A 115,343-nucleotide genomic window follows, 5' to 3' on the forward strand; every position below is an offset into this window, starting at 1 on the left:
CCTTGCCGCCCCGGGGAGCAGCTCGCTTATTGATTCTGATGCGAGTGCCATCGGGCAGAGTGGCAGCCTTCTTGAACAGCTCTGTCATGCCGGAGTCGTCCGGCTTCCACCGCTGGACGTTGGAGGTGACGAGACTCTTGCCGCGGCTGTCGTCGACGACGATGTGACCAAAGCCCTCCGACCCGCCCCGCCGACTGGCGTGCAGATCTGCCGGCAGCAAGTGCTCGATGGTTCGGCTGATCTGTTCGCCGGTCATTCTCGGTGCCGATTCCGTCCGGGCGCCGGAGGGCGGCGCAGGGATCGAAGACAGAACGGGCTTCCAGGCACTCGAGGTGGCAATGTCCGAGATCTGCTTGAGGGTCAATGGCAGCGGGGTGTCACCAGCCGCTGTCTTGTCGCCGGGATCGCCGACCTCGGACACGTAAACATGCCCACCGTCCTTGTACGCCAGCAGTGTGCTGAACAGCCTTGCGCCGGACGGATCGTCCTCGTTCTTCGGCGACTGGTCCCGCACGAGGACTGCTCCACCGGGCAGTTGAGTCTCGGTGCATTGGCTGTACGGGTGGTAGGCCGTGTCAGGACACCGCATGACCTGCTCGGGAACCGGCACGGGATACTTGTTGAGGATCACCGTTACCTTCGCTGCCCTACCACCCCTGTCGAAGACCAGTTGGGCTGAGGGCGGCGGTCCCGACTTGTCGCCCAGCCCCTTACCCTGCTGCGACGAGAACTTCCCTTCAGGTAGCAGATTCTCGAGAAGAGACACCATGCGCTGGGCTGATACCGGCGTCGGGGCGGACGTAGGGGACTGGCCGTCAGCATCGATGGAGGTGCAACCTGCGAGCACAACGGCGCTCAGGCCAGCCGACAGGACCGAGGAAAATATGCGCCGCCGCTCTGCAAAGCTACCGTCCACCTGTGCCACACGGACACGAGCCGGAAGCCTTATGGCTGTCGCCGATGGAGATTTCCGCACTCGTGAACCGCCTGCAATCGTCGTGGAAATGGGTTGTGGGACCGACTGGCGAGGCCCCATGGAGTCCATAAACATTAAAGACCACCGCGTAACGGCTTTTCGGAAGGTTTGAACCGGGGAAGGCCGGAGTGTTGAGGGCACCTACAGCAATGACGCGCACACAGGAGCACGCAACCGGAGGAGCACAAAAATCCCGGCCGACATGGCCCGAGCGTCGGGGCTGGCCTCCACAAGCCATGGGTGTCCTAGTGCGAGTGAGACAAGATCTGCTATAGCGTGCCGCCGAATGGTGTGGCCGATAGCGCTATAAAATCCCAGCTCACAACCGGAACAGGGGCACACGGCGGCTGCGCTCACCGTGATGGGCCGTCAGCCTGTGGCCCTGGCGGCGAGCCGCCGTTCTGCCACCTGGCGGCTGATTATCGGTGAAGACTACAAGCGTTATCGGCTACACGGCTCTAATGGGGGCAAAAGCCTAGGAGAGTGTCGCTGCCGCCCCCGTTTCCGCGTCAGTTGTAGGCGGGACCATACGAGGAGATGGCGTCGTTGTAAGGGTAATTCAGCACGCTCCACGTAAACATGGGGTCGAAAAATCCGTAGGTTCCCGTATAATTCGCGTTATTCCACGTCTGGAGGCCGTATTCGTTCGTCTTGATGGACGAGATTGTGTCGTTCCACAAGTATTCGACGTAATTCGTCCATTCGGGCTTGGTGTAGCCGCCCAGGCAATAGCCTTGCGAACCCACCAGGTAGCGGCGGTCACACATTTGCCACTGGTGGATTGAGGCCGAGGTGGAGGCCGAGGTGGCCGAGGGGGAGGCCGAGGAGGAGGCCGAAGCTGAGGTGGAGGTGACGCCGACGAGTGCGCCGGCGCACGTGAAGGCTGCAGCAGCCCCCAGAGCGACCTTGTTGGGGTTTCGCATGTGCTCTCTCTTTATGGAAGGCCAGGCTTCTTTCGCTTGTCACGACAGAACAGCCCCGGCCGGAGAAGCTTGACCGTTCAAGCATATGAAATTGCGAATGCTGCGTCAAGTGCCGGTTCGTCCGGCCCCTGCTACCGGCCACGTATCCTTTCGTCACTCGTGGAACCGTCCGATGAAGAGCAGCCTCCCCGTTCTACTTCGGATGGCTGTGCATCAGGGTGAAGCGGTGGTTTCGGTTGCTTGTTGCTGGGCTGGGCCTGGCAGGGGCCCGACGACGCGGGTCGGGTTCTCCAGGGTTCCTCGGGTGGTGGGTGGCCATAGACGGGATCCACCCGGACCATGCGGCCGACGATCGAGGTCGACGCCGCCATCGAGACGGGGACGCCCTCCGGGGCCTGCCGGAACGTGAAGTGCATGTCGCCGAAACGCGAGTCTTCCCGGGAGCCGACGTCGATCAAGTCGATGGAGCGCTGCTCCCCGATGTCGACGTTGAGAACTCACGGCACCAGTGCGCGATTTGGTCACGGTCCTTGCCCGTGAGACGGCCCTGGCCTTCCGGTCGCGGCTGCGGCGGGGTGAGCGCGCCGAGATGAGCGTATCCACCGGGGGTGGCCGAGGGCGTGGCAGGGACCTGCCATCGCGCAGGTGTGGGATGGCAGTGCGGTGACGCCTGCGGGCTAGGTGTTTTCCTCAGTTGCGGAAAAACTCTCTGGAGCCTTACACTCCACGTTGTACGAACGAGTAGGAGCGGCGAATGGGCCGTGCATCGCCGCTCAATGCGGCCTGCCTGCCAGGCGACGAGCCGGTGCCCACGGTCCAGCTGGCCGCTGCTCATGACCTGTCACCCAGCCACCTGAACAAGGTGCTCCAATGCCTGGTCAGGGCTGGCATCCTGCAGTCCATGTCGGGACTGCGAGGCGCTTGCCGCTTGGCTCGCCCCCTGGCGACGATTTCGATGCTGGCCGTAGTGACGGCGGTCGAAGGCGATCAGTCGGTCTACCACTGTGCGGAGATCCGCCAGCATGGCACCGTCGGGGAACAGTTTCCGAAAGCAGCTTCTCCAGGCCCGCCCGGTGAAGACTGCAAACATTTGCCGCGCACTCGGCCCCACCTGAGTAAACGCACCTTGCACGAGAACTGGTACCAAATGTTGAGATGGCACCGCTGGCGGCTCATTATGGCCGCGTTCCTGGCGGTCATAGGAGTAAGCGTCACCTCGGTGGCGTCAGCATCGGCAGCCCCTTCACCTTCGCGAGATGGGGTCCCGATTACGATGAAGGGGACTGCGAGCCCCAGCGCGGACAAGAAGGCCAAGGTCTCGAGCGCGGCGAAGAAAGCCAAGGGCACGAGCACGAAGAAGAAGGCCAAGGACTCCAGCGCGAAGAAGGCCGGAGGCCCCGGCACAGCAGCTCAGTGGCCGTGGGAAAGGCCCCAGGGTCCGAACAACATCATCTCGAGCGACAGTGCCGCCGCCGCCACCGTGGCGGGGTCGAACAACCAGCTGAGGGTTTGGCGAGGGGAGGGTGGTGGGGCTACTCCCCTCTACTACTCCTTCGAAGGCGAAGACGCCCGAGAAATACCAGGTGGCGCCCGTACGGCCAACGCCCCGGCTGTGGCGTGGTTCGATGACTACATGTACGTCTTCCACCGGGGGACTGACAACCGCGTCTACTACATGCGTTACGATCCGGACTTCGGTGGCGACTGGCACGACGGCCAGGGATGGACCGCCCTTCCTCAGAGTGTGCTGACCCTGGCGACACCGTCAGTGACGTCGTACCACAGCCACACGAATCTGATGGTGACCTGGCGCGGCACGGACAGCCGCATGTACCTGGGACGACTGGACCAGAACCTTGGATGGCACGGCATGGGCGAAGTCGGCGGCAACGGCCTGACTCCGAGTTCCCCCGCGATCGCCGAAATGGGAACCATAGTAACCGCTCCGGAAAACGCCGGAGACTGGCTGCTGGTGGCGCACCGTGGCAACGACAACCACGTTTACCTCCAGGTCGGTATCTGGTTCCGAGGCCAGGATCACATCACATGGAATCCGAATTGGCACCGGTTGGGTGACTGGCGAACGAATTCCAGGCCGAGCATCGCCACTACTGGCACCACCAATCAGTATGGGCAGGTCAGTATTCGAACGCTGGACGACACCCTCGCCTGGATAGATCTTATCCAGACCGAAGGTGGCGAGGGCCTGTCCCTTGGTGACTGGATCAGGGACCAGGCTAACGCGGACCTCAGCTCTGCCCCCACCCTCTACCGGTTGGGATTCACCATCGTCGCTGTCGGCATGGATTGGTGGAACCACAGGCTGCAGGAGAAGCGAATCTGGTAATTTTTCAGTCCGTGCTGGCTCTTTCGTCAGGAGTCTGAAAGAGCACAACCAGCCCGACTGCATGTGAAGCCTCAGGTGGACGCATCTCGAAAATCCCCGTCCACCGAGGTTTCATTTGTGTGCACACCTGTCGAGGAACCGTCCGGCTCGTCATTCTCGAGCGTGATGCAGACCAGCGGGGTGGCTTTCGGGGCTGCCGGCTCAGAACCCAAACCCGGCAGGCGCTGGGCTCAGGCACTTCCCACGAGCCGGTCACGGTAGGGCTTGTGAGCGGGACGAACTTCAAGCGCTCTTCCCGGCTCCTCGGTCGTGCCGACGAGTAGATCCTCCGCCGTTGGCCCACAGCCGGACGCACGCGTGGCTTCTGCGTCGACAAGCTCCGCGTCGAAGATCGGATGGTTCGTTGCCGCCCGCGCCAGGCGACGTCGCAAGCCGTACAGACAGCCACCTTCGGCGGGCCCGATCCGGTACGGAAGTAGGGCCGTCGCGACTTTTGAAGCTTCTTGAGGGTGTGCGGGTGCCGATAAGGTGGTCTGCGAGCGACGAAAGGTGGCGGTCGCCGCCAAAGATGCCGTGGACCATCAGGCCACGTCAATGCCATGCGGTTCTCCGATCTTGCAACTGCAGCCGCACCCAGCTGCCCAGGCTCACCATGGTCCGCAGCGTCAAACGTCTTGTTCGACGGCCGCGGTGCACCGCCCGTCGTCAGGTCGGTCTGCCCCACTGCACGGCCCGGCACGTGGGCCGGTGATCCGGAGGTGTCGGATGAGGACCTGTTCAGGCAAGATGGTGTCCGGCCCGCCTTCTCGGCTTCCGCAGGGCTCGAGTCTGCATGATCGGCGAGAGGCGTGGTCCCCGTTTCGGCATCGCCGCCGGCCCGCCATCTCATCGGGCGATGCGAGTGCGCATCAGTCCTGATAAAGGGCCCGGCAGGATGAGCCGGGCGGGTCGGCCGCACAGAGGACGTGCGGACGTCTTGGCGTCGAGTCTGATCGGGAATCCGGGGAGTCTGTCATTTCTAAGGAAGCGCAGTCGCGTGATCGCGGAACCGCCAAGGACAGGATCCTTGACGCAGCCGTGGTCGCCTTCGCCGAGTCCGGATACGACGGTGTAGGACTGCGGGAGATCGCGGTGGCGGCCGGCGTGAACTCCCGCTTGATCAGTCACTACTTCGGTTCGAAGGAAGGCTTGTTCCGCGCTGTGCTTGACCGGGTCAGCGACGGTCCGTTCCTGCTGACCCCTGAGGGGGCGCAGGGGTTCATGACCGTCGATCCGCCCTTCGACGACCTTGCGGGCCTGCTGACGATGCTCCGCTCCACATCAAGCCGACAGGCCATGGCCATCATCCGCGGCGAGGTCGCAAACCGCTACGAGGCCGACCTGGCCGCAAGCCTGACGGGCCCGGACGCCCGCGGACGGGCAGCCCTGATCAACGCCATCACCGTCGGCATCCGCCTGATGCGCGAAGTCGTGGGCAACGAGGCGCTGAAAGGCGAAGACGCAGCAGCGATCGTTCCGTACCTGGACGCCATTGCACGGATCCTGTACGACGCCCCAGCCGATAAGCACTGAGCGTTGTCAGCGCTGCTGTTGCAGGCGGGGTCGACGATTCCCGAGGTCTGGGCTGCATCAGGAATCGCGTAGCAAGGGTGATCGGGCCAGCTGTTTCGTAACGCCACGGAGCCCCGGCGGGCAGCATTTCCGGGGGCTCCGCGGCGTATGGAGTTGCGCTGTTTCAACGATGCCACCGCTTCCGTGTCACGCGGCGGTCCGGGGGCTACCAGCGCATGTCGAGGGTGTTGAGGTCGTTACTGTCCAGGACCCGGGGGAACCTTAATGTGATGACCGTGGCGTCTTGGCCGCGATCGTCTATGTCGCTACCGCAGGCTGCACTTGGCGTCAGCTACCGCCGGTCGTCGGCGCCTCCCGGCAGACGGTGCACCGGCGATTCAACGGACTGGTCGCGAGCCCGGGTCTGGGCGAAGTTGCACCGCGTGGTGCTGGACCGGCTCGGCGCGGCTGGCGTGCTGGACTGGTCTCGCTGCGCGATGGACTCGGTCATTGTCTGCGCGGTCAAAAGAGGGCTCTCGACCGGACGGAGTCCGACCGATCGAGCAAAGTTGGGTTCGAGATTTACGTCATCTGCGACCTCAGCGGGTTGCCCATTTTGGTCGGCGTCTCCGGCGCCAACCATCTCGACAGCCAAGCTCTTATCCCTCAGATGCGCGGGATCCCTCCGATCCGTTCCCGCTACGGGCCCCGGCGTCGCCGACCGGGCAAGCTCCACGCGGATAAGGGTTACGACTTTGACCACCTGCGAGGATGGTTGCGCCGTCGGCAGATTGTGCCGCGCATTGCCGGCCGCGGCATCGAATCGTCCAGCCGCTTGAGACGGCATCGCCTGGCTGCACGTTCGCTGCCACTCTGGAGACGGCCCGCACCGCCCCCCGTGCACGGTGGCGGAGGGGAGATCTCTCCCCCCCCGGCGCACCGCGCACCATCACCGTGCGTAATGAGGATGGAGGGTGGCGAACTTGCCGTTCCGAGCCCCGTGGGCCGGGGTAGGCACGGTTCGCAAATGCGTGTCCTGCCGGACGCGAACGGACTGCCCTTACGGGCCGGGCTCTCCGCGGCTGACACCCATGAAAGTTTGCTCTGAAGCCGATGCTGTCCCATTTCCACATGGGACACGAATCCAGCCCCGGCGGCGTCCCCGTGCCGCCCAGGACGAACAGCAGTCGTGGGAAGAACGGGTAGCGATGGGCGGCGGACCTCCAGGACCACAGCGGCACCAGGCCCCCGAGAGGGGGTCAGTAGCCGACGGTGAAGCGCTCACCGGCGTGCTGGGGGTTTTCGATTTCGTCGATGAGGGCGACGGCGTAGTCCTCAGTGGAGATGCGGCTGTTGCCGTGGTCGTCGATGATCAGGTCGTCCAGGTCGGTGCGGTAGGTGCCGGTGCGTTCGCCTGGCTCGATGGATGCCGGGGGGCTGCAGTTCGTCCACGGCACATCGGTGACCGTGCGGTAGAGGTCCAGGGCGTCCCCGTGGGCGTGCATGACCTGGAGCAGGTCCTCGGGCAGGCCTTCCGCGTCCCAGACCAGGTCGCCGGTCGGGGTGCGCAGTGAGCCGGCACCTCCGACCGCGATGAGCAGTGGTGGGTCGTCCCCCGCTGCGCGGAGTCCAGCGATCAGCGATTCTGCACTGGGCCTGATGGTGGCGACGTGGCCTGGACCGTCACCGCCACCGACCGCGCTGACCACGACGTCCTGGCCGTGGGCGACGGAGGCGACGGAGGCGGGGTCCAGGACGTCGCCGGTGACGACCGTCAGGTATGTCCCGGACTTGGTGTACTTCGACGGGTCACGCACGACAGCGGTGACGTGATGGCCGCGGTTGAGCGCCTCGTCCACGAGGCGGGTGCCAATAGTTCCGGTCGCTCCGAATACGGCGATTTTGGACACGAGGCTCTCCCGTTCTCGTTGATCGACTCCCGGTCGCCTGCGCTGGACGTGTGGCGCTGCCCGCGCCCGCACAGGCCCGACAGTGCCTTATTCGCCATTTTAGGCAGATATTCCCGGTAAGCCGCGACGGCATTGTGAGCCGCGATAGCGATGCCGCCGTCCGCTCCGGCGCGAATCCCGCCCGTAGTCCGAGGGCCAAGACCTCACCACCAGCGTTCACACTTCCAGTCAGGGTGCCGACGCCGGGATCGAAACTGCGGATCGCGATCGTGACCTGGATCGAGAGGACCTGTCCCGATGCAGCCGCCCTCGGTGGCGACATGGAATTCTCCGGCGGCACCTTCGGATCCAGAGGCTTCATCCCGGTCCCGAAGCGGTGGGCGGTTGGGATCTGTCAAACACAGTGCGCTCATGGAGTCTGTTGCTCTGCTGACTCGGGGTCTCGGTCCGGATGCGGCGGCTGTACCAGCCGGGCGGACGGGTGCGGCGTTCGCGGAGTTCGGCGAGTTCTCGCTGGTCGGCGTGGGCGATGAGGCAGTGGGGCCAGCGGCTCTCCCGGCGGGTGGTGATCCAGCCGCGTTGATCCAGGCGTAGAGGGTGGAGATGATCATGTCCAGCTCAAAGTAGGGTGCTTGAGCCACCACTTGTTGGGGCCGGGCTCCGCGCCAGGTGGTGCAGGGCGGTGCCGGTGGACGCGGCCTGCGGGACAGGCGAGGCGGCGCATGAGGTCGCGGACGGTGGCTGCGGAGATCCGTTTGCCGCCTTTCGCGGGCCGGAATCCCTCGGTCTCCAGGCGGTCGGCGATCCCGTGGCTACGATGCCCTGGCCTGCGAGTTCGCGGATCCGATCGGTCAGATGCGGGTAGTAGCTGAGCTGTTCCAGCCGCTGGACCGGGCGGATATGACCTCTCCCGCTGTGGTGGTCCCGCCGGCCCAGACGATCGTGACCTTCACGCGCTCGCCGGTGCCGAGCACGGTGACGACGACCTTGTCGACGAACGCGCGCTCCTATCTGCGCTGCCCCGACGCGCCACGTTTGATCACCCCAGGAGCCCGGGTCCCGGGCCAGGCTTACAGTTCCACCGGCTCGCGGACGGTGGCGGCATGAGCAACCTGACCAGGACCTCCGCGGATGCGCCGCCACTTGGGCCAGCTCCGGGCCAGGGCTGCAGAATTTGGTGACTGGCATAACCGCTGCCAGCCCTCGGTATCGGCCCCTGCAGCGAGTCCGGCGGACCGACGCGGTCATGGGAGTCGCAGTCGCTCCTGGGCATGCCGCGGGAATCGGGGCTGGCCGCGGTGCGCTCGGCGGTGCCCGTTCAGATTTGTTCGACGTGGGCCTTCATGGCTTGGGCAATGGCATCGGTGAACCGGGCGATGACATCGAGCTCGCTGGCGTTGAACTGATCGAGTATCGCGTTGGTGGACTCGTCCAGTGGGCCGAAGAAGGCCAGGGCAGTGCGCATGCCTTCTTCTTTGTAGCGCAGCCGTACCTTGCGGTGGTCGTCCGCGTCCTCGCGGCTTCGGCGTACGTGACCGGAGGCTTCGAGGCGGTCGATGAGGTAGCTCGTCCCGGCAGACGACAGGCGCAGGTGACCTTGCAGCTCGCCGGGAGTCAGCGGAGTGCTGGCACCCTCAGCCGACATGATCGCCACTAGGGCGAACAGGTCTACTGGGCGCAGCTGGTGCTGGGAGGCGAAAGCGTGTGTCAGGCGGGTTGAGTCCGTCCCGTAGCGGCGCAGCGCGTCGATGATCCGCCATTGGCGCTGGTCGCTTGGGTCTTCACCGGGATAAAAGCCGTCGGTTGTCACGGGCACAGGATAGGCGGCGTTATGCTCACAACATGAAACTCTCAGAAACTGAGCGATCGGGGGTGGCGGCCCTTGCCCGCTGGTCCATCGCCCATCGGTGGACGGTGATCGTGGCCTGGCTGGTGCTGGCGCTCGCGGGGGCCGCCGCCGCGCAGTCGGACAGTCGGCTGTCGTTCGCCTTCGATCTGCCCGGGCAGCCTGCTTACGAGACCAATGAGCGCATCTTGGACTCGTTCGGTTCGGGCGGCAGCAACGCGCCTTTGATAGTTGTTGCCCGCCTTCCCGAAGGCGGTCTGTCCTCGCCGCAGGCGCAGAGCGAGTTGCACATCCTCGATGAGCGGGTGCGGCGTGCGGTGCCCGGGGCTAGGACGGCTTCGGCTGTCAGCGACCCTGCCGGCGCGGCGTCATTCGTGTCCAAGGACGGCCGCACCACTTTTGCCATGGTCTACCCGGTTCCTGATTTCACCAGCGCAGACCCCTACTCAAAAGCTCTCCCCGCCATCGAGGACGCGCTCTCGGCAATCCGGGTGGGCGGCGAACCAGTGCGCATCACCGGCGCCTCCGTGCTCGCGGCCGGCGGATCCAGCAGCAGCACCAGTGTGCTGGTGGAGACCATTCTCGCCGGAGTGGCAGCCCTCGTAGTTCTGGCGATCGTCTTCGGTTCCCTGCTCGCGCTGCTGCCGTTGCTCATCGCGGCAATAGCCATCCCGACGACATTCGTCGGCATATACGCCCTGACCTACGCCACGACCATGTCCACTCTGGTGCAGAACATCGTGGCCCTGGTCGGCCTCGGCGTTGCGATCGACTACGCCCTGCTCGTAGTTACCCGCTGGCGCGAGGAACGAGCCGCTGGCCGCTCAAACCGGGACGCGGTCCTGGCATCCGCTTCGACCGCCGGCAGCAGTGTCGTCTTCTCGGGGATCACGGTCACCGTCAGCCTTGCCGCGCTGGCTCTGACCAATGTGCCGTTCCTGCGAAGCATCGGCCTGGCTGGCATGCTCATCCCTCTCATCAGCGTCGCCGTCTCCATCACCTTGCTCCCCGTCATCCTTGATGCAGCAGGCTCCCGCCTGGAATGGCCCCGCAAACGCCCTCCCACCTCGGTCAGCCGCATGTGGACCACCATCGCCGCCTGGGTTGTACGCCATCGCATCGCCGGCACCGCTGGTTCCTTGGCTCTGATAGCGGCGCTCATCATTCCGGGTTTCTCCCTCCAGTTGGGTCAGCCGCAGGCCGCAGCACAAGCCACCACAGCCTCCGCCCAGGCCAGTGCCGGCCTGCAAGCGCTCACCGACTCCGGCATCGGGGCCGGCGTACTGCGCCCCACCGAAGTGGTTCTGCCGGCTGGTCGGTCCCTGACCGCGCCGGACGGCATCACCCTCGTCCGACCGGCAGCCTGGAACCGCGATGGCATTCACGTCGCCGCTGCCTGGAGCAGTGCCGACGCGTCCACGGATGCGGGGGAGAAGGCTCTGACGCAGCTGCAAGCCGCCGCCAACGTCGTACCCGGCGCACAGATCGGCGGCTCTCCGGCACAGGACCGCGATTTCATTGACGCGCTCTACGGCAGCAACCTGTGGATCATCATCGCCGTCATCACGGTGGTGACCTTCCTGCTGCTCAGCCGTGCCCTGCACTCCATCTGGCTGCCCGTCAAGGCCTTGCTGTTGAACGCCATTTCGCTTGCGGCTGCGTTTGGCGTCCTCACCCTGATTTGGCAAGAGGGGCACGGCTCAGGACTGTTCTCCAGCCCTGCCACCGGGGCGATCACCCTATGGGTGCCACTGGCCGTGTTCGCCCTGCTGTTCGGGCTGTCCATGGACTATGAAGTGTTCATCCTGACCCGCATCAACGAGGAATACGCCGCGGGCCATACGGCCGACAGGGCAGTCATCCGAGGCATTGGCCACACCGGACGCCTGGTGAGCTCCGGAGCCCTCATCCTCGTCTTCGCCTTCGTCGCCCTTGGCGGAGTGCCTCAGACCGACGTCAAGATCCTTTCGACCGGCCTTGCCGCGGGCATCGTCATCGACGCAACCATCATCCGCGGTGTACTCGCGCCGGCACTCGTCTCCCTTCTCGGCCACCTCAACTGGTGGCTCCCCAGGCGAGTTCAGCGAATCTTGCGCATCGCCCCCATCCGCCCGCAGAACCCACCTTCCTCCTCACCGCGAAAGTAGGTCAGCGCCACCAACGCTTCAAGTCCTTGATGTGTCCCGCTCGGCCTTCGGGCGCATCCGCGGATGCGGCGCCTGGGCCTCGGCGAGCACTCGACCGTGCTGCGTTTCGGAGTGCTCATGGCGGAGCTCCAACTCGCTATCGTGGCTCGACCACCTTGCCGGGGCTCGTTCTGCGTCGAGAACAGAAATGATCACTATTGGCCACCGGCATTCATCGTCGGGGCTGCCTCCACCGCCCCTGATGCTCAACGAACGTGACAGCCAGTCAGCCTGCGGAGGACAACATACTGCTCAAGTCGATCTTCTCCGGTTCCGACTGCCGGAGACGACCCTCTTCCTACGGTTGCGGGACCTTGAGCTCGTCTCCTGTGTTGGAGACGAAGACGACCAGCAGCTTCCCCGGTTCCGTCTCGCTGGTGTTCTCCGTCAGCACGTGGTAGGCGCCCGGCGGCTCGACCCAGTACTCGCCCTCCTTGTAGGTCTCCACCGGCTGTCCTTCGAGCTGGCTGCGGAAGGTGCCCTCGAGTACGTAGGCGTAGACGAACGCGTCGCCGTGACGATGCGGCACCGCGTGTCCGTTGGGTGGAAAGTCCACGGTCGCCGAGGTGAACGACTTTCCCTTGATGTTCGGAAGTTCTTGCTCGTAGGTGATCTTGAACGTCTCGTAGGGTCGCTCCGAAGCCGTCGCGGCGACCGGCACCTTGCCGCTTGCCCGTTGTGCAGCCGGGGCGCAGGACAGCGCCGTGGCCGCCAGACCAACGGCCAGAAAACCCCAAGAGAAACGCACCTTGACCATCACTGCTCTCCCATTCGGCCTTCCATGACCGGAATATTCACCCCTGGTCGGAAAGCGGAACGACAGGCGCGCCGGAGAAGGCAGCATCCAGACGCCGATGGTGGCGTGGCTGCCTCTGGTCGGCGGCATCGCGCGGATCGGCGTGCTGTGCGTCACCGCCGAGCGGCTCACCCCGGCTCTGCTGGACGGTGCCACACAGCTGGCCGCGGTGACGGTGTTGACTATTCTGCCCAAGAGCGGGTTCAGCGACCTGTTCAGCCGTTCTGCCCGCCGGCGCCCGATGACTACTGCGGCTGAGATGGTGTGGGCGTTTTTGCCTCCGCGCACGCTACGGAGTGCCGTCTCTCTGCGGCCACCCGCTGGGTGGCCCGTGCGCTGTTACCAGCCCCGGACAGTGGCGTGCATCTCCCATACGAGGATCTCCGCACCTGCAGGCTCTTCGGCCGTGATGCGCTGGCCGCCAGTTGCAGTGAAGCGCACCGCGTCCCCCTCCTGAAGCTTGCCTGTGCCTTCCAGGACGATTCTTCCCCTTGGCACGTACAGATGGAGGAAGGGAGCCTCGGGCAGTGCGACCGAGTCGCCTGACGAGAGCCGGGCCGCGTGCAGCGCTGCGTACTTGTTCCGGATGCGGATGGCAGTGGTGTCCGAGTGCTTGTCCATGCCGGAGGCGACGGTGGTCAGGCCACGGCGCAAGAGCTCGTCGTCGATCTCCAACTGTTCGTAACCCGGTGGGATCCCGGCCTCATCCGGTACGATCCACATTTGCACAAAGTGCACTGGATCGGAATGGGTGCTCCCGCCCTCCAAGCGCCAGGAGTCGTTCTTCTCCGAATGTAGAATTCCCGTTCCCGCACTCATCCTCTGGGCCAGACCAGGATAGATCAAGCCAGAATGTCCTGTGGAATCTTGATGTACTAAAGACCCCTGCAATACCCATGTGACGATTTCCATGTCCTGATGGGGGTGGGTCTCGAAACCTGTTCCTGCTGTGACGATGTCGTCGTTGCTGACCAGCAGAAGGCCGTGATGAGTATTTTGCGGGTCGAAGTGATGGGAAAACGAGAAGGAGTGTTTGGAATCAAGCCAGGACAGGTTTGTTCGGAAGCGTTCCCGGCTGTGTCGCACGTCGACGGTCGGTTGCATCATTGGAGTCAACGCCGGCCTCTGTCAGCGGGGATGTGAGCGGTCACAGCTTTGCCCTCCACAGGTTCGGCACGGCGATCTCAGGAACGTGGTCGCCGGAGGAGCCGACATGGAGCTGAGTGCAGTGCTGATCGGCAATCTCTGCACAGATCCCCGCCACTTGCTCACAAAGAGGCTCCCCGAGGTCCGCGGCGGTCAAGGCCATGATCATTTTGTACTTAAGATCCTCCACCCGTCCTCCCATGCTGCTGGCCTATCAGTACGCTATGTGAGCCCTTTGATCCTCGCCAGCCGGACCGTGGCGGACCTGCAGAGGTTGTAGCCCGAAGGGGAACGAGGGCGAAACAAGCCTGCGTCCCCGGCAGGTCGGGCGCGTGGACTAGCCGGCGGAGCGGATCCGTGCACGTCGAGCAACGTCGTGGCTCAGTACGGTTCAGCAAACACGGTGAATGCGTCGAAATTCTGGCGCCGGTCCCTGGGCATCGAGTCATTCACCGTTGTGGCGTCACTGCGTTCTTGTCGCGTATCGCTGCGCGCCTGGCGTTCGCGGCAGGACGGGTTGGGGCGGTCAAGCGGATGCGGCACGGCTCTCCGCGTGTGCATGGTGGAGTCGTCCGAGGCCCTGATCCTGGCGCGGCGCTGCCGGCAACATCCCTCGGCACCTTCACCTTCCTTCGGCGATCTTGCGGAGGTATTACTCCCGGCCGCGCCCATCGTTACGGATCTGGCAGACAGCGATGATGTGAAGCGCGCTGTTCAGAGCCCTGATGCCTCCGATGTTGAGCCGATGGCGTACCCGTTTGCCGCTGGAGGCGTCCAAGGGCGCGCTGCCGACGTAGCTGGCGAAGTGGTGGTCTGTCGGGAAGCGGCTGATGTCGCCGACATGGCCCAGGAGCTTCGCAGCCAGTACCGTGCCCAGCCCGGGCAGCGAGGTCAGGCTGGTTCGTGCGGCAGCGAGAGCATCGCGCATCTGGGCCTCGTTGTCCTTGACCTGCCGGTCAAGCCTGCGCAGGTCGGCCAGCAGATCACGAGCGATGTCCCCAAGGCAGTGGTCCGTCGCAGTGGCCGGCCGGATGCCCTTCATCAAAGTCGCGGCCTTCTCTGCCGAAAGCCGGGTGCGGGCACCACCGGGCAACAGGTCGCGAAGGACCGCGTGGAGACGGTTAACGATCCGCGTCCGCTCGCTGGTCAGGTCGTCGTGCCGCTCGGTCAGCAGCCGCAGGATCGTGGACTGGTCCTCCGCGGTGACCTTGCGCAGATCGGTGCGGAAAACCGCGACTTGGGCTACGTGGAGAGCGTCCGCGGGGTCGGTCTTCCGGTCCCCGCCGGTGGCCAGAAGACGGGCCCTGGCCGACAAGGTGGAAGGCACGTCGACGACATCCTCGCCCGCAGCGGCCAGCTGCTGAGCGAGAGACCGGCCGAGACCGCCGGTACCTTCGACCGCGAACCGGCGCTCGGGCCACTGTGCGCACCAGTGCAGAAGCTGGCCATAGGCCCAGGTGCCGTCCGGGGCTTGAGGGCCATCACGAACGACAGGCCGACGGCGTACAGGTCTGAGCGGAAGCTGTCTGGGTCGCCGTAGGCGCAGTCCGCGGCCACCGCGCGGAAGTCCAGCCCGGCCGCCTTGGCCTGAGCGGCCAGGTCCGCCGCGATCTGCAGTTTGGTGCGGAAGTCGGGTTCGCTCTTACCGCGGGGGGAAGTGATGGGCCGGAGTATAGGGACGGGCATGCACCGGGTAGTAGACGCGCTTATCCGACCAGCAGGTGGTCACGGTGACCACGCCACGGTCGATCTTCCCGACCGAGCCGAGACACTGCTTGCCCACGTGCGCGGTCGCCGTCCTGTCCTTGCGGTCGCCGGGGTCATCCACCACCAGTACCCCCTCCGGGTGCGGGGCGGTGGCTGGGTCGGCCCGCAGCAACTCGAGGCGACGGGCATTGACCGCTTCCTGGCTCCAAGCCGACTCGAACAGGAAGAACACTGCACCGTCGCGTGCTGGGCACCGGCCACCGGTTCGGCACCGGCCAGGCAGGTCAGCGTCTTGTTGCGGTCCCGGGGCAGCAGCAGCCCGGCCAGGTACTGGCGAAACCCACGCCGCTGGGCCAGAGTGCCGAAGAGATCATCGAAGCGGACGGCGTACGCTGCCAGCGGATGGTGATGGCGAACTTCGGCTGCACGCCGGAAGGTGCCTGGGACATCCCGGTGGCCGTCTTCCAGCACGCGCGCGTCAGGTTGCGCACGGTTGCCGAAGCCGTCACTTCGACCGCTACCGGGCAGTCGATGCCAGCAGAGCTTCAGGCTCACTTCGTGAGGGCGGTGCAGGTGTGGCGCGCCGATCGGGACCACGTACGTACGTCGATGGTGAGGCCTCCATCGTGGGAGTGGTGCCGACCTGCGGTCCCGGTGGTGCGCGAGATGAGCTGGGCGGTGGCTACAGGACCGCAGGCTCCCTCCAGATGACGCGTTGCTCGGGGTCGTGGGCGGGCCGCCAGATGAGTGCTGACGCCGACGGGCAGCGCCAGCCTCCTGATGACGCCGCCCCACATCCGTCGCGGCTCTAGCCATGCCCCATGGCGGGCGAAACGATCTATACGTCGCTGGTAGGACGAAACGAGGCCGATCCGTGCAGTTGCCAACCCGTTCGCCACGCCTGTCTAGCGACGGCGCGGCACCACGTTGAGGATGCTCTTGCTACGGCCGGTTGTTGGAGGGGGCTGTACCGGCCCCCTGCGCAACAGTCCGTTCAGGAGATGCGATGTCCGTAACCCAAGACAGTCTTGAGTGCACGCCAGCTAGGTGTACGAGGGGTAGACCGGCGCCGTTGTGGCACGCGCGAGTATGGCTGGTGGGCATCCTGGTGGCGGTATGCACCGCGCTGCTGCCAGGTATCGCCCCGCAGGGGGCAGTAGCCAACCCCAAGCCTCCCCAAACCGTCAGCCGCGCCTATGTGACCAACTTTGACACCGACACGGTGACGGTGATCAACACCGACACGAACGCGGTGCTCACCACCATCCCCGTTGGCGAGACCCCGATCGACGTGGACGTAGACCAGGGTCGCGCCCGCGCCTACGTAGTCAATCGCGAGAGCGGCACGGTGACGGTGATCAACACCACTACGAACGCGGTGCTCACCACCATCCCCGTCGCCAACGCCCCGACTGACGTGGAGGTAGACCCGGGCCGCGCCCGCGCTTACGTGACTAACGCGGCCGACGACACCGTGTCGGTGATCAATACCGACACGAATGCGGTGCTCACAACCGTTCCCGTCGGTACCGGTCCGACGGGCGTCGCGGTGGACCCGGCTCGTGCCCGCGCCTACGTTGCCAACAGAGAAGACGACACCGTGTCGGTGATCAACACCGACACGAACGCGGTGCTCACGACCGTCCCCGTCGGCGCCGGCCCGTTCGACGTCGGTGTAGACCCAGGTCGCGACCGCGCCTACGCGATCAACCAGTCCGGCAATTCGGTGTCGGTGATCAATACCGACACGAATGCGGTGCTCACAACCGTTCCCGTCGGTACCGGTCCGACGGGCGTCGCGGTGGACCCGGCCCGTGCCCGCACCTACGTTGTCAACGCGGAAAGCAACACGGTGACAGGTATCAACACCGACACGAATGCGGTAGTCGACACCCTCACCGTCGGCGACGAACCGGCCAGGGCAACGGCGGACCCGTCCCGCGCCCGCGTGTACGTGACCAACTACGCGTCCGGCACGATCTCGGTGATCAACACCAACACTGACGAGGTGGTCGACACCATCGACGCTGGCGACGGCCCGGTCGGAGTGGCCATCGTGAGCTTGAGCTCGGCTCGTGAGGGCAAGTGCAGCGGTATCTGCGCCTGACGGACAGACACCGCTGTGAAGCGGAAGGGGTGCCCGGTTCTTCTGGGCACCTCTTCCGGTGCCAGACGCATGGGGTGGGCCTTGCGCCGTAGGCCGGTGGAGTCTGATTCGAAGATCCACCACCCCCGCGCGGTCCGGGACAACACCGCCCCCGCACCGCCGACGCCAGGTGCGTCATCGAGGACTCGCCGTCGCCGCCTTCCACTTCGGCGGGTCTTCGGCGCCAGTCGCCTGTCCCGTTGCTCGCCGACCAAAGATCGTGATCGGCCATGCGGGCGTAGAGTTCTCGGGTTCCTGTGTCGTTCGAGTTTTCCAGGGTGCGGGTGTCGTGGCCCCAGGCGTTGAGCGTGTCCAGTGCGCGGTCGCGTTTGTATCGGTCTGTGCGGGTGCTGAGCACGCCGTTCTTCGCGCCGGCTTGCGGGAGTCTGCACGCCGACATGTGTTCGACTCACCCGGCCACGACCTGGTGCCCCTGCTCTTCGTCGAAGTCGACGACGGCACCGAGGCGCCGATCGTCGCACCCAAGATCGAACGCTACGCCCGGTTCTTCGCTCGCCGCGCCACCCTCTCCGGCGGTGAAGTCCCGCTGTGGTGGACCGTCTGGCCGACCATGCCACGCCGATGGTTGGGCAAACTTTGGCCTGCTCGCGGACACCCGCACTACGACGAACGGGCCCGAGGTCGAACAGGCCCTGGCGGGCGCGGACCTGGTGTCGCAGCCACGGGCCGCGGCGGTCCGTAACGCCCGTAGGCAGGCCCACGGCCCGGGGTGGGTCCTGGCCGGGGATGCCGGCCACTACAAGGACCCCGTCTCGGCGCAGGGCATCTCCGATGCCTTCGCCGATGCCTATGTGCTCGCGGACGCCCTCGACGCCGGGCTCTCGGGCTCCACGGGCCTCGACAGTGCGCTGGCTGGCTACGCCGCGACCCGGGACGCGCAGCGCCTCGGGGCCTTCGCGTACACCTGCGAGCAGGCCGAACTGCGCCACTTCGGCGCCGGCGTCCTCGGCGACCTGGCCGGGACCGCCGCCGATGAGCGGGCCGTCGAGGCATTCCTGAACACCTTCGTCGGCTGCGACGCCCCCTCGGACCCGGGCTGGCTCGGCGAGTCCCACTACTGATCTTTTTGTAAGTTTGGTGGGTGTGGTGGCCTTGCGGCTGGGAGGCTGTCGGGGTGGCTTATCAACCCTCGGCTTCGGCTGCCGGCTCGCCTCTTCCTCCTTTGTCGCGACCTCAGTTGGCGGAGGCACGTCGTGTGCGTGCGGTCGGTTGTTCGAGGTGGGCGCCTCGAATGCGGAGATCGCACGGGCGGTGGGTGTGTGTGCCGAGAGTGTGCGGCGTTGGCGTCGGGTGTGGGAGGAGGGCGGCGTTTCGGCCCTGCGGCGCCGTGCGGCCACCGGTCGCCCACCCAAGCTGGACGACGCCCAGGTCGAGACCGTCCGGGCCGCGTTGATGCGAGGTGCTCAGGCTCATGGATTCGAGGCCGACCTGTGGACCCTGGAACGAGTCGGCGCCGTCGTGGAGCGGGCGACGGGAGTGGCGCTGTCGAGGGCGTCGGTGTGGCGACTGCTGACCGGCTGGCTCGGATGGAGTTTGCAGCGGCCCGAGCGGAGGGCGGTCGAACGGGACGAGTCGGAGATCGCCCGTTGGATCGCGCACGAGTGGCCGCGCATCAAAAAGGGGCCGTGAACACACGTGCCTGAATCGTGTTCCTCGACGAATCAGGTGTCTCCCTGCTGCCCCCCGGATCCGCCGCACCTACGCACCACGAGGTCGAACCCCTCTTCTGCGATACCGCCTGAACTGGAAGCGCGCGTCGATGGCAGGGGCTCTGGGCTACCACTCCACCGACCCCGAACGCGGGGCCCGCCTGTGCTTCCACCTCAAACCCGGCAGCTACGACACCACCGCCCTCATCGAGGTCCTGGAACAGATGAAGGCGTTCTACCGCGGCGAGCATGCTGGTCTGGGAGGGCCTGTCCGCTCACTGGAGCCGGGCGATGCGGGCTTGGGTGGCCGAGCAGGACTGGCTGACCTTGGAGCGATTGCCCGCCTACGCTCCCGAGCTGAACCCGGTGGAACTGCTGTGGTCCTCACTCAAGAAGCGTGAGCTCGCCAGACCTCGCCGGCGACCACCTCGCCGATGTCGCCGACGCCACCGAACAAGGCATCCACCGCGTCAACCACAACCCACGACTGCCGTGGTCCTTCCTCGCCCACACAGGCCTGACCATCCACCCACCACACCCACCGAACTTACGAAAAGATCAGTAGTGCCGCGGCAGGCAAACGTTCGCCCCGTCGCGACGCCCGGCACGCCGCCCCCACCGCCCGAAAGGCAGCACGCTCCCCACTCTCCGTTGTCGGCCGCAGTGCGGCGGATGTGAAGTCAGCGTCTCGACCTGACGACCAGCCGTGTCTCCGACAACTGGCGCTTCGGCACAGGCACGCGCACCTCGTGGACGTTCCGCTCGGACACCACCACCGCCAAGGCGCTGCTGCCGATGCTCCAGCTCGACTACGACGTACCGGTCGACGTCCGCAACGCGGTGGGCTCGCAGCGCAAGCACACTCTCGGTCTGGGTGTCCGCATGCAGGACGGCATGCCGGCTCCGACAGGTGTCTCGCTCAAAGTCGAGGCCTCGTACGACGACGGCAGGAACTGGACCCGGGCCACCACGGCCCGCAAGGGCAGCGGCTTCACCGCCACCGTCGCACGGCCCTCGCGTGTCCACGGCGACGCGTACGTGACGCTGCGCGTGACCGCGACCGACGCGGCCGGGAACAGCGTCACGCAGACGGTCGACCGCGCCTACCAGCACCGCGGCGCCTGAACCGCACGGTGACCACACCGCGGCCCTGACCGGCCGCGGCGCGGCGGGTGTCGGATGCCCCCAGGCCCCCGGCACCTGCCGCGCCCTGGCCGACCGTACCGGGTTCGGCCCGTATGCGATCGACCTGCCCGGCCAGGACCCGAGGGTGTGCGCGAGCGCAATCGGTCTCAGTTCGGCGACTTCGGGGCCACTTAGAGCGCCCGGCGGTAGGCGTGTCTCGTTGATGAAGGCGACCCCGGAAGTCGAGCAGGCACGAGCCATGGTGATCATGGAGTTCTCTACGCTCAGTGATCACCGGAGGGCCCGTGCCTGTCCTGCCATCATGCCTGCTCGAACCCCTGTGGGACCAGTTCGCGACGCTGTTACCGGAGCACGTGGACAGCCACCCGCTGGGCTGCCACAACCCGCGCATCGCGGACCGCGTGGTGTTCGACCACGTAATCGCCGCCCTGGTGCACGGCTCCGGCTACGAGCGTGTCGCAACTCCTGGATGCTCGGACCGCACCATCCGACGACGAGTCGCCTACTGGGCCCAACTCGGAATAGCCGGGCAGTTGCACGCCCTGGTGCTTGAGGCGTACGACCGGATGATCGGCCTTGAGTTGAGCGAGTTGTCCGTGGACGGCTGCATCACGAAGGCTCCCTGCGGTGGCGAGGCCGCCGGGCGCTCCCCAGTGGACCGGGGCAAGCAGGGCCTCAAGCGCTCGGTGGCCACCGAGGCCCGCGGCATCCCGCTCGGCATCGTCTCAGCCGGGGCCAGCCGGCACGACTCACCGCTGCTCGTGCCCACCTTGGAGGCCGCGAAGGAGCAGGTCGGATGCCTGCCAGATCAGGTCAATGTCAACTTGGACCGTGGCTACGACAGCCACAAGACCCGGGCCGCATTGTCGGAACTCGGCTTCACCGGCGAGATCGCCCGCAAGGGCGTGCCCGCTCCCATACAGGCCGGCAAGAGATGGGTGGTCGAGCGCAGTCACGCGTGGATGAACGGCTTCGGCAAACTGCGACGCTGCACCGAGAAACGCAGCCGGGTCGTCGACTTCTACCTCTACCTGTCCGCCGCCATCGTCACGCTCCGTATGCTCATCCGCCGCGCCACCCCGCTCTACCGATGGGACGGTCGCCCCACTACCAAACGCCTGAAGTAACGCCTACTGCCGGGTGCTCTTACACTCCGGCCAGCCGTGCCGTCAGCAGTTCCGGCATGCGGTCCAGGACGATGCCGAAGTGGTCCCGGTAGGCTTCCAGGACGGTTTCCTGCGGCAGTTCGACCTCGCTGCTGTGCCCGCCGTCGGTGATCACCAGGCGCTGTCCGCTGATCGTGACCCGGCCGTTCTCGGTGGGCAGTGAGCAGACCAGGTTCTGGGTGAAGTGCGCCTGCGGAGCGTTGCTGTGCCACCAGCAGGCTGTCGTGAAGTCGGAGAGCGCCCGCGGGCGGAGTTCGACGCGGTACTGCAACACGCCGTCTCGATAGACGTCCAGGTCACCGTCGGGTCCGTCCTCGATGCGATAGACACCGCCGGGTCCTCGCTGCTCCGCCCGGTCGTCCAGGCGGAGCGGGAACTCGATCTGCCGCCCGAACCCCACGTCCACGAGATAGGGCTCGCCCTCCGCATCCACGCGTAGGGCGAGGTGGTCGAAGGGCGGGCCGAACCCGTCGCCCAGGAAGACCCGCGCGGACAGCAGGCTGACCCGGTAGCCCAGAGTGGTCAGCAGCGCGGCGAAGGCACCGTTCGACTCGTAGCAGATGCCGCCGCGCCGCTCCCGCGCGATCTTGTCGACGAGCGATCGGGCATCGAGTGCGATCTGCTCCCCGGCATGGATGCCCAGGTTCTCGAACGGCACGGTACGCACGTGCCTGAACTGCAGGTCACGCAGATGCGCCGCGTCCGGCCGGCCGGGACGCGCGGCACCGATGCGCTCGAGGTAGCTCGTGACCCGGGCCTCGTCGATGTGGAGGTGGCTCGGCTGGTCCCCACTCTCCTTGTCCGGCACGGTTTCGGTGGCGGTTCGGTGTTCGCTCATGTTGTTGTCGTCCTTGGTTGTCCGGACCCACGGCGCTGCGGCGCGGCAAGCGGCATCAGAGGTCCACGGTTCGCACGAGGGCGGCGGCCCGTCCGGGCGGCGTGATGCGGCCAGGTGGCCGGGGCGTCCCCCGATTTCTCGCCCTCAGCCATTTACTTGACCAGTCAACATTCTAGATCCCGTGTCGTTCGCTAATCAACCGCAACGGGTTCCCCGCGGCGCGGGCCGACGGGCCGACGGCGGGCGGCCGCCGGTCGGGGCGCGCCTCCAGCCGTGCCACCCGTCCGTGAAGGTGCGGTCGGCACTACGCGGTGTGCTCCGGCCCGGTCACCCCCGCCACGGTGAGCGCCGTGCTCGCCGCGGCCGTCAGACGCTGGTCGTCCGTCTCCTCGCAGGCCCAGGCCACATGGCCGTCGGGTCGCACCAGCGCGGCGCGTACGCCGCTCCAGTCCGCCCGGTCCTCGGTGAGCGCGCCGGTGTACGGCGTGACCATCCGCTCGCCAGGCACCGCACCATCCGTGGCCTTCACCACGAGCCCGTCCGTGAGATCGAGCAGGACGTGACGGCCCGGTCGCAGCTGTGTCAATAGGCTGGTGCCCCCACGGAGTCGGAGGTCAGGTGTCCTGCGGCCCACGAGCGGATGGGCGTCGGGGGAGTCCGGCGGGTAGGCCACCGACAGCGCCGAGACAGCTTCGGCCAGGTACCTCGAGAATTCGGGCTGCCGCTCGATGGCGTTGCCCAGGAAGGAACGCAGGCTCCTGCCCTGGGGTGTCCAGGCCGTCATCAGGACGCTCTGGGCGTCGGTCGCCTCCAGGAGTTCCGCGCCCACGGGACGGCGCTCCTGTTCGTAGCTGTCCAGAAGTCCTGCCGGCGCCCAGCCCCGCAGCGTGGCGGCCAGTTTCCAGCCTAGGTTCCACGCGTCCTGCAGTCCGAGGTTCAGGCCCACGCCGCCGGCCGGGAGGTGCCGGTGGGCGGCGTCCCCGACGAGCAGGACACGGCCCGAGCGGTAGTGGTCCGCCAGTTTCGCGCCGTTGCCGGTGCGCGACACCCACTGCGGATCGCGCAGGCCGAAGTCGGTGCCGGCCACGGCAGCCGTCTTGGCGCGGAGTTCCTCGACCGTGTAGCCGGCCCATTCGGCGCTACGGTCCTCGAGGTCGAGACCGCCCACGCGGTACACGCCGGGTGACATCGGCACGATCATCAAGGTGCCTCTGGCGTTGACATGGGAGAAGGGGATCGTGTTCGGGGGTTCGTCGAGAGCGACGTCGGCCAGCCATCCGTACCAGGTGGAGTCGGTTCCGGAGAGCCCGATACCCGCGCTCTCACGGACCGCGCTGCGGGTGCCGTCGCAGCCGACCAGGTAGTCGGCTTCGAGCGCGTATCCGCCGTCGGGTCCCTGGACCTGGGCGAGGACCGAGTGCGGCTTGTCCGTGAGCCCGGTGAAGGTGTGCCCGCGGCGGATGTCCGCACCCAGCTGGAGCGCGTACTCCTCCAGCAACTCCTCGACCTTGGGCTGCGGCAGCATCAGGGTGTACGGGAAGGGGGTGTCCAGCCTGCTGAAGTCCATGCGCTGATCGAGGAGACCGAAGTGGCCGCTGGGGATCCGCTTGCCCTGCCGGACGAAGCGGTCCGCTATGCCACGCGACGCCCAGACCTCCATGGTGCGGGGGTGGATGGTGAATCCCTTGCTGTGCGGAGAGCGTTCGGGGAGCTGTTCGATGACGGTGACGTCCACTCCCCGCAGTCGCAGTTCAGCAGCCGTCCACAGTCCGGAAGGGCCACCTCCGACAACGATCACGCTACCCACGGCATCCTCATTCTCCGGTTCGGATCTTCCCTTGCGGCCGGAAGACAGGGGGCGGTGTGTGCCTCCGAGCGTTCATGCCGCCACCACGCCTACATTACTTGACGGATCAAATATATGGGGCGGTGGGTCGTCGCGGGCGCGGGCGGCGTCTCTGCGCCGGCTCGGCCGGTGAAGCGCCAGGCAGTGAAGGCGCGCTCGCTTCGAGCACGAGTCAGCCACCCGTGCCCGTCGCAGATCCGCCCTGTGTCCCGCCCGCACTCCGTTCCACCGTCGGATACCCCCGTCGGTTTGAGCCCGGGACGCGCACGGTACGGACAGTTCCACCACTCACTGCGAGGACTCAACGCCATGGACCTGAAGCTCGAAGTCATTGTGCTGCCCGTCTCCGACACCGACCGGGCCAAAGCCTTCTACGAAGACCTGGGCTGGCGCTTGGACCTGGACACGGGCCCCAGTGACGACTTCCGAGGTGTGCACTTCACGCCCCCGGGCTCCGGGTGCTCGATCATGTTCGGTGAGGGAATGACCGCTGCCGCCCCGGGCTCGGTGCAGGGCCTGTACCTCATCGTCTCCGATATCGAGGCGGCCCAGAGGGAGCTGAGGGAGCGGGGTATCGACGTGAGCGACGTGTTCCACGACGCGGGAGGGGTACTGTTCCACGGCCATGAGGACGGAGACGTGACCCACCGCCTGCCGGGCCAGGAGCGCTTGGCGGGCCGACACCCGCAGGGCACCAGTTACTCGTCCTTTGCCACCTTCGCGGACCCGGACGGAAACGGCTGGGTCCTCCAGGAGATCACGGAGCGGTTTCCCGGCCGCTGATGGCACGTCATCGAGCGGCCCGTGCTCGTCAGACGCCGGCCCGGGGCCGATGAGACGGACGAGGGCGGCGTAGGCCGACGCGATGTCGGTGTACGCCGCCCTCGCACTACCGGGCGATCAGCATCCGGCCGTGGTTCAGCGCAGTTTGTACGCCGTGGGCAGGGTCTGCTTCACGGTGTTGCCTTCGCTGTCGCTCGCGGTGATACGAAGTGCGACGCCGTCGGCGGCCCGGTCGCGCCTGGGGTGTTCGATCTTCGTGCTGAAAGTGTTCCTGCCCTGGGCCCTGGTGGCGGCGGAGTGCCATGTCTTGCCGCCGTCGAAGCTGGCCTCGGCCTTCAGCGTGGTCACCTTGGGCAGGGCGGTGAGGCTTTGCTGGTAGTAGCCGGTGATCGTGATTTCGTGCGTGTCCCCGGCCTTCGCGGTCTTGTCCAAAGCCAGGTCGAGGTCGTACCGCAGGAAGATCAGCGGCTCGGGGCGGCAGGGCTCGTGGTTGGTGCCGATCACCTCGCCGGTGCAGGGCTGCTGCTCGGGGGCGACATCCTTGGTCACCTGGGCGGAGGTGTACTGCCAGACGGTCTTGACCCCGTTGGTCTGCGTCTCGAGCGTGTACCGGGCCGGTTCGGGCGGCAGCTGGTACGCGGCGCATCCGGAGAGAGCGAACACCGCCGCGGTCGCGAACGCCGCAAGGGCCCCCTTCCGGTGCCGCGGCGTCGGCACGGGTGTGTTCATCGCGTTGATCTCCTTGGGTGTGCGGTGCGTCATCGCCGGCTCCAGGGCTCGTGTTCCGGCGTGACGCCAAGGTCGCCGCGGTGCCTGAACTCGACGTTGTAGCTGAGTTCGTCGCCCTGCTCGTCGAACAACTTGAAACCGCAGGCGGGCGGCGGGCAGGACGGGGTCACGAAGGGATCGGTGAGGTTGACCGGGGCGATGGCGCCGAACATGGTCTGGGGTGCGCCCGCGCCGCTGGTCAGGGCGAAGGCCGGGTAGAAGGTGTTGCCCTGGCGGCAGCCCACGCACGGCGTTCCGGTCGGCAGCTCGAAGCCGGACCTGGTCCGCACGGGTGCCACGGCCCCCGGCACGGTCGGGCCCTCGTTCCAGCGCAGCTCGTTCCTGCTGCCGAGGACGGTGTCCTGTCGCTCGCGGCCGGCCCATACCAGGAGAGAGTCCTGGACCTGGTCGGCCCAGACGGAGTCGAACCGGTGGACGGCGTCGTCCTGCCGCTTGAAGTAGGTGGTGAGGGTCTGCTGCATGGCCGTGCGCGGCAGCGGCAGCGGCACCACGCTCGCACCGGACTTGGCATGCTGCTCCCAGGTGAGGTGCGTGACCTGCTGGGGTCGGTCGGCGAGGAAGGAGTGGTCGACCCGGTCGACGTCTTCTTCCCTGAGCCGGTACGTCAGGTTCGACGGGATCTGGCCGTCGGTGGAGTATCGGGCGCCGTAGACGGTCGGCTCAGCGCTGCCGCCGAGGATGATCTGAACCTTCGACGGGGCTGCCTCGAGGCGCTTGATCAGGCGTTCGGCCTCACTGTACGGCAGGTGCACGATCGGCAGTGCCGCGTAGGGCTTGACCTCCGGACAGCTCTTGAGCCCGTCGGTGCACGCGAAGTACCCCGCGCTCCCATAGGCCAGGTCGCGGAGGCCCGGTGCGGCCACCAGGACCCCCACGGCGCCGGCGGCGTGGGCGGCTGCAACCCGCTCGTCCCTGAGCTTCTCGAACGTGCATTGGCCTGCGCCGCAGATGTCGGTCGGTGTCATCAGTACCAGCCTGCCGCGGGCGTTGACCTTGGCGATCTCGGTGGCGGTGCCGGTGCCGGCGTGCACCACCGGCAGATGGCCCTTGACCGGCAGTCGCGGTATCAGGACTCTGGCCTCGCCCGTCACCTCCTTCCCGTTCTCCTGCCAGGTACGCGTTCCGCCGCCGACGGAGACGTCCGAGGTCTGGTAGCGCGGGGACAGGCCGAACGGGGATCCGCCCCCGACGGCCCGCATGGTGACGACGGGAGCCGTGCGCACGCTGTGCAGTTCGTGAGTGAGGGTGCCGGTGCGGACCTTGGCGGTCGGCAGTGCCCACAGCTTCCCGGAGGCGTTGCTTCGTCCGACATAGGTCTCGATGGCCCATTTGCCAGTCGCGGAGGTTCGTTTGACGAGATGCCGGCTCTCGTAGTTCTCGGTCGACTCCGGAGTCTGGACGGTGAGCGGCTTGAGCTTGCGCAGGTCGAACGTGATCGTGGTCGCCTTGGTGAGACTCACCTCCGCCGCGATGGGCAGTGCGGCGTGCCGGTTGCCGTCCTCGTCATGCCAATCGACTTTGGCGCTGACCGAATAGGTGCCGGGAACCAAGCGGGTGCTCACTGGGGCAGTCAGCTCGTCGACGCGTTCCGGGCCTTCCTGCGTAGTGTTCTCGTCGAGCGGCAGGAAGGTCGTGGGACCGAAGTTGAGGTGCAGGGCGCCCGGCGGCCGGATGACGTTCACGGTCAGCGGGAACTTCTCGCGCTCCAGGTAGGCGCCCAGGCGTGTGCTGCCCCGCAGCGCCCCCGAGGAGTCGTGGGCGTCCAGCCGGCCCCGGTAGGCGCCGAAGGGCCCCTCGGTGCCCAGTACCCGGCCGTCGATGGTCACCGGAACGTCGGCAGCCCCGTTGGCGGGAACGACCACTTCGCCCGCGTGGCTGACCAGGCCGTCCGGAGCGGGCGTGGTGCCGACGGACATCGACGCCGTGAGCTTCAACGTGACCGGGGCGTCGGTGTGGTTCCGGTAGCTGACCTTCTGCGTCAGCGGCGAGTGCGGGAAGACATGGCGGCCGTACTCGAGGTTCCGCTTCGCGGTGATCATCGGGTCGAGTGCGGCGGCGCTGTTCACCCGGCCGGCGCCCTGGGCGAAGACGTCGTGCCCCACGTCGGTGGCGGTGCTCATCAGCACGGCCTTTATCTCGTCGCCGGTCAGGTTCGGGCGCTGTTGGGCGATGAGGGCGGCGGCGCCGGCCACGTGCGGTGCGGCCATCGAGGTCCCGCTGGCACGGGTGTAGTGCTCGTCCACCACCGTGCCCATGGCCGTGCCGGCGGCTCGGGCGGCGACGATGCCGACACCAGGAGCCGCGATGTCCGGCTTGAAGGCCCCGTCCCCGAACCGCGGCCCGCGGCTGGAGAAGGAGGCCATCTCGTCCTCCCTGTCGACCGCCGCCACGGTCAGCGCCTCGTCGGCGGCACCCGGGGATCCGACCGTCTCGCTGAACGGACCCCTGTTGCCTGCCGCGACCACGAACAGGGTCCCGGTGGAGCGGCTGATCTGGTTGAGCGCCTGGCTCGACACATCGGTCCCGTCGGTGGGACCACCACCGAGGCTCATGTTGACGACCTTGGCCCCCGAGCGGCCGGCCCACTCCATGCCCGCGATGATGTCCGATGTGTATCCGGAACCTTCGTCGTCGAGCACCTTGCCGACCCGCAGCTTGGCGCCGGGCGCGACACCCTTGCGCAGCCCCTTGGACGCTGCTCCGCTGCCCAGGACCGTGGCCGCCACGTGAGTGCCGTGTCCATGCCCGTCACGGGCACCGGGGGCGGCGCCGGTGAAGTCGACCTGTTCGATGAGGTTCCCGGACACGTCCGGGTGGTCCGGGTCGATGCCGGTGTCCAGCACCGCCACGGACACACCCGTACCGTCGTACCCGCGATCCCAGGCGGACTTCGCCCCGATCTGCGGGACGGACGTTTCGAGGTCGACCTTGACCACGGAGTCGAGCCATACCTTCTTGACCCCGGCCAGGGAACCGGCGGACCGGGCGGCGGCACCGGCGCCCTTGTCGGCAGATGTGCCTCGCGCTCCCTGCCACCACCTGCCGTTGCCGGCTATCTCCCACGCGCGGCCGTTGATGCTCGACAGGTGCCTCTCGGCGCTCGCCCCGGCAGCCTTCGGCGCCCTGCGCGCCGTGTCCTTCCCGGAGTACGTGACGAGCACCGGCACCTCGCCGACCCGCCCCGCCGCGACCAGCGACACCAACTGGGCCAGGTCGAACAGCCCCCAGTCGAGCAACCCCTCGTGGACCAGCCCGAGAGCGTCGTCCGGAACGACGTGCACCTTGCCGTTGCGGGTGAGGGTCTGGAACTCGACCGGGGATCCATCGGGTCGCACCGCACTCGTGAAGTCGCGGGCGACCACCTTTCCGTCGGCGTCAATGCCGACCTGCACCTTGTCACCGGTGATCAGCGTCACCGTGACGCTCCCGCCGGCCGCGGCGACGATCCGCTTCAGGTCGCCGTCGGCGGTCACCACCACGTTCTTCGTGCGCGCGGTGTCGGTGATCGGCGCCTTGCCGTCAGGCTCCGCGGCGTGTGTCGCCATGGGCGACACCACGGTCCCGAAGACGGTCAGACCGATGGTCAATGCGCCCAGGCGTCTCCCGAGACGCCGCAAAGTCGGTCTATGCCTCATCCATCATCTCCTGTTGGGAAATCTTCCGTCGGAAATGTCCGGGAACGGCTGGAGGCGTGGGCGCCAAGAGAAGCCGCCCGCAGCGGTCCGTGCATCTGCCCGGCCGGGGGAGCGGACCCACTGGTACGGGGCCCTCCCTCACTGGATCTACGGGCACGGCAGGGTCACATGACTGCTCGGCCATAGGGGTATCCGCGGACATCACGGTGACGAGTGTCCAAGCAAGGCCGGGCCCTGATCGATTGACCAGATGAGGGAATTAAATCCCTTCTTTCCCAGAGCGGTTCGCGGCAAATATTTTCGTCATCGACCGGCGGGGAACTGCTGCGTCAGGTGGGCGCGGCCCGCGATCCGGCGCCAGGACCGCCAGGACCGTCACGGGCTGGCAACACCGTGGCGCCCGGTTCCGCATCGCGGACGCGGGCGGGTCCGACGGCTACCGCACTCACGCCTCGACACCGGATCCCGCGGCGTCGGCGGCCGGACGGGCTGCCGACTGGCACGGCCGCGCCGATCAGTAGGAGTGCCGTCGCATCCGCCACACGGACACGGCGACGAGCGCGGCAGCGAGCGTCAGACACAGACCCGTCACCGTCCACTGCAACGGCCACAGGTGCGAGACCGGGTGGAACTCGGCCCAGTGGCCGGTGATCCCGCGCGACTCCAGGCACTTTCCGTAGTCGGTCCGGGCCTAGCAGTCGGTGACGTCGAGCACGCGTCGGCCGTGCGTGGACAGCCGACCGTCCGCGAGCAGCCACGCGCTGTCCGGCGCGTTCGGATGCGTGGTGTTCCGGGCGTTCGTGGTGGTGACAGGCCACAGAGACGGACGGACCCATTCGAGCAGCGCGAACAGTCCGGCTCCGGCGACGAGGGTGGCCCCGCTCATACTTTGGCAGGGAAGTCTTGCGCCTGAGCCCCATGCCGTGGGCACCCGGGACCCGGGGGCGCACCTGAGATCCGTGAGGTTCGAGGCGCGCTGCACCTTGGTGGTGGCGCAGTCGTAGTCAGCGGTGCGGGGCCGCCTGTGCGGGGCTCGCCTTCGCCGTCGAGCCGACAGCACCCAGAGATGGTTGACTCGTCAAGGTTCCGGTACGGTGGGATTCACGACGAAGGCGGCCTCCGTGCACTGATGTGGGCGTGCCGCGGTCGGCTCTGATGCTCGGCTCGAACGGATAACGGCGGTCTGCGATGGCGCTCGACCCGAAGCGTCTCCGCACGGTTCTCGGACGGCGCCGCTCGGCCTCGCTGGTGCCGGATGCCTGATCGCGATGGCGGTGTCCGCCTGCCCCTCGCCACGGGTCGGCGGTCCTCGCCCCACGCCCCGCCGACACCGGCCGCCCCAAGATCGGGGTACGCGCACCGCGCACCCGGACCAAGACGTATTTCTGCAGGAGGACTGTTTCAATGACTGGCCGGCCCTTGACGCTCATGGCGGTACACGCGCACCCCGATGACGAGGCCACCGGAACCGGAGGGGTTCTCGCGCGGTACGCGGCGGAGGGTATCCGTACGGTTCTCGTGACGTGTACCGACGGCCGGTGCGGTGACGGACCAGGGGGTGTGAAACCGGGCGATCCCGGACACGATCCGGCGGCGGTCGCCTTGATGCGCCGGCACGAACTCAAGGCGAGCTGCGACGTCCTGAAGGTCAGCGATCTGGAGATGCTGGACTATGCCGACTCCGGAATGACGGGCTGGCCGAGCAACGACGCCCCCGGATCCTTCTGGCAGACCCCCGTGCGGGAAGGCGCGGCCCGACTCGCGGAACTCATGCGGCACTACCGACCTGATGTCGTCGTCACCTACGACGAGAACGGCTTCTACGGGCACCCCGACCACATCCAGGCCCACCGCATCACGATGGCGGCGCTGGAGATGACCGCGCTGGCGCCGAAGGTGTACTGGACCACGATGCCTCGCTCGATCGTGCGGCGGTTCGGCGAGATCATGGGCGATTCTCCTGAGGACATGCCGGAGCTGGATCCTGCCGAGGCCGCCGCCATGGCCGAGATCGGCCTCCCCGACTCCGAGATCACCACATGGGTGGACACCACCGCGTTCAGTGGTCAGAAGTTCGACGCGTTGGCCGCGCACGCCAGTCAGGGCGAGAACATCCACTTCCTCAGGATGGGCAAGGAGAACTTCGAAGAGTTGATGGGCACGGAGACCTTCGTCCGTGTCCAGGACGCCACCGGCGCCGCCCTGCCCGAGAACGATCTCTTCGCCGGACTGCGCTGATCCGCCCGCCCGCCCGGCCGGGAAAGCGCATCGACCGCACGCCCGGCGGGTCGAGTCATGACGGAGGCGGCAGCCACCCGGCCGCCCCCTCCGCTCACTTCTCGGTCGACCGCGACATGTCAGCTCTGACCGTGCCGGTCGGCTTGCTCACCGCCGAGCCGTCCTTGTGGCCGGTGCGGAGCGCGATCACCTTCACGGTGATCTTCGTGCAGGACGTCGGTGGCGGCGGCGGTGACCTGGTGACAGGTCAGCGTGCCGGGTTCGCCGCACACACCGGCCAGGGACGGGCCGCCGACCTTCGACGCGGCGGACTTCACGCAGCCCGCCGGCAAGAAGGTCTGCGACCGCCTCGCCACGACCAACGGCTGGACGCTGTGCGCGCTGACCCGGGGCAGGCCCACACCGTGCTGCTCACCGGCCGGGACCTGACCGCGACGTACACGCTCACCCGACGCGACGGACCGCGAGCGCCTCCTCGAGCACGGAGAACTTCGCCGCCACGCCGCCGGAGGTGTTGACCAGCTGGAGGACCTCCGCCTTCGTGTGCGCGTCAGCCGGAATGTTCAGGCACCGCGAGAAGACTCCGTCCCCGGTGCGCGGCGTGGCCTTTCCGTCGTCGGCGGTGAAGCTCCCGGCCGGCAGGACCGGGTAGTCGTTCGCGGCGTCGGTGCGGTGGAAGGCGATGGTGTAGGGGCCCGTTGCGTCGTCGCCGACGTCATGGGTGTGCACCAGCGCCCGGTTGGGAGCCGGGCCGGTCAGCGCGCACTCGCCGTCCGCCAGCTCCGTCGACGTGCACTGTGCGGCGCCGTCCCGGTCGTAGACCGCTGGTTCCTCAGTCGCTGGGGATGCGCAGCCGATGTCGCGACGGAACTGGTCGGCCCGTGAGACACCGGCGACTGCGCGATACACCGGTCGCTCCCTCAGGTGTGAGCGCGGTACTGCGCTGGGTTCATCAACCGTTCAGGGCGGCTGTCGGCGGCGTCTTCGAGGCCCGGACAGCCGGGTAGAGGCCGGCGACTGCTCCGATCAGCATGGTCACGCCGATACCACCGACGAACACGGTGGGAGGTACCGAGACGGGCCAGCCGTTCGTCACGGCGAACGTGGCGATGACTGCGAACCCCAGGGCCGTCCCGACAAGTCCGCCCAGCGTGGACAGCAGGAGGGCCTCAACGAGGAACTGTGTGCGGATGTGCCCTCGGGTGGCGCCGAGGGCACGCGACAGACCGATCTCCTTTCGCCGTTCCAGTACGGAGATGACCATGGTGTTGGCGACACCGATGCCTCCGACGAGCAGCGCGACAAAGCCGAGCCCTACCAGAAGCCCGGTGAACGCGACGTCTGCAGCGTTCTTTGCCGCCAGCGCATCCGAGGGCCGCGAAACACTCACATTCTCGGGATGTTCCGGGTTCACTGTGCGGGGCAGGAGGTCGCGTACTGCTTCCACCTCCTCGTCGGCCGAACGTTCGAAGATGGTGGTCGGTTTGCCGTCCCAGCCGAACCGCTCGAGCGCGATCGCCTCACCGATGAACGCGGAGGTGTCCAGTTCCGGGGCGAGAGGCAGGGCATCGAGTATCCCGACGACCGTGAACTCGGTGCTGCCGAGCCAGACGCGGCTTCCTGGAGTCACGATACCGAGCCGGTCTGCGGCGATGCTGCCGAGTGCGACGGTGGGGTAGTTCGCGGTCGCTCTGTTGAGCCATGTTCCCTGGCGCAGTGTGCCGTCGAGGAGGCCGAGGAGGTGGAGGTCGGCGACCTGCACATCGATGCCACCTGACTTGTCCGGGTCGATGAGCCGGCTCCGGTACACCTTGACGTCGGGCAGCGTGGCGACCGCTCCGGCGCTCGTCACCCCCGGGATCAGGCGCACCTTGCCGGTGGATCCGGCCGGCAACGTCGTGTCCTGGCCCGTGAGTGACATGCCTGGCTGGACGCTCAGCAGGTTGGTGCCCAGCGACGCCAGCTCGTTGTCGAGCTTTGCCCTGCTCGAGGTGGTGATGCCCACAACGGCGATCATGGCCGCGATACCGATCGCGATGCCGAGCGCGGACAGGAGAACCCGGGTGGGCCGGGATCTCAGTCCCGATATGCCCAAGTGACAGATGTCGGAGGGGAGCAGGCGAGACCGGCCTGTCTCGGTCTGGTTGTCACGACTCATGCCGACGCCGCCTGCTCGTCGTCGACGAGGTGACCGTCGCGAAGGGTGATCCGCCTGGGTATCCGGTCCGCGAGCTGCACGTCATGGGTGATCACGACGACAGTGGTGCCCGTGGCGTTGAGCTCGTGCAGCAGCTTCATCACGCTCGCGCCGGAGCGCTGGTCGAGATTGCCGGTGGGCTCGTCCGCCAGCAGCAGCGTCGGATCGGACACCGTCGCCCGAGCGATGGCGACGCGCTGCCGTTCCCCTCCAGACATCTGGTGAGGCTTGTGGTCGAGGCGGTGTCCCAGTCCGACGCGGGTAAGGCTTGCCACCGCCCTGCGCCGCCTTTGGGCGCGGCGTGTTCCGGTGTAGATGAGGCCGTCCGCGACGTTGTCGAGCGCGCTGACCCCGTCCTTGAGATGGAACTGCTGGAAGACGAACCCGATCCGGTACGCGCGCAGCGCCGAGAGTTCCTCGTCGCTCATCGCGTCGACGTCGTGGCCGTCGATGGCCATACGTCCGCTCGTGGGCCGGTCGAGAGTGCCGATGATGTTGAGCAGAGTCGACTTGCCCGAGCCGCTCGGGCCGACGATGGCGACGAATTCACCGCGAGCGACCGACAGCGACACGTGGTCGACCGCTCGCACCGGTGGATGGCCGTGGTCGCGGACCACCTGATCGAGTTCGATGACGGAATCGCTCATACTGTCGGGACCACGACTTTCTGACCTGCGTGAAGTCCGTCGCCGGTCACTTCGACGGAACCGCCGGCGAACAGTCCGGTCTTCACCATGACCGTCCGCGTCGTACCGGCGTCGCCGGCCACTTCGACGCCGTACCCACCGTCCGGGAGGGCGATGAGTGCGGCGACCGGTACGGCCAACACGTCCTCGCGACTCGCCGTGGGGAAGTCGACCAGCATCGACACCTCCTGGAGCGTGCCGGCGTCGGCGGGCCGGTCGAGGGTGATGCTCACCGGGACGGTGACCGCCTTCTCCTCACTGTCCTTCCGTTGCCGGGGCACGCCGACTCCGGAGATGGTGCCGGTCGTTGTTTTGCCGCCGGGCAGGTTCACGGTCACCTTGCCACCCACTTCGGCGACCGTCTGGTCCGCTGCCTTGAGGTCGACGGTGACGATCTTTTCGAGCCCCGACAGTTTCAGGACGGGCGTACCGGCCGCGACTTCGTCGCCGAGGTGTGCGACGGTCTCCGCGACGCGCACGTCGCCGGGGGCGAAGACGATCCGCCCACGCTGGATCGAGCCGGTCTCCTTGACGTTGATGGCGTCCTGCCAGTGCAGGATCGCGACCGTCGTGTGCCAGTCGAAGTGTGCGTCGGGAGTCCCGGTGAAGTGGCCCAGAGTCTGGAGACCCCGCTCCAGTTGGCGTACGTCCGGCCCGTCGCTCATCCCGCTCTCGAACGCCCGCCACACCGGGAGCCGACCGTGCAGCAGCACCAATGGCTCGTTGTCGATCGAGTGCAGCACGCCGCCCAGTCTCACCTTGCTTCCCGCGTCCGGCAGGCGCGTGATGGTGCCGGAGCGGCCGGCGGTGAGCGGGCTCGCCTCGCTGTAGCTGAGCGACCCGGGCGACGTGATGGTCTCCTGCAGTGTCTTTCGTTCCACGAGCGCGGTGTTCGCCACTTGTTTCTGCCCGGTCTGCTCGGCAGAGCCGTCCTCGGACAGGATCGTCATCGAGGTCGCGGCCGCACCGAGGGCGATGCCGGTCACGGCTGCGATCGCCAGTACCCGCTTGCGGCCAAGTCTTCGCGGCTCGGACTCGTGCCCCGGCTCACCTGAGGAGTGCTCGACCGTCACTTTTTGTAGCACTCCTCGAACGCGTCCTGGGAAACGCCCTCAGGAAACTCGATCTGGGGAGCCTGATTGGCTCCGGGGTCGGTGACCTCGGCGCCGTTGTCGCGGAAGCACTGGAGCGTCTTGAGATGCTCCTCTTTCAGTTCCTCGGCGGACTTCTTGGAGCGCTCACCAGTGACCTGTGGTGCCTTTCCGATCTTCTTCCTGCAGGCGTCAGACGCCACCCGGTACGCGTCCTGCCGGTCACCGAAGTCGACCTTTCCGGCTTCCTTCGGAAGGTCGAACCCCTTGTCACTCAAACAGGACCGGAACTTGTTCTCCCACTCGTCGTACCGCTGGTCGAACGTGCCGGATTTTGAACCAGATGCCGACGAGCCCGCCTCATCAGCATTCTCGCAACCGGCCAGCAAGCCAGCGAGTGCGAACGTCGCCAGTGCGAGACCGGTTCGAGGGAGATGGAGCGCGCTGATCATGGCAGTTTCACTTTCGGTGGCTGGGGCCGCCAGGCGATCGGGCGGGATGACGGGCGGAGCAACGGACAACGCTCCGCCCCCGAGGCCGGTACGCCTCCGGGGTGCATGTCAGCCACCGTGCCTGGTGCGGGCGTCCGTACCGCCGCGGTCGTGCATCCATGACCGCTCTGCTGTGTATCGGTTGTGTGTCAGCCCTCGGTCGCAGCAGCCCGGGTCCCTGTTCGTGGCCGAGGTGAGCGATGCGCGGGTGCGCTCGGGGAGCCTCGGGCAGACGTCAGCCCTGTGGGCCGATCTCGCTGCGCAGCCGGAGTGTGGCGATCGCCCCGCCTTCCGGGGCGTTGGTGAACGCAAGAGCGGCGCCGATCACGCGTGCCTGGCCGGTGGCGATGGTCAGGCCCAGACCGTGCCCCTGGCCGCGTTCGGCCGCACCGGTGCGGAACCGCTGCGGTCCCTCTGCCAGCAACTCGTCCGGGAAGCCGGGGCCGTGGTCGCGTACGACGATCGATGCACCGTTCACCGTGACATCGACCGGAGCGCGTCCGTGGCGATGGGCGTTGGAGACGAGGTTGGAGATGATCCGGTCGAGGCGGCGCGGATCGGTGTCGGCGACCGGATCGCCGATCACCGTCAGGCGGGCCTGGACCCCCGTACGGGCCACGGATTCCTCGACGAGCCGGCCCAACGGCACCGAGGCGCGGTCGGCCCGCTCCGCGCCCGAGTCGAGCCGGGAGATCTCCAGCAGGTCCTCCACCAGTTCGCGCAGCACTTGGACCCGGTCCCTGACCAGTGCGGTGGCCTCGCCGTCCGGGAGCAGGTCGGTGGAGACGACAAGGCCCATCAGCGGGGTGCGCAACTCATGGGCAACATCCGCAGTGAAGCGCTGCTCACTCAGCAGCCGGTCCCGCAGAGCGTCGGCCATCGAGTCGAGGGTGACGGAGATCTCGGTGATCTCGTCGCCGCCGCGGCCATCCACCATCGTGCGGGCTTCCAGGTCGCCGTCAGCAATACGTCGCGCGGTCCGAGCCACCTTCCGCAGTCGTCGGTGGGGCAGCTCTGCGGCCAGCACCGCCAGGGGCACGACTACCGCGAGCACGGCCAGCGAGGCCGCGACGATGTTGCGGTCCAGGGCCTGCAAGCTCCGCATCTCGGACCCCATGTCGACCCGCACGGCGAGGATGCGGCCGTCGACCGGCTGCACCGCCCACATCCAGGGAATCTCGGACCGGCGGTCGTCGTACCAGGTTCTGTGCTGCCCGGTGCTGACCGCCTGCTGGAGCAGCGCGGGCGGAATCTGTGCGGGGTCCGCATCGGTCGGCGTTGCGCCCGTGCGGCTGTAATCGTCCAGCGCGGACACCAGGGCGGAGAAGGCCCGGTCCCTCCCCAGGCCCATGAGCCGCTCCGAAGTGCTCCGGTGGACCAGTACACCGACGGTCGTGGCAACGGCACAGGACGCCAAGGCCACCAGCGCGGCGATCTTCCAGCGCAGCGACCTCCAGTTCGACAACCCGCGATTCCGCCGGGCCACGGCCCGCCCCATCTCAGTGCCGGAACTTGTAGCCGAAGCCGCGGACCGTCTCGATCCGGTCGTGGCCGATCTTCTTACGCAACCGCTGCACACACAGGTCGACCACACGGCTGTCACCCTCCCAGCCGTAGTCCCAGACACCGCGCAGCAACGTCTGCCGGCTCAACACGATCCCCGGATTCGCCGCGAACTCCAGCAGCAGACGCAACTCGGTGGGAGCCAGCGCCACCAGCTCACCGGCGCGACGCACCTCCAGCCCTCGGGTGTCGACGGACACATCACCGAACACCAAACGGGTGCTGGTACCGCGAGCGGGCTCCGGAGCGTGATTCGTGCCGGGGGAGAAGGAAGCCCGACGCAGCAGCGAACGGATCCTGGCGACCAGCACGGAGGTATCGACAGGTTTGACGACGTAGTCATCAGCCCCTGCCTCCAGGCCCGCGACCACGTCCAGGGCGTCACCACGCGCGGACATCATCAGGATCGGGGCCAGGCTCCACTCACGGACCCTCCGGCACAGCCCGATCCCGTCCAGCCCCGGCAGCATCACGTCGAGCAGCAGCAGATCGTGTCCCCGCTCCCGGAACAGTTCGAGACCGGTCAGACCGTCATTCGCCGTGCTCACACGGTAGCCGTAGCGATCCAGTGCCATCGCCACCGCCTTGCGGATCACTGCATCGTCCTCGACGAGAAGAACCGTGACAGGAGTGGCCGGCCTGCTACCGACACCAGAAACCAACATCACTCCCCAACCGTGACGCACGCGCTAGTGACACATGACAATACAAGGAGACCCCTCGGCGCTTCCTGCGCGTTCCGACACTGTCATGGCCGCCGACGCCGGTGTGACCTGCGCTGGGCCTTCGGGTCGACGACGTGGTGGCCGTCAACGACACCGACCGCACCGTGGTCCGGCTGATTCGATGCGATGTCATCGCTCACGTCTCTCCGTCGGTGCATGCCGACGGCGCTCCGCTCCAGTGAGAGCTGGGCCACCACCCCTGCGGGGCCGATACTCCGGAGGGCGCGCTTGAGCCGCCGCCTACGACCAGGACGGTTTCGGCATCACGCTGTGGGCCTCTTGCGAGTCGGCTGCCGCGCCGGACGATGCGGCAGCCCGGTACGCGCAAGCACCACTCCGGCGCCATGGCCATGTGTCGCCGACGGACGGCCGGCCCCGGATGTCGGTCCGTGAAACCCGCCCGGCGGCTCGACCCGGTACTCGCCCTTCTTCTCCGCCCAAAGTCCACGACCGACAAGGTGAACGACGTCATCTACGCCGGACATCCCGATGTCCGTGTCGGGCTGATAGGGCTGCATCACTCCGAGGTAACCGATCCGGTCACAGCACCAGCACGTGTGACCGGGACGTCGGGCCGGCGGCGGCCGAGTCGGGCGGTGTCCGCTGCTCGACCTGGTCGACGGCCGGCGCCCACCGGTAACCGATGGCGGTCGGTCCGGTCGGCCACATACCGGCACACCACCGTGTCGACGGGCAGCCACTCTGCGGAGTCCAGGTCGTCCTTCTGCCGGTTCGACCGCGCGGTCACCGCCGCCAGCGCCCTGCTGATCACCTGGAGCGTGCGCGTCCCGCTCCCGCCGATCCGGCGGCCGGTTGAAGGCCCTCGGGTCCACGCTTCGGCCTGCAGCTCGGCCGCGGCCCGGCGAGCGGGCCGCGGCCGAGAAGCCCGTCGGCCGCGGCGTCCCGGGCGAGGTGAAGGGTGACGTCCCGGGGCCCGGTCACGCCGTTGCCCGCGTCAGTACTCCTGAAGTGCGTCCCAGGGCTCCCGTGCGACATCCGGGCCCGGCCGCGCAGTGGCACGACAACCCACGACTTCCGCGCGCTGTTCTCGGCGGTAGGCGGCGATTCACTGATGGGGCGTCACCAGAGGCTTTCCATGCTCGATCTGGTAGGTGGACAGCATCTTCGTCTGGACCTTCCCGATGTTGCGGGCATTGTGAATGACACCGTGCGGGATGAAGAAGGGGTCACCGGTACGCAACCGTTGCCAGGGGCGGTCGTCGAACTCCATCAAGATGTCGCCTTGGATGATGTAGCCGACCTCCACCCCAGGGTGGCTGTGGCGCCCGGACTCAACACCCCTGGGGATCTGAACGAGCGTCTGCACAAGCTCCCAGCCCGGGGCCGGCGAGAGGTGTCGCTGCAGTTCGGTGCGCGTGATGCCGTCCGCCGAGACAGGGGTGACGGCGGGTGCCTCGCTGGAGTTTCGATGTGCTTCGGCGGAGGAGGATCCGAGGGCGATCAGACCGAGCGATCCGACTGTGGCTGCACTGCTGCTACGCATCAACGAACGGCGAGTGATCACGATTCATCCTTGATTGAGGGCGGGGCACGCCATGTTCAGTGGCGACGCCGACTCGGTGGAACGCTCCGGAGGTGGTGGTAACACTCACACGGGGTCCGTCACCTGTCAAGCCGGTGACGCTAGTTGGAGGCTTTCCTGTGTGCGCACAGCTGACGCAGGGCCGTCCACTCATATCGCCGACGCTGCGGCAGGGGCACCGAACCCGCGGCTCGCACGTCAGCGCCCGTTGCGCCAGCCGTCGTTCTCGCGCCGGTCTCGGCTGTGCCGACCCCGCGGTAGTTCACCACTTGAGGGCCTCCCACCCGGCGCCGTACAGTCTCTGCCCGGCTACGGGGGCAGGCGGCGGTCAAGGCTTCGTCCGTCGGCTCGGCGTTGTCCGCCGTGTCTCAGCGGCCGGCAGTTCGAAACGCCCCATGCCCTGGACTGCGGTCTTCTCCCGGCCACGTTGCTGCTCACGCCCGGCACCGTCAGGGCGGAGGGCTCGACCGTGACCACACCACCGGTCCGCGGCTCCTCCACCAGTGCGGAACCCAACGGCGACCCGGTGATGTCCGGACCAGTATTACGCGCCACATGCTGCAGGCCGATGGCATCGCGTGGCCCCGCCTGACAGGCGGTGTCAAGACCAGCCTCCCGGCGTGTGCCGGAGCCGGACCCCAACGAATCGCGGGCGGCCATCGGCACGGGTCGAGCCACAATCGCATTCCACGCGTCGGAAGGAGTAGTGACCTCGACCGCGAACTCCGCCGTGAGTTAGGCGGAATCCAGCTCCGACGCCGCGGCTTGCGCGGACCAACCCGTCGGTGGCAAGAATGTCGGCGAAGTAGCGCAGGGTGCCGGCGGCGTCCGGCCGCAGCCGCTGCTGGCGGATGCGTCCCAACGAGGTGTCTACGGGGGAAAGTTCCCGCATCCCGGCAGACACCGTGGCTTCACGGACACCAGCCGTACGGGCGACCGCTCTGATCCCGCCGTGATCGAGGGACTGGGCCTCTGCCTCGATCAACAGACTGCGCTGCCGCTCATCGAGATGTGGCAGAATCGCCACGAACTTCGCGCCCGGGACTGCCCCGTCGCATCTCCTGCCTGCTCATGCGAGACCGACGAACCACCGGTGAGAAGGCACGAGTTCAAGATCTGCACGCCCCAAGCGTGCTATCGCCAAGCCGGCCGCGACGTCGGCAATCCGGGATGGTCCGGCTTGCCCCGGGGGCATCGAGTCGATCTGGCGGAATTCTGATCCGGCGTCGAGGTGGACGCGGTGCCCATGGGTTTCGTCGAGCCAGCCTTCCCGCTCGGCTTTCATACGGTCGCGGAAGTGGCCGCGGATCCCCACGAGTCGGCTGCGACGGGCCGGTGGGGAGCGCGACCCGGACCGGGGAGAACATTGATGCGTACGCCATGTGGTGCGGCCTTGGCCGCGGCGATCTCCACGCCCATGGGGAAGGACAGCCGTGCGTCGACAGAGGTGATGTCCACGATGGCGACAAGCCGGTGCCTTGCTGTCTCTGCTGGAGCACCGGCTTGCTGTCCGAGCCGGTCACCCGCCCACTCGAATTTCTTCGTCCCTGGGCCGACGCCCGTCCGAATTTATTCGGCGGATCCCCGGAGTCGCCGAGGATGTCCGATTCGGTGATGCGGCGCGCGGGTGGGCTCCGCTGATGCGTGACGTCGTCCAGGCCGACTGACCGTCTGGGCGTGACGCTGGCTGGTACTTACGTGTGACCCGTTCCCCTGGGGGATGCGGCAGTCAGCGAGCGGACGCACCGGGGGTGCGATCAGCCCCGGTCGTCGGTTCGATCAGCACTCCGGAATTCATTCGTCGCTCGTGTTTTTTCGTCCTCCGCGGCAAGTGATGCAATTTTTTCGTCAGCTGCCGGATCGGTAAGCGTCCACGCGGCGGCGCTGGCAATCTCGCACGTCAGACCGGCTATTGACACCTTCTTCACGCTGGTGTTTCCCTGTGCGCGCCTCGACCTGTGTTCGATAACGAGCCCGGGGGCGGAGGCTGACAGACGAACGAGAGGAAATCGTGAATTTCCAGTTCCACAGAACCGCGCGTGACAGTGCGGTTGTGGCCATCAGCATGCTGCTGGTCGCCGCCACCGCGTCGACATCCGTGGCTCTTTCCGGGCCCATCGGCACGTCGGTATCGCCGACGTCGGTCCCGGCCGCTCCGGTGGACTCCGCTGCTCCGACCGGCGCCGCACAGCGTTGGATTCCGCTGCTGACCGGCGACCAGGTCGCGGTGAACGCGCAGGGAGAGATCGTCTCCACACGGCCCGCCAAGGGCCGGGAGGGCATCCCCGTCCTGCGGGAAACCCTCAACGGACACACGTATGTGGTACCGGCCGACGCTCGGCGCCTCATCCAGAGCGGGCGGCTGGACCGGCGGCTGTTCGACATCACCACCCTCAGCTCCCCCGCCTACGCGCAGCGCCAGGACCTGCGGCTCATCGTGCGGTACGACACGGCCCGCCCGGCCGCCAGGACGGCCCTGCGCGCCGGCGCCCGGACGCAGCGCCCTTTGAACAGCATCAACGCGGACGCCCTCACCGCTCCCGCCGGTGACGCGCAGCTGTGGTCCACGCTCACCACCGGGCCGGCCGGCGCCGCCAACCGCGGCACCGCGCCGGGCATCGCCTCCGTATGGCTCGACGCCGTCGTCGAGGTGAGCCTGGACAAGAGCGTGCCGCAGATCGGCGGCCCCCAGGCCTGGAAGGCGGGGCTGGACGGGACCGGATCGCGTATCGCCGTCCTCGACACCGGTATCGACGCCACCCATCCCGACCTGGCCGGGCAGGTGGTTGCCGAGCGCAACTTCACCGACTCGCCGGACACGCTCGACCGCTTGGGCCATGGCACCCATGTCGCGTCCACCGCGGCCGGCACCGGCGCGAAGTCCGGCGGCCTGTACAAGGGTGTGGCGCCGGGCGCAAGGATCCTCAACGCCAAGGTCCTGGGCGACCGGGGCTTCGGTGCCCACTCCGGCATCATCGCCGGCATGGAGTGGGCGGTGGCCGAGAAGGCCGACGTGGTCAACCTCAGCCTCGGCGGCACGGATACGCCCGGTGTCGATCCGGTGGAGGAGGCCGTCAACAACCTGTCGGCCGAGACCGGAACACTGTTCGTCATCGCCGCCGGCAACCTCGGCAGTCAGGGTGCCGGCAGCATCGGTTCGCCGGGCAGCGCGGACGCCGCCCTGACCGTCGGCGCGGTGGACAAGCAGGACCGCCTCGCCTCCTTCTCCAGCATCGGCCCGCGGGTCGGCGACGGCGCGATCAAGCCCGACCTCACGGCGCCCGGTGTGGACATCGGCGCGGCGAGGTCGAAGGACGGCGGACTGTCCGGCGCTCCCGTCGCCGACGGCTACTTCGCCCTGAGCGGCACCTCCATGGCCACCCCGCACGTCGCCGGTGCCGCCGCCATTCTCGCGCAGCAGCACCCCGACTGGAGCGGCGAGGACATCAAGCACGCGCTGACCGCTTCCGCGACGCCGAGTGCCTACACCGTCTTCCAGCAGGGGGCCGGGCGGGCCGACCTGGGCGCGGCGATCCAGCAGTCGGCGGTCACCCGGCAGACGTCGCTGCCCTTCGGCACCGCACAATGGCCGCACGCAGACGACGAGCCGATCACCAAGGACCTGACCTACCGCAACCTGGGCAGCACACCGCTCACCCTGAAGCTGACCACGGAGGTCACCGGGCCTGACGGCGTGCCCGCGCCCGACGGTATGTTCACCGTCGACGAGCAGGTCACCATCGCGCCCGGCGGCGAGAAGACGGTGAAGGTCACCGCCGACACCCGGATCGGGGACCGAACGGGACTCTTCAGCGGTCGGGTCAAGGCGACCGGCGGCGGGCAGACCGTCCGTACCCCGCTGGTCGTAGAACTCGAGGCGGAGATGTACACCCTCACGGTCAAGGCTCTCGACCGCGCCGGCAAGCCTGCCGCTCCGTCCTGGTGGGCCGCGGTGGCGGGCCTGTCCGGCACCGCCGAAGGAGACTCCTCCTACCTCCACGACGGCTCGTCCTCCATGCGGTTGCCCAAGGGCCGGTACTTCCTCAGCGCGACGCTCCCGGCGGACCCGGCGGGGTCGTTCTCCCAGGGCGTCGACTTCATCAACCAGCCCCGGCTGGACCTCACACGCGACACCACGGTGACGCTGGACGGGCGCACCACCAAGCCGTTCGACATCACCGTCCCGAACCGCTCCGCATACCCAGTGGCCGCCGACACGAGTGTCTTCAGCGGGATGACCAACGGGAAGGGCGCCGGGTTCGGCATCGGAATCACGACCGGGACCACGCCGGACATCGACCCGCACAAGGCGATACGCACCGCGCACCTGGGCCCCAAGGTGAACCTCCAGGAGCAGCACCTGCGGCAGAACCTCGGGTTCTCGTTCTCCACCGGCGCCAAGGGCCGTGACGAGTACCACCTGCTGTACCTGCACAAGAGCGACACCGTGACGACCGGGTTCACCCGCCACACCAAGCGACACGACTTCGCGAACGTCGACGTCACGATGGGGGCAACGGCCAAGAACAAATTCGGTCTCTACACCCCGGGCATATCAGAGGTAGGTGGTGGCTACGCAACCGCCCACCCCTTGCCGTACACCGGCACCGTTCACCTGCTCGGGCCGAGCAACACCTGGCGTTTCGGGTTCAGCCAGGCCAACTCCGACGTCCGCCCGGAAGCCAGCTATACCAACACGTCCGCGGACGTGTTCAAACCGGGCCGCACCTACCGCAAGACGTTCAACATGGGTGTTTTCGGCCCCGACCTGCGACCGGGTTTCGGGATCATCCGTGAAGGCGCGATGGTCAACGGAGCCCTGCCGATGTTCTCGGACAACGCCGGCAACCACAACGACAACAACAGTGTGCACAGTGAAACCTCCACGACACTCCACCGCAACGGCGAACTCGTCTACGAGAACACTGCCACGCCCGCGGCCTTCCATTTCGTACTGGACGACGAGCGAGCCGACTACCGGCTGACGGCCTCGATCGCTCGCGCGGGGGTGTCCGACGTCTCCACGAGGGTCACGGCGAGCTGGACGTTCTCCTCGGAGTACACCGCCGAACCGACCCTCATCCCGCTGTCCGTCGTCCGTTTCACGCCCGAACTGTCCCTCGACAACACCGCGCGGGCCGGAGCGAAGATGAAGGTGCCGGTGAGCGTGAAGGGTGCCGCGGAGGGACGCAATCTCAAGTCCCTGAGTGTGCGGGTCTCCTATGACCAGGGTGCCCACTGGCACAAGCTGACGGTGCGCGACGGTGCCGTCCAGGTCACCAACCCCCGCGCCGGAGGCAGTGTCTCCTTCAAGGCCGTGGCCGTCGACAAGCAGGGCAACTCCGTCGAGCAGACCATCAACGACGCCTACCTGACGCACTGACACCCGTCCCGGGCCGGTAGCTTCAGTCTGGACAAAATCTGCTGGAAAGACCCATAGGGTGCCGGCACGGTCCGAACCGTGTCGGCACCGCCTCATGACCCTAGCTGGTCGACAGAGCGTAAAGTCTGATCTGCTCCGCACCCCGGCGTGCGACTCGGCAGTATCGCTGTCGGCGCATCGCCGATGCGACCCGCGCGTTCCGGTCGGAGCGCCACCGTGCACGCTGCTTCTGCGGCTCGCCGCGCGGTCCGGGTGTGACCCGACCCAGTCACCCTTGATCAACTCCAGGGCCGCCTCGATGCCGGACGATGCCTCGACGGGAGGCCGTCCTCACGGTTCCACGCCTTGATCTTGACGAAGGGCTTCCACTGTTCGTGGAAGCCCTGGGTCGCAAGGCTTGCATGGACCTCGGGGTTGAGTATCAGCACAAGGACAGGGCTGTGGCCTGGGTCCAGTGGTCCAGCGCCTGTGAAGGGCAGACCCGAGGTCGGCGTTGCCATGGGAGCCGACGACCAGGCCGATTCCGGTCAGCAGCCCGGTGACTGCGGCGGCCAGAAAGGGATTCAGCCGGCGAAGACCGCGGTGACAGCGGAGTCCGTGGCCGACCAGACCGCTTCGGAGCCGGCTCCCTGATTCCAGGATGCTCGGGAGCAGCGAAAGAGATCTCGATGCATAAGAATTACCTGAGATCATTGATGCGTCAACTTACTTGTGGGTATCGGGGGGCGCCGAGTCGCCCCCGGCCCTTCGGTCGCGGAATAGGTATATGAGCGCAAGGGCGCTCACCTGGTGCCGCGGTTCGTGTGTGCCGGCTTTCGCGCCCGCCGGAAAGTCGGGATGCCGGCCGAAATCATCATTTCGGGCCGTCGCGCAAGCCTGGAGCCGAGGTCGACTCGCCATCGAGCGCATCGTCGGCGCGTCACTGAAGTCATGCCCGGATTGGGGTGAAGGTGAAATTTCAGGTCGACATGGAAGCCCGATTGGTTGAAGCATCAAGTATCGGCTAGAGTCGAATCACGACGTACGCGGCTTCCGTGCACCGAGGTGGGCGCGTCGCGGTCTGCTCCGATGCACTGCTCCGATGGATAACGATGGCGATGTCAAACGACCCGATGCGTCCCCGCACAGTTTCCCGGCCGCGCCGCTCACCCAAAACGTGGGTCGGAACGCAGTCACACCCCCTCACTGCTTTCCCCGGATCCGCCCGCAGATTGTGGTGGAACGCCGACCGCCATGCCAGGAAATCTGTAGCCGTCGGCTCGATGGTGCCAACTGCCCTGATCGCGGTGGCGCTGTCCACGTGCACCTCCCCGCAGGCCACCCCCTCGCCGGTATCGGCCGACGAGATGGTGCAACTCCTGGAGGGCCTGGTCCCCGAGGGGAAGCTGTCCGCGCAGCACGGGAGGGGTCAGACCCGGGGGGAGAAGCCCGGCCCGCCGCCCTCCGCGGAACTGGTCCTGGAGCGGAATGGACGTGCAGCCAAGGTGCAGGTGACCCTGAGCCGGTATCCGGTTCCGCTTCCCCCAGCGATCTCGGAATGCCCTGAAACGGCCTACCGCCCCCTCAGTCGCTGCACGCAGACGCTGTTGCCGGGTGGAGCCAGTCTCGTGCTGGATCAGTCCCCGAAGGACGAGAAGTACCCGTCCGGTGCCCGACACGCCAGTGCGTTGCTGACCCAGAAAGACGGCCGGCGGGTCATCGTGACCCAGGCTGGTGACCCGCGCGGTAAGAACCCGGCCGAGGATACGCCGCTCCCGCTCACCCCGAAGCAGCTCACCGTTGTTGCCACCTCTCAGGTATGGGACCCCCACACACGGGCGCTGCCCGAACCTGCCGCCGACATACCCACGTCCCCGCCGGTCAGCAAGATGGCCGCGCAGCAGATCAGCAGCCTCATCATGCGGCTGCTGCCCAGGGGACTCGAAGCGGAAAGATCGCGCGGATCGCAGGACTTTGGCCACGTCATCGTCGACGACGGCCACGGCAAGAGCCTCGTGGCCGCTACGGTCCAGCAATGGCCACACCACGAGTCCAGCCTGGACGAGGTGTTCAAGAAGGCTGACATCCTGCCCGACGGTACCCGCATGATCAGCCGCAAGGGCCCCGCTGCCAGGGGCGGCAAGGGCACCGTAAGGTGGGAAGTCGACACCCTCAGCAAGAACGGCGTGCGCGTCGTCGTCTCCGCGGTCAACGCACGTGCCTACCAACTCCCGGCCAACCGGGCCAACCCCGCCCTCAGTTTGGAACAGCTGCGACGCATCGCGATTGATCCCGCCTGGCAGACCGTCGACGGATCCTGACCTCAAGCGCAACGAGAAGACGGCCACGTACCTCAGCGGGAGTGTCCGACCTGGGTTCCGTACGAGGGTCCGCCCGCGGCCTACGCAGTGAGCAGCCCGTCGCGCATAGCCTCCTGGTGCCGTGGCAGGCAACGTATGCCCGTCAAGGAGCGGCGTCGTAGGAGCCCCCTCAGGCTCGAGCGAAGCCGAGAGTGGGGGAGCGTGCCCGGCGTCGCGACGGGGCGAGCGTTGCCTGCGACGAAGCGGTCCTTGCTCCTTACCTGGTGAGTCGGCACGATAGTCCTTGCCGTCCCGCAGGAGGAGAGACACGTCGGCGTCGCCCGGGGATCAGGGGAGTGCCGCTGCCGGTGGGCCGGATGGACGGTACGGCGTGGTCAGGGGGACGTGCGGGGAGTGGCCGGGGAGGTCATCGTGATGGTGGTGGTTGAGGGAGGCGCTCCGGTCGGCTCTGACCCTCCGCTACTGGGAAGAAGCCACCGGCTTCCTCGCCCCGGCACACCGATCACTGCTTTCCTGACCATCTCCTTGGCAGGGTCCTGAGTCAGCTGCTACTGGCTGTGCGCGGCGCTGGCCCCCGTCGTCGCCCTCGCCTTCTGCTTCGCCTCGCCGTCCCGCCCGGCACGCTCGACAGACTGTTCCGTCAGACCGGGCGCGGCTCGGCACGTCTGTTCGTCGCCGGGCCCGCGAGTGAGGCAGTCGAGCGCCGTGGCCTGCCCGGACAGCGTCCGGACGCTGCGCGCATGCCGGTGCCGGCCGTCGATGTCGAGACCCTCGCCGCAGCCCTCGCAGGCGGTTCCCTCATTGCCGCGCTGTGACCGGACGCCAGGTCGAACGGTGCGCGTCGCAGTCATGGCCGCATTCGTCGCACAGGAGCCCATCACCGTCGCCGCGAAGCCTGTCTGCGAGGCCTGGCAGCGCCGCTCCGGCGGCTCGACAGGCAGCGGGCCTAGGATCGCTGGCGACGTAGGGAGAGGCATGGCAAGTGAGACGAGCCCGCAGAGGCCGAAGTACCAGCGGATTGCCGACGACCTGAAGACGGCGATCGAGTCCGGCCTCTACGGCCCCGGCGATCGACTGCCGGCTGAGAGCGTGCTCGCCGTCCGGTACGACGTCGCTGAGGTCACCGCCCACCAAGCACTCAAGATGTTGAGGATCGAGGGACTGGTGGAAACGGAGAAGGCGGCTGGTCCCCGAGTCATCGAGTTCCGCCCGATCCGGCGTCACGGCATTCAGCGGCTGGCATCTGAGCAGTGGGGTGCCGGCAAATCCATCTGGTCCGCCGACGAGGATCGGCCGGTCACCATTGACGTCCGCGTCGACACGGTGGCGGTCCCCGTACACATCGCCCGGTTGCTGGACGTGGACGAGAGCGCACTGGTCTGCGCTCGCTCCCGACGTTTCCTGCTGGGCGACAGGCCCGTCATGCTCGCGACCTCCTACCTGCCCCTTGGGCTGGTTGAAGGAACGGCGATCATGCGTTACGACACCGGGGACGGCGGCACGTACGCCCGGCTCGCTGAGATCGGTCACGCACCCACGCACTTCCGAGAGGAGATCCGGTGCCGACTGCCTGTAGCCGAAGAGGCCGAAGGTCTTGCCATGCCCTCGGAGCGCCCGGTCATGAAGTTGTGCCGCACGGCCTTCGACGCGGAACTTCGAGCGGTCGAAGTGAACGAGATGACCACGGACAGCGCGGCGTACGTGCTGGAGTACGCGTTTGATGCCTGAGCATCCCGACTTGCGCACCTCAAGCCCCTTCATGACTGATCTTCGTGTGCGGGCCACGACACTCGCCAGAGCCGAAACGCAACATCACAGCGCCTTGTCGAAGCTCGTGCACACCGGTATTGACGGGTTTTCAACATGTTGCACCCACCGACTTCGTAACCCTTCACTCGCCGTAGAAGGTCGCATCCGTTGTGCACCTCGCAATTGCTCCCCGTGCCGGTGGGAGTTGAGGCTCGGGGTGTGCGGGCTGTGCCGAGGTGTCGCAAGTCGGGTGAGAGCGGGGTTGCTGGTGCGGCTTCACCACGTGAACGCTGTCCGACCGACTCGGGCCGATGGTGAACAAGCCTCCTTGCCTGTTGGGCGACGACCTGTAGACTCCAAACTAATTGTCGCATCAACTATCGGGGTTTGTGTGGAGAGCAAGAAGGTCATCGCTGTAGTCGGGGCGACGGGCAAGCAGGGCGGGGGATTGGTGGACGCAGTCCTCACTGATCCGGACAGCCCATTCGTGGTGCGAGCCCTGACGAGAGACGCGAGTTCGCGTGCTGCGAAGGAGATGGCGGCACGCGGCGTGGAAGTCGGCGAAGCCGATCTGGACAGCGAAATCAGCCTGGTTCAGGCTTTCGCGGGAGCACATGGCGTCTTCGTCGTGACAGATTTCTGGTCCCCGCTGACCCCCGAGCAGGAAGCGGTCAGGCCCCGCACGATCAGAGAGTTCGAGCAGGCGACCAATGCGGCGCGAGCGGCGAAGGCCGCCGGTGTCAGCCATGTGGTGTGGTCCACCCTGGAGGACACTCGACCCCATTTCGAGAGAACAGGTGACGCGGTTCCGCGGGTCATGGGCGGATACACGGCGCCGCACTTCGATGTGAAGGCCAGTGCGGACGCGGTCTTCGCCGAACTGCAGGTGCCCACAACCTTCTTGCGCTTGCCATTCTTCTACGAGACGGTTTTCCTCGGTATGGGCCCCGTCCGCAATGAGCGTGGCGAGCTGATCCTCTCCATTCCCATCGCTGATCGCAAGATGACGGTGATCGGAGCACAGGACATAGGCCGAACGGTGCACCGCATCTTCAAGGCTGCCGATCACTGGATCGGTGAAACGGTGTCCATCGCGGCAGAACACGTAACCGGCGCAGAACTCGCCGCGATGCTCTCGGCCGCCATCGGCGAGAAGGTCACCTACCAGCCCTTCAGTTGGCCCGAGTTCCGAGGCTTGGACGTCCCACATGCGATCGCTGTCTCCAACGGACTTCAGTTCCTCGCCGAGAGGTCGGAAGACACGGAGATCCGGGACATCGAACTGACCCACAACCTCAACCCCGAGCTGGAAAGTTACGAGGCGTGGATCGGGAGGCACGGGGCTGCCCTGCGCGCCCTCAACGCCTGATCACTGCACCTTGAGCGGGCAGCGGACCTGTCGCGGTCCAAGACTCTGCCCGTTCGGCCAGTACACGTGGGCGAGTTGAAGGCGCGGCCTGACCATCTGCCTGGCACGGGCCGGACCTCGGCGCCTCTGGGATGTCCGGCCACTCCGCTTTTGTCAGATCGGAGGCAACACCGGCGCGGCTCTGCTCGTCCACGCGTCGCCGAGCCTGCGAGTGCAAGCAGTCAAACGCCGGAGACGGCGCACAGCCGAGCTTGGCGGAGCCGCTGTCCGTCAGATCGCAGGCCGGGGCGAGACTGAATTCTCTCCCCGACCGTCCCCTTCTTGTCGGCCTGTCACGGCTCGGCAGGCCCCACCTGCCTGATCTTCTGCCTCCACCCCGCCCTTGCTATTCGGCGGTGCCCATCGCCGTGACCGGGCTGACGCGGGCCGCGCGGCGAGCGGGCAGCAGTCCGGCGAGCGCGGTGACGGCGAGCAGGCTCAGGAAGACCGTCAGCAGTTGCCGTAGGGCAGGAGCAGCGGTGCCCCGAAGTTGCCTGCGCGGATCGTAAGCCAGGCGTAGGGCACGCCGAGGGCCAGGCCGAGGGTGCCGCCCATGGCACCGTACAGGCCGGCTTCCATGCCGATCGCGAGGCGGAGTCCGCGCCGGCCGAGTCCCAGGGCGCGCAGCAGTCCGGATTCTCGGGTGCGTTCCAGCACGGTGAGTCCGGTCGTGGTGCCGACGCCGATGACGGCCATGAGCACCGTGAGCCCGAGCAGACCCAGTGACGTCGTGGCCCACAGCTTTAGGTGGCGGAGCTGTTGTCGCGCTCCTCGGCGAGGATGCTCAGGTCGGTACCACCGTTCGGGCCCGTGGTGCGCAGGATCGCCTTCTCCGCCGCGGTGCGCGCCGCCTGCCCGCCTTGGGCGGCGTTCGCCAGGACCCCGTTCCGCAGCCGTGAGGCGCCCATACGGTCCAGGTCGGCGGGCGCGACGATCACATCGGCGGTGAGCGGTGCGTCGCTGGGCAGCGTGGCGGCGACGGTCACACGGACAGTGCGCTTGCTCACCGAGGTGAGGGTGAGGCTGTCGCCCTCCGTCACGTCCAGCTCCTGGGCGACTCGGGCATTTGCGATCACCCGGCCCGGACCGAGATTGCTCAGGGTGCCGTCGGCCGGATACAGATGTCGTGAGGAGGGCAGAGCGGCCGGCTCCAGGTCGGTGGCGACGGCGTCGGTTCCGTCGATGGAGATCTCGGTCTTGCGGTAGGCGGTCGCGTGTGTCAGCTCGGGCAGGGCTTTGATCCGTTGTACGAACTCAGCGCTGAGGCCCCTGTCGTCGCCGCGCAGGTCGAAGTCCGCTGGTGCGTTGACGGCGAGGTGCCGGTCCGTGTGGCCCTGCAGGCTCGCGATGCCGACGAGGGTCCCGGAGACCAGGGCGACGCCGAGCGCCACGATGGTCGATACGGCGGCGGCGCGGCGGGGGGTGCCTCCGACGCCGCCGACGGCGAGTGTGCCCGTGGGCCCCCGCTGGCGCAGCGGCCATCCGACGGTGGCCAGCACCGGGCGGACAAGCAGCGGGCCGAGGGCGACCAGCGCGAGGAAGGCCATGGCGCCTGAGAGGACGGCGATGGTCATGCCCGCGGCCCGTGCGTAGTTCGTGTCGCCCGGTTCCGGCAGATTGCTGAAGACCACGCCGATCAGTCCGAGGGCGCCGGCGGCGAGGAACAGGCCGGTACCCAGGCGCGCGCGACCGATACCGCGTTCGCCCGCCACCGTTCCGGCGCGGCGCAGAGCCAGCAGAGGGGACACCCCGGACGCCGACAGCGCGGGAGCGAGGACTGCGCCGACCGTCACCAGCACGGCCCCGAGCACCACCGCCAGGGCCGCCGGAACGGGAACTCCCGGTATCGAGAGACTCTGTCCGGTGGTGTTCGCGATCGCCGGGACGGCATGTCCGGCGCCGAGTGCCAGTAGCACCCCGGCCGTCCCGGCTACCAGGCCCACCAGCGCTCCCTCGACGGCGAGGGCCCGCACGAGCTGGCCGCGGTGCGCGCCGATGGTGCGCAGAAGTGCCAGTTGGCGCAGCCGCTGCGCGAAGACGATCCGGAACGTGGACGTCGCCACGAGGGCTGCGGCGACCACGGCGGCGGCCAGGAATGCCGCGATGAGCTCGAAGAGGGCCTCGTACTGCGACGCCGCCGCCCGGGCTTCCTCGGCCCGCACGGTGTCGCCGGGGACGAAGGCGGCGACCTCCGGAAGGGCGGGTGAGCACCGGACGCAGCCGTTGGGACAGAGCCGCCGCGGAGACTCCGGCTTCCGCGCGGATGTCGACCCGCGGATACCCCTTGGTGCGGTTCAGCTCGTTGAGGATCGCGGCGGGGGCGTAACCGATGGCCACCCGGTCGGAGTTGGCCTTCACCACCCCTGTGACGATCACAGGGGCCGTTCTTGTCTCCTGTGAGTCCTCTTCGCGTGGGAAGAGCAGGCCGATCCGGTCGCCGGGCTCGATGGCCAGGCGCTGCGAAGCCTGCTGGTTCACGGCCATCTTGCCGGGGCCGTCCGGATAGCTGCCCGCCACGACCTGTACCCGCGACAGCCGCCCGGAACCCGGGTCTCCTTGAAGCTGCAGATGACGCTGTGTGCCGGCGAGTGAGGCTTCCACCCCTTCCAGGGTACGGGGGGCCGCCTCCGCCACACCCGGCACCGCTCGGATGGCAGCGAGGTCCGTGTCGGTGATGGGATTGGTGTTCAGGTCCGAGGAGACCATCGTGAGCGCGGCATCCGCGGCGTCACCCGGCGCAAGAGACGTTCGCTGACCCGGCCGGATACGAAGGCGAAACCGGCCCCGGACCTGATCGGCCGCGACTTCCACGCCGATCGGCCCGGGACCAGATTGGTCGGTGACATCACTTACCTGCCCATCGCAGAAGGCTGGCTCTACCTCGCCTGCTGGCTGGACCTGGCCAGCCGCGAGGTCGTCGGCTACGCCATGGCCGACCACCACCGCGCCGAGCTCGTCGTCGACGCACTCGACATGGCCCACGGCCGGGGCGGACTGGAGCCCGGCTGCATAATCCACAGCGATAGTGAGTATGTGAAGTACCGGGTGTCCCGGGCCTCTTGACCCGCACAGCGATGGACGCGCCAGGATGACGGTGCCGGGATGCTCTCGCGGCCTCCTGACCCGCACTCCGACCGACGGCGCTGTCCTTCCTCGGACTTGTCGGTGGCCCGGGAGCATCCCGGCGAGGCGCTCGCCTCGCCGACGGGAGTGACTTAAGGAGAGCCTGGCCAAGGTCCCATCACTGTCTTGTCCGCCGCCTCGGTGAACGCGCGCCGACCCACCGCGCTCTTTCATCCGCGAGGAGGCCGACATGGCCAGCATCCCACCCGTCTCCCGCACCGTCATCGGCGGCGTGGACACCCACAAGGACCTGCACGTCGCCGCCGTGATCGACACCGACGACCACGTGCTGGGCACGGAAGCGTTCTCCACCACCCGCGCCGGTTACCGCGCGATGCTCCGATGGATGCGGACCTTCGGCGACGTGCGCCGCATCGGTATCGAGGGCACTGGCTCCTACGGCGCCGGACTCCTGCGTCACCTGCAGCTGGCCGGCATCGAGATCCTCGAGGTCAACCGCCCAGATCGCTCCGACCGTCGTCGGCGAGGCAAGGACGACACCCTCGACGCCGAGAACGCCGCCCATGCCGCCCTGGCCGGCCACCGCACCATCACGCCCAAGACCCGCGACGGCATGGTCGAGTCCCTGCGCGTTCTGCGGGTCGCCCGCTCGACCGCGGTCAAGGCCCGCCGCGTCGCGCTGCAGATGCTCCGCTGCCAGATCATCTCCGCACCCGAAGAACTGCGTGACCAGGTACGCAACCTGACCCGGATGCAGCTGATCCGCACCTGTGCGGCCTGGCGGCCGGACGAGACCGCCTTCCGTGACCCCACCTCCGCCACCCGCATCGCGATCAAGTCGCTGGCCCGCCGCTACCTCGAGCTCAACGACGAGGTCGCCGACCTCGACTCGATGATCGAGCCCCTGGTCCACGAGCTGGCCCCGACGCTGCTGGAGCGGACCGGCTTCGGCATCGAGAACACCGCCCAACTGCTGGTTACCTGCGGCGACAACCCCGAACGCGTCACGGACGAGGCCCGTTTCGCGAAACTCTGCGGCGTCGCCCCACTGCCTGCCTCGTCCGGAAAGGTGCAACGGCACCGGCTCAACCGCGGTGGTGACCGCCAGGCCAACTCCGCCATCCACATGGCTGTCGTCTGCCGCCTGCACTACGACGAGAACACAAAGAAGTACGTCGAACGCCGCACCAACGAGGGCAAGTCCAAGATGGAGATCATCCGCTGCCTCAAACGGTACGTCGCCCGGGAGGCGTACTACGCGATCAAGCAGGACAGCACCCCCAACAGGACCGTCCAGAGAGGTTGACATACAGGAGAGCGTCCGAGGCAGCGAATACACGTCTGCCCAGTTCCGGCACCGGATACGGGAGTTGGGGCTGCGGCAGAGCTGCGGACGCACCGGATCATGCTTCGACAACGCTGCCGCGGAGAGTTTCTGGGCCCTGCTCAAGGAGGAGATCGGCGCCCGTACCTGGTCCGACCGGGCCACCGTCCGGGCCGAGGTCTTCTCCTTCATCGAGACCTTCTACAACCGCCGCCGCCTTCGCAAACACAAGGTCTTCGGCTACCTCAGGCCGTCCGAAACCCGGCTGCGGCATCAGCACACCCTCGCGGCATAACAATCACGTGTCCGGGATCACGGGGAAACTTCACTTACGAGGTGCCTTGCTTCGTGGGACTGGTGTGGGCGTAGGAACTCCTATCATCCAAGGTCTCAGCAGGCATCTCTTCTCTTTCCGTCACCCACAGACCGAGCATCACGCGGCGGATCCAGGCTCATCTGTTGCCGCCGTTCGTCAAATGTGCGCAAGTCCGCCTCAACTGGACCAATCGAGCGCTGGCCCCTATATTGGCGAAATGCTTGAACTAGGAAACAGTGGAGTGAAGATAAGCGAACTCGCGTGCGTGAAGGCGCCCTTCATTCCTGAAGGCTCCGATGTCGTGACCGAGTTCCTGGAACTGCCGCCTGGTGATCAGGGGGCGGGTCCGCATCGTCACTCGGGCCCGGTATTCGGGTACGTCATCGAAGGGAAGATCCTCTTCGAGATTGAAGGAGAGGCTCCTTACTCGATCGAGGCGGGTCAGGCGTTCTGGGAGCCAGGCGGTGAGGTCGTGCACTATCGTGTCGCGAACCTGTTGTCGGACGCCTCGAGCAAGTTCGTTGTCGTAATGCTGTGTGCGCCTGACGTACCCAAGATCACTATGCTGACAGACGAAGAGATCGCCGAACGCGCCCACCTGCGGTTTTCGGCCGACTGATACAGGACCTGAATCGCGTTCATACCTAGTGTCTCGTGATCCTGTTCATGGAACCTGAGGCTTCTGTGATCGTTGAGTCTGGTGTGCATCTCACCTCTGAACAGATGGCGGAACTGCGGGAGTTGGCCGGGTCGCGGGATGTTCCGGCCGATGTGGCGCTTCGCGCAAGGATCGTGCTGTGGTCCGGCGAAGGACGCCGACGCAAGGACATTGCCGAGCTCGCCGGTGTGGCGCCGCTGACGGTGGACCGCTGCAAGACCCGTTATGCCGAGCGGGGCCTTGCCGGTCTGGAGGAGAAGCGCCGCGGCGGGCCGCGTACCCAGGTGCCGCCGCAGGTGCGGGCCCGGTTGATCGCTTTGACGAGGATGTCGCCGCCGGCGGAATCCGGTCTGTCGCACTGGTCGACGCGGACGCTGGCCGACCATCTGAAGCGGCGGGAGGGCATCTCGGTGTCGTGGCATTACGTCGCCCGCGTCTGGCGTGAGGAGAATCTGAAGCCGCACCGCTCGGGCACCTTCAAGATCTCGAAAGACCCGGCGTTCGCGGAGAAGGTCGCCGATGTCGTCGGTCTGTACCTGGCCCCGCCCGGTGGCGCCGTGGTGCTGTCGGTCGACGAGAAGACGCAGGTGCAGGCCCTGGACCGGACCCAGCCGGTGCTGCCGGTGACTTTCGCGGCCACCGAGAAGCGCACTCACGACTATGTGCGGCACGGCACCACGAACCTGTTCGCCGCGCTGAACGTCGCGACCGGTGAAGTGCTGGGCGAGTGCAGGCCGAACCGGAGCGGCGCGACCTTCCTGGCGTTCCTGAAGAAGGCCGTCAAGCCGCATGCGGAGAAGGAAATCCATGTCGTCCTGGACAACCTCTCCACGCACACCACCCCGGACGTGAAGGCGTGGCTGGCGAAGAACCCGCACGTCCACTTTCATTTCACCCCCGTCGGCTCCTCGTGGTTGAACCAGATCGAGATCTGGTTCGGGATCATCACCCGGCAGTCCATCCGCCGCGGCACGTTCGCAAGCGTCAATGTCCTGGTCAAACAGATCCGCGACTACGTCAACTCCTGGAACGAGAACGCGAAACCCTTCACCTGGACCGCCACCACCGACGAGATCCTCGCCAAGGTCCGACTCGTCCAGACCAGCGTGAAGAAACTCGTCAATAACAACGCGAAGTAACGCAATCAGGATCACGAGACACTAGCCTCGATCTTGCGTGAGGGTCCACCGACGGAGTCGGTGGACCCTCACGCTTGTGCGCCCAGCATGGGCGATTGCTTGGGGGTGGAAGTCCCCTGGGGGAAGAGGTGGTGCTAACCCCGAGCCGGAGGCAAGGGCGTCATCGTGAGGTGGGGTCTGGAGGAAGCCCGAGGCGAGACCTGGGTACCGAGGAACACGAACCGTGTATGAGGCGTGCTGGTCGGGTGAGCCTGCAAGCGAAGGTGATGCCCGTCTCCACCAAGAAGGCCAGTGCGTAAACGCGGCGGGGATCCAGGGACAGTGATCGTTCTTACCTGGGGAGATCTGTCCGGGTGTCGGTTGTGCTGAGGTGTCGCCGCGCCGACGGTCCGTGCCGGGAGGTGCGGGCTGACCGGGCAGAAGCCAGCAGAGGTCGTAGTACCAGCCGGGATGAGTACGGCGGCTGGGAAGGGCCGAACATCGAGTGGAACGGATGATGTGGTGACTGCTCGTGCCGGTCACGGTGATCGCAGCAATACCGCTTCGGCGGTGCCGTCCGGAGAGGGACCGGTGCATTCCGGAAGTGCCCCGGCGGAGCGTAGTGGCCGGTCGGCGCGTCTCACGGAGGACGTTCACCGCGAACAGGCGTCCTCGCTGTGGGAGCTGTTGCTCTCGAAGGAGAACCTGCTCGCGGCGCTCGACCGCGTCGAGGCGAACCGGGGTGTTCCCGGGGTGGACGGCATGACCACGGCTGAGTTGTGGCCGTGGATCGCGGTGCACTGGCCCGAGGTGAGGGCCGAACTCGACGCGGGCACTTACCGGCCGGCGCCGGTCCGTCAGGTGATCATCCCGAAGCCTGGCGGCGGTGAGCGGATGCTGGGGGTGCCGACGGTCCTCGCATAGGGCCGCATCGTCCAGGCAGTCGTTGGGTTCGCTGGTGGTCACCCACCCGTTCCATCCGTTGTCCGGCTGCGAGTTGGAGATTCTGTACGTCAAGCGCCGGAGCGATGCGCTGGTCTTCGTCTGCGCGAGCGGTGCGGGCCGGAGCGTGACGCTGCCGCAGGCGTGGACCGACCGAGGGGTTGCGGCCGAGGAGCACCCGCTCGCGGTCGAGGGCCCGTGTGCTGCCCGTGCCCTGGTGAATGCCCTAGCCTCCGTGTTTCGGTTCGGGTCGGCTGAGCTGGGTGAACGCCCGTGCCGGAGGTCGTGGGGCTGCTGTTGGATGGTGGGCATGCCGCAGGCCCGGCGCGATGGCCGGGTGCTCCTGGGTCCTCGGGTCGTGGGTGGTCAGTGGCGGTCTTGTCTGTCACGTGGCCGGTCGGGGCAGTGCGACGAGGCGGCTGAACGCGGCGGTCAGCTCGTGGCGCCAGGGCCAGGTAGTGGCGATCCGTAGCCGTAGGCGACGGGCTCCGCGCGTGATCCGGGCTGCGGCGTGCAGGAGCCGGTAGCGGAGCTTCTTGGGCTCGGCGGTGGCCAACTCGCCGTCCAGTAGCAGGGTTCGCGTCCAGGCCAGCAGGTCGACCGCGGTCAGGGACAGCTCCAGCCAGACCTGGTTGATCGCGAAGTGGCGGGAGGGGAAGCGACCGAAGCCGGTGGTCTTGCCGCAGCGGATGTGGTCCTCGACCCGGGCGTGGGCACGGTGGCGGACCTCCAGGTGCTGGATCGAGCCGCTGCCTGCGACGGGCGAGTCGGTGAGGAAGACCTGGTGGCGCATGCCTTCGTCCTGGTCGAAGAGGGACAGCTGGGCGCCGGGGTGGGGACGCTCGCGGCGGACGATGATGCGGGTGCCGTCCGGGTATCCGGTGAGGTCGACCAGGCCGGTCAGCTCGGCGACCTCGGCACTGGCGCGCAAGGCACCGTCTTGTTCCAGCGCGGGGTGCCAGACGTGCTCGGGCAGGGCCCGGATCGCGCGACGGACTGGCTCGGTGACGGGATACCCGACGGAGAAGAAGGTGTGGATCCCGCGTTCCCGCAGGGCCCGGATGTGAGCGAGGAAGGCTTTGGCGCTGCCCGCGCTGTCGGCGCGGATGAGGACTGGGGTGCCGTGGCGGTGAGCGTCGGGGATCTGCGCGAGGGCCTGGTCGAGGAGGGCGACGTGGTCGGCTGCGGTGTTCGCTCCGGCGTTGCCCGGTCGCAGGAGACCTGCCAGGCCCTCGCCGGTGTTGTCCAGGAAGCAGAGCAGTGGGTGGTAGCCGAAGCCGCGTTTGTAGGTGGCGGCGGCCTGTTCCTTCTCGGAGTGGCAGGTGACCAGGGTGGCGTCGATGTCCAGGACCAGGCCGGGCAGTTCACGGCCTCCGGCCTGCGAGGCGGGTATGGCGTGTCCAGTCTCGTCTGCTTGCAGCCAGGCGACCTCGCGGGCCCTGGCCCGAGCTGCCCGCAGGGCGTTCAGAGTCGCGGTGTCGATGCCTGCCAGTACCCGCCAGGCGGTCGGAGTGGAGGCGACGGGGCCGAACACGTCGCGCTGGTCGCGCAGCACGGCCAGGTCGGCGATCGCCTCGCCGCCGTCGGCGAGCATCACCGCGAGGTCCACCGCGACGCGGCCGGGGTCGTGCCCGGTGCCACGAGGCCGCAGTCGGCACAGAGCGTCGGAGAAAGCGCTGGTCAGTGCGGTGGCGTCGGCCAGATCCGCGAGTAGACGCGAGCCGGCATGGCTGACCACCCCGTGCCCGTCGGCGCTGACGACGAGCTTGGGGCGTGACCGGGTAGTGTGCACGCAGAAAGTGCCTTCCCGCTGGAACGATCGAGACCCTAGACAAGCCTCATCGTTGCAGCTCAGAAGGCACTTTCGCTTTTCCGATCATGATCCGGACGCAACCCCAGATGAAACGCGCAGGCTAGTGAGCCGTGGTGCCGACCAGGACGGGGGCGGATCCTGATGGCATGTGAGATGTGTCGCGCGAGTGCCCTGGCGTGGGCGGGAGCGAGGAGCCGTGCCGCGGACCGGGGTGTTTGGCGAGACGGTGATGGTGCTGGCCAACATGGTCGAGTCCGTGCTGGGAGGCGGCCGTGAACGGGCAGTCGAAGATCACCTCGTCGCATCGGTCCCGGCAGGCGGTGGTCTAACTGCGGCAGTCGACGTATGTGCAGGTGAGGGACAACACCGAGTCCACGGCGAGGCAGTACGCGCCGGCCGACGAGGCGGTGCGGCTGGGCTGGGACCGCGAGGACGTCGTGGTGATCGACGCCGACCTGGGGGTGTCGGGGAAGTTCGGGGCCGAGCGCGAGGGCTTCCGCCAACTGGTGGCGAAGGTCTGCCTGGGCGAGGTCGGGGCGGTCTTCGGGCTGGAGGTGTCCCGCCTGGCCCGGTCCTCGGCGGACTTCGCCCGGCTGCTGGAGCTGGCCCGGCTGACGGACGCGCTGCTGGTGGACGGCGACGGGGTCTACGACCTGTCGGACATCAACGACCGGCTGCTGCTGGGGCTCAAGGGCAGCATGAGCGAGGCCGAACTGCATATCCTGGCCGGTCGGTTACAGGGTGCGAAGCGGGCCGCCGCCGAGCGGGGCGAGCTGCACTTCCCGCTGCCGGTCGGCTACGTCTACGACGACGAGGGCGCATGCGTGATCGATCCGGACGTGGAGGCGCAGACCGCGATCCGGGACGTGTTCGCCGCGTTCGCAGCCGGCGGGTCGGCCTACGCCGTAGTGGCCGCCTTCGTCGGCCGGCGTTTCCCGCTGCGGGCCTATGGAGGCGTGTGGGCAAGCCAGTTGCGCTGGGGGAAGCTCACCCATGCCAGGGTGCTGGGGGTGCTGGGCAACCCGTGTTACGCGGGCACCTACGTCTACGGCCGGTACACGACCCGGCGCACGGTGGAGCCGGACGGCACCGTGCGCACCGGGGTGCGGCTGCTTGCGAGGGATCAGTGGCCGGTGGTGCTGCACGATCACCACGAGGGCGACATCACCTGGCAGACCCTCCTGGACATCGAGGCGAAGCTGAAGGCCAACTGCACCCATGACGGCGCCCGTCCGGCCCGCGAGGGCCTGGCCCTATGTCAGGGGATCATCGGCTGCGGCTCGTGCGGGCGCCCGATGGCCACCCGCTACCACCGCAGCGGGCAGGCGGCCTACGAGTGCTCCGGGTCAAAGGCCGACCACCAGGGCACACCGACCTGCCGGTCGATCAGGGCGGATGTTGTCGATGACGCGGTTGCCACACGCTTGCTGGCCCAGCTCACCCCGGGCCGGATCACGGTCGCCCTCGCGGCGGCGGACGAGGTCACCGCCCGGCATACCCGCTCACAGCGGGCGGCCGAGCTGGCAGTGGAACGCGCCCGCTACGAGGCGGATCGCGCCGAGCGGGCGTTCACAGCGGTCGATCCCGGCAACCGGCTCGTCGCCCAGACACTGGAGAGCCGGTGGGAGGCCCGGCTCACCGCCCTGGCCGAGGCCGAAGCCGCCCTCGCAGAAGCACACGAGAGCCGTCCACCGCTGCCCGATCGGGCTGACCTGCTGGCCCTCGCTGGCGACCTTCCCCGCCTCTGGCACGCATCCGGGACCCGGGACAAGGACAGGAAACGCCTGCTCAGGACACTGGTGGCGGACGTGACGCTGATGCCGGAGGCCGACCGGTGGCGGGCCCGGGTGGGCTTGCGCTGGCACACCGGCGCGAGCGAGGTGATCGGCCTGGAGCGGCCCAAGCCGGCGCCGGAGGCCCGGCGGACCCCGTCGGCCGCCTTGGAGCTGATCAGCCGGCGTGGCCCCCGGCTGCGGGACGCCGAGCTTGTCGACGAGCTCGCCGCGGAGGGCATCACGACCGCGTCGGGCTGGCCGTTCGATGCGGCGGCGGTCCGCTGGGTCCGCCACGTCCACAAGATCCCCTCCCCGTTCACGGTCCCGTTCCGGGACGGCGAGATCTCGGTCAAGGAGGTGGCCCGCCGCCTGGGGATCGCGGCCGACGCGGTCTACTACTGGATCAACCACGGCCAGCTGGCCGCCTGCAAGACTCCCAGCGGACGCTGGTGTGTCCTCTGGGACGACGAGACCGAGGCCGCCTGCCGACGGCGCATCGCCGAATCCGGGCACCACACCCCGAAAACCCGAACCATCACAGCAGGAGGGGCAGTATGAAGCCGCCGTGCCGCGGGGTTCGGAAGCGAACGTGACATGTTGCGGGCTTTCCTCGACTACCACCGCGCGACTCTTGCTATGAAGTGCGAAGGACTTACCGACGAGGAACTGCGGCAGCAGTCGATGCCGCCGTCCACGCTCTCGCTGCTCGGTCTGGTTCGGCATATGGCGGAGGTGGAGCGTGCTTGGTTCCGTCGGGTGTTTGAGGAGAACGACGTGCCCATGGTCTGGTCCGACAAGATTGACTTCCAGGCGGCGTACGACGCGAGCGCGTCGACCAGGGACGAGGCGTTCGAGGCCTGGGAGGCCGAGGTGGAGAACTCGCGTCGTATCGAGCGGGAGGCTGAATCCCTGGACCGGGCCGGGTATCAGCCGAGATGGGGTGAGGAAGTATCGCTGCGGATGGTGATGGTGCACGTGCTCCTGGAGTACGGCCGCCACAACGGGCACGCAGACTTTTTGCGCGAGGGTGTCGACGGGACCGTGGGCGCCTGAGTCCGCAGTCACCAATCTCCGAGTGCTGCTGCTCTGTTCCATGACTCGCCCCTCAAATAGCGCCGGGGCGCACATTCTCATCACGCACCGGCCGGACAGCGGTGAGCTGATCACAACGACTCCACCGCAGGTCCCGCCGAGTGTCGCGGGGCGATGTGTCCGCGCGTTTTGCCGATATTTGTGCCGGGTAATTTGTCTGTTTGAACGCCCGGCATTTATTCCTGGAGAACTTCAACGGTTCGCAGGCGCGCTGCGTCCTGACCCGGAGGTGCACCGAACATGCGCCGGTATTCACGGCTGAACTGTGAGGGGCTTTCGTATCCCACGGCGTAGCTGATCGCGGCCACGTCGTGTGGCGATGCCATGAGCTGAATGCGGGCTTTCTGCAAACGGAGCCGTTTTTGGTATTGCAGCGGACTCATGGCCGTCACGGCCCGGAAGTTCCGATTGAGAGAGGAGACGCTCATTCCGACTTCGTCGGCGAGGTCGTCGATGCGTATCACCTGGTCGTAATGCGTCTTGATCCATGCGATGGCGCGGGCGACGAGAGTGGTCCGGCTGTCGGCGAGGCCGATCTGCCTGATCAGGGCGCCCTGGGGGCCGTTTAGTAGTCGCCAGTGGATCTCGCGTTGGAGGCTGGGGGCGAGTACCGGGATGTCCCGTGGTTCGTCGAGCAGGCGCAGCAGCCGGACGACGGCGTCGAGCAGCCTGTCGTCGGCGTCACTGGTCGCCAGGCCTGGCCCCGCGTGTGGGCGGGGGGTCGTCGGGCCGGTTTCGAGCAGCAGCTGCGCGATGATCGAGGGCTGCAGGGGAAGCCCGAACGCGAGGTACGGCTCGGCGGGTGTGGCGCGGGTGATCTGCGAGGTCAGGGGCAGGTCGACGGTCGCGATGAGGTACTGGCCGGAGTGGTACTCGAAGATGTGGTCCCCGAGGACGGAGCGCTTCGCTCCCTGAGCCGTGAGGGCGATCATGGGCTCGGTCACGGTGCCCAGTGGTTCGGTCACGTGTTGGGTCGAGAAGACCGCTATCTGGTGAGTCCATACAGGACGGGAGCTGCCCGCTGCCAGTCTCGCGATCCGGCGCCGGATTTCCTTGAGGTGATCCACCATGCCAGGAAAGCACGTGAGCGTACGCGGGGCCAGCCTGATGCGGGCGAGGTTGCGCGGATCGTGCAATGGTCCGCGTGCATCGGTCTAGGGAGCCGCCCCGCGGCGGGGTCGAATGGAGAGGTACCCGGACGGACCGTCACAGCGTCCGTCCTCGCCTTTCCCCGCTTATGAGGTTGCACCATGTCGCTCGATTCCTACGTGACGCTCGGACGTTCCGGACTGCGTATCAGTCAGTTCACGCTGGGCACGATGACTTTCGGGGAGGATCACGGTTGGGGCAGCAGCCCCGGGGATTCCCAGGACATTCTCACGGCCTATCTCGATCGAGGCGGAAACTCGATCGACACGGCCAACATCTACACCAACGGCCATTCCGAAAAGATCATCGGTGACTACTTCGCCGCCCGGTCCGGACTGCGCGACCGGGTGGTGATCGGCACGAAGTTCTTCGGCAATCTCTACGAGAACGACCCCAACGGCGGCGGACCGGGCCGCAAGGCGGTCGTGCAACAGCTGGAGAACTCCCTGCGGCGGCTGCGGACCGACTACGTCGACATCTACTGGTTGCACAACTTCGACCCGTCCACTCCGGCCGAGGAGACACTCCGCGCGCTGGACGACCTGGTCGCCGGCGGCAAGGTCCGCTACGTCGGCTTCTCCGACGTGCCGGCCTGGGCGACGGCGCAGGCGGCCACCATCGCGCGATTCCGCGGGTGGGCCCCGATCATCGCGGTGCAGTTGGAGTACTCCCTGCTCGAACGCACCTCGGAGGGGGAGCTGATCCCCATGGCTCAGGCCCTGGGCATGGGAGTGATGCCCTGGGGGCCGCTGAAGAGCGGCTTCCTGTCCGGCAAGTACTCCAGCACCGTCACGGGACCGGTCGACACCACGCGGACGCAACTGGTCGGCACCCCGAGCGAGGCCGACTACGTCGTGATCGACGCGCTCGACGCCGTCGCCCGTGAGGTGGGCGCCAGTCCCGCCGCGGTGGCGCTGGCCTGGGTGCGGGGCCGACCTGGGATCACCTCCACCTTGATCGGCGCACGCCGCATGGACCAGTTCGAGGCCAACCTGCGGGCGCTCGATGTGACCCTGACCGAAGCCCAGCGGGACGCCCTCGACGAGGTGTCCGCTCCCGCGCTGAACTTCCCCGCCGAGAACAACAGGACGCTGGCCCCGATGATCCAGTTCGGCGGGGCCACCGTGGACGGGCGCCCTTCGATGGTGTCCCCGCTCCTGAGGGCCGCCAGCGCCCGCTACTGAAAGCCACAGCACCACAGTGAGAGCGACGACAAGAAGAACGGAAGGGACAGACATGTCATTGCAGTTCGCCGGCAAGACCGCCCTGGTCACCGGGGGCGGATCCGGTATCGGGCGAGCCACGGCACTGGCGCTCGCGGCCGAGGGCGCGCTGGTCACCGTCTCGGGTCGGACGGAGGAGACGCTGAAGGAGACGGTGCGCCTGGTCGAGGATGCCGGCGGCTCGGCCCGCCACTTCGTGGCCGATGTGTCTGACGAGTCCATGGTGGAAGCCACGGTCCGAGCGGCAGTCGGGGACACGGGCCGACTCGACTTCGCCGTGAACAACGCGGGCTACGACGGCGAGTTCCAGCTCACCACGGACTACTCCACCGAGATGCTGGACCGGATGATCGCCGTCAATGTCCGTGGCGTGTTCCTGTCGATGAAGTACGAACTCCGGCAGATGGTCGCGCAGGGCCACGGCTCAGTGGTGAACATGTCCTCGGGCGCGGGGCTGGTGGGTGTGTCCGGGTTCTCCGGTTACACGGCCACCAAGGCGGCGGAGATCGGCATGACCAAGAGTTCGGCCCTTGAGGTGGCGCCGTACGGGATCCGCGTCAATGCCCTGTGCCCCGGTCTGGTGGACACACCGATGATCGCGACGATGGATCCGAACGAGGAACCCATGAAGTCGATCATTGCCGCCCACCCCCTGGGGCGGATAGCCGACGCGAACGAGATCGCCGACGCTGTCGTCTGGCTCTGCTCGGACAAGGCGGGTTTCGTCACGGGCGTGGCGCTGCCGATCGACGGCGGCTACTCGGTGCCGTGACGCACGACCGTCACGAGCCGTCCTCCTGGGAGGCCCGGCGCCTCGTGGGCTGCCGGCCGGTCGGGTGGGACTCCGGAGTGAGGGCTGCCCGAAGTGTGTGCAGGAGCTCGGAGTGGGAGGTGGAGCGGTCCCGGTACCGGGCGGCCACTCCGAGGAGCAGGCAATCCGTGATCAGCAGCGAGCTGAAGGCCTCCGCCGTGTAGCCGGTGGCCGAGTGGACGGCAGGCAGTGTCACGTCGACGCGTCCTGCCGGGGCCGGGCCGAGCGAGTCCGTCACGTGGACGGTCTTCGCTCCCACAGACTGGGCGTGGTCGATGACCACGCCCAGTTCCCTTGTCAGGCGGGCTGGTGCATAGATGACAACGGCATCGTTCTCGCGGAGCCCGAGCAGGCCGTCCGCGAGCAGGAACCCGGTAGCACCGACGAACCGCGTGGGATGACCCAGGCGGTTCATCTTCATGGCGAGGAACCGAGCGGGGATCTCGGAGAGGCCGACACCGAACGCGAGTACCTCGCGCGCCCGCGCCAGGACTTCCACGGCCTGCTCGAACTCCCCTGGAGGGACCAGCCGGAAGGTCTCCGTGAGCCGTTCGCTCGCCTTGGAGCAGACGTGGTCGAGTAAGGTGGCGGTCTCCCGCCCCGCGCCGTCGATGCGCCGACTGAGCCTGACGGAGGGCCGGGTGCCGTCGATGATCTGCAGTCCGATGCGCGAGCGTCCCGGCGGGACGCCTTGCCGAGGCGAACGCTGCCCTGAGCGTCGGCGGGTACGTCCCCGTTGGTCTGCTGCCGGTCGTCACCGGTTACCTCAGCGACGTCATCGGCCTGCCCGCCGCCACCACGGCGTTCACTGTCGTGGTCGCCGCCGGAGCCATGTAGGTGGCGACCCGCCGCCACCTCACTGCTTGACCCGCGTCCCTCGGACCGGAAGCCGCACCGGATTCGCGAGCGGCATCAGTGATCCGATTCGTAGTCCACGTCCTGCTCCATCTCCGCCGCATATCAAGACGTGGTGATCTCGAATGACACGCAGGTGGACAGGGCCTTCTGCATGACGGATCGCATTGGTGACCAGCTTGCTGACCACCAGCTCGGCGACGAATGCCGTCGCTTCGAGCCCTCACATCGTGAGCTGTCGTTGGAGCGGACTGCGTGCGGTGGCGACGTTCGCCTCCCGCACGACCTGGTGCTGCTGCAAGCGGACTGGTACCGCACCTACGACGCGCTCCCTTCGCCCAGTCCGGTGCGCACGACGTTCCTGCGCCGCCGTCTGTAATCGCTGTCGGTCCGGCTGCGCTGGCACCGGACGGGATGCGTGCTGTGGACATGTCTCCTCCGGTGTTCTGTGGTGAAGCCCGGGGGTTGTCCGGGTTGCCCGTACCGGCTCGGGGGAGTCAATCCGGCCGGGCCGGTGCGGGAGTCTGGGGGGCTCTCAGTGGGTCCGGGAACTCGTGCAGGACCAGCAGTGCCCGGCAGGCGGTTGCCAGGTTGTGCAGGGCGTCCGCCTGCCGTGCAGTGACGATGTCGATTGCTAGGGCGCGGTTGGCCGAGGCGATGACGTGCTGGGCGGTCCGCTGGTGCTCGCCCTGCATGCGCGGGAGCAGTTGCTGAATCTCGGGCATGAGGAGCTGGGTCTGTCCGCGCAGGCAGCCCACGAGATGCGCCCGTTCCTCACCGTTGGGCAGCGCCGGTTCCCACAGTGCCAGTGCGCAGGTGCGGCGGATGTGGTCGGCGTCGATGGGCGCCGATCCGGAGCGGGCTTGCAGGAGAGCGATCATGTTGGCCTCACGGGCGAGGGGTGGGTGGGAGGCGCCGGCCGCGGCCGCGGCCGGGTTGACGGTCTGCTCGTGGACCGCGATGCGAAAAGGCGTGATGGCGGCGAGGTTGCCGACCGTCCACGGCGCGGTCGGCGTGGCCCCTGGCGGGTCTCGGTCGCTCATGCGATCACCTGGGGCGTGTCTGCCTGCTGCTGCGGCGCCGCGTGTAGGAGCGCGTGCAGCAGCGTGTACAGGTGCTCGGGGTCGGCATGCCGCTGGGGGATGACGTCGGGCGGCGTCAGCCAGAACGGGCCGGGCGGCGCCACGCTCTCCAGACGAGGCACGCCCACGTGATGGACGTAGGGCTGGGTGCCTCCCAGGCATTCCACCCGGGCCGAGGCGAGATCGCGGGGCCAGTCCTTGTCCGTACGCGGCGGGACCAGGAGGTACATGAAGGGCCTGTACGGGTCACAGAAGGCCGATCCGCCCACCTTCAGTTCCCCGAGCCGCTGAACCAGTTCCTGGAGCGTGGTGGCGCGGTCGAAGCCCGGGTGCAGGACGTCGTACGGCACGCGTACGGCGTCCCACTCCACACCGGCCGTCAGCAGTGCCACACCGGGGCTGCGCCACTCACTGATGGCCGTTTGCCGGTCCGGGGCTGCTGTCAGCAGCCACTCGTAGGCTGCGGCCCGGCGCTCTCTCTCGGGCCTGGGCAGGACGTAGCTGTCGGGCGTCACCGGACCGCGCCTTTTGTACGTGGTTCAGCCGCGGCGAAGAACGCATGCTTCGCTGTTGCGCACCGGTCATAGATGAACGCCAGTAATGGCGAGTCGCCCATCGGATACCACCTGGTCACAGTGAGTGTTTGGGAGGTCACTAGACAACACCCTTGAGTCATGGCAATGGAAGGAACTTTTGGCGAACTTATAGGCCGTCAACTTGGGGCTGACACTCGGCAATTGCCCGGCTTGCTGCCATCCTGGTGAACATGGCGACCCTGAACGGACGACCCGTTACCCCCGATGCCCTGCTGACTCTGGCGCTGACGAACTTCGGCCACTTCACATCCATGCGCGTGGACGACCATCGCGTACGCGGCCTTGATCTGCATCTTGCGCGCCTGGTCAGGGACTGCCGGACGGTGATGGGCGCGGAACTGGACCCGGAGAGGGTCCGCAGCTACGTCCGCCAGGCCGCAGGCGATCTGGCGGGTTCCTTCGTCGTGCGCGTCACCATCTTCGATCCGGCCGTCGAGATGGCACACCCCGACAAGGCGAACAACCCCAGCGTCCTGGTCACTGTGCGCCCGGCCGGCGACCTGCCGATGCCCCCACTGCGCGTAAAGTCCGTCCGCTACGAGCGGGACGTGCCCGCGGTCAAACACGCAGGTCTGTTCGGAGCCCTGCACGCCCGACGCTCGGCGCTCCTGGACGGCTACGACGATGCACTGTTCGTCGGCCCGGACGACCACGTGTCCGAAGGCGGAACGTGGAACGTTGGCTTCATCGGTGAGGACGGAGTCGTGTGGCCCAAGGCCGACGTGTTGCCGGGTGTGACGATGGCACTTCTCCAGCAGACCGGGCAGCACCACACCGCGCCGGTGACCCTCGCGGAAGCGCAGGGCATGCACGCCGCTTTCGCCACCAACACCACGATCGGAGTGCGGGCGCTGTCCACCATCGATGACGTACCGATGGCCACAGAGCACCCCACGCTCACCCAGCTCCGGGACGCCTATCTCGCCGTCCCCGGCGAGCGACTGTAAAGGGGATACGCCATGACGGGGGTTGCGCGGTGGACGGGGCGGGAGGTCTTGGCCTTCCGTACCGCCCTACGGCAGAACGGGCGTGACTTCGCCGCATCGGTCGGAGTCAGTCACCGCATGCTGGTCAAGTGGGAAAAACAGGGCGCGAACATTGTGCCGCGAGCTGCGAATCAGACCGCGCTGGACACGATGCTCTCGACAGCACTCCCTGCGGTGCAAGAGCGGTTCGCTACTTTGATCACCGAGCAGGCCGCAGCGGAACACGATGCGCGAGCCGAGGCCCTCTTACGCCGAGAACCCCACTACGCCAAGAGCCCGATCGACGGGAAGCTGATGGTCTCCGTTGACGCGGGCATCTTCCGGGCCGGGCGGGGCAACAGGCCCACTTGGCTGGAGGCCTTCTCCATCGACGTGTACCCGACGACGAACGCGGACTACGCACGCTTCGTCAGGGCGACTGGCCACCGGGCCCCGCAGCACTGGCCGGGCGGAAAGTGCCCAGACAGCATCTTTGACCACCCAGTGGTGTGGGTGACGTGGCACGACGCTGACGCCTATGCCGAGTGGGCCGGCAAGGCGCTGCCCACGAGCGAGCAATGGGAGAAGGCAGCCCGCGGCACCAAGGGCCGCGCCTACCCGTGGGGCGACGCGCCCACGGCCGCCAAATGCAACGTGCTCGACTCCGAGATTGGGCGAACCACTCCCGTCTCCCGCTACCAGTCGGGGGTGAGCCCGTACGGCGTGTTCGACATGTGCGGGAACACGTGGGAATGGTGCGCATCCGAATCGGAGCCCGGTCGGCACGAGTTGAAGGGGAGCGCGTTCACGTCCCCCTTCATCCATGCCACCCCGTCGCTCTTCAACGCCGCCAACGCCACGATGCAGGACAACGACACCGGGTTCCGCTGCGTCAGCCTGTCTCCGGAATGACCCCCACCGGAGCGTGGCCTCCCCACGGCACCTTGGACAGCGGGTCCTCCGCCGTGGCCGTGACCGGCCTGTCGTACACCGTGTCCGCGGTCTGCGACTCCGCTGACCAACGGCCTGCCGGTTGCGCTCCCGGAGCGGCACCCCCGCGGCGATTGGCTACGGTCGGTGGCGCATGCCCTCAGGAAGACTCGACCGGGGCGAGACTCTGCCCGCCGGCGCTGTCCGCGAGCTGCACGAGGAGACCGGGATCACCGTCGACCCGACCGACCTCCGCCTTGTCCAGGTGGTGCACCACCGCCAGGGCGACGAAGTCGAGCGGATCGACTTCTTCTTCGAGGCTGAGGAATGGGAAGGCGAGCCCGTCAACCAAGGACCGGACAGGTACATGGCTCTGGCCTGATTTACCGTGCACGAACTGCCCCATGACATCATCGAATACCCACGTGAAGGCCTGCTGGGCACTTCAACGGCACAGGCCCCCTCGCCGCGCACAACTGGCAGTAGCAACGCCGATCGCCAAGCCCGCGGGACGCGGCTGACCATGGCGGTCTTGTGTGGTTGTTGCTGGATCGTGTCCGGTGGTCGGGGCTGGTGGTCGTCGGTGTGGTCGGGGTCGTCGGGTGCGCTGAAGGGATGAACCTCTCCCACGCTTCTTCGCTCAGTGGTCACCGCAACTTCGCGTCTACCCCCTCGCTGCAGACCTGTGGCGGCCGGGTGTTCGTGGCCTGCGGGGGAGGGCGGTGACTCGTCTCGGGGTGGGGGTTCGTCGTGGGGTGATGGCCGCGGACGGGTCCGCCCCGTCCGCCTGGTTCACTCAGGTCGCCAATGCCCTGTTCCGCGACAGCGGGCTTACGTTTCGGGCGAAGGGGATTTTCGGTTTCCTCAGTACCCATGTGACCGGCTGGCGGGTCACGGTCGCTGACCTGGTGGGTGCCGGGCCTGATGGGCGGGATGCGGTGCGTGCCGGTGTGAGCGAGCTGGAGAGGTTCGGCTATCTGGTCCGTGAGCAGGTGCGGTGCGATGACGGGACGCTCGGCGGTATCGTCTACTCGATCACGGACCGGCCGGCCCTCGGTGACGCCGGCCGGGGGCCTGCGGCCGGCAGCCCCCGGCCGTGTCCGGGTCGTCGAGTCGGGCGGGGGCCGGTTTCGAGGCGGGGATCCGCCGTGGGGTGATGGCGGCGGACCGTTTCACGCAGATCGCGAACGGCCTGTTCCGCGATCCTCGGCTTTCGTTCAAGGCGCAGGGTCTGTTCGGGTTGATCAGTACGCACCGGGACGGCTGGCGGATCAGCGTGGCGGATCTGGCGCGCCGCGGCCGCGACGGCGAGGCAGCCGTCAGGAGCGGGCTCAAGGAGCTGGAGAAGCATGGCTTCCTGCGCCGGGGACGCGAGCGCCGTCCGGACGGCACGCTCGGTGCGGCAGCGTACGTCATCACCGATTCACCCAGTCAGCAACGCTGCAGGTCGCAGCCGATGTCGGGTTTCCCACCGGTGGATGACCCGACGTCGGCTGACCACCTGACTAAGAACACCATCGGAAAGAACACCACGAAGCAGAAGACCACACCCCTCCGTCCCGGCCACCGCGGCGACAACGAGGCTCGCAGCGAAGCTGCAGCCTGAGCCGGCAGCATCGCCGCCGCGCGGGCCGCGGGTGGACGAGATGCATCCGGGTATCCGGCTGCTGCTCGACATCGGTGCCCGCCGTCCGGACCTCCTGCTGACCGATCAGGGCCGCGTGATCACCGCGATGATGGAGGCCGGCTGGAACAGCGCGCAGTTACGCCACGTCATCACCCACCGGCCTTTACCGGACCGGGTCCGCACCACCGTCGGCGCGATCATCGCCGCCCGGCTGCGTGCTGTCCACGCTTACCAGCCGCCGGCCCTTCCGGACAGCTGGCGCCACGACAGCGACGTCCCGGGAGGCGTGGCGCCTGTGGTACCCGTATCCCAGTGGTCGTCCACGGTGCCCGCTTTCCGCACGGTGGTCGCGGCCCTGGCCTACCGGGCGCTGGTGGAGTGCTCCGGCTGCGGCGCTGTCGCTTGTCAGCCCCAAAGACGTCGCCCCCGACTGGTGGCTCGGCCTCGCCTGCGGCAGGCCATCGCCCGGACCGAAGACGCCACGCGAGAACGTAGCCCCAGCGGGCGCCGCCCAGAGGAAGCCGACGATCTTCTGGGCACTTTCGCCACCGACGGGGCATTTGGCTTCGATCCCTTCCCCTTCCTCCAAGCAATTCACGATGCCGGATTGCGCGCGGTAGTCATCGGCCAGGTCGCCGGCATCATGCACGGCTCGACCGAACTGACCGGGGACCTCGACCTGCTCTGGGACGGCACTCCTGACGAGGCGCACGCTTTGCGCGACGCCCTGGCCCTGTGCGGCTGCACCGGACTGCCTGATCTCGACCGCTCACAGGTGGGGTACCGGGTCACCGGTGCCAGCGGAGACCTGTGCACCCCCGCCCTGCCCTGGGGCGCCATGGATGTCACCCCCTGCCTGACCTTGGCGCAGACCACCCGTGACCCCGCAGGATTCACCATCCGCTACGCCGCACTCGACGACCTGATCCGCATGCGGCGGGCCCTCGGCCGTCCGAAGGACCAGCGCCGCGCAGACGAACTCGCCCGGCTGCGCACCTGACTCGGTATGACCAGCACTCACAGCCGTGCTACCGGGACCTCGTCGGCGTCATCCGTAGGACGGCCGCGGAAGCCGGTTCTTGAGGAAATGGCATAGCGGCTGCTTCTGCGACCACTGCTGGCGGGCGGCCTCACCGCCGACGCAGCGGCGCCCCTGAGATACGGGCCGGGTGGTTGTGCTGGGCGGAGGGACGGGTAAGGAAGTTCGCAGCCCTTGGTCTTCGAGGGGAAGGCCAGGGGCGACCTGCCATGACAGGACGGTCATCGAAACCAGCGGTTCCCAACCCACGCCGGCGAACCGGAACCGCCCAATACTCGATGCACGCCTGTCACCTCGCTCAACGCGCAGAACCCACGGCGGTCACGCTGCCGTCAACTCTCACCTCAGCGCGGCTGCCGAGACGCGATATCTCGACGACGGCTGGTGGGGAAGTGAGCGGACCGCGAGGGCTCCTGCCGCACCGGAACGGCCCGCTGCACCCCGGATATCAACAACGAAGCGGGCCGCCGACTTCGTCGGCGGCCCGTCAAGAAGGATCGAGGCTAGCCTTCTGGGTTGGCGCGCTTGACCGGAACGCAGGGTTCGACCTGGCTCTTGGCGAAGTAGGTGATGACTGCGTACGGCTTGTTGCTGCCTGTGGTGTTCTCGAAGGCCAGCACGTGGCCGGGGAACAGTTTGATCTCGCGCTTGATCTCCCAGGTCCAAACAGCGACGGGTTTTCCGACGGGTTCGCCCTGTTCGTCGGTCATGTAGAGCTCTCGCGGTTTGCTGCGCTGGCACATGTAGCCGGGCGCGACTTCGGACACGGTCACACCGATACCGTTCGGGCGCAGTTGCCTTGCGAGTTCGCGCTGGGCCTCGATGTCGATGCTTTGGTCCTCGATGGTGAGGGTGACAGTGCCGTCGCTGTGGCGTTCCACCGCGTATGCCCTCGAGTCGGTCGGTGAGCCGGGCACGATCACTGTGGTGAGCCAGGCTGCCGCGCAGGCTGCCGCTGTGACGGCGATGCGGCGCGGGGCGGACAGACGCCGCCCGGAAGCCTTCAGCGTGCCTTCGCCCGTTGCCGTCTCAGTGGGCCCGGTCCGGCACACGCCGGCCTGGCGTACCTCGATCTCCCTGTGCAGTTCGTCCAGGAGCCGGTCCTCGAACGTCCTCTTCGTGCTCATGCTTCTCCCCTCGCGACGTACGGCAGCGATGTGTCCGCCGGCCCCGTGCCCGCTCCCGTGGAACGTGCCCGGACAGCTGCGTGATGCGTGCCCGTGGTCTTGGAGTCCGCCTCTTGCCGCAGTGTCTTGCGCGCACGGTGAAGTCGGACCCTGGCCGTGACCTGGCGGATGCCCAGCGCGGCCGCAGCCTCCGTGACCGTGAGCTGGTCCACCGCGATCAGCTCCATGACGGCCCGTTCACCCTCGGGGAGCCTTTCGAGCGCGGCCAGGACGTGCCGCCCGGGGCTGGCCGCATCGAGCTTGTCCTCGATGCGGGCGATGTCGTCGGCCTCCAGCAGTCGCCGCCCGCAGATGCGCAGATCGCGTTCCCTCTCCCGGGCTATGCGGCGGCGTTCCGACGAGACGACGTTGCGGGCGATGCCGTACAGCCAGGCGGTCTCGCTGCCGCGGCACGGCCGGTAGGAATGGGCCGAGTCAAGGACGGCGAGGAAGATCTCGGCCGTCAGGTCGGCCGCGGTATGCGGGTCGTCGACGCGCCGGGCCACGAAACGCATCATCGCGTCCACGTGGCGCCGGTAGAACTCCTCGAAGAGCTGCGGGTCACGTACCAACGCAGCGGGCTCACCCCGTAACCGTTCCGGGTCATCCACAAACAGCTCCTGCTCGTCCAAGGCTCCCGGTCCTCCGCTGCGGAGGTTCACCGGTGTGCTTCAACCGCACGTCACTTGTTCTTGGGCCAGGACGCGAAAAGCGTTACATCCGGGCCTGGCGCCAGAGGCGTTCAGGTCCAAGAGCCGCAACGCACGACGCTTACGACCCCCTGCCGGCGTGCCGCGTATCAATGCCCCCAGGCACGGCCGGCTGTGCCAGCGTGCAGCGTGGTCCACCAAGTCGGCCTGCTCACAGCCGTCCCGCCCGTGACGGTCCAGCGCCTGCTGGGTGGCCGCACCGCCGACGAACGGGCCCGCAGCCTCGACCCCGCCCTGTCGTCCCCAGCACCCTGCCGCCAGCCGTGACCGTTCGCCGCACGGCGATTCCCTACGGCGCCTTTGACCTGAGCTTCTTCGCGCGGCGGTCGGCGTCATCGAGTTTCCCGCCATGGGACGGTAGGCGCCTGAGCTTAGGGGCCATGATGAGTCGCCCCATGGCAGGTCTTGCCCAAAGCCGCTACGCCGACCTCGTACCGGCAGCTCCCGTCTTCTTCTGGACTTGGGCACCCGCTCCCTGTTTGATCGTGCGCATGACGAAGACGCGCGCGGTGGGGCTGGCGGCAAGTGTCGTGCTGGGGATCGCGGTGACGTGGGGAACGTCCGGGTGCGATGCGGGGGAGGCAAGCCCCAGCTCGCGAAGCACGGGCGCGGCGCAGGCCAAGAAGGTGGAAGACGTGTGGGCCCAGGTCCAGGCGACGCAGTACTCGGGTTGCGGTGAGGCAGATTGCACAGACCACCTGACTTGGGTGCTGACCACCTTGAGTGATCTACGGGCCGCGATGGAGAGCGATCCTGCCGGGGATGAGCACTTTTCCGGCGCCTACAAGATCATCGACGGTGCGCAGGACAGCGCTCAGAGGGCCGGCCCAGATGACCTGGACGCTGCTCGGACCGACATTCTGGGTGCTGTGACCCAGTTGCAGACGTGGATGCAACAACACCCCTCCTCGTAGAGGGGCATGGACAGCCATCGCCACCGTTCACGCTGGTCAGAAGCCTCCAGCGAGGCGGGCGCCCACGTGAGGGAATTGCCGCGTCACTGCCAGAAGAATGAATCGAGTGCCCTGTGCACCCGCTGCCCGGTCATGAGGACTCCACCGACCTTGTGCCTCATCCGTCGGCAGCTATCAGTCAGAGCATGCCTCACACGAATCCGTGTCTCCTCGGGAAAGTCCGACGCCAGCTCGAGCACCCTTGCACGGTCGGCTGGCGCAACGACCGCGGGTTCCTCCAGATCCCCGATCCAGTCGGCAAGCGTTTCGACAGCGAGCCCGTGCTCACCGGCCCTGAGGAAGTCAAGAACGTGCCCGCGCATGCGCTCCGAGTCGGGACCCGTTAGGGACTCAACCAGATCCTGTACACGTTTCTCCCACGCTGCGTAAGACTGCACCATCCACGCATCCTGGCACACTGACCGTTCGCGTACCGGGAGCGCGTGTCCGACGGAACAGTGCTCCCCACAGCGTCAACACCGACGGGGAGTTGAGTGCCACTCCGAGCTCCGCGATCCGGCCTGACGGCCCGCGCGTCGCGTAGATCCCGGACCAGACCGCGCGGACCGGCACTATGGCAGCCACCTTGTCGGACCGCATCATGACGTCGTAGAGCCCCCCGGACCGACCCGCGAGGCGTCAGATCAATGAGAATGTCGTCTCCCCGCCTAAACAGTTGGAGGGTGACTGTAGCCATGACACGCAGTGGCAACAGACCGCTCGCGTTGGCGGAACTCGCAGCAGCGCTGCGTTCGCTGGGCGTGGCCGACGCCACGCCCAGCGAACGGGAGGAGGGCGGCGCCTGGGTCGCGGAGTGGGACGGTGACATCCGCGGACACGACGTCTGGATCCTCATTATGGGGGCGCGCAACCATCCCGGAGGCGTGCGGGTCATGCTGGACGACTTCACCTTTGACGAGGTACACACCGAACACGTGGGCGAGCTGGTGAGGAGAGTGTTCACCGGTGACGCCCGGGTGACGGCGAAGCGTGCCTTCCTGGCCCAGCGCCTCGTCCTTCAGGTCCAGGCCGGCTCGACGGCCTACTCGGCAAGCACGGAGGGCGATTCGGCGGACGACCTGTCCGCTTGGGGCAGGCTCCTGGCCGCGCCGTAGACGCCGACGAAGCCACGGCCCGGTATTCGGCAACGCGCTGGATACCGGGCCGTCCGCGGCTCCTGGACGGCGACGTCCACCCGACGCAGGCGCTTCTGATGACCGATGCCGAAGCCGCCGAATGGATCATCACCACGGCTGCCGGGGGATCTGAGCCGGCGTCCGGACACGCCGGGCACTGCGTCCGCGCCCGCCCTGGCCAGCGGTACGTCTCCGGTCTGTCGGCTTCCCACGCCGGCCGGTAAGGCCGGGCGTGACGGGACGCGTCGTGACCCGGCTTTGTGGCGCTCGTGCCGCCGCGTGCGGCGGCCTCCTCGCGGCTGAGGCAGTGGCGTGGCTCGCTCACTTCTCACCGGGTGCAGGAGCTCGAAGCAGTAGTTGCAAAAAGGGAGAGGTCCGCCGTGTGGCGGACCTCTCAAGGGCGTTCTCAGCCGATCGCGATGCGAGTGGGCCAGTGTGGATTGGCGCCTATGACCTGGATTCCTGAACCGGAGAGGGCGGTCTTGCTGCCTGCGTGGTACTTGACGGTGCCGTCGGCTTGGATGGCCCAGATGTCGGGGATGGTGTCCGCGTTGACATCGGGAGTGCCCATGAGCATGGGCACGCTGGTCTTGGACCAGCCGGAGGCGGCGTACTCGGTGTCGGCTCCGCCGGCGGAGTTGCCGGAGAGGGCGAGCGAGGTGAGGTCGACGCCGCCGCCGGATGCAGGGATTCCCTTGCGCAGGAGCAGTCTTCCGGAGGCGTCGGTACGGAAGAGCAGGTCGGCGATGCCGTCGCCGGAGACATCCTGGACGGTGACGATGTCGCGTTCATTCCATGTGGAGGAGGTGGTCAGAAGTACTGCCTGTTCCACGGTGGCGCCGTGGTATCCGGTGAAGGCCCACAGTTCGTCGGATGTGTCGGTGTGGACGGTGGCGAAGAAGTCGGTACGTCCGTCGCCGGTGATGTCGCCTGCGGCCGCGATCTGGGTGAGGTCGTCTGGATCGGGCGCGTTGTTGGGAAGGAGGATTTCCTGGCGTTTGTCGATGTTGACGGCGCCGTAGCCGTCTCCGGGATAGACCCAGAGCCTGCCGTCGAGGCGGACGACGAGGTCCTGGAGGCCGTCGCCTCCCGTGATGTCACCGTTGTGGGTGATCAGGGCGCCCTTGAAATGACCGGCAGGTGCCTGCACGTAGGGAGGCTCTTCGTCGCCGCCGTTGGGGTCCTTGTCAGGATTGGCGCGGTAGGCGCCTGGCATGGAGTAGTCGAGGTCGCCGGTGCCCTTGACGAGGTCCTTGTCGAACTGCGTGGGGTAGAGGTAGAGGTTTCCGTCCTTGGTCACAGCCATGAGGTCGGCGAGTTTGTCACCGGTGAAGTCCCCGGGCGCGTCAGCCTGGTCGCGTGGGGTGACGTAGAAGAAGTACTTCGTCGGTTCCGAGGGGTTTCCGGCACTGTCGACGGCCCGTACGTACAGTACGTTCGGTCCGGCGGCCGGTGGCTTGGCATCGGTGACAGTGGACTGATGCGAAGTGGGCAATCCGGCCTGTCTTGACGCGGAGCCGGTGTAGCTGGGTGAGTTGAACCCGTACTCGTAGCGTACGACGTCGGTGTTGAGGGCGCGGAAGGTGAAGGACCCTGGTGTGCCGAACTTCTTGGTGCTCCAGTTGGAGTCTTCGGCGCCGCTGCCAAAGCCGTTATTGCTGCCATCGGCGTTCGGGTAGTCGCTGGAGGACGCCACCGGTGGTCGCGGTGCGGCCGTGTCGAGAACGAACCGGCACGGTGCCTTCGTCGGGTAGAACCCCGAGGTGGACTTTGCGTCGTCCACCGCGCGGACGCGCCACGAGTACGTGGCACCGTTCTTGAGCCCGCCGGTGGGGAACCTGTCAGTGATGCCGAGAGCGGTACCGGTGTCGCCTCCAACGGACACCTTGCCCGTCGAGCCGAGCCGGTCACCCGTGGTGTCCCACTTGCCCAGCTCCCAGAGGTCGAAGTCGAAATAGTCGAGGTTCTTGTCCTTGTCCGTGGCCTTGGCGGTAAAAGTGAGGTCGCCCGAGCCCATGCGCACGTACGGCTTGGTGGTCGTGCACCTCCCGTCCGGACCAAGGTCCAGGGAATTGGAGACGATCGACGGCTTGCGGTTGTAGACCAGGACCATGGAGGGCGCGTCGTCACCGTTGGCCCGGAACTTCTTCCAGGCGTACTGGGAGTCTTCGTCACGGGCGCGCAGCCCGAAGGTGATGGTGTCCTCGCCGTCATCGGCGGCATTCTGGGCGCCGCTTCTCACGTCGAAGGTTTCGTGTGCGTCGGGGCAGCCGGACTTGTAGCCGTGAGCGAAGCTCTTGGTCGCCAGCTTGTTGCCGTCGTGGAGTTCGGGCGCGTTCTTCCAGTTGGTACGGGAGTTGATCGGTCCGGTGAGGTGAACGCTGACCGAGCGGGCGCTGCAGGACCACGAGTAGGTCTCCAGCACCCGCAGTCTGGCGCTGGTGATTTTTGTGCCCTTCAGGTCCTTGTCGAAGGAGATGTTGAAGAAGGAGCGCGAGGTGCCCCATGTGTCGGATTCAAATCCGACGCGGGCCTCGTGGGTGCCGCCCTTGTTGAAGCCCGCGCCGTTGTAGAAGGTGGCGTTGGGATGGCGGTCGTACGCAGTGGTCCAGTTCTGGGTGTGCTTCTTGACCGACGGGTCGATGAAGACCGGATAGGTGGTCTCCGGATCATTCAGGAGGTCCTGGTCAGGAGTAAGAGCCCAGGCCCCGTCGGACAGGTCGACCTCCACCAGCGCGCCGCGGGAATCCGGTGACGGGCCGTCGAGCAGTGGCAGGCTCAGTGTCGATGCCAAACCAGTCTGGGAAGGTGCCGGCGTCGGCTCTGCCGGCGCGGACGGCAGAGGAGACTCCGAGACCGTGGGGGGTGGCCCGTCGGTCGCCGAGGGCAGGTCCTCCACGTCGGTGTCACTTTGCTCGTCGGACTCCACGGGTTCGTCGTCTGTGGGGCTCGGGCTCGGGTTGTCGGTCGGCGAGGGGCTGCCGGGGTCGCTGGCGTTGGGGGATTCCGGAGCCGTCGGCTGGGCCGTTGCCCCTACGTTGCCGTCGGTCACGGCCGGCTTGCCGCTGCTGTCCCACATCAGTGGCGTGGAGGACACGGCTACTTCGGTGCCGTAAGCATCTTCGGCGCTGATGATGCCGGAGCGCGGGCTCAGGCGGAAGGTCAGGGTTGCGGAGTGCAGGCCGTACAGGAGCTGCCGGGCATGCGGATCGGCGGCAGCAGCACGGTTCTTCAGCACGACCAGTTGACCGAATCCGTCATCGTCGGCGGTCAGCACCAGGTCACCACCCGGGAAGATCTCCGGGTACAGCACCCGGTTCCCGTCGATGATCGGTGCGGGGACGGGGCCGGGCCACGTCAGCTGTATCGCATCTGTGCCATTGTCCACATACAACGTGACCAGCGGGGTTCCGGTGTCCTCCACGGACGCCTGCTTCACCAGAGAGACTCGCTGCACGGACGCACGGGAGGCACGCTGCTCGGCGTGCTCGTCAGAACCGGCCGAGAAAACCATCCGGGTGTTGGTGGCTCGCGGCTCCCACCCGTTCTTGGTCCGGCGCAGACTCGTGTCGATCGGCTTCCACTCCCCGCCCACCTTGGCGCGGATCGGCGAAGAGTGCAGTTGCTTCGCCATCAGCCCGTCGGGACGGGCCCATGTGGTGGAGTGAGAGGTCCGCGCTGCGGTCACCTCGACGTTCTTGCCGCTTCGTGCAGCTTCCCGCACAGCTGTGGCTTCGCTCACGGATTTTGCGGGCCGGTCATGACCGCCGCCAGGCGTGGCGTCGCCGTCCAGTTCCAGTCCGGCGTAGACGATGCCGGTTGCAGCGACCACAGTCGCGAGAACCGCCACACCGACCCCACGTCCCAGTGCGCGGCGCGATATGCGCGTCATCGGGCGAGATCCCCTTCTGCCTTGTGTCCCCTCGGAGCCCACACGTGCACGTGGTGCGGTCGGGCCAGCCGATGATGACCTATGGGGAACGCGTCGTCACCCTGTGGCGAAGTTGTGAGTGTGGTGAAGGAGTAGTCGCGCGGTTCCCGGCTGATGGCAACAGACATCCCGTGTGGCCGGGTAAATCAGAGGCAGAGCAGCGGGGGAATCCTAGAAAACCCGGTTTTTTTGTCACAAAAGGTCATACCCTTCGCCACGCAATGTGGCGAAATGCCCGGTTGTGGCCAAAAGGGTGATCTGCTGTGATGTGGAGCTTCGTCTCGCCTTTACCCTATTCCGGCTCTGCGGCTCCGTTACATCCCGTGGTGATCATCACATCGACCTGTCGACTCTGGCGTTTACTCGCGAAACGATCACAGAATCTCCGTGTCTGATACGTCATCGTGCGTGGTCCGTTACCGGTCCCGCTCCAAGTGGTCCGGGAGACCTCGCCGTGTTCGATCGACTGCCTTCTGCTCGCCATCGTCGTCTGGCACGCACCGTGGTGCCTGTCGTTGCGGCCGCGTTGTTTGTGGGATTGCTGCCCGCGCAATCGTTCGCGCTGCCTCCGGATCCGGCGAAGGCGGAAACTGGCCGGGAATCGCTGACGCTCGAGAAACTCGAGGATGAAGAGCCCGTGCCCGGCACGGTGGCCAAGCGGAACTTGGCGGCTCTCAGGGCCCGGGTTCCCGCGGAGATGCTCGCGGCGCCCACCAACACCGTGAATCCCCCGTCCAACCTGAATGGCTCGGTCCCGTTCGGCTCAAGCGCGGGCTCCGCTTCGGCTCAAAAGACAAACTCGGCAGCCCAGGCCGCCGGGCTGACCCCCGTTGGCTCCCTCCCTGTCAGTCTCGGCCAGGCGAGCGGCCATCCAGCTCCGACGGGCACCTGGCACGTCAGCATTCCCGACCGCGCCGAGGAGATCAGCCAAGGCGTGGATGGTGCCGTGCTGGTGGTGCAGGCACCCGATGCCGGCGCTGTCCCGGTCTCGGCCAGGCTGGACTACGCCAAGTTCGAACTGCTCTACGGCGCCGACTGGGCTTCCCGGCTGCGCTTCGTCCAGTTCCCCGACTGCTATCTGACGACGCCGAACGACGAGGCGTGCCAGACGTACGAAGAACTTGAGACACTCAACGACACGGCGTCCAAGTCCCTCACCGCCACGATCGACCCGGCGGCGGACACAGGAGCGACGCCAGCGTCGGCTGATGGGACTCCGGAGAAGAACTCTGGTGTGGTCCAAGCCGGCTACCGGAAGGACACCGCAACTTCCGCAGCGGCCGCTGCCAGTACGGCGGTCGTCGGCGCGATCGACTCCGGCAAGGGCGCCGGCGGCTCCTTCACGGCAACCCCACTGGCGGCTGACGGGAAGTGGCAGGCGGGAGGATCATCGGGTGCGTTCACCTGGTCCTATCCCCTGACCGTGCCGAGTCCGCCCGCAGGTCCTACGCCGTCGGTCTCCTTCGACTACAACTCGCAGACGGTGGATGGTCGTACGGCCGTTTCCTCACCCCAGAGCTCATGGATCGGGGAGGGCTGGTCCTACGATCCCGGCCACATCGAACGCCGCTACCGCACCTGCCAGGACGACCGTAAGACGCTCACCGCCGGCACTCCGAACAACACGGCCACGAAGGACAAGACGACTGACCTGTGCTGGGTCTCGTACAACGCCGTGATGTCCCTGCGTGGCAAGACCACTGAACTGGTGCGGGACGCCGCCTCCGGCAGTAACCCCGAACAGGACACCGAGGTATACCGTCCGCAGCAGGACGACGGCACCCGGGTCGAGCGCCGTGTCGGCGGCACCAACGGCGACAACAACGGCGAGTACTGGGTCGTCACCACCACCGACGGCACCCGCTACTACTACGGACTCAACCAGGTCGGCGGGGGCCACGCCGACACCGGTTCCGTCTCCACGGTCCCCGTCTTCGGCAACCACCCCAACGAGCCCTGCCACACGAACTCCTTCGCGGACTCGCGATGCGGCACGGGCAAGCAGCAGGCCTGGCGCTGGGGCCTGGACAAGGTCGTCGACGTCCACGGCAACACAATGATCGTCAACTGGAAGCAGGAGACGAACTACTACGCCGTCCGCAAGAAGTTCACGTCCCCGGAGCGCTACGACCGCTACGCCTACCCCGCCTCTATCGAATACGGCATGCGCCCCGACAGCCTGACCAAGCCGTCGGCCACCGTGGACTTCGGGGCCAAGCAGCGCTGCCTGAGATCCGACACCGCCTGCGATCCGGACAACTTCGCCAAGACCGACGACCCTGGCGCCTACCGCCCCTGGTGGGACACGCCCGGCAACCTCAACTGCAAGTCAACCTCCGACCTGTGCCCCGCCTTCCCCTCCTTCTGGACGCAGCTGCGCCTGGACACGGTGACGACGAAGGCCGCCCGTGCCGGGCAGACCGGTCTCGGCAAAGTCGACCAGTACACACTCCGGCAGTCGTTCCCTGAGGACTGGTACGACACCTCACCCGGCCTGTGGCTCAACTCCATCACCCGCACCGGCTACGCCCCCGGCGACAACACCGGCACCCTCCAGTCCAAAGACGGCATCAGCTTCACCCAGTACACCGTCGGCACCCAGGCACCCAAGGAGATGCAAGCCCGCCTCCTGGACCGTCAGCTGCCCAACCTGGTGACGAACGGCAAGGCGGATCAGCGTCCCGGCTACACCCGCCCGCGCATCGGGACCATCTCCACCTCGAACGGCGCCGACATCGAGATCGAGTACACGGGCGGCTGTGCGAGCGAACCTGCCGAGGACAAGGGCGAAGACAACGGCACCTGCTATCCCGTGCGCTGGTCGCCGGACGGAGACGAGAAGACGCCGGCCAAAGCGTGGTTCAACAAATACGTCGTCGACTCGGTGACCGAGACGGACAAGGTCACCTCGCACGGCAGACCCGTCACCACGCAGTACGCCTACACCGGTCCCGCCTGGGCCAAGAGCGACGACGAGTTCACCCGCACGGCACTGCACACCTACAGCGACTGGCGCGGCTACCGCCAGGTAGCCGCCACCAAGGGCAGCAAGTCCAGCTCGACGACGGCGGGCATCACGCAGTCCCAGTCCTACTCGGAGACCCGTTACTTCCAGGGCGTGGGCGGAGCGGTCAAGGACTCCACACAGGCCTACACCCTGCTCGCCGACGATGCTCCGCAGTACGCGGGCATGACAGCAGAAAGCATCACCTACAAGGACTCGAGCAAGGACCCGGACGGAATCAGGCCGATTGCCAAGCGCACGCTGAACTTTCCCTGGTCGAAGCAGACCGCGTCCCGTCCTCGGGAGGCGGAGAACGGCACCGAACTGGAGCCGCTGCTGGCCCACCGCACCGGCATCAAGCGCACGGATGAGATCCAGAAAGCCGATTCGAGCTGGCGCGCTGTCAGGACACTGACCGAGGTCGACGACACCTATGGCCTGCCGACCCAGGTCGAGACGGCCGTGGTCAAGCCGAACGGCACCGGCGAGACGCTGTCCGAGCAGACATGCACGGTCACGTCGTATGTACACAACACGACCACGTGGCTGATCGGCTTGCCGAAGAAGCAGCGGAGTACGGGAACGACCTGCGCTGCCCACGACACCGCGGACCCCAAGACCCGGCTCATCAAGGACGTGCAGCTCAGCTACGACGGCCTGGGCCACGGACAGACGCCGACCAAGGGCCTTGTCACATCGTCCGCCGAGGCCAACGGAGACGGAATATCCAACTCCGTTGTCACCACGAGCACATACGACCCCCTCGGCCGTATCCGGAAGATCACCAAGCCGGGTGCCGGTGTGACCGAGACCCAGTACACCCCCGCCGACGAGGGCGGCCCGGTCACCTCCATGAAGGTGATCAACGCCAAGGGGCACACGGTCACCACGACCTTGGACCCGGGCCGCAGCCTCGCGCTGACGGTCACCGACGCCAACGGCCGGGTGAGCCGCAACGAGTACGACGCTCTCGGCCGTCTGATCAAGGGCTGGTCGCCGTCCCGCTCCTCCGGTAACCAGTCACCGAACGTCGAGATCGCCTACCAGACGGCAGCCGCCACTCCGAGCAAGGCCCTGCCCCCTGCCGTCACGACCCGGACACTCAAGGACGACGGCACCTACAGCACGCAGGTGACGATCTACGACGGCCTGCTGCGCCCAGTGCAGACACAGTCCGAGGCCCACGGTCCCGGCCGGATCATCACCGGCACGACGTACAACGACCACGGTCTGGTCCACGAGCAGACAGCCGGCTACCTCGCCAAGGGGGAACCCGTCACCGAACTGTTTGCACCCAAGTCACTGTCACTGATACCAAGCTGGCTTCACCACCGCTACGACGGCCTGGAGCGGCCCGTCCGTGTGGCGACCTACCACAGCGGCACCTATGTGCACGCCGCCCACACGACGTACTACGACACCAGCACATACGTCAATCCGGCCGGCTCAACCGCCCCGCGGACCCGCACCTACACCGACACTCTCGGCAGAGTCACCTCGATCCGCCACTACTCCGACGACACCAGCAACAACGGGCGCGTGACAGCCTACGAGTACGACGCCCGTGGCCACCGCACCGGTGTCGTCGACCCGGCAGGCAACACCTGGACGTACGAGTACGACGCCCGGGGCCGCCTCACCTCCGCCACCGACCCCGACACCGGCACCACGGACACCGGGTACGACACGGCTGACCGCCCCAACCACATCAAGAACGCCCGCCAGCAGGAGACGTTCACCGAATACGACCTCCTCGGCCGCGTCACCAAGGTCAGGGAAGGTTCCGCAACCTCCACCCCGGTCAAGGAATACACCTACGACGACGCGCCCGGCGGCATCGGCCAGCCCTACACCTCCAAGCGGCACACCGACACCGGCGACTACACCAACCGCATCACCGGTTACGACACGGAATACCGCCCCACCGGCACCGAGACGGTCATCCCGGCCAACTCGATGACCACGGGCCTGGCCGGTACCTACGCCAACACCTACACCTACACCCCGACGGGCAAACTCCAGTCCGTCACGCTGCCGGCCGCAGGCGGCCTGGCAAAGGAGAAAGTCGTCAACCGCTACACCAGCGACGGGCTACCGGAGTCCACCTCCGGCCTGACCTGGTACACAGCCGACGCCACCCACTCCCCGTACGGCGAAGTACTGCGCACCGTCTCCGGACCCCAGCCCCACCGCGTGTGGACGACCAACTTCACCGACCCCCACACCGGCCGCCTGCAGCGCACCGTCACCGACCGCGAAACCTCAGGCCCCCACCGCATCACCGACAGCTACTACTCCTACGACGCATCCGGCCTGATCACTTCCAACAGCCGCAACCACGGCGACGCAGCCCAAGGCGTCTGGGACACCCAGTGCTTCACCTACGACGTCATGGGCGAACTCGCCCACGCCTGGACGTCCAACATGACGCCCACCGGCAACGCCACCGGCTGCAAAGCAGCCAACGGCACCACATGGGGCCACCGCACCAACTACCAGAACTCCTCCGGCCCCGTCGCGGACGCACCTGACGCACAGACGGACGCGGAGACGCCCGACACCTCCCTAGCAGCATCTCTGGCCGCTGCAGCTCCTGACGCGACCACGCTGTCCACCGGCACGACCGCCTACCGCCAGTCCTTCACCTTCGACTGGATCGGCAACCGGGCCACCATGACCGAACACGACACAGCCGACCCGTCGAAGAACACCAAATACACCTACGGATACGGCAAGACCGTCACCAACAACGGCACCACGGCCGCGGCCACGGCCCAGCCGCACACGATGACGTCGATCGCCTCCACGCCAGCCGGGAAGAACAGCACCTACCGGTACGACGCCACCGGCAACACCGAAATCCGGAACCTGCACGACACATCGCAGAGCCTGGTCTGGACACAGGAGAACAAGCTCGACTCCATCACGGACGACGGCACGAAGACCACATACGTCTACGACGCCGGCGGCAACCGCCTCCTCGAGAACTCTCCGTCCGGCTCCACCCTGTACCTGGGCGAAACCGAACTCACCACCAACGCCAGCGGCACCATCACCCGCGCCTCCCGCTCCTACACACAGCCAGGCGCCCCCACGGTCGTCCGCACAACAAACAACGGCGCCACAACAGGCCACAAACTCAACGTCCTCATAGCCGACCACCTCGGCACAGCCAACACAGCAGTCGAACTCTCCACCACTCAGCCCATGACCCGCCGTGAGTTCAAACCGTACGGCGAACTCCGCGGCACCAAACCGACTACCTGGCCGAACAAGCGCACCTACCTCGGCGTCGGCATCGACGACCAGGCCACGGGCCTGACCCACATCGGAGCGCGCGAATACGACCAGAACTCGGGCCGCTTCCTCTCCGCCGACCCCATCATCGACATCGCAAACCCCCTGCAGATGAACGGGTACGCCTACAGCAGCAACAGCCCCATCACCAACTCAGACCCCACAGGCCTGTGTTCAGATCTCGATTGCCCGACTCGCCCGAGTCCCGACTATCAGAACACCACCCCGGGGCACGAACCTGGCAAACCCACAAAGTCTGCTAACACGCTCTACGCGGAGAACGGTGAGAGCTACAGCAGTCCCGGTGGAACAGCTAACAGTGGAAGGCCTGGCAACCGAACGAAGTCAACGGTCTATAACACTACGCCGCCGACTTATCAGTACCAGTCAACGAACGGTGTATGCGTTTGGGCGACGGCAAGTAGTTGTTCTTCGGTAGCGTCGTCAGCCGACGAGGTGCCGATTCCTGACTTGCCGTGCCTTGAAGGTGACTCCTTGTGCGACACAAGAAACCATCTCTATAAATTCGGCGTAGAGACGGGCATGACTGGTGGTTCTCTGGGATTCTTTGCGGCGAGGCCGGGGATTCGTTGGTATAAGGGCGGTCGCGCAAGAGTTGGAGCGAATTGTAACAATTGCTTCTTGGCCGGAACGGGCGTACTCATGGCGGATGGTTCAAGCAAAGCCATCGAAGACGTCATAGTCGGCGACACCGTTCAAGCCGCGGATCCCGAAACCGGCGAAAGCGGACCCCGCAAAGTCACCCATCTGATTGTCACCAGGCACGACAAGCATTTCAACGATTTGTCGATTGCCACAGAAGATGGTATCGAAAAGCTCACGGCGACCCACGAGCACCCCTTCTGGTCTCCATCGCAAGACGCTTGGGTTGACGCAGCGAACCTCACGCCAGGGATGACGCTCCTAACCGATGATGGCACGACCGTTATCATCACGGACAACAAGGCCTTCACCAGGGCGGCGACTACCTACAACCTGACGGTTGACGACCTGCACACGTACTATGTGCTGGCGGGGGCTACGCCAGTACTCGTTCACAATTCCGGCGGCTGCAACGTTGCGGATGGCCCCCGACTTCAAGCTCGGCTCGCAGCGGAGGAGCTCGCTGGAGCGGACGGCCATGCTTTCCAGAAGCATGTTGTAGAGCAGGGGGAGTTCCCCGGAATTCGGACCCGCGCACAATTCGCCGACATGATTGAAGGTGTAATCCTGAACGGCGAGCGTCGCGTGCGATCCGATGGTGCGTCTGCTTATTGGCGGAACGGAGTAATTGTGATCCGCAACCCCAGGTCGAGGGACGGTGGTACTGTCTTCGCACCTCAAGAGGGGTATAGGTACTTCACCAGGAACTTCAGATCGGAGTGAGAGGGCGATTTTGATGCACGTAGAAGATCGCGGGGAGCAGATCGTGATCACGATGCCTAGAGCGGAATTCTTCCTGGTTCAAGCGCTGATGATGGAAGCGCTTGAGACCGGAGATGACCGCGACTTTCAGACGCGCGTAGGGGCGACCAAGGATGAGGTGAGGGCTCTCTTGGATGGCCTGCCGGATCTGCCACTCGGTGGTGGGAGTTAACTGCCGTGATGTGATCGCTCATGCAAATCTGAAGCCCCGCCAGGCGTGTCCTGGTGGGGCTTTTGCGTGGGGTGACGGCAGTAGTTGACGGCAACGTCAGCGGACGAAGGCGTTCCGGGGCGGCGGTTCGTCGCCATCGGAGCGTGCCGTCTCGGTGGTCTTCGGGCTGTCGAGCGCGGTGCTGAGGGTGTTGATGGCGTCTCGCTGGAGGCGGAGTCGGACGTGGGCGTAGACGGTGGCGGTGACGCCGATGTGGGCGTGGCCGAGAAGTTCCTTGATGACGACGAGTTCGACGCCCTGTTCCAGGAGCAGGGTCGCGGTCGAGTGCCGGAGGTCGTGGAAGCGGATGCGGCGGAGGCCGGCGCGGCGGAGGAGCGTGGTGAAGGTGCGGGTGAGGTTGGTCGGGTCGATCGGCCTGCCCTGGGGAGTGGTGAAGACGTGCCCGTTGTGCTGCCACGTGGTGCCTGCGGCCTCACGCTCGTGCTGCTGCTGTTCGTGGTGGTGCTTCAGCGACTGGATGCAGCGGGTGGGGAGGGCGATGCGGCGCTCGGAGGCCCGGGTCTTGGTGGGCAGTGTGGTGAGCCCGCCTGCGCTGGTGCGCTGAAGGGTGCGACGGATGGCGGCGGTGCCCGAGCCGAGGTCGAGGTCTTCCCAGCGAAGGCCGAGGAGTTCGCCCTTGCGCAGTCCGGTGTGGAGGGCGAGTTCGAACAGCGCGTGCAACCGGTGATCTTGCGTGGTGGTGAGGAGCTGGCGGGCTTCGTCGGCGGAGAGGGGTTCGAAGCGTCGGGGCCGGGGTGTGCCGGTGCGGACGTTGCGGGCGACGTTGCGCGGGATCTCTTCCTCGCGGACGGCGTGCTCCAAGGCGGACTTGAGTACGGAGTGGATGTACGTGAGCGTCAGTGGGGAGAGCCGCTTGGAGCAGCATGCTCCGGCGGCGCAGCAGCGGGGCTGGTCGCGGGCGGTGTCGAGGCCGCGGGTGCAGCACTGGCAGGTGGTGCGGAGCTGGTTGAGCCAGGTGCGGACGTCCTTGGCGGTGATCTTGGTGAGCCTCTTCTTGCCCAGGCCGGGGATCAGGTACTGGTCGACGCAGGCGGCGTATCGCGTGTGGGTGTTCTCGCGAAGGTGGTGGACGGCGACGTTCTCCAGCCAGTACGTCAGGTACGCGGCCACGCTGCCCTGAGCGGAAGAGACGGGGAGGCCGCGGTTGCTGGCTGCGATCTTCTCGGTGAGCTTGGCCAGGGCTTCCTTGCGGGTGGTGCCGTAGACGCGGACGCGCTTGCGGGTGTTGCCGGGGGCGAGGACGTATCCGGCGGCTTCCCAGCGGCTGTCCTTGCGTTGGTAGACGGTTCCGTCGCCGTTGGCGCGGGTGCGGCGACAGGCGGGGGTGTCGCGGGGTGTGGCCATCAGGCGGCGGCTTCCTGGTCGAGGCGGGTGTGGATGAAGTCGGTGAGGGCGTGGGTGGGGATGCGGCGGGCGCGGCCGAGGGTGAGGGAGGGGAGTTGCCGGGTGCGGATGAGGTCGTAGACGGCGGTGCGGCCGAGTTGGAGGCGTTCCATGACCTGGGGGACGGTGAGGAGTTCGGTGCCGGCGGTCACGCGAGGGCCCCCGTCCGGACAGTGCTGGTCAGCCGATCAGTGGAGTGACCGACCGGGTGACCGGACTGACCGTCGCGGTCACCGGAGCGCTTCGAGCGTCGGGTTCGGGTCGGTTGCTCGGGTTGGGTCTGCCGTTTTGCGGCCAGGAGGTCGGCGAGGTGTTCGAGTTCGGGCAGGAGGCCGGTTCCGGCGAACTGCCAGTGGGAGATGACCAGCGTCGTGTCCGAATCCACGCCTTGACCGTCGATATTGCGGCCACCGGGACGGCGACCGGCGGCCAGGTCAGTGGGGTGTCCGGCGTCGTTGCTGACCTGACTGCCGTCCGTCTGGCCGGTCTGCGTCTCAGAAGCCGTATCTCAACCGAACATGATCGCTTGATTTTCGCTGGTCAGGCATGGTCTAGCTCAGAATGAGGGAGGCATGCGGCGTCTTGTTTCGGCTCCGTGATCGAGGGGTGCGCGATGGCGTCGGTGCTGGGAATTCTGGAGGAGCGGGAGACAGCAGCCCGGGTGCGGGTGGAAGGGCTGCGGGAGGAAGTCGCGCGGCTGGCTGGGGTGTTGGAGGCCGCAGAGATCGACCTGGACCGGCGGGTGATCGCGCGGGAGGAACTGGTCGAGGCCCTGGCAGCTTCGGCTGCCGAGACCACCGCCGTGACCGAGACCGAGGCAGAGCAGGAAACCGCGCTCTCGCCGGTGCCGGGTTCGATCGTGCCGCCTTGGCGCGAAGGACTGCCGGTGAGGGTGCTGGCGCCGGACTACCAGCGGATTCTTGGTGTGCTGGAGGAGCGGCAGCCGGCGGACCAGGGGTCGCTGAAGGCCAGGGAGATCACGGCTTTGCTGGGCTTGGAGACAACGTCGGCGAAGGTCGAGGGGGTGCGCTCGAAGGCCCGGCGCCTGGCGGAGCGCGGGTGGCTCGTGCAGGAGACGTCGGGGGCGTTCAGCGTCGGCCGGCGGCCCGTGGCCGTGCCAGACGCCGGCTCATCCGCGTGACCATCGACCACCGGATCAGTGCCTCGCTGCTGGCCGGCAACGTCTCGTAGTCCCGGGCCAGCCGACGCGAATGCATCAACCACGCGAACGTGCGCTCTGCCACCCAGCGCCTGGGCAGCACCACGAAACCCTCCATGTCATCGGTGCGCTTGACGATCTCCAAGGTCAGCGCGAGTTTCTGACGGCACCAGTCGACGAGGGAGCCGGTGTAGCCGCCGTCGGCCCAGACGAGGGTGATGTCGCGGTGCAGACGGCGCAGCCGCCTCAGCAGGCCCGTGGCGGCGTCCCGGTCGCCGATGTTCGCGGCGGTGACCGCGACGACCAGGAGCAGGCCGAGCGTGTCGGTCACGATGTGCCGCTTTCGCCCGGGCACCTTCTTCCCGCCGTCGTAGCCGCGTGAGGAGGCCGGCACCGTCGCGGCGGCCCGCACCGACTGCGCGTCGATGATCCCCGCCGTGGGCTCGGCCTCACGGCCCTCGCGCTCACGGACCTTCCCGCGCAGCCGGTCGTGGAACTCGGTGATCAGCCCGTGCTCGCGCCAGCGGCGGAAGAAGGCGTAGACCCGGCCCCAGGCGGGGAAGTCCGCGGGCATCGCCCGCCACGAGATACCGCCCGCGACCAGGTAGCGGATCGCGTCCAGCAGTTGGCGGTGGCAGTAGGCTTCCGGCTGCCCGCCCCGGCCCTGGAGCCAGGCCGGCACCGGCAGCAACGGCCGGATGGCCGCCCACTCCGAGTCCGTCATGTCCGACGGATACCGGCGTTCCCGATCGGGATGATCGGCCGCGTTGCCGTACACGTGCGCGAGGCAATCACACGATAGAGCAGCCGAGTTGAACTGCACGGGCTCGGACGCGTACAACAACGACACCAGGGCCTCCCGGCATTGCTTGGTTAGATTCGCATCCCCGAGCTACCGAGAGGCCCTGTCTTCATGCGCGCACAACGGGAAGATCACCCCGGCGGGAAACCTGTTCGACCCGCACGTTCCATGATCGGTTGAGATACGGCTTCTCAGCCGACGCCGGGGTTGGGGTCTGGGTTTCGGGTCGGCCGGTTCGCCAGGCGGTGCGTTCGGCTCGGAGGTGGGCGAGGGTGGTGGAGTAGCGGCGGGTGCGGGTGGAGAAGTGGCCGCGGAAGCCGAGCATGTGGGCCCATTGACGCAGGCGGAGGTGGGCGTGCCGGCGGTTGGTGGCGAGGTGCCAGGCTGTGTGGATCATGCGGCGGGCGTGGTCAGTGATGTCGTACTTGTGCAGCTCGGCGAGGAGGCGGAGTCGGTGGTCGAGGGTGCCGGTGGTGGTCTCGGCGCCCTTGGTGGCGTACTTGGCGATGTAGCCGGCGACGTGCCGCTCGGTGACCGGGCCGCTACCGGTGAAGTCGGTGCCGCGGATCGCGCGGACGTCGATCTGTCGCCCGAACCGGAATACCAACCGTCCTGCCCGATCTGAGTTTTCGGGCTGGGACGCGGAGATGTCCCTGGCGGGCTGTGGTTGCTTCGGCGGTTCGCCCTCGTGATGGACGCGGGTGCGTGCGGCGGCAGCGCGGACGGCGTGGTCGAGGAGCTGGACGCTGGCCCAGGCGGGCGGGGTGCTGGTGGGGCCGGTGGGTCCGTCGAGGCGGATGACGGCGTGAAAGTGGACCTGGCCCCGTTTCTGGTACTCGGCCACCTTCGCGTACGAGAGCGTGGCGTGGTCCCGCAGGGTCCGTTGCGTGAGCCCGGCGGCCTTGGCGATCTCGCGGCGCAGGTGGGTAGTGAAGCGGGCCCACAGGGCCGGGGCGTGCGCGTTCCACAGCACCGCGCCCGCGTAGTCGTACCGCTCGGGATCGAGCGGCGTACCCAGGAGCGGGTCGTCGTCCGGGTGGGAGTGGCCGCAGTGGCAGCGGCCGGTGTCGGGCTGGTTGTGGACGGGCCCGAAGCCGGGTGCGGTGAGGGTGGCGAACACGCGCGGGTGGGCGGCAACGCTGGCGGGGACGGTCTTGCCGCCGCGCAGGCCTGCGGCGATGAGTTGGTAGGTGTCGTAGCGGTAGACGGTGGAGCAGGCCGGACAGCGGGTCGCGCGACGGTTGCCGCAGCGGACCAGCAGTTCGCCTGCCGGGAGCCGACTGGAGTCGAAGTGGTCGAGGATCTCACCGGTCGCGGTGTCCAGGCGGGTGCGGTGCCCGGTGAGGCGGATCGGGTGCGCGCATCCGCCGAGTCCGGCTATCTGCCGTGCGAGGGGTGGGAGTTGGCCGGTGGCGGCGAGCTTGGCCAGCTTGGCGGTGAGCCTGGCGCGACGCTCCAGCGCCCGCCCTGCAGCGGCAGAGGCGGTGACGTCTGCCGGGCAGGTCGGTGCCGTGAACGGCGACGTCGGACGCGAGGCGGCTGGAACGGTCGTGGAGTACGGAAGTTGGAGCTGTGCGGACATGCGAGAAGAGGCCTTTCGGCGAGTACGCGGAAGCGGTACGGCGCGGGGCACGTGGGCAGGCCGAAGTGATCGGCTCACAGGGGAACGGGGCGCCTCGGAGTTGGGCGCGGGGGCCGGACCAGGGGATGGTCGGCGGGGCGCGGTGGTGATCACCGACGGGTGCGTGACGTTAACATCGTCTGACAGGCGCATTCAAGTGCATCCCTCCTCATTCCTTTCTGCTGGCGGTGGGACGCGGGTAGTGTGGGGCCGGTTTCCCGGTTTGGACGGGCCGGATTGTGCTGGTAGAGGGCGTGGAAAGCGGGGTGAGCGGCGTGGTGGTGGGGCGGCGCGGGCGCAGGCTGGCCGGTGGCGGGGTATCGCTGACGTTCGAGGTCATCGCCGAGACCGTGCGCGAGCGGATCCGCTCCGGTGGGCTGCGGCCGGGTGACGCGCTGCCGACGCAGGCCGTGTTGATGCGGGAGTTCGGGGCGTCGAGCCTGACCGTGCAGAAGGCCATGGCCCTGCTGAAGCAGGACGGGTGGGCGGTCTCCCGCCCCGGCAAGGGCGCCTTCGTCGCCCACCGCGACTACCCCGATGGCCCCGACGGTCCGGAGGCGACCGCACCCGCCGGCGGGACGACGGCCCGCGTCGAGGCGCTGGAACGAGCGCTGGCCGAGGCTGCTCAGCAGATCGCCGACCTTCGTGGCCGCGTCGAGGCCTTGGAGTCGGACGTCAGCGACCGGGGCCACTGACCCGCCGTGGCGCGTGGCCCGGGGCGTGCGTTCAGATTTTCTCTTCGAGGTTCAAGGCGGGCCCCGCCCGCCGAGGCTGGCCGCCGTCGCCGACCGACCCGCAGTAGGACGAGGTACTGACGCCCGTGCCAAGCCGCATCGAGGTGCCGGTCTCGGGCATGAGCCTGGATCAACACGGCTCCATAGGAGACAAGTTGCAGGCATGGCGTCCGGGCGCGTTGCGCAGCAAGCTATCGCCTACGACCGTCCTACGGCCGGATCGCAGGCACAGGGCCGACCAGGGGGCCGACCCTCAACACCCGTCGCCGGCTCACCGAGGGCGGTGGCCGACGTCGCCTCCGGCGGGGAGCAAAGCCCCCGGCCACCCCCGGCGACCATTCCCGCCCCGGCTCCCACGCGGCGAGGCTGACCGACGCACAAGCCCCGCCGCCCGCATACCGAGGGCCGCCCCGACAAACGACCGCCGAGAGGCGACCGGGCGTGCCTGGTCGCCAAGACCCTTGACGGCAGTAGTGACGGCAACAACCACGAACAACCCCGGCCGAACCCGTACCTCAGCGGACCACCGAATACCACTTGACCTGCGAAAACGCAGGTAGAGAGGGGCCGCGTAGCACACGTACTATGTGCTCGCTGGGACCACGCCGGTACTTGTTCACAACAGCAACTGTGTACCCGAGGTTCGGACCCTTCCGAGTCGTAGTTCGGCCTTCAGGGCGGCGAAGAGGGATCTTGGGATTCCGAACGGCCAGCAGCCTGACGAGTTGAACATGGTGCCGATGACGAACCGTAAGGGGGAAAACATCTTGAATCCCGACGGAACTCGAGTGATGACCCGCGAATACGTATTCACGCGTGGCGGCGGCGATCGCGTGATCATTCAGGATCATTCATACGGCCACTACTACGGCGAAGGGGGCGTGGGCGATCAAGGGGCGCATTTCAATGTCCGCCCGTACAGCAATCCAAGGACTGGGAAAGTCCCGGGTACGGCTCAGCATTACGAGTACTAGAGAGGATATTTGAGTTGCAGTGGATTGACGCCATCAGCAACCCGAAGCCGGTGCTGGCTATCTACGGAGAAGACGTACCTGCGCTCGAGGGTGTACGCATCGAAGAGATCTGCTTGAGTCCGAATGGTCCTACGCTTCGCCTGCGATTCGATCTTCCCACTTTCCCAGGGCAGCCCCCTGCGAAATGGCGGCGCGATGGCATGAACGTGGTTCAGCTCGAAGTCTCCTTTGGCGGTCTGCATGAGATCTCGATTGACAGACTGGCGACCAACTCTTTGTGTGACCTGAAGGTGCAAAAGAGCGGCTTGCTTCAGTTCTCCGCCGAATCCGATTCCGTAAGGCTTCGAGGTGTCGCGGACGAAGCGACGATCTTGCGGATCTCTGCGTACGCATCAGGGAGCTTCTGACGGCGCAAAGCGGAAGCGCGCGACGAAGGGTTGCCATTGCGAATTTGGCTTGGTTTCCCTTGTGTGGCCCGGCGTTCCTGAGCGCCCCTGACGGCAGTAGTTGACGGCAACGGCGGCGGACACCATGCGTCCGCCGCCGTTGCCGTACGTATGTCAGGGGCGGTCAAGGGCGCGGCCGAGGAGGTCGATGGCATCTCGCTGGAGGCGGAGTCGGACGTGGGCGTAGACAGTGGCGGTGACGCCGATGTGGGCGTGGCCGAGGAGTTCCTTGATCACGACGAGGTCAATGCCCTGCTCCAGGAGCAGGGTGGCGGTGGAGTGGCGAAGGTCGTGGAAGCGGATGTGCCGGAGCCCTGCCCGATTGAGGAGGCGGCCGAAGCGGCGTGTGAGGTTGGCGGGGTCGGGCTGCCGGTTCGGGTGGTGAAGACGAGCCCGCTGTCCGTCCAGCCCACTCCGGCGGCCTGGCGCTCTTCCTGCTGTCGCTTCCTGTGGCTCTTCAGCGAGTGGATGCACTCAGTGGGGAGGGCGATACGGCGTTCGGAGGCTCGGGTCTTGGTGTGCAGGACGGTCAGCCCGTCGGTGCGGGTGCGCTGGAGGGAGCGGTGAATGCTGGCCGTGCCGCCGTCGAGGTCGAGGTCTTCCCAGTGCAGGCCGAGGAGTTCGCCCCTGCGGAGCCCAGTGCGAAGGGCGACCCGCGCGGAACGTTGGAGCATGGCCCCGCCCCTTCTCGTGCTGATCGCTGATCGCTGATCGCTGATCGGAGTCAGACTTCGCCGCGCCACGCGCCGGTCTCGGTGCCGCCGCGGGACTCGATGAACCCCTTGAACCGCTCGAGGTCACCGGTGGCCTGGCGCTTGACGAAGCCGAGCTTGTCCCCGACGGTCTCGGCCAGGCCCTCGGGCTCGTAGTCGAGCTGCAGCATGATCTTGGTCGTGTGGTCGTCGATGTAGTGGAAGGTGACGACACCGGCCTGGTGGGCCTGTCCGCCGACCGAGCTCCAGGCCACCCGCTCATCCGGGATCTGCTCGGTGATCTCCGCGTCGAACTCCCGCTCCACCCCGCCGATCTTCGTCTTCCAGTGCGTGAGGGTGTCCGTGCGCTGCTCGATCCGCTCGACACCGTCCATGAACTGCGGAAAGTCCTCGAATTGCGTCCATTGGTTGTACGCCGCGCGGACGGGGACGTGGACCTCGATGGATTCCTCAACCTGGGACATGGCCTGTCCTCTCTGCGAACCATGACGGCTCTCGCCAGAGGGCCGGGTTTCCAGCTCCGGCGACAGTCATGCGTACGACCATCCGGGGCGTAGCGGCCCGCCGATCGCGGAACGGGTCGGCGGAGTCGACTCCGGCCGCAGTCGGAGCAGTGGGAGCGGCCCGCGGTCACCGTGGCGTGCGAGATGAGCTGGTCGTGGCGGTGGTGCCGGTGTGGGTCGGTGCGCTTGCTCAGGGTCCGCCGGGTGTGATCGACGCTCGCCGAGCGTGTGCGCCGGCTGCCGGTCATCGACGGTCACGACCTTGTCAGCATGGTCGCGCAGGCCGACGTGGCGCGCGCTCTGTCCGATGCGACGGTCGTCGACCTCCTCGAGGCGCTCTCCACCGATTGATGGCCGCGGCAAACCGGCGGCCTGTCTGTCCCGGCACGCGAAGCACGAGGCTATTCCTGGGAAACGCCGGGACGACGTGAGGATGCTGCTGGTGCTACACCCGCCGCGGTCGATGTAGTCCCCTGGCTCAGCGGCCGAAGCGGACCTGTCTCCGCGACTTCACCCTCCGACCGGCCGGACGTTTCATCTCTCCCACGTGAAACGCTGGTTCCTGTGCGAGGGCCTCTCGTACATTTGTTGATCACTGTCGAGCGGCCCGGCGGCCGAGCACGGTTTTCTCACATGCGTGCCTCCGCGGGCGTCCTGCGGTGATCGTCCGCGATCTGCGCAGCCAGGGCTTCCGGTCTGCCGCTGTCCAGCCCGCATGAGCACCGCACCACCGCGCATCCCGTCGGGTCGTGTTCGACCCATCCACCTCGGTGAGTCCTGTCGCGGACGAGGGTATGCACGACGGTTGTGTGTTCCACCATGGGGGACGCATGCCCTTTAAAGCCGTCCTGGTGACGGGTGCGGTTCTTGTGGATGTGCCGTGTGTCGGGGTCGACGGTGGACACCGCCCGGTCCGTCACCGTGCGCTTCGCGATACGCCAGCGGCCATCGCGCCCGTCGGAGTCCTCGGCGGGTTCCACGTCCTGGCCGGCGACCAGGGCCAGCAGGCCGACCGCGTTCGCCGCCTTCTCGCCCAGGTTCTGCTCGGGCAGGCGCCCGAGCAGGTTGAGGGCGTCGGTGACCAGCGCGTCGGCCAGCGCGGCGCGGGCCGACTCGTCGTCCCAGGCGATCCTCGGCTTGCCCGGGTCGGTGTAGTCGTGCGCCCGGCAGTGCCCCGCGGCCACCTCCTCCGCGCCGGGAACCTCGCGGATCACCCGGCGGATCGCGGAGATGATCTGGGTGACGGTGTCCTGGGTGGCCACCGCGTCATCGAGCACGGTGGAGTCCAGCGCCCGCCGCTGCCTGCCCTTGAGCACACCGGTCGCGGCCACGACCTCTTTGACCTTGGTGAAGATCCGCATCGGATCGGCCGAATGACGCAGCCGACGCCGGAAGTACGTCAGCAGCGACGGATCGAACGCCATGTCGTACAGCCCGAGCCCGCAAGCGGCCTTCCACCGCAGGTCACACCGCAGTTCCTGGACCGTCTCGAAATCCGACAGCCCCTGCAGGCTCTGCAACACCACCGTCGCGGCCAGCACCTGCGGCGGCAGACTCGGCCGCCCGTTGGACGAGGGATACATGTCCGCGAACATCGACGGCGGGAACAGCGCCTCGCGATGTTCGGCCAGGAACGCGAACACACTCCCGGCCGGGATCAACTCCCGGCAGGTCTCCCACACATCCGGCCCGACCAACTCCCCAGCCCATTCCCCCTGCATGCTCACAAGACTGGCCCCAACTCCACCGAGCCGGGGCCAGAACCCGAGATTTTCAGCAGCCTTCTAGGTCAGCGTGCCCGGGCGAGGTCCAGCAGGTGGTGCATGACCGCCACCGGCAGTGCCGGATTGCCTGCGGCAGCGGCGGCATGTGCCGGCAGGGTGAGCCGCCGGAGCAGTTCATCGGCGGGCAGCCTGGGGTCGCGCACCGCCCAGCCACCCACCTCAGGGTCGTCGGCCAGCCGCAGCACCAGCTCCGGCCCGGCCTCCGGGTCGTCCAACGCGGCGTGCCGCAGCCGCGGGTTGGGGTCGTCGGCGAACCGCGCCAACCCGGGCCGGGCGAAGTTGCGGTGGTTGCGGTACCCCGACCAGTACCGGTCCTGCACCGTGGCGTACAGCTCCACCAGCAGCTCGTGCGGCGCGTCCTCGCACGATTCGGCCAATGTGCGCCGCACCCACTCGTCCTCGTCCGCGGCCAGCAGGGCTACCACGCCCGGCGTCAGGTGCGGCTGAGCCGCGAGCACCCGCCGCAGCCCGACGTGCGCCGACCGCGCGATCCGGCGGGCCGCCTCCGGGTCGGTCGCCTGCCGTGCGATCCAGGGCGGCGGCGACCAGAAGTGCTGCCACACCGTGCAAGGGATGGCCGTGCGCTGTTCCTCCGTCAGCTCCTCCCGCATCGATACCGCGAGCCGGACGTCGTTCTCGGGATCCTCCGCCAGTCGCAGGGCCAGGACGGTCGGTACCTCGGGATCAGCAGCGGCCTTCATCCGCACCGCCGGATCCGGGTGCGTCACCCGCTGCTCCGCCATCAGCACGGGCGGCGGCTCCTGCACCGCGACGGGCGGTTTCTCACTCTCGCCGACGATCCGACGGATCTTCGGTTCCAGGTCCTGCGCCAGGATCTCCAGCACCCCGGCAGGGATACGGCGCTTGTACTCGAAGAGCATCACCGCGTACACGAACCGGACCCGTGGTTCCGGATCCCGCGCAAGCCGGGCCAGCACGTCGACGTCCGCCGTCGCGTTCTCCGTCACGTCCAGCCGGTGCTGGATCTGCGGCGAAGCCACCAGCAGCTCCGTCGCTGCGGCATCCAAGGTCCTGTGCTTGAGCCAGAAGCTCGGCATCGGCAGCTCGTCGAACTCCAGCAGCCGGGCCAGGATCTCCACCGGCAGCACCTGATTGCCCGCCAGCCCCTGGAGCCAGCCGTCCACCACATCGCCATCCGCAGTTGCCCGCTCCAGCGCCCCACCCAGTCCGTCCATCCCGCCATTCTCGCTGCCCCGACGCCGTGGGTTCGCCGCTGGCCAGCGCCACCAGGCCCGCCCAGCAAGGGCGCACGCCCGGCCATGGAGGAGCACGGAAAGGGACGCTGGGGCCCGGTCGCGGCTGCCGTCGCGATTTCGTGATCGGCGATTGCGGGGCTGCAATTTTCTCCGCGTAATCCCCCGCCCCACCGGACCCCGGTGACCGCTCAGACGGCTACACGAATCGGCATAGCGTCCGCACGTCCATAGGCGAGTACCTGGGCGAGGACTTCTCGGAACAGGACGACGTCCTCGGCCGGGGCTTCAATGACAGCTTCGATCTCGCTGTCGCTCAACCGCAGGTCATCCAGCGCTTCAGGGTCAAGCGAGACGCGGAGGATGTTGCCCGCTAGAACGGCTTCGCGCACACAGCCGTACGCGGTCCCCTGTCCGGCTGTGACCAGGCAGTGTGTGTCCATGCCCAAGGCGACCTCCTGATCATCTGGGTCATCCTCGCCCGCCATGAACATCAAAATGAATCCGCTTCCGTCCTCCCCTTCGGCGAGAGCAGCCTCGGTGAAGTAGCCGTCAGGGTCGATCTCTGTTGTGGCGACACGAGCAGTGAACCGGTATGTCATGACGGGGTTCTATCAGGGCGTTCAGCTGAGGCAGGACACATGGGGCGAGGCCAGGTGAACCGCGACTGGTTACCACCGAAGCAACAGCTCGCAATAGGCGAGAGAACCGGCGGCCGCCACCGCGCCGCCACCTTCGCCCTCGCACTCCAAGCCGTCCTCAGCGGCGACGTCACCGGAGCCACCGAGCTGGGTGTGAAGGACCTGGCCCAGCTCTACTCCGGCCGTGGCCTGACGGTGCACCTCGTCCACCGCGACCTCGACAAGGACGTCGTCGACCGCTGAATCTCACCCCAGAAGACCGCGCAAGTGTGTGCTCGGCCAGCCAAGCGGGGCGGGACCCACATATCGCGGACTACGGGCGGCACGGCCGGGAGAAGGTGTGGCACCTGACCGTGGCCGGGCAGCGGGCCGTGGCTGAAGGCGGCGACGTCGTCGTACGGCCGCACGCCGCGACGGGCGAGCGGGCGGTAGCTGCCGGTCTCGCCCCGCACGGCATGGCCGTCACCGAGGTCATCACCCTGTGGGGCGGCCCGATCCTGGACTGGGAGGTCGAGGTGGACCACACAATCGACAAGGTCCGCCGGGTGGTCTCCGACGCCGTGCTGTACCGGCCCGGCCGGGGAGCGGAGGCGGAGTTCCTGGAGGTGGACCGGTACACGTTGTCGCTGCCCCGGCTCGCCCTGAAGCTGCGAGCGTACGAGACGTACAGCCAGGCCACGTTCCACGAGGGGGAGCGCGGCACGATCGGCCGGACGAAGTGGCTGTGGCGCGAGCGGTACCCGCACAGCGCCCTCTTCCCCGTCGTGCGCCTGGTCCTCGCCGGCACCGATGATTGCGACGCGCTCGACCAGCGGGCCCGGGCCCTGCAGCAGCGCATCCGCGGCATCCGGCCCCGGGTCGACGTCGCCGCACTGCCCCGGCTGCAGCGCCAGCCGTCCACCGAGTGGACCTGGCGGCCGATCGGGCAGAGCGACGAACAGGCGCAGACCCAGGTGGCGTGACCGGCCCGGGCCCGGCACAAGGTCAGCCCCGGTCCGACCTGTTGGCTCTAACGGGTCGACCGGCGCTGAGCTGCACTGTTGCCGTCGCGGCAGGCGAGTTGGGCGGAGGCGCGGCGAGGGGTCGGCGGTGACCGCCGACCCCTCGCACGGTGTTGTCGGCGCATGAACGGACCGACGGTCGCGGAGGCCCTCGCGGCAACGCGGCCGCCCACGACGATGTCCCGAGGTCACAGGGGGAGCCCACAGACGGAACGGGATCCTCAGTGCGTGGCACATGAGGCGTCAACCAGAATCGGCAGTACCCCAAGGGGGACACAACCACGATTGAGACGGAAACGGTGTAAAGGCCGGAGAGTCCCAGCCCTGACCTGCTGATTCCGCGCGTGTGAAGGTCTCGATCCGCCGCGCCCAGTCTGAGACAGGGACGGGTTTATACCCGGGCGTAGTCCTGGAGTTGGTCATGAGCACTCTGTGCGGTGCGCCAGCATCGTTGGACTGTCACTCGCATGGGCGACGGCAACCGCCCGCGCAGTGACGCCAGTTGGGGAGCCCGAACAGACACCGAACGGGAGAACACCGTGTCTCACACTGCCCGCGCCGCCTGCGTGGTGCCCGGCGACCTGCCGCTGACCGCTCCGGAGGCGACCATCGTCGTGGTCGTCCTGGTCCTGGCCGTGCTGCTCGCCCTCGCGGGGATGCCTGCCTTGTCCGTCCTGGTCCTGCTCGCCGAGACGACGGACACGGGCTTGCGCCTGGTCCGCCGGGCACGCTCCCGCAAGCAGGCCGAAGCGGAGGGCTGACGATGGGACGGCGGGAGAACCCGATCGCCCCCTGCGACCGGGAGCTGGAGAAACTGGTCCTCTACCTGCGGGACCACCGCAATTGGGCCGGGCTGAACTACAAGGAACTCGCCGTGCGGTCCGGATGCAGCGCCTCGACGCTGATCCGGGCCGCGTCCGGCGAGCACATGCCGAAGCTGAAGACAGTCCGGGCCTACGCCCTGGGTTGCGGCGCCGACCCCGATGAGGCCGAGCGGCTGTGGAAACGGGCCCGCTACCGGGCCGCCCGCGGCTGCCAGGAGCCCGTTCCGCACGCACGGTACGTACGGAACTTCGCAGAGCTGCACGCGGCGCTGGCCGACCTCTACCAGAAGGACGGCGCCCGGCCGTACCGCGAACTGGAGGCCGCCAGCGACGGCGTCCTGGCCCACGCCACTGTCGGGCGGTTCCTCCGCCAGGAGGGCGGACGCCCCACCCGCCAGTTCGTCCGGGAGTTCGCCATAGCCTGCGGGGCCAAGGGGATGGCCCTCCGCGAGTGGGAACAGGCATGGGACCGGGCCGAGGAACAGCGGCTGGGCGGAACGCCCACGGTCGTAGCACGGCGCCGGGCCTCCGAAGTCGTCCTTCCGGACGGCCGCCCGGTGTACTTCCACTCGGATCCCGAGCGCACCCCCGACGGACAGGAGATCCGGCGTCTCACCCCCACTGGGCCTCACTCGGACGGCCACACCGTCATCGCGCTTTCCCGGGCGATCGGTGCGATGTCCTCCAAGTCCTGCCCTGTCTGCACGACCAACACGCGGTCACCCGACTCCGTATTGCCGCAGGCTGAACTGGAGGCTGCTCGGAGCCTGCTCCGCATGCAGCCGCCGACCCGATCCCGGCAATCCGTGCGACGGGGGTCGGTGATCGTGGGGACCGCCGCCACCGGGACAGGTGCCGCGAGAGCAAGAAGGGCACCTTCGCGTCTGGTGGTGAATGCCGGGGCCGGCTTCGGGGACAGCCTGGCCAGCGGTCCGACCGGCACCCGGCGTTCCTGACAGAGCCACAGTTCACGGCTGGTTGGTCCCGTTGGGGGCAATGGGACCAACCGGACGCCCCGGTCGGGCCCGTTGGATCAAACGGGCCCGACCGGGGCTGATCTGCGGTCAGGTGAGTCCGGCGGAGTCGTTGTCGTCCCAGACTCCGGACCACGCTGGCCGATCGCGATCTGTCGCCGGTCCGTGAGGTGCGGCAGGCTGAGACGGCCCAGACGATCAACGGGAGGGACGGGCATGGCGTACGAGGACTGCACGTACCACGGCATCCAGGACGGCCCGGAGAGCAATAGGAGCGACGAGGAGGAGTGGAAGCCCGCCCGGATCCTTGTCGAAAAGCCCGAGTTCGGCCCCACCGAGCGGCAGGACGTGACCGGGCTCCGGGAGCTGCCCGAGCCGGAGCATGGGGGCTTCGGCTGGGGCTACAACGGCGGCGGCACGAGTGCGGCGGCCGGGGTGATCCTCGCCGACGCGCTCGACCTTGGCGACCCGGACAAGTGCGGCATCGGCTACGCGGCCTACCTCGAGGACGAGGTGCTGGTGCAGCTGCGGGAGGACTTCTGCGACGACGTCCTGTCCCAGCTCTGCGACCAGTGGCGCCTTCGCCGTGGTGTAGTCCTGCGCTGGGCGCGTGCCTGGTACCTGCAGCGCGGGATCGACGAGCTGCCCGCCGCCCTGCGGGAGCTCCCGCCGCTCCAGAGCCAGACCTGACGATGGGCTCGCCGAACCCGGCGCGGCCGCGCGTGTCCCTGTGGACCCGCATGGTCGACGCCTTCCACGGACGGGACACCGCGGCGCCGGCGCCCTCGGTCGCCCCGAACAGCCTGGAGTGGAGGGTCGACCCCGACACGGAGACCTGGTGGCACGTGCCGCCCGGCGGCCCGGCCGGCATGCAGGAGATCCGAGCGAGCGCACCGGACGGGTACGAATTCGCCCGCCTGGTCTGGCAAGCCTGCGAGGTGTGCCGCCTCGGGCTGATCGTAAAGATCAGGGTCACCGGGCCTTGGCAGCGCCACGGGTACGGCAGCCGCATGGTGCGCTTCGCCCTGCACGGCCGTGACGGGTACGCCTGGACCACGACGCCGCAGTCGGAGGATGCCCGGGCGTTCTTCCCGGCTCTCACCGCGTCGACGGGCGTGGCCTTCCCCCGGCAGGCCCAGCGGTGCGAGCACATGCGGGCGCGGGCGCCCCGGCACTCCCAGCCGAAACGGCGGCTCGACCCGCCGTCCAGCTGAGGCCGCAAGCGCACGGTCAGCCCCTGTTGGACCCGTTGGATTCAGCAGGGGCTGACTGCTGCTCTGGAGGCCCTACGGCGCCGTTACGGCTGCGCTCTCCAGCTCGGCAGCGGCCATCTGCTCGTCGTGGTCCCGGAGCATTCGCATGACAGTCGCCGGGCTGGGGTGCTGGCCCTTCTTGGCGCCGGTGGTGATGACGAGCCGGGAGGCGATGTCCCGCAGAAGGGAAGGTCAACTCCTGCGATTCTGAGCGCGGACCATCGTCACACAGCGGCGGGCGCTGATCCGGCTTGCCAGGTCGAAGGCGCGCGTCGCCGTCTCTGCCGCGATATCCGCGTCGCCAGCACGAAGATGCGTCTCGGCCTGGTACGCAAGGAACACCGACCGCGTCTTCGAACGGGTGGCAGGCAGCAGATCCATGCCCTCATCCATGAGCTGGTGCGCCCGCCGCAGTTGCCCGAGGTCGGCGAGGCACCGGCCGGTGTCGGCAGTGAGATCGGCCTGCGACATCCAGGAGCACCACGTCGGCGGCGGGTCGTACGACGGAGCGTCCCAGCGGACAGAATCTAGAAGTGGTCGGGCAACCAAGGTTCGTGCTCTGTGGTGCGGATCAGTCTGTTGAGCACCTCCTCGGAGCCTGCGTCCACTCCGGCCAGGCGTGCTGCGGTCGCTGTCCGGTAGCCGCCGGCGTACCAGACGGCCAGTTGCCGTCGGGTGAGCCGGACTTCACCAGCGGTGTGCGTCTTGGTGATCTGTCCGGCGCCGCCTTTCACTTCGAGCAGGTACTGGCCCCAGGTCTCACCGTCCTCGCCTTCGATGTCCACGGGAACGTCGATGTCGAGGTCATCCGGCCAGCCCCGCAGCCGCACCGCTTCCTCCAGGTCGAGGATGCGGAGCATCCACGGGTGCCACGCTTCCGCCGTCAGCCGGTACCGGTGGAGGTTGTGCAGCAGAGCCGGGTACGGGGGAAGGGCGGAGCGCCGGAAGTGGATGGCTGGGGCGCGGGTGTGATGGCTGGCGAGGAACGCCATCATCTCGCCGACGGTGTCCGCGTCGGCGGCCCAGAAGTCGTGCACGGTCAGCTGCATCCCGTGCCGCTCGCTGCGCTTCATGGCGAGCGATAGCGACCCCGTGGGGGACTGTGCCGGGCCGAACCGGTACGTGGTCAGCTGTTGCTTGTTGTCGATCCAAGCGGGCCACCAGTCCGGTCGCAGCACGGGCCCGTTCCACTGCCGGGCCAGGCGGCGTTGCAGCTCGTCGGCTTCCGTCGTACGGCCGTGCTCGACCGGCAGCCCAGAGCGGGTGAAGGCCCGCTTGAGGTCGTCGGTGGCGATGGACCACGCGAACACGGGAACGGGGGCCTCCCAGCCGAAACGGCGGACGTACCCGCCCGATGTCGTCCACAGCGTGGAGATCACCGCTGCCTGCTCGCGCAGGTGACGAAGCCGTTCGGCGAGCATGTCGACGGAGAGGCGGGCGCCGCGTTCTTCGGGGGCGACGCACCCGGCACTGAGCAGGGCGGAGGGCACGGGGGCCCCGCCGAAGAACTGCGGGACGAGGAGGCCGAGGCCGCCCGCGATGACCCGCCCGTCCCGGACGGCGACGCGGATGTCCGCGTGCGGGCGCAGGCGGGTGATGTCGCCCACGGGATGGCCGTAGCTGCGGGTGGCGAGGGCGTCGTACTGCTGCCACAACTCGTCGTCGGCCTGCACGATCCGGATCGCATCAGGCATGTCGCCACCCCTTCTAGTAGTTGGTCCGGTCGCGGACGGCATCGGCATCGATGGGGACGAAGAAGCTGCGCGTGAAGGTCACCACGGCCGCACCCTCCTGGTTCTTGCCGGTCGTGCGGCTCGTGACGATCCCGGTGTCCGGGCGGCTGCGGGACAGGCGGCGGCCGGTGATCTCCGTCTCCGCGTAGAGGGTGTCGCCCACGAACACGGGATGGGTGAAGCGGATCTCTTCGAAGCCGAGGTTGGCGATAGTCAGGCCGCTGGTGCTGCGTACGGTCATCCCGCCGACGATGTGGAGGGTGATGCTGCTGCACACCAGGGGCCTGCCCCACTGGGTGAGAGTGCTGTAGCGGGCGTCCGTGTGGATCGGGGCGTCGTTGCCGCCGAGCGTGGTCATCACGACGTTGTCGGCCTCGGTGATGGTTCGCCCGGGCCGGTGTTCGATGACCAGGCCCTCACGCAGCTCGTGGTAGCCCAGGCCGACGACTTCTCGGTAGCGGCCCTCGGCGATCCGCCGATACCCCGCTGGTGTGGGGATGCTGGTGGTCACACGCTCACCCCACGCGGCGTGCGGCCGTCCACGCGAGCCAACAGTGCCCGGGCGGCTTTGACCATGGGCGGGCCGATCATCTGCCCGTTGACGCGCACGATGCGGCCGCCCGCTTCCTCGGAGGCGGCCACGATGGCGCGGGCGGCGGCGACTTCCTCGTCCGTCGGGGTGAACACGCTGGTGACGACGGGGAGCTGGCGGGGGTGCACACAGCACTTCCCGGCGAAGCCCAGGTTCCTGGCGCGTTCGGCTTCGCCTCGCAGCCCGTCCAGGTCGTCCAGGTCGAAGAACGGGGAGTCGATGGCGCAGATTCCTGCGGCGGCGGCGCTGGTGACCAGCGCGGACCGGGCGTGCAGCATCGCTTCCCAGCTCTTGGAGCAGCCGAGGGCCGTCGCGTAGTCAGCGGTCCCGAACACCACCCCGGCGATGCGCTCGGCCCGCACGATCGACGGCAGCTCTTCAAGCGCACGCGGCGTCTCGATCAGCGCATACAGGTGCGGCGTGTAGCCGGGCGCGTCGAGGGCCCCGGCGGCGATCTCGAAGTCCCGGGCCGACTCGACCTTGGGGATCAGCACGACGTCCGGCCGGACCGGGAAGTCGGCGATAGCCGTCAGGTCGAGGATGCCGTCCCGGGTGGTGGGAGAGCTGATCCGGACGCCGAGGACGCAGCCGGCCGCCGTGGGGGCAGTGAAGAACGCGGCGGCGTTCTGGCGGGCCTGCGGTTTCACCGCGGCGGGCACGGAGTCCTCCAGGTCGACGAGGGCGACGTCGGCGCCGCAGCCGTGCGCGGCAGGGAAACGGCCGGAGGCGTGGCCGGGCGTGACGAACCACACCCCGGCGGGGGCCAGCGTCTGCATCATCGAATCGCCCCCTGTGCCGCCAGGGTGCGCGCCGCGTCCAGGATCAGGTCCTCCTGCCCGGCGATGACCCGGCGCTGGCCGAGCTCCACGAAGATGTCCCAGGGGTGCACTCCCTGGCTCTCGGCGGCGGCCAGAACGGGCTTTTTGAACCCGGAGAACACCCCGGACAGCCCCGAGACGAGGCTGGTGGAGTCGATCGTCGGCGGGGCGGGCATCAGCGTCTTCTCGGCGAGATCGGCGGCGTCGGCCAGGCGCCGCAGATCGATCCCGGTCCGGTGGCCGTAGCGCTCCAGCACGGCCACGAGAACTTCCAGCTGGGTGTTGCCCGCGCCCGCGCCGAATCCCCGCGCGCACGCGTCGATCGTGCGGGCGCCGGCCGCGACGGCCGCAACCGAGTTCGCCACGGCCATCCCGAGGTTGTTGTGCCCGTGGAACGCCACCGGCACCTCCACCGCCGCGGTGATGGCGGTGATCCGGGCGGTGACATCGTCAGGCAGGTAGTAACCGGCGCTGTCGAAGATGCACACCGCCTGCGCCCCATAGCCGACCATCAGCATGCACTGCTCGGCGAGTTCGCCGGGACTGGCCATGTGGCTCATCAGCAGCACGCCCTGCGCCTCGGCGCCGAGCTCGCGGAGGACGCCCAGGTGGCGTTCGGTGACGCTGGCCTCGGTGCAGTGGGCGGCCACGCGCACCACATCCACGCCGTGGCGGACGGCGTTGCGCAAATCGGCGGTGGTGGCCCAGCCGGGCAGCATGAGGGTGGCCAGCCTGCTGCGGGTGAGGGCTTCGCGGGCGGTGGCGAGCATCTCATCGTCGCTGAGCTTGCTGCGGCCGACCTGCAGGGAGGAGGCGCCGATCCCGTTGCCGTGGCCGACCTCGACCACCGGGACACCGGCCGCGTCGACCGCCGCGGCGTAGGTGCGGATCTGCTCGGCATCCAGCTGGTGCCTTACGGCGTGCTGGCCGTCGCGCAAGGTGGGGTCGTGCATGATCACCGTGGTCTGGGCGGTCATCGGGCGAGCTCCTTCAGCGCGGGGACCTTGGCGAGGGCGTGCTGCTCGGCCCCATAGATGGCGGCGGCGCTGATCACTTCGAGGTTCCCGGCGTGCACCGGCATCCGGTTGCGGGTGGCGGTCACCTCCGAGATCACACGGACCGTGTCGCCGGTGACGGTGCACGAGGTGATCCGGTAGCCGGGCACGACGGTCCGCATGGCCGCCGCAGCGGATTCCACGACGTCACTGACCGGGCCCGGCTTCAGCCCGGGGGCCACCATCGTCATGGCGATGCGGAATGGCGGCGGTGGCGCGGCCGCGGAGACGTTCAGCATCGCCTTGGCCGCGCCGGTGCCGGTGAACCGGCGGATCGCGTCCTGGGTCGTCTCCACGTATTCGTCGAGGTTGAGGCGGCTGGCCCGACCTACGCTGACGCTGGCAGCTGTGGCGACCATCTCCACGTACTGCGGCCGGAAGTGCTGGGCGAGGGCGTACAGGACGGGGATCGATGCCTGCCCGCCGCAGGAGACGAGGCCGATGTGCTGGTGTTGGGCGGCCTGGTCGCCGTTCACGGTCGGCACGATCAGCGCACCGGCACGGGTGGGTGTCAGGTCGATGAGTACCGTGCCGGTGCCAGCGAGCCGGGCCCAGTGCTCGGGGTGCTCGAAGGCGTTGGTGGCGTCGAAGACGATGTCGAAGGTCTGGCCGGAGTCGAGCAGGGCGGCGACGCCGCCCGCTGCGGTGGCGCAGCCCAGCTTGGCGGCCTGCGCCAGTCCGCGGCTGTGGCTGGTGCGGCCGACGACGAGCCCGCAGCTCAGGTGCGGGGAGTTCTGCATGCGCTCGACCAAGTCGAGCCCGAGTAAGCCGGAGCCGAGGACGGCCGCGTTAACGGTGTTCGATGACATGTGTGCTCCCGGTGTGGACGGCAGGTCAGACGACCCGCAGATGGATGGCGGGGAGCCGGGTGGAGGTGGCCCGGAAGTTTGTGCCAGGGGTGAGCGGGAGGCTCGCGTGTACCGATCCGGCCAGGACGATGTCTCCGGCGCGCAAGGTGGTGCCCAGGACGGGCAGGCGGTGCGTCAGCCAGACCAGCGCCTTGAGCGGGTCGCCGAGGATGTCGCGCCCCTGCCCGGCCGCGACCATCTCGCCGTCGGCCTCCGCCCGGATCTGCTCGGCGGCCAGGTCCCATGCCGGATCGAACGGGACCGGACTGCCGGTGATGACGCCGGCACAGGCGGCGTTGTCGGCGATGCTGTCGACCAAGGTGATGTTCCAGTCGGCGAAGACGGTGTCGAGGACCTCAAACGCGAGGAGCACCTCGCCCACAGCCGAACAGACGGTGGCCAGGTCCGAGGCCTCGGCCAGGTCGCGACCGAGCCGGAAGGCGATCTCGGTCTCGATCCTGGGGTTCATGAAGTCGGCCGACCGCAGCCGGGCTCCGCTGGCAGCGACCATGCTGGTCAGAACGACTCCGGCGTCGGGCTCGTCAATGCCCATCTGTTCCTGCATCGCGGCCGAGGTCAGTCCGATCTTGTGACCGGCGACCCGGGCCCCTGCCGAAACCCGCTCCTCCAGGTTGATTCGCTGGATGCGGTAGGCGTCCTGAAGGCTCAGGCCCGGGAAACGCTTCGACAGCGATCGGACAGGAACGCCGGTTCGGGCAGCGTCGGCCAGCTCCCGTGCCAGCCCCGCTAAGACCTCCTCCTCCGCCTCGGGCCCGGCCATCTGTACGGCCGGATGGTTGTCGGCGCTTGCGGGACTGGCCATCGGCTACCTCCGCTTGTAGGCCTGGTCGGTCGTGCCATTCGCGGCATGGCGTGCGGCGAGCACCGGCAGGAAGTCGGCGTAGCGGCCGCCGAGCCCCGCCACATCGGCGTCCGACCCGATGAACGCGATGCAGTCCAGCTCCGAGGTGCGGCCCTGGGCGCTCTCGGCGGCGACAAGCTGCGTGTACTGCTCGGTGAGCGCCTCGGCCGGGCAGGCGGGAGCGCGGAAGTGCACGCCCACGTTGCCCTTGTCGCCTCGGGTCACCGCCCACAGCTCCAGGTCTTCGGAGGCGACTTCCCGCCCGGCCTCCTCCGCGAGTTCCAGCGCGGCGTGCCGGCGCAGGCACTCCACGTCCAGGGCGGCGCCCACCTTGGGGGGCTCGATCGTCCCGCCGGGCAGCTGCCAGCGCCCGGGGGCCGCAGTGGACGACGCCATACGTCCCACCAGCAGCCGCCCGTCGTCCGTGGGCTGCGCAACGGACACGAACACCGACGGGGCGGACACGGCGTGGACCGGGTCCAGCCGCAGTACGTACAGGCGGTAGGTCGCCCGGTACCAGGTCAGGAGCAGGGTCTCGGAGTCCTTCCACTCCAGTCCTGCGCACACCACGGTCGGCCCGTCGAACAGCGCCGGGTTCGCCGTGACGGCCTCTTCCCACCTGCGCTCCATCGCCGCCGTCTGCTCATCGGTCAGCCGGGGCGGATCAGTCTCCGCAAGGAGCAGGCGGCAGACACCGGAAAGCTCAACTGCGGGAGCCTGCGGTTGGTTGGGCAACGAAACCTCCTGTTGAGTGCCCTACATTGGCAGCGCTGATCAGGCACGCGATGCCGGTGCCACCCCTGCCGCGAGCCCCAGACCGTACCTTCGTCACGGGCCTCGAGCGACGGCCGGTCACAGTGGGGACCGCCGTACGAGCTTCAGCTCGGCCCATACGCGTTTGGCCGACAGTTCGCCGCTGCGGCGAGAGCGGAGCAGGTCGAAGCCCCAGCGGTTGGCGAGGTCGTCGACAAGGAGGAGGCCGCGGCCGTGGCCGGCGTCCTCGTCGGGCGTGCGCAGCTGCGGGTGCCGGTCGGGGGAGCGGTCGGTGACGGCGAGGTACACCCGGTCGCATGCCGGGCGGCTCACGGTCAAAATGATCCTTGGGCCGTGTGCGTGCCGCACGGTGTTGGCGACGAATTCGGACATCACCAGGGCAGCCGTCTCCGCGTCGTCCTCCAGGCCCCACACCGCCATCGCTACGCGCGCGAGCAGCCGGGCCTCCTTTGCCGTCTTCGGGGCGCGGTCGGCGGTCAGCCGGTAGCCGGGATACCCCTTCATCCGGGGCCGGGGCGCCGTCATGGTCGTCATGACCGCACACCAGCGACGGGCCGCGCCGCCTGCAGAGGGCCGGGATGCTCATGGAGGGTGAGCAGGGCACGGCACTGGATGGCGAGATCCCAGACGCCCTTGGATGAGGTGCCGATCCCCTCCGCCAGCCTGTGGCGGGTTCCGGCGAGGACGTGCCGGGCGGTGCGCCGCTGCTCACCACGCATGCGCGGCTCCACCCCGGCGAGTTCCGGCACCAGGAGCTGGACGTGCCCGCGCAGCAGGCCACCGAGCCTCTCCCAGTCCTCACTCGCCAGGCGCCGCGAGGCCGACAGGACCGCCTCGTACGACTGCCGGATGGTCTCGGAATCGACCGGGACGTTGTTGCCGGCGCCCGCTGGGCGGGGCGCCGGGACTGTCGCCGTTGCGCTGCTTGCAGCGTCTGCCACAGCGGCCTCCCTGATTGGTCGTCACGTCACCGTCTACGCAACCAGCGCAGGACGAGCGAGCGCGACGCCAGCGCAATGCAAGAACGATGAAACTTCGCCCAGTTGGGGTGAACTGCGACCAAGCCCGGGGCACCACAGGGGTGGGGGCGGTACGGTCGCCGCACCCGTCATGTCGGATACCGCCGGAGTCGGTATGGTTGACCGCCCCAAGACCCCCAACGTCCGGGTGCGCGCCGTGCGCGAGGACGAACTGCAGAGGTCCCGTCAGGAGTTCGCGAAGCTCATCGTGGAGACAGGCGAGGAGATGGGTGAAACAGTCGCCTGCACCGCGCGCTTGGTGGCGGCATGGGAAGACGGCGACGTCCAGCTCCCCAGACCGGTCTACCGGCGGATCCTCACGCGGCTGACTGGACGCACCATGCAGGATCTGGGCTTCCGGCTCAGCACCCCGCCCCACACCGCTGCGCCGGCCGCCACGGCGAACCCAGAGGAGGAGCAGGTGAATCGCCGCGGGTTCATGGCCGACAGCGCAGGCGCGGTCCTGTCGCTCATCCCCCTCCCCTCCCCACGGAATGGGGCCCCGCCGGGCCGGATCGGCGCCGTCAACTTGCGTGCCCTGGACACGGCCGTGACGAAGATCTACGCCCACGATCACGACCACGGGTCAGCCGCCATGCGCCGCGGCGCCTCCGACGCCCTGCACACCGCCTACTCGTGGCTGCAGGAAGGCACCTACACGGAGAAGACCGGCAAGCGGCTGAGGTCGGCGACCGGTCATCTTTCGATCGCCGCCGGGTGGCTCAGCTACGACTCCGGCCGTCCCGCCGACGCGCGCAGCCTGTACAACGAGGCCCTCGCCGCCGCGCGGATCGCCGAGGACCCAGGCCTGGAGGCGCACGCCTTCGGCTGCCTGTCCCTGCTCGCCAAGGCATCCGGTCGGCCGCGCGAGGCAATCTCGGCAGCGCAGGGCGCGCAGAGCGTAGCCAACTCCTACGGCTCACCGAGGATGCTGTCGATGTTCGCGATGCGTGAGGCCGGCGGCTGGGCCCTGCTGGGAGACACCAGCGCCACGGACCGGGCGATCATCCGCGCCCACAAGCTGTACGCCAACGGGCCACGTGAGGCCGATCCGGACTGGCTGGAGTTCTACCATCCGGGCGAGCTGGCCGGGTTAGAGGCGCTGGCCCGGGCCGACCTCGCCCAGCACGAGCGGGCCGCAGCCGGGGCGGAACAGGCAGTGCTGCTGCACGGCGACCAGTTCGCCCGCAATCGCGCCCTGTACACAGCCGACGTCGCCATTCAGCATGCCGTCAGGGAACGTCCGGAGCCGGAGGCCGCGGCCGAAGCCGCCGGACGCGTCCTCGCGTACCTTCCGGAAGTGCGCTCGGACCGGCTGCTGCAGCAGCTGCACAACGTCTCGAGCGCGCTACAGCGGCACGCGTCCGTCCCGGCGGTCGCGGACTGGCTGGAGGAGTACCGCACCATCGCCGGCGTCAGCTGAGGAGGAGACGGTGACCACCCCGAGCACCCGCACCGACGTGGTGATCCGCACCTACGGTCCTGGCCAGGTCCCACCGCTGATCGACACCCTCGCCGACATCTGGGCCGACAGCCACCCGGAATTGGTCGACAACCCGGGTGCGGAGGCAATGGGCCTGTCCGTGCCTGCACTCCACCGCCAGATCACCGGCCACCTCAAGCACCCCGGCTTCGTCCTGGTCGTCGCGTACGCTGGCGGCAGCGCCGTCGGCTTCGGCTATGCGTTCCCCTGCTCGCCCGACTACTGGTTCGGCCCCCTGGTCGATCAGGTCCCCGAAGGCGCCCGCCAGGAGCGGCTGATGGGCCTGTGTGAACTGGCCGTCCGGCCGACCTGGCAGTCCAAGGGCATCGGCACCCAGCTGCACGGTGCCCTCCTTCAGGCCATTGCCCCCAAGTGGTCCTCATTGCTTGCCCTGCCCTCGAACCAGCGCGGGCAAGACCTCTACGCCCGGCTCGGCTACAAGTACGCGGGGCCGTACCGCAACACCCCTGACGGCCCGGAGTTCGACCTGCTGCTCCTCCACGTTCAGGACGACGCCTGACGGGACGCTTCACCAGCCCTCACCGGCCTGCAAGGAGAGGACCGGCGCCGATCGGCGACCAGGCCGGCTGCGGCAACGTGAAGATGTGGTTCATCCGCCTACGGCCCTTCGCCGTCTGGCTGGAGGACGACGGCATCGAGTACTTGAGCGAGGTCGGCGACCGCCTTCTGGACGAGTACCTGGGCCACGTGCAGGCCCTGTCCGTGACCCCGAACGTCAAATACCAGCTGCTGAACGCGGTCCGTGCCCTGTGGGCCTACGGCGAGCACCTGCCTGACGTGTGCCGGCTCGCGACCGTCGAGCCATGGCAGGGCCAGTCCCTTCGCGAGCTGGCCGACATGCCGGGCCGGGGCCGTTTCAACGCCACCCCTCGGATCGCAGCGGTGACCATGGAGGCGCTGCTGACTGGTCGCTGCGGATCGTCGAGGACCTCGGTCCGGACATCTGCGATGCCTGGAGGGAATTCCGGACCCTGTCCGCCGGAGACCACCCCAGCCAGCGCGTCTACGACGGCTTGTCGCCCTCGCAGCGGGTGCGGCTGTTCGTCCAGGAGGCGGCCCGCACCGGGTCTGTACTCCC

General features: G+C 67.7%; 104 protein-coding genes and 8 pseudogenes (2 of these 112 cut by a window edge). 55 read left to right on the top strand and 57 right to left on the bottom strand.

Annotation, left to right across the window (positions count from 1 at the left end):
- Both DN051_RS39775 and DN051_RS45445 read right to left on the bottom strand, forming a co-directional pair.
- On the bottom strand, window positions 1–925 hold the 5' portion of the coding sequence (locus DN051_RS39775) for a hypothetical protein (protein ID WP_112441844.1). It extends 176 nt beyond the left edge of the window; the window shows 925 of its 1,101 coding nt (coding positions 1–925); it begins with the start codon at window positions 923–925; the stop codon falls past the left edge of the window.
- A 560-nt stretch (window positions 926–1,485) separates the two neighbouring features.
- A complete protein-coding gene (locus tag DN051_RS45445; protein WP_162625116.1) occupies window positions 1,486–1,899 on the bottom strand; it encodes a hypothetical protein in 414 nt (137 codons plus the stop codon).
- Window positions 1,900–2,653: 754 nt separating this feature from the next.
- On the opposite strand from DN051_RS45445, the gene DN051_RS39785 reads away from it, so the two are divergent.
- From DN051_RS39785 to DN051_RS39795, 3 genes and pseudogenes are all read left to right on the top strand, one after another.
- Window positions 2,654–4,246, top strand: a complete 1,593-nt coding sequence (locus tag DN051_RS39785; protein WP_112441848.1) for an Rrf2 family transcriptional regulator — start codon at window positions 2,654–2,656, stop codon at window positions 4,244–4,246.
- Between the two features lie 1,077 nt (window positions 4,247–5,323).
- Window positions 5,324–5,818, top strand: coding sequence for a TetR/AcrR family transcriptional regulator (locus DN051_RS39790; RefSeq protein ID WP_162625117.1), 495 nt, complete (start codon window positions 5,324–5,326; stop codon window positions 5,816–5,818).
- A gap of 271 nt (window positions 5,819–6,089) precedes the next feature.
- Window positions 6,090–6,674, top strand: a pseudogene (locus tag DN051_RS39795) (IS5 family transposase); the annotation flags it as partial.
- A gap of 382 nt (window positions 6,675–7,056) precedes the next feature.
- On the opposite strand, the gene DN051_RS39800 reads toward DN051_RS39795, so the two are convergent.
- Window positions 7,057–7,707, bottom strand: a complete 651-nt coding sequence (locus DN051_RS39800) for an NAD(P)-dependent oxidoreductase (protein ID WP_053762666.1) — start codon at window positions 7,705–7,707, stop codon at window positions 7,057–7,059.
- A gap of 855 nt (window positions 7,708–8,562) precedes the next feature.
- Here DN051_RS39800 and DN051_RS39805 point away from each other — a divergent pair.
- Complete coding sequence (locus DN051_RS39805; protein WP_112441854.1) at window positions 8,563–8,814, top strand: hypothetical protein; 252 nt, start codon at window positions 8,563–8,565, stop codon at window positions 8,812–8,814.
- A gap of 211 nt (window positions 8,815–9,025) precedes the next feature.
- Here the strand turns inward: DN051_RS39805 and DN051_RS39810 are convergent, their stop codons facing one another.
- Entirely contained in the window at window positions 9,026–9,517 is a 492-nt protein-coding gene (locus tag DN051_RS39810; protein WP_162625118.1) for a MarR family winged helix-turn-helix transcriptional regulator, read from the bottom strand.
- A 32-nt stretch (window positions 9,518–9,549) separates the two neighbouring features.
- Here DN051_RS39810 and DN051_RS39815 point away from each other — a divergent pair, with 32 nt between their 5' ends.
- A complete protein-coding gene (locus tag DN051_RS39815) occupies window positions 9,550–11,700 on the top strand; it encodes an MMPL family transporter (protein ID WP_199314822.1) in 2,151 nt (716 codons plus the stop codon).
- A 337-nt stretch (window positions 11,701–12,037) separates the two neighbouring features.
- On the opposite strand, the gene DN051_RS39820 is transcribed toward DN051_RS39815, so the two are convergent.
- The 5 genes and pseudogenes from DN051_RS39820 to DN051_RS47975 form a co-directional block, all read right to left on the bottom strand.
- Entirely contained in the window at window positions 12,038–12,652 is a 615-nt protein-coding gene (locus DN051_RS39820; protein ID WP_234389040.1) for a cupin domain-containing protein, read from the bottom strand.
- A 222-nt stretch (window positions 12,653–12,874) separates the two neighbouring features.
- Window positions 12,875–13,639 carry a pirin family protein gene (locus DN051_RS39825; protein ID WP_199315029.1) on the bottom strand — a complete coding sequence of 255 codons (765 nt, stop codon included), beginning with the start codon at window positions 13,637–13,639 and terminating at the stop codon, window positions 12,875–12,877.
- A 43-nt stretch (window positions 13,640–13,682) separates the two neighbouring features.
- Window positions 13,683–13,844 carry a hypothetical protein gene (locus tag DN051_RS46000; RefSeq protein ID WP_199314824.1) on the bottom strand — a complete coding sequence of 54 codons (162 nt, stop codon included), beginning with the start codon at window positions 13,842–13,844 and terminating at the stop codon, window positions 13,683–13,685.
- A 489-nt stretch (window positions 13,845–14,333) separates the two neighbouring features.
- A complete protein-coding gene (locus DN051_RS39835) occupies window positions 14,334–15,119 on the bottom strand; it encodes a transposase (protein ID WP_246041181.1) in 786 nt (261 codons plus the stop codon).
- 3 nt (window positions 15,120–15,122) lie between these two features.
- Window positions 15,123–15,787, bottom strand: a pseudogene (locus tag DN051_RS47975) (IS701 family transposase); the annotation flags it as partial.
- 697 nt (window positions 15,788–16,484) lie between these two features.
- Here DN051_RS47975 and DN051_RS39845 point away from each other — a divergent pair.
- The 6 genes from DN051_RS39845 to DN051_RS39875 all read left to right on the top strand — a co-directional run bounded on the left by DN051_RS39845 (window position 16,485) and on the right by DN051_RS39875 (window position 21,477).
- Window positions 16,485–17,495 (top strand): YncE family protein, encoded by a 1,011-nt coding sequence (locus tag DN051_RS39845; protein WP_162625119.1) that lies wholly within the window; start codon window positions 16,485–16,487, stop codon window positions 17,493–17,495.
- Window positions 17,496–18,205: 710 nt separating this feature from the next.
- Window positions 18,206–18,616, top strand: coding sequence for an FAD-dependent oxidoreductase (locus DN051_RS39855; RefSeq protein ID WP_112441864.1), 411 nt, complete (start codon window positions 18,206–18,208; stop codon window positions 18,614–18,616).
- Window positions 18,617–18,827: 211 nt separating this feature from the next.
- Window positions 18,828–19,184 (top strand): winged helix-turn-helix domain-containing protein, encoded by a 357-nt coding sequence (locus DN051_RS45450; protein ID WP_162625120.1) that lies wholly within the window; start codon window positions 18,828–18,830, stop codon window positions 19,182–19,184.
- Window positions 19,185–19,495: 311 nt separating this feature from the next.
- Complete coding sequence (locus DN051_RS46890) at window positions 19,496–19,882, top strand: transposase (protein ID WP_246041182.1); 387 nt, start codon at window positions 19,496–19,498, stop codon at window positions 19,880–19,882.
- Between the two features lie 117 nt (window positions 19,883–19,999).
- Complete coding sequence (locus DN051_RS39870) at window positions 20,000–20,329, top strand: hypothetical protein (protein ID WP_246040786.1); 330 nt, start codon at window positions 20,000–20,002, stop codon at window positions 20,327–20,329.
- Between the two features lie 305 nt (window positions 20,330–20,634).
- Window positions 20,635–21,477 carry an IS5 family transposase gene (locus DN051_RS39875; protein ID WP_112441901.1) on the top strand — a complete coding sequence of 281 codons (843 nt, stop codon included), beginning with the start codon at window positions 20,635–20,637 and terminating at the stop codon, window positions 21,475–21,477.
- 19 nt (window positions 21,478–21,496) lie between these two features.
- On the opposite strand, the gene DN051_RS39880 is transcribed toward DN051_RS39875, so the two are convergent.
- On the bottom strand, window positions 21,497–22,354 hold the full coding sequence (locus DN051_RS39880) for an arylamine N-acetyltransferase family protein (protein WP_112437615.1): 858 nt from the start codon (window positions 22,352–22,354) through the stop codon (window positions 21,497–21,499).
- Between the two features lie 304 nt (window positions 22,355–22,658).
- On the bottom strand, window positions 22,659–24,161 hold the full coding sequence (locus DN051_RS39885) for an FAD-dependent monooxygenase (protein WP_112437614.1): 1,503 nt from the start codon (window positions 24,159–24,161) through the stop codon (window positions 22,659–22,661).
- A 348-nt stretch (window positions 24,162–24,509) separates the two neighbouring features.
- Between DN051_RS39885 and DN051_RS39890 the strand changes: the two genes are divergently transcribed.
- A complete protein-coding gene (locus DN051_RS39890) occupies window positions 24,510–24,983 on the top strand; it encodes a VOC family protein (protein ID WP_112437613.1) in 474 nt (157 codons plus the stop codon).
- A gap of 135 nt (window positions 24,984–25,118) precedes the next feature.
- Here the strand turns inward: DN051_RS39890 and DN051_RS39895 are convergent, their stop codons facing one another.
- The 3 genes from DN051_RS39895 to DN051_RS39905 form a co-directional block, all read right to left on the bottom strand.
- The gene (locus DN051_RS39895) at window positions 25,119–25,745 is read right to left on the bottom strand and encodes a hypothetical protein (RefSeq protein WP_112437612.1); all 627 of its coding nucleotides are present in this window, start codon (window positions 25,743–25,745) and stop codon (window positions 25,119–25,121) included.
- Window positions 25,742–29,317 (bottom strand): S8 family peptidase, encoded by a 3,576-nt coding sequence (locus DN051_RS39900; RefSeq protein WP_162624752.1) that lies wholly within the window; start codon window positions 29,315–29,317, stop codon window positions 25,742–25,744. The genes DN051_RS39895 and DN051_RS39900 overlap by 4 nt, the downstream gene beginning before the upstream one ends.
- 781 nt (window positions 29,318–30,098) lie before the next feature.
- Window positions 30,099–30,293 carry a hypothetical protein gene (locus DN051_RS39905; RefSeq protein ID WP_112437610.1) on the bottom strand — a complete coding sequence of 65 codons (195 nt, stop codon included), beginning with the start codon at window positions 30,291–30,293 and terminating at the stop codon, window positions 30,099–30,101.
- Between the two features lie 518 nt (window positions 30,294–30,811).
- On the opposite strand from DN051_RS39905, the gene DN051_RS39910 reads away from it, so the two are divergent.
- Together DN051_RS39910 and DN051_RS45455 are read left to right on the top strand one after the other, a co-directional pair.
- A complete protein-coding gene (locus tag DN051_RS39910; RefSeq protein ID WP_112437609.1) occupies window positions 30,812–31,645 on the top strand; it encodes a PIG-L family deacetylase in 834 nt (277 codons plus the stop codon).
- Window positions 31,646–31,897: 252 nt separating this feature from the next.
- Window positions 31,898–32,074, top strand: coding sequence for a hypothetical protein (locus DN051_RS45455; RefSeq protein ID WP_162624704.1), 177 nt, complete (start codon window positions 31,898–31,900; stop codon window positions 32,072–32,074).
- 15 nt (window positions 32,075–32,089) lie between these two features.
- On the opposite strand, the gene DN051_RS39920 is transcribed toward DN051_RS45455, so the two are convergent.
- From DN051_RS39920 to DN051_RS46895, 10 genes and pseudogenes are all read right to left on the bottom strand, one after another.
- Entirely contained in the window at window positions 32,090–32,554 is a 465-nt protein-coding gene (locus DN051_RS39920) for a hypothetical protein (protein WP_246040787.1), read from the bottom strand.
- 43 nt (window positions 32,555–32,597) lie between these two features.
- Window positions 32,598–33,740: an ABC transporter permease gene (locus DN051_RS39925; protein WP_342781514.1), complete on the bottom strand. Its 1,143-nt coding sequence runs from the start codon at window positions 33,738–33,740 to the stop codon at window positions 32,598–32,600.
- 59 nt (window positions 33,741–33,799) lie between these two features.
- Window positions 33,800–34,489, bottom strand: coding sequence for an ABC transporter ATP-binding protein (locus DN051_RS39930; RefSeq protein ID WP_053762685.1), 690 nt, complete (start codon window positions 34,487–34,489; stop codon window positions 33,800–33,802).
- On the bottom strand, window positions 34,486–35,601 hold the full coding sequence (locus DN051_RS39935) for an efflux RND transporter periplasmic adaptor subunit (RefSeq protein WP_112437607.1): 1,116 nt from the start codon (window positions 35,599–35,601) through the stop codon (window positions 34,486–34,488). The genes DN051_RS39930 and DN051_RS39935 overlap by 4 nt, the downstream gene beginning before the upstream one ends.
- A complete protein-coding gene (locus DN051_RS45460; RefSeq protein ID WP_159054240.1) occupies window positions 35,598–36,071 on the bottom strand; it encodes a hypothetical protein in 474 nt (157 codons plus the stop codon). The genes DN051_RS39935 and DN051_RS45460 overlap by 4 nt, the downstream gene beginning before the upstream one ends.
- 274 nt (window positions 36,072–36,345) lie before the next feature.
- Window positions 36,346–37,608: a sensor histidine kinase gene (locus DN051_RS39945; protein WP_053762688.1), complete on the bottom strand. Its 1,263-nt coding sequence runs from the start codon at window positions 37,606–37,608 to the stop codon at window positions 36,346–36,348.
- A gap of 1 nt (window position 37,609) precedes the next feature.
- Complete coding sequence (gene cseB / locus DN051_RS39950; RefSeq protein ID WP_053762689.1) at window positions 37,610–38,338, bottom strand: two-component system response regulator CseB; 729 nt, start codon at window positions 38,336–38,338, stop codon at window positions 37,610–37,612.
- Between the two features lie 600 nt (window positions 38,339–38,938).
- On the bottom strand, window positions 38,939–39,067 hold the full coding sequence (locus DN051_RS47385; protein ID WP_267890914.1) for a hypothetical protein: 129 nt from the start codon (window positions 39,065–39,067) through the stop codon (window positions 38,939–38,941).
- 397 nt (window positions 39,068–39,464) lie between these two features.
- On the bottom strand, window positions 39,465–39,923 hold the full coding sequence (locus DN051_RS39960) for a cupin domain-containing protein (RefSeq protein ID WP_053762690.1): 459 nt from the start codon (window positions 39,921–39,923) through the stop codon (window positions 39,465–39,467).
- An 862-nt stretch (window positions 39,924–40,785) separates the two neighbouring features.
- A pseudogene (locus DN051_RS46895) lies at window positions 40,786–40,968 on the bottom strand (ISAzo13 family transposase); the annotation flags it as partial.
- Between DN051_RS46895 and DN051_RS47980 the strand changes: the two are divergent.
- Window positions 40,894–41,160: a hypothetical protein gene (locus DN051_RS47980; protein WP_162624751.1), complete on the top strand. Its 267-nt coding sequence runs from the start codon at window positions 40,894–40,896 to the stop codon at window positions 41,158–41,160. The pseudogene DN051_RS46895 and the gene DN051_RS47980 sit on opposite strands and share 75 nt — an antisense overlap.
- 538 nt (window positions 41,161–41,698) lie before the next feature.
- Here the strand turns inward: DN051_RS47980 and DN051_RS45470 are convergent.
- On the bottom strand, window positions 41,699–41,869 hold the full coding sequence (locus tag DN051_RS45470) for a hypothetical protein (protein ID WP_162624750.1): 171 nt from the start codon (window positions 41,867–41,869) through the stop codon (window positions 41,699–41,701).
- A 125-nt stretch (window positions 41,870–41,994) separates the two neighbouring features.
- On the opposite strand from DN051_RS45470, the gene DN051_RS39970 reads away from it, so the two are divergent.
- Both DN051_RS39970 and DN051_RS39975 read left to right on the top strand, forming a co-directional pair.
- On the top strand, window positions 41,995–45,324 hold the full coding sequence (locus DN051_RS39970; RefSeq protein ID WP_246040788.1) for a S8 family serine peptidase: 3,330 nt from the start codon (window positions 41,995–41,997) through the stop codon (window positions 45,322–45,324).
- 1,286 nt (window positions 45,325–46,610) lie between these two features.
- Window positions 46,611–47,624, top strand: a complete 1,014-nt coding sequence (locus DN051_RS39975) for a hypothetical protein (RefSeq protein WP_162624749.1) — start codon at window positions 46,611–46,613, stop codon at window positions 47,622–47,624.
- A gap of 548 nt (window positions 47,625–48,172) precedes the next feature.
- Here DN051_RS39975 and DN051_RS39980 read toward each other — a convergent pair.
- Complete coding sequence (locus tag DN051_RS39980) at window positions 48,173–48,475, bottom strand: hypothetical protein (protein WP_112437604.1); 303 nt, start codon at window positions 48,473–48,475, stop codon at window positions 48,173–48,175.
- Window positions 48,476–48,599: 124 nt separating this feature from the next.
- Between DN051_RS39980 and DN051_RS39985 the strand changes: the two genes are divergently transcribed.
- Entirely contained in the window at window positions 48,600–49,352 is a 753-nt protein-coding gene (locus DN051_RS39985) for a GntR family transcriptional regulator (protein ID WP_112437603.1), read from the top strand.
- 412 nt (window positions 49,353–49,764) lie between these two features.
- Entirely contained in the window at window positions 49,765–50,742 is a 978-nt protein-coding gene (locus tag DN051_RS39990) for an NmrA/HSCARG family protein (protein WP_162624748.1), read from the top strand.
- A 489-nt stretch (window positions 50,743–51,231) separates the two neighbouring features.
- Here the strand turns inward: DN051_RS39990 and DN051_RS39995 are convergent, their stop codons facing one another.
- The 3 genes and pseudogenes from DN051_RS39995 to DN051_RS47985 form a co-directional block, all read right to left on the bottom strand.
- Window positions 51,232–51,477: an FtsX-like permease family protein gene (locus DN051_RS39995; protein ID WP_112437602.1), complete on the bottom strand. Its 246-nt coding sequence runs from the start codon at window positions 51,475–51,477 to the stop codon at window positions 51,232–51,234.
- A 47-nt stretch (window positions 51,478–51,524) separates the two neighbouring features.
- Complete coding sequence (locus tag DN051_RS40000; RefSeq protein WP_112437601.1) at window positions 51,525–52,943, bottom strand: FtsX-like permease family protein; 1,419 nt, start codon at window positions 52,941–52,943, stop codon at window positions 51,525–51,527.
- Window positions 52,944–53,052: 109 nt separating this feature from the next.
- Window positions 53,053–53,487: pseudogene (locus tag DN051_RS47985) on the bottom strand (ABC transporter permease); the annotation flags it as partial.
- 126 nt (window positions 53,488–53,613) lie between these two features.
- On the opposite strand from DN051_RS47985, the gene DN051_RS47990 reads away from it, so the two are divergent.
- From DN051_RS47990 to DN051_RS47995, 7 genes are all read left to right on the top strand, one after another.
- Entirely contained in the window at window positions 53,614–53,844 is a 231-nt protein-coding gene (locus DN051_RS47990; protein ID WP_162624747.1) for a DDE-type integrase/transposase/recombinase, read from the top strand.
- 250 nt (window positions 53,845–54,094) lie between these two features.
- Window positions 54,095–55,171: an IS110 family RNA-guided transposase gene (locus DN051_RS40015; protein WP_112437599.1), complete on the top strand. Its 1,077-nt coding sequence runs from the start codon at window positions 54,095–54,097 to the stop codon at window positions 55,169–55,171.
- A 64-nt stretch (window positions 55,172–55,235) separates the two neighbouring features.
- On the top strand, window positions 55,236–55,484 hold the full coding sequence (locus DN051_RS45480; RefSeq protein ID WP_162624746.1) for an integrase core domain-containing protein: 249 nt from the start codon (window positions 55,236–55,238) through the stop codon (window positions 55,482–55,484).
- Between the two features lie 262 nt (window positions 55,485–55,746).
- Complete coding sequence (locus DN051_RS40025; protein WP_246040789.1) at window positions 55,747–56,124, top strand: cupin domain-containing protein; 378 nt, start codon at window positions 55,747–55,749, stop codon at window positions 56,122–56,124.
- Between the two features lie 35 nt (window positions 56,125–56,159).
- Window positions 56,160–57,302, top strand: a complete 1,143-nt coding sequence (locus DN051_RS40030) for an IS630 family transposase (protein ID WP_246040790.1) — start codon at window positions 56,160–56,162, stop codon at window positions 57,300–57,302.
- A 570-nt stretch (window positions 57,303–57,872) separates the two neighbouring features.
- Window positions 57,873–58,205 (top strand): reverse transcriptase family protein, encoded by a 333-nt coding sequence (locus DN051_RS40035; protein ID WP_112437595.1) that lies wholly within the window; start codon window positions 57,873–57,875, stop codon window positions 58,203–58,205.
- 34 nt (window positions 58,206–58,239) lie between these two features.
- Complete coding sequence (locus tag DN051_RS47995) at window positions 58,240–58,695, top strand: DUF5372 family protein (RefSeq protein WP_162624745.1); 456 nt, start codon at window positions 58,240–58,242, stop codon at window positions 58,693–58,695.
- Here DN051_RS47995 and DN051_RS40040 read toward each other — a convergent pair.
- Window positions 58,609–60,015, bottom strand: a complete 1,407-nt coding sequence (locus DN051_RS40040; RefSeq protein WP_112437594.1) for an IS1380 family transposase — start codon at window positions 60,013–60,015, stop codon at window positions 58,609–58,611. The two genes, DN051_RS47995 and DN051_RS40040, sit on opposite strands and share 87 nt — an antisense overlap.
- A 374-nt stretch (window positions 60,016–60,389) precedes the next feature.
- Between DN051_RS40040 and DN051_RS40045 the strand changes: the two genes are divergently transcribed.
- Together DN051_RS40045 and DN051_RS40050 are read left to right on the top strand one after the other, a co-directional pair.
- The gene (locus DN051_RS40045; protein ID WP_199314826.1) at window positions 60,390–62,369 is read left to right on the top strand and encodes a recombinase family protein; all 1,980 of its coding nucleotides are present in this window, start codon (window positions 60,390–60,392) and stop codon (window positions 62,367–62,369) included.
- A 36-nt stretch (window positions 62,370–62,405) separates the two neighbouring features.
- Window positions 62,406–62,864: a DinB family protein gene (locus DN051_RS40050; protein WP_112437593.1), complete on the top strand. Its 459-nt coding sequence runs from the start codon at window positions 62,406–62,408 to the stop codon at window positions 62,862–62,864.
- Window positions 62,865–63,079: 215 nt separating this feature from the next.
- On the opposite strand, the gene DN051_RS40055 is transcribed toward DN051_RS40050, so the two are convergent.
- Window positions 63,080–63,973, bottom strand: a complete 894-nt coding sequence (locus DN051_RS40055) for an AraC family transcriptional regulator (protein WP_246040791.1) — start codon at window positions 63,971–63,973, stop codon at window positions 63,080–63,082.
- Window positions 63,974–64,153: 180 nt separating this feature from the next.
- Between DN051_RS40055 and DN051_RS40060 the strand changes: the two genes are divergently transcribed.
- Both DN051_RS40060 and DN051_RS40065 read left to right on the top strand, forming a co-directional pair.
- Entirely contained in the window at window positions 64,154–65,236 is a 1,083-nt protein-coding gene (locus tag DN051_RS40060) for an aldo/keto reductase (protein ID WP_112437592.1), read from the top strand.
- 52 nt (window positions 65,237–65,288) lie between these two features.
- Window positions 65,289–66,047 (top strand): SDR family NAD(P)-dependent oxidoreductase, encoded by a 759-nt coding sequence (locus DN051_RS40065; RefSeq protein ID WP_112437591.1) that lies wholly within the window; start codon window positions 65,289–65,291, stop codon window positions 66,045–66,047.
- A 10-nt stretch (window positions 66,048–66,057) separates the two neighbouring features.
- Here DN051_RS40065 and DN051_RS40070 read toward each other — a convergent pair whose 3' ends face one another.
- On the bottom strand, window positions 66,058–66,585 hold the full coding sequence (locus tag DN051_RS40070) for a MurR/RpiR family transcriptional regulator (RefSeq protein WP_162624744.1): 528 nt from the start codon (window positions 66,583–66,585) through the stop codon (window positions 66,058–66,060).
- 170 nt (window positions 66,586–66,755) lie between these two features.
- Here DN051_RS40070 and DN051_RS48000 point away from each other — a divergent pair.
- Both DN051_RS48000 and DN051_RS45490 read left to right on the top strand, forming a co-directional pair.
- Window positions 66,756–66,923, top strand: a pseudogene (locus tag DN051_RS48000) (MFS transporter); the annotation flags it as partial.
- Window positions 66,924–67,095: 172 nt separating this feature from the next.
- A complete protein-coding gene (locus DN051_RS45490) occupies window positions 67,096–67,320 on the top strand; it encodes a hypothetical protein (protein ID WP_162624743.1) in 225 nt (74 codons plus the stop codon).
- A 118-nt stretch (window positions 67,321–67,438) separates the two neighbouring features.
- Here the strand turns inward: DN051_RS45490 and DN051_RS40085 are convergent, their stop codons facing one another.
- Together DN051_RS40085 and DN051_RS40090 are read right to left on the bottom strand one after the other, a co-directional pair.
- Window positions 67,439–67,984, bottom strand: a complete 546-nt coding sequence (locus tag DN051_RS40085) for a DUF6415 family natural product biosynthesis protein (protein ID WP_112437588.1) — start codon at window positions 67,982–67,984, stop codon at window positions 67,439–67,441.
- Window positions 67,981–68,538: a hypothetical protein gene (locus tag DN051_RS40090; protein ID WP_112437587.1), complete on the bottom strand. Its 558-nt coding sequence runs from the start codon at window positions 68,536–68,538 to the stop codon at window positions 67,981–67,983. The genes DN051_RS40085 and DN051_RS40090 overlap by 4 nt, the downstream gene beginning before the upstream one ends.
- Window positions 68,539–68,789: 251 nt before the next feature.
- On the opposite strand from DN051_RS40090, the gene DN051_RS40095 reads away from it, so the two are divergent.
- From DN051_RS40095 to DN051_RS46910, 5 genes are all read left to right on the top strand, one after another.
- On the top strand, window positions 68,790–69,566 hold the full coding sequence (locus tag DN051_RS40095) for an aminotransferase class IV family protein (RefSeq protein ID WP_112437586.1): 777 nt from the start codon (window positions 68,790–68,792) through the stop codon (window positions 69,564–69,566).
- A 117-nt stretch (window positions 69,567–69,683) separates the two neighbouring features.
- Window positions 69,684–70,496 carry a formylglycine-generating enzyme family protein gene (locus DN051_RS40100; protein ID WP_246040792.1) on the top strand — a complete coding sequence of 271 codons (813 nt, stop codon included), beginning with the start codon at window positions 69,684–69,686 and terminating at the stop codon, window positions 70,494–70,496.
- A gap of 172 nt (window positions 70,497–70,668) precedes the next feature.
- Window positions 70,669–70,896, top strand: coding sequence for an NUDIX domain-containing protein (locus DN051_RS40105; RefSeq protein ID WP_112437584.1), 228 nt, complete (start codon window positions 70,669–70,671; stop codon window positions 70,894–70,896).
- A gap of 774 nt (window positions 70,897–71,670) precedes the next feature.
- Entirely contained in the window at window positions 71,671–72,120 is a 450-nt protein-coding gene (locus DN051_RS46005; RefSeq protein ID WP_199314827.1) for a helix-turn-helix domain-containing protein, read from the top strand.
- Between the two features lie 40 nt (window positions 72,121–72,160).
- Window positions 72,161–73,141 (top strand): hypothetical protein, encoded by a 981-nt coding sequence (locus DN051_RS46910; protein ID WP_246040793.1) that lies wholly within the window; start codon window positions 72,161–72,163, stop codon window positions 73,139–73,141.
- 542 nt (window positions 73,142–73,683) lie between these two features.
- Here DN051_RS46910 and DN051_RS40120 read toward each other — a convergent pair.
- The gene (locus DN051_RS40120; RefSeq protein WP_112437583.1) at window positions 73,684–74,307 is read right to left on the bottom strand and encodes a hypothetical protein; all 624 of its coding nucleotides are present in this window, start codon (window positions 74,305–74,307) and stop codon (window positions 73,684–73,686) included.
- On the bottom strand, window positions 74,304–74,957 hold the full coding sequence (locus DN051_RS40125; RefSeq protein WP_112441915.1) for an RNA polymerase sigma factor: 654 nt from the start codon (window positions 74,955–74,957) through the stop codon (window positions 74,304–74,306). Before DN051_RS40125 ends, DN051_RS40120 begins: the two co-directional genes overlap by 4 nt.
- A 590-nt stretch (window positions 74,958–75,547) precedes the next feature.
- Between DN051_RS40125 and DN051_RS40130 the strand changes: the two genes are divergently transcribed.
- Complete coding sequence (locus DN051_RS40130) at window positions 75,548–75,970, top strand: hypothetical protein (protein WP_162624742.1); 423 nt, start codon at window positions 75,548–75,550, stop codon at window positions 75,968–75,970.
- Between the two features lie 83 nt (window positions 75,971–76,053).
- Here DN051_RS40130 and DN051_RS40135 read toward each other — a convergent pair whose 3' ends face one another.
- On the bottom strand, window positions 76,054–76,410 hold the full coding sequence (locus DN051_RS40135) for a MafI family immunity protein (RefSeq protein WP_112437581.1): 357 nt from the start codon (window positions 76,408–76,410) through the stop codon (window positions 76,054–76,056).
- 294 nt (window positions 76,411–76,704) lie between these two features.
- On the opposite strand from DN051_RS40135, the gene DN051_RS45495 reads away from it, so the two are divergent.
- The gene (locus DN051_RS45495; protein WP_162624741.1) at window positions 76,705–77,124 is read left to right on the top strand and encodes a hypothetical protein; all 420 of its coding nucleotides are present in this window, start codon (window positions 76,705–76,707) and stop codon (window positions 77,122–77,124) included.
- A 427-nt stretch (window positions 77,125–77,551) separates the two neighbouring features.
- Here the strand turns inward: DN051_RS45495 and DN051_RS40145 are convergent, their stop codons facing one another.
- Window positions 77,552–81,037, bottom strand: a complete 3,486-nt coding sequence (locus DN051_RS40145) for a DNRLRE domain-containing protein (protein WP_112437579.1) — start codon at window positions 81,035–81,037, stop codon at window positions 77,552–77,554.
- A gap of 493 nt (window positions 81,038–81,530) precedes the next feature.
- Between DN051_RS40145 and DN051_RS40150 the strand changes: the two genes are divergently transcribed.
- Complete coding sequence (locus DN051_RS40150; protein WP_246040794.1) at window positions 81,531–88,763, top strand: polymorphic toxin-type HINT domain-containing protein; 7,233 nt, start codon at window positions 81,531–81,533, stop codon at window positions 88,761–88,763.
- A gap of 307 nt (window positions 88,764–89,070) precedes the next feature.
- Here the strand turns inward: DN051_RS40150 and DN051_RS40160 are convergent, their stop codons facing one another.
- The gene (locus DN051_RS40160) at window positions 89,071–90,378 is read right to left on the bottom strand and encodes a tyrosine-type recombinase/integrase (protein ID WP_112437577.1); all 1,308 of its coding nucleotides are present in this window, start codon (window positions 90,376–90,378) and stop codon (window positions 89,071–89,073) included.
- Window positions 90,378–90,569, bottom strand: coding sequence for a helix-turn-helix domain-containing protein (locus DN051_RS40165; RefSeq protein WP_112437576.1), 192 nt, complete (start codon window positions 90,567–90,569; stop codon window positions 90,378–90,380). The genes DN051_RS40160 and DN051_RS40165 overlap by 1 nt, the downstream gene beginning before the upstream one ends.
- Before the next feature lie 56 nt (window positions 90,570–90,625).
- Here DN051_RS40165 and DN051_RS45500 point away from each other — a divergent pair, with 56 nt between their 5' ends.
- Both DN051_RS45500 and DN051_RS40175 read left to right on the top strand, forming a co-directional pair.
- Window positions 90,626–90,982 carry a hypothetical protein gene (locus tag DN051_RS45500; protein ID WP_162624740.1) on the top strand — a complete coding sequence of 119 codons (357 nt, stop codon included), beginning with the start codon at window positions 90,626–90,628 and terminating at the stop codon, window positions 90,980–90,982.
- A gap of 48 nt (window positions 90,983–91,030) precedes the next feature.
- Window positions 91,031–91,558 carry a hypothetical protein gene (locus DN051_RS40175; RefSeq protein WP_112441911.1) on the top strand — a complete coding sequence of 176 codons (528 nt, stop codon included), beginning with the start codon at window positions 91,031–91,033 and terminating at the stop codon, window positions 91,556–91,558.
- On the opposite strand, the gene DN051_RS40180 is transcribed toward DN051_RS40175, so the two are convergent.
- Both DN051_RS40180 and DN051_RS40185 read right to left on the bottom strand, forming a co-directional pair.
- Complete coding sequence (locus tag DN051_RS40180; RefSeq protein WP_112441909.1) at window positions 91,506–92,300, bottom strand: IS5 family transposase; 795 nt, start codon at window positions 92,298–92,300, stop codon at window positions 91,506–91,508. The genes DN051_RS40175 and DN051_RS40180 overlap by 53 nt on opposite strands.
- 187 nt (window positions 92,301–92,487) lie before the next feature.
- On the bottom strand, window positions 92,488–93,960 hold the full coding sequence (locus DN051_RS40185; RefSeq protein ID WP_246040795.1) for a replication initiator: 1,473 nt from the start codon (window positions 93,958–93,960) through the stop codon (window positions 92,488–92,490).
- Between the two features lie 305 nt (window positions 93,961–94,265).
- Here DN051_RS40185 and DN051_RS40190 point away from each other — a divergent pair, with 305 nt between their 5' ends.
- The 3 genes from DN051_RS40190 to DN051_RS40200 all read left to right on the top strand — a co-directional run bounded on the left by DN051_RS40190 (window position 94,266) and on the right by DN051_RS40200 (window position 96,114).
- Window positions 94,266–94,694, top strand: a complete 429-nt coding sequence (locus tag DN051_RS40190) for a winged helix-turn-helix domain-containing protein (protein WP_246040796.1) — start codon at window positions 94,266–94,268, stop codon at window positions 94,692–94,694.
- A 779-nt stretch (window positions 94,695–95,473) separates the two neighbouring features.
- A complete protein-coding gene (locus DN051_RS40195) occupies window positions 95,474–95,707 on the top strand; it encodes an HNH/endonuclease VII fold putative polymorphic toxin (protein WP_246040797.1) in 234 nt (77 codons plus the stop codon).
- A gap of 14 nt (window positions 95,708–95,721) precedes the next feature.
- On the top strand, window positions 95,722–96,114 hold the full coding sequence (locus tag DN051_RS40200) for an Imm50 family immunity protein (protein ID WP_162624738.1): 393 nt from the start codon (window positions 95,722–95,724) through the stop codon (window positions 96,112–96,114).
- A 153-nt stretch (window positions 96,115–96,267) separates the two neighbouring features.
- Here DN051_RS40200 and DN051_RS40205 read toward each other — a convergent pair.
- Both DN051_RS40205 and DN051_RS40210 read right to left on the bottom strand, forming a co-directional pair.
- Window positions 96,268–96,806 (bottom strand): annotated as a pseudogene (locus DN051_RS40205) (site-specific integrase); the annotation flags it as partial.
- A 71-nt stretch (window positions 96,807–96,877) separates the two neighbouring features.
- Window positions 96,878–97,330 carry an SRPBCC family protein gene (locus DN051_RS40210; protein ID WP_112437573.1) on the bottom strand — a complete coding sequence of 151 codons (453 nt, stop codon included), beginning with the start codon at window positions 97,328–97,330 and terminating at the stop codon, window positions 96,878–96,880.
- Window positions 97,331–97,588: 258 nt separating this feature from the next.
- On the opposite strand from DN051_RS40210, the pseudogene DN051_RS40215 reads away from it, so the two are divergent.
- Window positions 97,589–97,720, top strand: a pseudogene (locus DN051_RS40215) (CBS domain-containing protein); the annotation flags it as partial.
- 395 nt (window positions 97,721–98,115) lie between these two features.
- Here DN051_RS40215 and DN051_RS40220 read toward each other — a convergent pair.
- From DN051_RS40220 to DN051_RS40230, 3 genes and pseudogenes are all read right to left on the bottom strand, one after another.
- Window positions 98,116–99,090, bottom strand: a pseudogene (locus DN051_RS40220) (transposase); the annotation flags it as partial.
- A gap of 68 nt (window positions 99,091–99,158) precedes the next feature.
- Window positions 99,159–100,349, bottom strand: coding sequence for a hypothetical protein (locus DN051_RS40225; RefSeq protein WP_162624737.1), 1,191 nt, complete (start codon window positions 100,347–100,349; stop codon window positions 99,159–99,161).
- A gap of 209 nt (window positions 100,350–100,558) precedes the next feature.
- Window positions 100,559–100,969 (bottom strand): Imm10 family immunity protein, encoded by a 411-nt coding sequence (locus DN051_RS40230; RefSeq protein ID WP_112437571.1) that lies wholly within the window; start codon window positions 100,967–100,969, stop codon window positions 100,559–100,561.
- A gap of 39 nt (window positions 100,970–101,008) precedes the next feature.
- On the opposite strand from DN051_RS40230, the gene DN051_RS40235 reads away from it, so the two are divergent.
- The 6 genes from DN051_RS40235 to DN051_RS40260 all read left to right on the top strand — a co-directional run bounded on the left by DN051_RS40235 (window position 101,009) and on the right by DN051_RS40260 (window position 105,021).
- Entirely contained in the window at window positions 101,009–101,251 is a 243-nt protein-coding gene (locus DN051_RS40235; RefSeq protein ID WP_162624736.1) for a hypothetical protein, read from the top strand.
- A gap of 95 nt (window positions 101,252–101,346) precedes the next feature.
- On the top strand, window positions 101,347–101,970 hold the full coding sequence (locus tag DN051_RS40240) for a replication-relaxation family protein (protein WP_162624735.1): 624 nt from the start codon (window positions 101,347–101,349) through the stop codon (window positions 101,968–101,970).
- Between the two features lie 578 nt (window positions 101,971–102,548).
- On the top strand, window positions 102,549–102,770 hold the full coding sequence (locus DN051_RS40245; RefSeq protein ID WP_162624734.1) for a hypothetical protein: 222 nt from the start codon (window positions 102,549–102,551) through the stop codon (window positions 102,768–102,770).
- A gap of 2 nt (window positions 102,771–102,772) precedes the next feature.
- Window positions 102,773–103,789 (top strand): helix-turn-helix domain-containing protein, encoded by a 1,017-nt coding sequence (locus DN051_RS40250; protein WP_112437567.1) that lies wholly within the window; start codon window positions 102,773–102,775, stop codon window positions 103,787–103,789.
- 234 nt (window positions 103,790–104,023) lie between these two features.
- Window positions 104,024–104,497: a hypothetical protein gene (locus DN051_RS46010; RefSeq protein WP_199314828.1), complete on the top strand. Its 474-nt coding sequence runs from the start codon at window positions 104,024–104,026 to the stop codon at window positions 104,495–104,497.
- A 32-nt stretch (window positions 104,498–104,529) separates the two neighbouring features.
- Window positions 104,530–105,021 (top strand): hypothetical protein, encoded by a 492-nt coding sequence (locus tag DN051_RS40260; protein WP_162624733.1) that lies wholly within the window; start codon window positions 104,530–104,532, stop codon window positions 105,019–105,021.
- A 231-nt stretch (window positions 105,022–105,252) separates the two neighbouring features.
- Here DN051_RS40260 and DN051_RS40270 read toward each other — a convergent pair whose 3' ends face one another.
- The 10 genes from DN051_RS40270 to DN051_RS40315 all read right to left on the bottom strand — a co-directional run bounded on the left by DN051_RS40270 (window position 105,253) and on the right by DN051_RS40315 (window position 112,683).
- Window positions 105,253–105,531, bottom strand: a complete 279-nt coding sequence (locus DN051_RS40270; RefSeq protein ID WP_112437565.1) for a hypothetical protein — start codon at window positions 105,529–105,531, stop codon at window positions 105,253–105,255.
- Window positions 105,532–105,587: 56 nt separating this feature from the next.
- Window positions 105,588–106,754, bottom strand: a complete 1,167-nt coding sequence (locus tag DN051_RS40275) for a GNAT family N-acetyltransferase (RefSeq protein ID WP_112437564.1) — start codon at window positions 106,752–106,754, stop codon at window positions 105,588–105,590.
- A gap of 13 nt (window positions 106,755–106,767) precedes the next feature.
- Window positions 106,768–107,304, bottom strand: coding sequence for a MaoC family dehydratase (locus tag DN051_RS40280; protein ID WP_246040798.1), 537 nt, complete (start codon window positions 107,302–107,304; stop codon window positions 106,768–106,770).
- Window positions 107,301–108,164, bottom strand: coding sequence for an HpcH/HpaI aldolase/citrate lyase family protein (locus DN051_RS40285; protein ID WP_112437563.1), 864 nt, complete (start codon window positions 108,162–108,164; stop codon window positions 107,301–107,303). The genes DN051_RS40280 and DN051_RS40285 overlap by 4 nt, the downstream gene beginning before the upstream one ends.
- Window positions 108,161–109,180: a 4-hydroxy-2-oxovalerate aldolase gene (gene dmpG / locus DN051_RS40290; protein ID WP_112437562.1), complete on the bottom strand. Its 1,020-nt coding sequence runs from the start codon at window positions 109,178–109,180 to the stop codon at window positions 108,161–108,163. Before dmpG ends, DN051_RS40285 begins: the two co-directional genes overlap by 4 nt.
- On the bottom strand, window positions 109,177–110,067 hold the full coding sequence (locus tag DN051_RS40295) for an acetylating acetaldehyde dehydrogenase (RefSeq protein ID WP_112437561.1): 891 nt from the start codon (window positions 110,065–110,067) through the stop codon (window positions 109,177–109,179). The genes dmpG and DN051_RS40295 overlap by 4 nt, the downstream gene beginning before the upstream one ends.
- Window positions 110,068–110,092: 25 nt before the next feature.
- The gene (locus DN051_RS40300) at window positions 110,093–110,929 is read right to left on the bottom strand and encodes a 2-keto-4-pentenoate hydratase (RefSeq protein WP_246040799.1); all 837 of its coding nucleotides are present in this window, start codon (window positions 110,927–110,929) and stop codon (window positions 110,093–110,095) included.
- A gap of 3 nt (window positions 110,930–110,932) precedes the next feature.
- Window positions 110,933–111,703, bottom strand: coding sequence for an NUDIX hydrolase (locus DN051_RS40305; RefSeq protein ID WP_112437560.1), 771 nt, complete (start codon window positions 111,701–111,703; stop codon window positions 110,933–110,935).
- Between the two features lie 117 nt (window positions 111,704–111,820).
- Window positions 111,821–112,276: an ATP-binding protein gene (locus tag DN051_RS40310; protein WP_112437559.1), complete on the bottom strand. Its 456-nt coding sequence runs from the start codon at window positions 112,274–112,276 to the stop codon at window positions 111,821–111,823.
- Window positions 112,273–112,683, bottom strand: coding sequence for a DUF6415 family natural product biosynthesis protein (locus tag DN051_RS40315; RefSeq protein WP_112437558.1), 411 nt, complete (start codon window positions 112,681–112,683; stop codon window positions 112,273–112,275). Before DN051_RS40315 ends, DN051_RS40310 begins: the two co-directional genes overlap by 4 nt.
- A gap of 193 nt (window positions 112,684–112,876) precedes the next feature.
- On the opposite strand from DN051_RS40315, the gene DN051_RS40320 reads away from it, so the two are divergent.
- From DN051_RS40320 to DN051_RS40330, 3 genes are all read left to right on the top strand, one after another.
- A complete protein-coding gene (locus DN051_RS40320; RefSeq protein WP_112437557.1) occupies window positions 112,877–114,184 on the top strand; it encodes an NsdA family TPR-like regulatory protein in 1,308 nt (435 codons plus the stop codon).
- A 10-nt stretch (window positions 114,185–114,194) separates the two neighbouring features.
- Window positions 114,195–114,764, top strand: a complete 570-nt coding sequence (locus tag DN051_RS40325) for a GNAT family N-acetyltransferase (protein WP_112437556.1) — start codon at window positions 114,195–114,197, stop codon at window positions 114,762–114,764.
- Between the two features lie 304 nt (window positions 114,765–115,068).
- Window positions 115,069–115,343, top strand: partial view of a site-specific integrase gene (locus tag DN051_RS40330; RefSeq protein ID WP_162624732.1) — the 5' end (the start) only. It continues 724 nt past the right edge of the window; the window shows 275 of its 999 coding nt (coding positions 1–275); its start codon is at window positions 115,069–115,071; its stop codon lies beyond the right edge, outside the window.

This window comes from Streptomyces cadmiisoli, from assembly GCF_003261055.1.
GTDB lineage: Bacteria > Actinomycetota > Actinomycetes > Streptomycetales > Streptomycetaceae > Streptomyces > Streptomyces cadmiisoli.

Excerpts from the sequence above, each read along its gene's own strand:
- DN051_RS46910 (WP_246040793.1), top strand. The coding sequence starts at position 72,161 with ATGCATCCGGGTATCCGGCTGCTGCTCGACATCGGTGCCCGCCGTCCG.
- DN051_RS39890 (WP_112437613.1), top strand. The coding sequence starts at position 24,510 with ATGGACCTGAAGCTCGAAGTCATTGTGCTGCCCGTCTCCGACACCGAC.
- DN051_RS40310 (WP_112437559.1), bottom strand. The coding sequence starts at position 112,276 with ATGACGACCATGACGGCGCCCCGGCCCCGGATGAAGGGGTATCCCGGC.
- DN051_RS39905 (WP_112437610.1), bottom strand. The coding sequence starts at position 30,293 with ATGAGCGGGGCCACCCTCGTCGCCGGAGCCGGACTGTTCGCGCTGCTC.
- DN051_RS40275 (WP_112437564.1), bottom strand. The coding sequence starts at position 106,754 with ATGCCTGATGCGATCCGGATCGTGCAGGCCGACGACGAGTTGTGGCAG.
- DN051_RS40195 (WP_246040797.1), top strand. The coding sequence starts at position 95,474 with ATGACGAACCGTAAGGGGGAAAACATCTTGAATCCCGACGGAACTCGA.
- DN051_RS40050 (WP_112437593.1), top strand. The coding sequence starts at position 62,406 with ATGTTGCGGGCTTTCCTCGACTACCACCGCGCGACTCTTGCTATGAAG.
- DN051_RS40085 (WP_112437588.1), bottom strand. The coding sequence starts at position 67,984 with ATGAGCGACCGAGACCCGCCAGGGGCCACGCCGACCGCGCCGTGGACG.
- DN051_RS39870 (WP_246040786.1), top strand. The coding sequence starts at position 20,000 with ATGCTCCAGCTCGACTACGACGTACCGGTCGACGTCCGCAACGCGGTG.
- DN051_RS40060 (WP_112437592.1), top strand. The coding sequence starts at position 64,154 with ATGTCGCTCGATTCCTACGTGACGCTCGGACGTTCCGGACTGCGTATC.
- DN051_RS40285 (WP_112437563.1), bottom strand. The coding sequence starts at position 108,164 with ATGATGCAGACGCTGGCCCCCGCCGGGGTGTGGTTCGTCACGCCCGGC.
- DN051_RS40300 (WP_246040799.1), bottom strand. The coding sequence starts at position 110,929 with ATGGCCAGTCCCGCAAGCGCCGACAACCATCCGGCCGTACAGATGGCC.
- DN051_RS40210 (WP_112437573.1), bottom strand. The coding sequence starts at position 97,330 with ATGTCCCAGGTTGAGGAATCCATCGAGGTCCACGTCCCCGTCCGCGCG.
- DN051_RS45460 (WP_159054240.1), bottom strand. The coding sequence starts at position 36,071 with ATGATCAGCGCGCTCCATCTCCCTCGAACCGGTCTCGCACTGGCGACG.
- DN051_RS40230 (WP_112437571.1), bottom strand. The coding sequence starts at position 100,969 with ATGACATACCGGTTCACTGCTCGTGTCGCCACAACAGAGATCGACCCT.
- DN051_RS45495 (WP_162624741.1), top strand. The coding sequence starts at position 76,705 with ATGACACGCAGTGGCAACAGACCGCTCGCGTTGGCGGAACTCGCAGCA.
- DN051_RS40130 (WP_162624742.1), top strand. The coding sequence starts at position 75,548 with ATGACGAAGACGCGCGCGGTGGGGCTGGCGGCAAGTGTCGTGCTGGGG.
- DN051_RS46005 (WP_199314827.1), top strand. The coding sequence starts at position 71,671 with ATGGCGGCGGACCGTTTCACGCAGATCGCGAACGGCCTGTTCCGCGAT.
- DN051_RS40105 (WP_112437584.1), top strand. The coding sequence starts at position 70,669 with ATGCCCTCAGGAAGACTCGACCGGGGCGAGACTCTGCCCGCCGGCGCT.
- DN051_RS40145 (WP_112437579.1), bottom strand. The coding sequence starts at position 81,037 with ATGACGCGCATATCGCGCCGCGCACTGGGACGTGGGGTCGGTGTGGCG.
- dmpG (WP_112437562.1), bottom strand. The coding sequence starts at position 109,180 with ATGACCGCCCAGACCACGGTGATCATGCACGACCCCACCTTGCGCGAC.
- DN051_RS39805 (WP_112441854.1), top strand. The coding sequence starts at position 8,563 with ATGCGGGTAGTAGCTGAGCTGTTCCAGCCGCTGGACCGGGCGGATATG.
- DN051_RS39880 (WP_112437615.1), bottom strand. The coding sequence starts at position 22,354 with ATGAGCGAACACCGAACCGCCACCGAAACCGTGCCGGACAAGGAGAGT.
- DN051_RS40015 (WP_112437599.1), top strand. The coding sequence starts at position 54,095 with ATGGCCAGCATCCCACCCGTCTCCCGCACCGTCATCGGCGGCGTGGAC.
- DN051_RS40225 (WP_162624737.1), bottom strand. The coding sequence starts at position 100,349 with ATGGACGGACTGGGTGGGGCGCTGGAGCGGGCAACTGCGGATGGCGAT.
- DN051_RS39945 (WP_053762688.1), bottom strand. The coding sequence starts at position 37,608 with ATGGGGCGGGCCGTGGCCCGGCGGAATCGCGGGTTGTCGAACTGGAGG.
- DN051_RS40095 (WP_112437586.1), top strand. The coding sequence starts at position 68,790 with ATGGCGACCCTGAACGGACGACCCGTTACCCCCGATGCCCTGCTGACT.
- DN051_RS39785 (WP_112441848.1), top strand. The coding sequence starts at position 2,654 with ATGGGCCGTGCATCGCCGCTCAATGCGGCCTGCCTGCCAGGCGACGAG.
- DN051_RS40065 (WP_112437591.1), top strand. The coding sequence starts at position 65,289 with ATGTCATTGCAGTTCGCCGGCAAGACCGCCCTGGTCACCGGGGGCGGA.
- DN051_RS40100 (WP_246040792.1), top strand. The coding sequence starts at position 69,684 with ATGCTGGTCAAGTGGGAAAAACAGGGCGCGAACATTGTGCCGCGAGCT.
- DN051_RS39910 (WP_112437609.1), top strand. The coding sequence starts at position 30,812 with ATGACTGGCCGGCCCTTGACGCTCATGGCGGTACACGCGCACCCCGAT.
- DN051_RS40120 (WP_112437583.1), bottom strand. The coding sequence starts at position 74,307 with ATGAGCACGAAGAGGACGTTCGAGGACCGGCTCCTGGACGAACTGCAC.
- DN051_RS45490 (WP_162624743.1), top strand. The coding sequence starts at position 67,096 with ATGACGGATCGCATTGGTGACCAGCTTGCTGACCACCAGCTCGGCGAC.
- DN051_RS40055 (WP_246040791.1), bottom strand. The coding sequence starts at position 63,973 with ATGGTGGATCACCTCAAGGAAATCCGGCGCCGGATCGCGAGACTGGCA.
- DN051_RS40270 (WP_112437565.1), bottom strand. The coding sequence starts at position 105,531 with ATGTCGCAGGCCGATCTCACTGCCGACACCGGCCGGTGCCTCGCCGAC.
- DN051_RS47385 (WP_267890914.1), bottom strand. The coding sequence starts at position 39,067 with ATGTGGCCGACCGGACCGACCGCCATCGGTTACCGGTGGGCGCCGGCC.
- DN051_RS40235 (WP_162624736.1), top strand. The coding sequence starts at position 101,009 with ATGGGGCGAGGCCAGGTGAACCGCGACTGGTTACCACCGAAGCAACAG.
- DN051_RS40295 (WP_112437561.1), bottom strand. The coding sequence starts at position 110,067 with ATGTCATCGAACACCGTTAACGCGGCCGTCCTCGGCTCCGGCTTACTC.
- DN051_RS39930 (WP_053762685.1), bottom strand. The coding sequence starts at position 34,489 with ATGAGCGATTCCGTCATCGAACTCGATCAGGTGGTCCGCGACCACGGC.
- DN051_RS39815 (WP_199314822.1), top strand. The coding sequence starts at position 9,550 with ATGAAACTCTCAGAAACTGAGCGATCGGGGGTGGCGGCCCTTGCCCGC.
- DN051_RS40175 (WP_112441911.1), top strand. The coding sequence starts at position 91,031 with ATGGCGTCGGTGCTGGGAATTCTGGAGGAGCGGGAGACAGCAGCCCGG.
- DN051_RS46890 (WP_246041182.1), top strand. The coding sequence starts at position 19,496 with ATGCGGGCTTGGGTGGCCGAGCAGGACTGGCTGACCTTGGAGCGATTG.
- DN051_RS40320 (WP_112437557.1), top strand. The coding sequence starts at position 112,877 with ATGGTTGACCGCCCCAAGACCCCCAACGTCCGGGTGCGCGCCGTGCGC.
- DN051_RS46010 (WP_199314828.1), top strand. The coding sequence starts at position 104,024 with ATGGCGTACGAGGACTGCACGTACCACGGCATCCAGGACGGCCCGGAG.
- DN051_RS39985 (WP_112437603.1), top strand. The coding sequence starts at position 48,600 with ATGGCAAGTGAGACGAGCCCGCAGAGGCCGAAGTACCAGCGGATTGCC.
- DN051_RS40250 (WP_112437567.1), top strand. The coding sequence starts at position 102,773 with ATGGGACGGCGGGAGAACCCGATCGCCCCCTGCGACCGGGAGCTGGAG.
- DN051_RS39980 (WP_112437604.1), bottom strand. The coding sequence starts at position 48,475 with ATGACTGCGACGCGCACCGTTCGACCTGGCGTCCGGTCACAGCGCGGC.
- DN051_RS40135 (WP_112437581.1), bottom strand. The coding sequence starts at position 76,410 with ATGGTGCAGTCTTACGCAGCGTGGGAGAAACGTGTACAGGATCTGGTT.
- DN051_RS39995 (WP_112437602.1), bottom strand. The coding sequence starts at position 51,477 with ATGGCCGTCATCGGCGTCGGCACCACGACCGGACTCACCGTGCTGGAA.
- DN051_RS39900 (WP_162624752.1), bottom strand. The coding sequence starts at position 29,317 with ATGGCGACACACGCCGCGGAGCCTGACGGCAAGGCGCCGATCACCGAC.
- DN051_RS39895 (WP_112437612.1), bottom strand. The coding sequence starts at position 25,745 with ATGACGCACCGCACACCCAAGGAGATCAACGCGATGAACACACCCGTG.
- DN051_RS40185 (WP_246040795.1), bottom strand. The coding sequence starts at position 93,960 with ATGTCCGCACAGCTCCAACTTCCGTACTCCACGACCGTTCCAGCCGCC.
- DN051_RS40160 (WP_112437577.1), bottom strand. The coding sequence starts at position 90,378 with ATGGCCACACCCCGCGACACCCCCGCCTGTCGCCGCACCCGCGCCAAC.
- DN051_RS45445 (WP_162625116.1), bottom strand. The coding sequence starts at position 1,899 with ATGCGAAACCCCAACAAGGTCGCTCTGGGGGCTGCTGCAGCCTTCACG.
- cseB (WP_053762689.1), bottom strand. The coding sequence starts at position 38,338 with ATGTTGGTTTCTGGTGTCGGTAGCAGGCCGGCCACTCCTGTCACGGTT.
- DN051_RS39825 (WP_199315029.1), bottom strand. The coding sequence starts at position 13,639 with ATGCAACCGACCGTCGACGTGCGACACAGCCGGGAACGCTTCCGAACA.
- DN051_RS40180 (WP_112441909.1), bottom strand. The coding sequence starts at position 92,300 with ATGACGGACTCGGAGTGGGCGGCCATCCGGCCGTTGCTGCCGGTGCCG.
- DN051_RS46000 (WP_199314824.1), bottom strand. The coding sequence starts at position 13,844 with ATGGCCTTGACCGCCGCGGACCTCGGGGAGCCTCTTTGTGAGCAAGTG.